The organism is Acinetobacter sp. ANC 3882 (assembly GCF_022549545.1).
Taxonomy (GTDB): domain Bacteria; phylum Pseudomonadota; class Gammaproteobacteria; order Pseudomonadales; family Moraxellaceae; genus Acinetobacter.
Genome location: NZ_JAKZGB010000001.1, coordinates 57,672 through 170,329, shown reverse-complemented (window position 1 = coordinate 170,329; position 112,658 = coordinate 57,672). Strand labels below are relative to the sequence as shown.

General features: G+C 39.2%; 127 protein-coding genes and 1 pseudogene (2 of these 128 cut by a window edge). 49 read left to right on the top strand and 79 right to left on the bottom strand.

The features are described 5' to 3' along the window. A protein-coding gene (locus MMO42_RS00965; protein WP_241318800.1) for a nuclear transport factor 2 family protein crosses the window boundary here: on the bottom strand, positions 1 to 368 show its 5' portion. Its footprint begins 40 nt before the window's first position; the window shows 368 of its 408 coding nt (coding positions 1-368); it begins with the start codon at positions 366 to 368; its stop codon lies off the left edge, out of view. A 71-nt stretch (positions 369 to 439) separates the two neighbouring features. Then, positions 440 to 2,464, bottom strand: a complete 2,025-nt coding sequence (locus MMO42_RS00960; RefSeq protein WP_241318799.1) for an NADPH-dependent 2,4-dienoyl-CoA reductase — start codon at positions 2,462 to 2,464, stop codon at positions 440 to 442. A 124-nt stretch (positions 2,465 to 2,588) separates the two neighbouring features. On the opposite strand from MMO42_RS00960, the gene MMO42_RS00955 reads away from it, so the two are divergent. Beyond that, positions 2,589 to 3,149: a PadR family transcriptional regulator gene (locus tag MMO42_RS00955; RefSeq protein ID WP_241318798.1), complete on the top strand. Its 561-nt coding sequence runs from the start codon at positions 2,589 to 2,591 to the stop codon at positions 3,147 to 3,149. Continuing rightward, positions 3,149 to 4,069: an alpha/beta hydrolase gene (locus MMO42_RS00950; RefSeq protein WP_241318797.1), complete on the top strand. Its 921-nt coding sequence runs from the start codon at positions 3,149 to 3,151 to the stop codon at positions 4,067 to 4,069. Before MMO42_RS00955 ends, MMO42_RS00950 begins: the two co-directional genes overlap by 1 nt. Positions 4,070 to 4,120: 51 nt before the next feature. Here MMO42_RS00950 and MMO42_RS00945 read toward each other — a convergent pair whose 3' ends face one another. Next, the gene (locus MMO42_RS00945; protein WP_241318796.1) at positions 4,121 to 5,161 is read right to left on the bottom strand and encodes a 3-deoxy-7-phosphoheptulonate synthase; all 1,041 of its coding nucleotides are present in this window, start codon (positions 5,159 to 5,161) and stop codon (positions 4,121 to 4,123) included. A gap of 618 nt (positions 5,162 to 5,779) precedes the next feature. Here MMO42_RS00945 and MMO42_RS00940 point away from each other — a divergent pair. Next, positions 5,780 to 7,354, top strand: coding sequence for an ATP-binding cassette domain-containing protein (locus tag MMO42_RS00940; RefSeq protein ID WP_241318795.1), 1,575 nt, complete (start codon positions 5,780 to 5,782; stop codon positions 7,352 to 7,354). Between the two features lie 54 nt (positions 7,355 to 7,408). Here MMO42_RS00940 and MMO42_RS00935 read toward each other — a convergent pair whose 3' ends face one another. The 5 genes from MMO42_RS00935 to argC all read right to left on the bottom strand — a co-directional run bounded on the left by MMO42_RS00935 (position 7,409) and on the right by argC (position 12,959). Then, positions 7,409 to 7,771 carry a YnfA family protein gene (locus MMO42_RS00935; protein ID WP_241318794.1) on the bottom strand — a complete coding sequence of 121 codons (363 nt, stop codon included), beginning with the start codon at positions 7,769 to 7,771 and terminating at the stop codon, positions 7,409 to 7,411. Next, positions 7,771 to 10,056, bottom strand: coding sequence for an ATP-dependent Clp protease ATP-binding subunit ClpA (clpA, locus tag MMO42_RS00930; RefSeq protein WP_241318793.1), 2,286 nt, complete (start codon positions 10,054 to 10,056; stop codon positions 7,771 to 7,773). Before clpA ends, MMO42_RS00935 begins: the two co-directional genes overlap by 1 nt. Positions 10,057 to 10,642: 586 nt before the next feature. Then, on the bottom strand, positions 10,643 to 11,056 hold the full coding sequence (gene clpS, locus MMO42_RS00920) for an ATP-dependent Clp protease adapter ClpS (protein ID WP_167515355.1): 414 nt from the start codon (positions 11,054 to 11,056) through the stop codon (positions 10,643 to 10,645). A gap of 22 nt (positions 11,057 to 11,078) precedes the next feature. After that, positions 11,079 to 11,834 carry a DUF6776 family protein gene (locus MMO42_RS00915; protein WP_241318791.1) on the bottom strand — a complete coding sequence of 252 codons (756 nt, stop codon included), beginning with the start codon at positions 11,832 to 11,834 and terminating at the stop codon, positions 11,079 to 11,081. Between the two features lie 75 nt (positions 11,835 to 11,909). After that, on the bottom strand, positions 11,910 to 12,959 hold the full coding sequence (gene argC, locus MMO42_RS00910; protein WP_241318790.1) for an N-acetyl-gamma-glutamyl-phosphate reductase: 1,050 nt from the start codon (positions 12,957 to 12,959) through the stop codon (positions 11,910 to 11,912). Positions 12,960 to 13,234: 275 nt separating this feature from the next. Here argC and MMO42_RS00905 point away from each other — a divergent pair, with 275 nt between their 5' ends. After that, complete coding sequence (locus tag MMO42_RS00905; protein WP_241318789.1) at positions 13,235 to 14,752, top strand: hypothetical protein; 1,518 nt, start codon at positions 13,235 to 13,237, stop codon at positions 14,750 to 14,752. 148 nt (positions 14,753 to 14,900) lie between these two features. After that, positions 14,901 to 15,512 carry a CDP-alcohol phosphatidyltransferase family protein gene (locus MMO42_RS00900; protein WP_241318788.1) on the top strand — a complete coding sequence of 204 codons (612 nt, stop codon included), beginning with the start codon at positions 14,901 to 14,903 and terminating at the stop codon, positions 15,510 to 15,512. 18 nt (positions 15,513 to 15,530) lie between these two features. Here the strand turns inward: MMO42_RS00900 and MMO42_RS00895 are convergent, their stop codons facing one another. Both MMO42_RS00895 and rpiA read right to left on the bottom strand, forming a co-directional pair. Further along, positions 15,531 to 16,223 (bottom strand): SprT family zinc-dependent metalloprotease, encoded by a 693-nt coding sequence (locus MMO42_RS00895; RefSeq protein WP_241318787.1) that lies wholly within the window; start codon positions 16,221 to 16,223, stop codon positions 15,531 to 15,533. Next, positions 16,223 to 16,894, bottom strand: coding sequence for a ribose-5-phosphate isomerase RpiA (gene rpiA, locus MMO42_RS00890; RefSeq protein WP_005153354.1), 672 nt, complete (start codon positions 16,892 to 16,894; stop codon positions 16,223 to 16,225). Before rpiA ends, MMO42_RS00895 begins: the two co-directional genes overlap by 1 nt. A gap of 98 nt (positions 16,895 to 16,992) precedes the next feature. On the opposite strand from rpiA, the gene ilvA reads away from it, so the two are divergent. The 3 genes from ilvA to MMO42_RS00875 all read left to right on the top strand — a co-directional run bounded on the left by ilvA (position 16,993) and on the right by MMO42_RS00875 (position 20,683). Next, positions 16,993 to 18,537 (top strand): threonine ammonia-lyase, biosynthetic, encoded by a 1,545-nt coding sequence (ilvA, locus tag MMO42_RS00885; RefSeq protein WP_241318786.1) that lies wholly within the window; start codon positions 16,993 to 16,995, stop codon positions 18,535 to 18,537. Between the two features lie 156 nt (positions 18,538 to 18,693). Next, the gene (locus MMO42_RS00880; protein WP_241318785.1) at positions 18,694 to 19,344 is read left to right on the top strand and encodes a TrkA family potassium uptake protein; all 651 of its coding nucleotides are present in this window, start codon (positions 18,694 to 18,696) and stop codon (positions 19,342 to 19,344) included. Position 19,345: 1 nt separating this feature from the next. Beyond that, positions 19,346 to 20,683, top strand: a complete 1,338-nt coding sequence (locus tag MMO42_RS00875; protein ID WP_005153360.1) for a TrkH family potassium uptake protein — start codon at positions 19,346 to 19,348, stop codon at positions 20,681 to 20,683. Here MMO42_RS00875 and MMO42_RS00870 read toward each other — a convergent pair. From MMO42_RS00870 to MMO42_RS00850, 5 genes and pseudogenes are all read right to left on the bottom strand, one after another. Then, a pseudogene (locus tag MMO42_RS00870) lies at positions 20,671 to 21,198 on the bottom strand (cysteine peptidase family C39 domain-containing protein). The gene MMO42_RS00875 and the pseudogene MMO42_RS00870 sit on opposite strands and share 13 nt — an antisense overlap. Beyond that, complete coding sequence (locus MMO42_RS00865; protein ID WP_241318784.1) at positions 21,199 to 22,368, bottom strand: phospholipase A; 1,170 nt, start codon at positions 22,366 to 22,368, stop codon at positions 21,199 to 21,201. Positions 22,369 to 22,389: 21 nt separating this feature from the next. Further along, the gene (locus MMO42_RS00860; RefSeq protein WP_241318783.1) at positions 22,390 to 25,329 is read right to left on the bottom strand and encodes an insulinase family protein; all 2,940 of its coding nucleotides are present in this window, start codon (positions 25,327 to 25,329) and stop codon (positions 22,390 to 22,392) included. A 128-nt stretch (positions 25,330 to 25,457) separates the two neighbouring features. Further along, the gene (locus tag MMO42_RS00855) at positions 25,458 to 25,892 is read right to left on the bottom strand and encodes a GNAT family N-acetyltransferase (RefSeq protein ID WP_241318782.1); all 435 of its coding nucleotides are present in this window, start codon (positions 25,890 to 25,892) and stop codon (positions 25,458 to 25,460) included. A 27-nt stretch (positions 25,893 to 25,919) separates the two neighbouring features. Then, complete coding sequence (locus tag MMO42_RS00850; RefSeq protein ID WP_241318781.1) at positions 25,920 to 28,022, bottom strand: TonB-dependent siderophore receptor; 2,103 nt, start codon at positions 28,020 to 28,022, stop codon at positions 25,920 to 25,922. 245 nt (positions 28,023 to 28,267) lie between these two features. On the opposite strand from MMO42_RS00850, the gene MMO42_RS00845 reads away from it, so the two are divergent. The 8 genes from MMO42_RS00845 (at position 28,268) to MMO42_RS00810 (ending at position 34,116) form a co-directional block, all read left to right on the top strand. Continuing rightward, positions 28,268 to 29,281, top strand: coding sequence for an adenosine kinase (locus MMO42_RS00845; protein ID WP_241318780.1), 1,014 nt, complete (start codon positions 28,268 to 28,270; stop codon positions 29,279 to 29,281). Between the two features lie 16 nt (positions 29,282 to 29,297). Further along, complete coding sequence (locus MMO42_RS00840) at positions 29,298 to 29,603, top strand: Rieske (2Fe-2S) protein (RefSeq protein WP_141669874.1); 306 nt, start codon at positions 29,298 to 29,300, stop codon at positions 29,601 to 29,603. A gap of 22 nt (positions 29,604 to 29,625) precedes the next feature. Continuing rightward, the gene (locus MMO42_RS00835) at positions 29,626 to 30,237 is read left to right on the top strand and encodes an OB-fold-containig protein (protein ID WP_241318779.1); all 612 of its coding nucleotides are present in this window, start codon (positions 29,626 to 29,628) and stop codon (positions 30,235 to 30,237) included. A 551-nt stretch (positions 30,238 to 30,788) separates the two neighbouring features. Further along, positions 30,789 to 30,980: a cytochrome oxidase putative small subunit CydP gene (gene cydP / locus MMO42_RS00830; RefSeq protein ID WP_005153374.1), complete on the top strand. Its 192-nt coding sequence runs from the start codon at positions 30,789 to 30,791 to the stop codon at positions 30,978 to 30,980. After that, the gene (locus MMO42_RS00825; protein WP_241318778.1) at positions 30,980 to 32,557 is read left to right on the top strand and encodes a cytochrome ubiquinol oxidase subunit I; all 1,578 of its coding nucleotides are present in this window, start codon (positions 30,980 to 30,982) and stop codon (positions 32,555 to 32,557) included. The genes cydP and MMO42_RS00825 overlap by 1 nt, the downstream gene beginning before the upstream one ends. Continuing rightward, on the top strand, positions 32,554 to 33,699 hold the full coding sequence (cydB, locus tag MMO42_RS00820; protein ID WP_241318777.1) for a cytochrome d ubiquinol oxidase subunit II: 1,146 nt from the start codon (positions 32,554 to 32,556) through the stop codon (positions 33,697 to 33,699). Before MMO42_RS00825 ends, cydB begins: the two co-directional genes overlap by 4 nt. Positions 33,700 to 33,713: 14 nt before the next feature. After that, positions 33,714 to 33,815, top strand: a complete 102-nt coding sequence (gene cydX, locus MMO42_RS00815; RefSeq protein WP_004653762.1) for a cytochrome bd-I oxidase subunit CydX — start codon at positions 33,714 to 33,716, stop codon at positions 33,813 to 33,815. Positions 33,816 to 33,819: 4 nt separating this feature from the next. Further along, entirely contained in the window at positions 33,820 to 34,116 is a 297-nt protein-coding gene (locus tag MMO42_RS00810) for a cyd operon YbgE family protein (protein WP_005294572.1), read from the top strand. 61 nt (positions 34,117 to 34,177) lie between these two features. Here MMO42_RS00810 and MMO42_RS00805 read toward each other — a convergent pair whose 3' ends face one another. Continuing rightward, positions 34,178 to 36,451, bottom strand: a complete 2,274-nt coding sequence (locus MMO42_RS00805; RefSeq protein WP_241318776.1) for a TonB-dependent siderophore receptor — start codon at positions 36,449 to 36,451, stop codon at positions 34,178 to 34,180. A 429-nt stretch (positions 36,452 to 36,880) separates the two neighbouring features. Between MMO42_RS00805 and MMO42_RS00800 the strand changes: the two genes are divergently transcribed. Next, entirely contained in the window at positions 36,881 to 37,168 is a 288-nt protein-coding gene (locus tag MMO42_RS00800) for a hypothetical protein (protein ID WP_241318775.1), read from the top strand. Position 37,169: 1 nt separating this feature from the next. Next, positions 37,170 to 38,831, top strand: coding sequence for a PepSY domain-containing protein (locus tag MMO42_RS00795; RefSeq protein ID WP_241318774.1), 1,662 nt, complete (start codon positions 37,170 to 37,172; stop codon positions 38,829 to 38,831). A gap of 54 nt (positions 38,832 to 38,885) precedes the next feature. Here the strand turns inward: MMO42_RS00795 and MMO42_RS00790 are convergent, their stop codons facing one another. The 6 genes from MMO42_RS00790 to MMO42_RS00765 all read right to left on the bottom strand — a co-directional run bounded on the left by MMO42_RS00790 (position 38,886) and on the right by MMO42_RS00765 (position 43,188). Next, positions 38,886 to 39,407, bottom strand: a complete 522-nt coding sequence (locus MMO42_RS00790) for a GNAT family N-acetyltransferase (RefSeq protein ID WP_241318773.1) — start codon at positions 39,405 to 39,407, stop codon at positions 38,886 to 38,888. 59 nt (positions 39,408 to 39,466) lie between these two features. After that, positions 39,467 to 40,150: a DUF2057 domain-containing protein gene (locus tag MMO42_RS00785; RefSeq protein ID WP_241318772.1), complete on the bottom strand. Its 684-nt coding sequence runs from the start codon at positions 40,148 to 40,150 to the stop codon at positions 39,467 to 39,469. Positions 40,151 to 40,371: 221 nt separating this feature from the next. Next, positions 40,372 to 40,968 (bottom strand): nitroreductase family protein, encoded by a 597-nt coding sequence (locus MMO42_RS00780; protein WP_005294584.1) that lies wholly within the window; start codon positions 40,966 to 40,968, stop codon positions 40,372 to 40,374. 181 nt (positions 40,969 to 41,149) lie between these two features. Next, a complete protein-coding gene (ftsY, locus tag MMO42_RS00775) occupies positions 41,150 to 42,268 on the bottom strand; it encodes a signal recognition particle-docking protein FtsY (RefSeq protein WP_241318771.1) in 1,119 nt (372 codons plus the stop codon). A gap of 119 nt (positions 42,269 to 42,387) precedes the next feature. Then, entirely contained in the window at positions 42,388 to 42,717 is a 330-nt protein-coding gene (locus MMO42_RS00770; RefSeq protein ID WP_241318770.1) for a hypothetical protein, read from the bottom strand. A gap of 111 nt (positions 42,718 to 42,828) precedes the next feature. Next, on the bottom strand, positions 42,829 to 43,188 hold the full coding sequence (locus MMO42_RS00765) for a hypothetical protein (RefSeq protein WP_004806721.1): 360 nt from the start codon (positions 43,186 to 43,188) through the stop codon (positions 42,829 to 42,831). Positions 43,189 to 43,414: 226 nt separating this feature from the next. Between MMO42_RS00765 and MMO42_RS00760 the strand changes: the two genes are divergently transcribed. The 3 genes from MMO42_RS00760 (at position 43,415) to MMO42_RS00750 (ending at position 44,905) form a co-directional block, all read left to right on the top strand. Continuing rightward, positions 43,415 to 43,648, top strand: a complete 234-nt coding sequence (locus tag MMO42_RS00760; protein WP_004653777.1) for a hypothetical protein — start codon at positions 43,415 to 43,417, stop codon at positions 43,646 to 43,648. 309 nt (positions 43,649 to 43,957) lie between these two features. Continuing rightward, on the top strand, positions 43,958 to 44,335 hold the full coding sequence (locus tag MMO42_RS00755) for a DUF2750 domain-containing protein (protein ID WP_005294591.1): 378 nt from the start codon (positions 43,958 to 43,960) through the stop codon (positions 44,333 to 44,335). A 138-nt stretch (positions 44,336 to 44,473) separates the two neighbouring features. Continuing rightward, a complete protein-coding gene (locus MMO42_RS00750) occupies positions 44,474 to 44,905 on the top strand; it encodes a CBS domain-containing protein (RefSeq protein ID WP_004806717.1) in 432 nt (143 codons plus the stop codon). 63 nt (positions 44,906 to 44,968) lie between these two features. On the opposite strand, the gene MMO42_RS00745 is transcribed toward MMO42_RS00750, so the two are convergent. Both MMO42_RS00745 and MMO42_RS00740 read right to left on the bottom strand, forming a co-directional pair. Next, entirely contained in the window at positions 44,969 to 46,183 is a 1,215-nt protein-coding gene (locus MMO42_RS00745) for an aspartate aminotransferase family protein (protein WP_241318769.1), read from the bottom strand. A gap of 387 nt (positions 46,184 to 46,570) precedes the next feature. Further along, positions 46,571 to 47,983, bottom strand: a complete 1,413-nt coding sequence (locus tag MMO42_RS00740) for an alpha/beta hydrolase (protein ID WP_241318768.1) — start codon at positions 47,981 to 47,983, stop codon at positions 46,571 to 46,573. Between the two features lie 586 nt (positions 47,984 to 48,569). Between MMO42_RS00740 and grxD the strand changes: the two genes are divergently transcribed. Next, positions 48,570 to 48,911, top strand: a complete 342-nt coding sequence (gene grxD, locus MMO42_RS00735; RefSeq protein ID WP_004639270.1) for a Grx4 family monothiol glutaredoxin — start codon at positions 48,570 to 48,572, stop codon at positions 48,909 to 48,911. A gap of 51 nt (positions 48,912 to 48,962) precedes the next feature. On the opposite strand, the gene MMO42_RS00730 is transcribed toward grxD, so the two are convergent. Further along, positions 48,963 to 49,286 (bottom strand): hypothetical protein, encoded by a 324-nt coding sequence (locus MMO42_RS00730; RefSeq protein ID WP_241318767.1) that lies wholly within the window; start codon positions 49,284 to 49,286, stop codon positions 48,963 to 48,965. 79 nt (positions 49,287 to 49,365) lie between these two features. Here MMO42_RS00730 and MMO42_RS00725 point away from each other — a divergent pair, with 79 nt between their 5' ends. Together MMO42_RS00725 and MMO42_RS00720 are read left to right on the top strand one after the other, a co-directional pair. Then, complete coding sequence (locus MMO42_RS00725; RefSeq protein WP_241318766.1) at positions 49,366 to 49,794, top strand: guanosine-3',5'-bis(diphosphate) 3'-pyrophosphohydrolase; 429 nt, start codon at positions 49,366 to 49,368, stop codon at positions 49,792 to 49,794. A gap of 55 nt (positions 49,795 to 49,849) precedes the next feature. Continuing rightward, complete coding sequence (locus MMO42_RS00720; protein ID WP_005153397.1) at positions 49,850 to 50,770, top strand: LysR family transcriptional regulator; 921 nt, start codon at positions 49,850 to 49,852, stop codon at positions 50,768 to 50,770. 28 nt (positions 50,771 to 50,798) lie between these two features. Here MMO42_RS00720 and map read toward each other — a convergent pair whose 3' ends face one another. Then, on the bottom strand, positions 50,799 to 51,593 hold the full coding sequence (map, locus tag MMO42_RS00715) for a type I methionyl aminopeptidase (RefSeq protein ID WP_241318765.1): 795 nt from the start codon (positions 51,591 to 51,593) through the stop codon (positions 50,799 to 50,801). 443 nt (positions 51,594 to 52,036) lie between these two features. On the opposite strand from map, the gene MMO42_RS00710 reads away from it, so the two are divergent. The 3 genes from MMO42_RS00710 (at position 52,037) to MMO42_RS00700 (ending at position 54,853) form a co-directional block, all read left to right on the top strand. Beyond that, entirely contained in the window at positions 52,037 to 52,681 is a 645-nt protein-coding gene (locus MMO42_RS00710; protein WP_241318764.1) for an SOS response-associated peptidase family protein, read from the top strand. Between the two features lie 110 nt (positions 52,682 to 52,791). Then, positions 52,792 to 54,081: a Y-family DNA polymerase gene (locus MMO42_RS00705; RefSeq protein ID WP_241318763.1), complete on the top strand. Its 1,290-nt coding sequence runs from the start codon at positions 52,792 to 52,794 to the stop codon at positions 54,079 to 54,081. Positions 54,082 to 54,178: 97 nt separating this feature from the next. Then, positions 54,179 to 54,853 carry a hypothetical protein gene (locus MMO42_RS00700; protein WP_241318762.1) on the top strand — a complete coding sequence of 225 codons (675 nt, stop codon included), beginning with the start codon at positions 54,179 to 54,181 and terminating at the stop codon, positions 54,851 to 54,853. Between the two features lie 140 nt (positions 54,854 to 54,993). Here MMO42_RS00700 and MMO42_RS00695 read toward each other — a convergent pair whose 3' ends face one another. From MMO42_RS00695 to MMO42_RS00505, 39 genes are all read right to left on the bottom strand, one after another. Continuing rightward, positions 54,994 to 55,443, bottom strand: a complete 450-nt coding sequence (locus MMO42_RS00695) for a lysozyme (RefSeq protein WP_241318761.1) — start codon at positions 55,441 to 55,443, stop codon at positions 54,994 to 54,996. Then, a complete protein-coding gene (locus MMO42_RS00690; RefSeq protein ID WP_241318760.1) occupies positions 55,443 to 55,721 on the bottom strand; it encodes a phage holin family protein in 279 nt (92 codons plus the stop codon). Before MMO42_RS00690 ends, MMO42_RS00695 begins: the two co-directional genes overlap by 1 nt. Before the next feature lie 60 nt (positions 55,722 to 55,781). Next, positions 55,782 to 58,211 carry a GDSL-type esterase/lipase family protein gene (locus MMO42_RS00685; protein WP_241318759.1) on the bottom strand — a complete coding sequence of 810 codons (2,430 nt, stop codon included), beginning with the start codon at positions 58,209 to 58,211 and terminating at the stop codon, positions 55,782 to 55,784. A gap of 9 nt (positions 58,212 to 58,220) precedes the next feature. Then, positions 58,221 to 59,108 (bottom strand): hypothetical protein, encoded by an 888-nt coding sequence (locus MMO42_RS00680; RefSeq protein ID WP_241318758.1) that lies wholly within the window; start codon positions 59,106 to 59,108, stop codon positions 58,221 to 58,223. After that, positions 59,108 to 61,621, bottom strand: a complete 2,514-nt coding sequence (locus MMO42_RS00675) for a glycoside hydrolase family 104 protein (protein WP_241318757.1) — start codon at positions 61,619 to 61,621, stop codon at positions 59,108 to 59,110. Before MMO42_RS00675 ends, MMO42_RS00680 begins: the two co-directional genes overlap by 1 nt. Before the next feature lie 181 nt (positions 61,622 to 61,802). After that, a complete protein-coding gene (locus tag MMO42_RS00670) occupies positions 61,803 to 62,141 on the bottom strand; it encodes a hypothetical protein (RefSeq protein ID WP_241318756.1) in 339 nt (112 codons plus the stop codon). 203 nt (positions 62,142 to 62,344) lie between these two features. Then, positions 62,345 to 63,640: a hypothetical protein gene (locus MMO42_RS00665; protein ID WP_241318755.1), complete on the bottom strand. Its 1,296-nt coding sequence runs from the start codon at positions 63,638 to 63,640 to the stop codon at positions 62,345 to 62,347. Between the two features lie 8 nt (positions 63,641 to 63,648). Then, positions 63,649 to 64,293 (bottom strand): hypothetical protein, encoded by a 645-nt coding sequence (locus MMO42_RS00660; protein ID WP_241318754.1) that lies wholly within the window; start codon positions 64,291 to 64,293, stop codon positions 63,649 to 63,651. A 1-nt stretch (position 64,294) separates the two neighbouring features. After that, positions 64,295 to 64,750, bottom strand: a complete 456-nt coding sequence (locus MMO42_RS00655; protein WP_241318753.1) for a GNAT family N-acetyltransferase — start codon at positions 64,748 to 64,750, stop codon at positions 64,295 to 64,297. Further along, positions 64,747 to 65,322 carry an aspartyl/asparaginyl beta-hydroxylase domain-containing protein gene (locus tag MMO42_RS00650; protein ID WP_241318752.1) on the bottom strand — a complete coding sequence of 192 codons (576 nt, stop codon included), beginning with the start codon at positions 65,320 to 65,322 and terminating at the stop codon, positions 64,747 to 64,749. Before MMO42_RS00650 ends, MMO42_RS00655 begins: the two co-directional genes overlap by 4 nt. Next, entirely contained in the window at positions 65,322 to 65,654 is a 333-nt protein-coding gene (locus tag MMO42_RS00645; protein ID WP_241318751.1) for a hypothetical protein, read from the bottom strand. The genes MMO42_RS00650 and MMO42_RS00645 overlap by 1 nt, the downstream gene beginning before the upstream one ends. A gap of 1 nt (position 65,655) precedes the next feature. Then, positions 65,656 to 66,024, bottom strand: coding sequence for a hypothetical protein (locus MMO42_RS00640; RefSeq protein WP_241318750.1), 369 nt, complete (start codon positions 66,022 to 66,024; stop codon positions 65,656 to 65,658). Next, positions 66,024 to 67,421, bottom strand: a complete 1,398-nt coding sequence (locus tag MMO42_RS00635) for a packaged DNA stabilization protein (RefSeq protein ID WP_241318749.1) — start codon at positions 67,419 to 67,421, stop codon at positions 66,024 to 66,026. Before MMO42_RS00635 ends, MMO42_RS00640 begins: the two co-directional genes overlap by 1 nt. Before the next feature lie 2 nt (positions 67,422 to 67,423). Next, positions 67,424 to 67,876 (bottom strand): transcriptional regulator, encoded by a 453-nt coding sequence (locus MMO42_RS00630; protein ID WP_241318748.1) that lies wholly within the window; start codon positions 67,874 to 67,876, stop codon positions 67,424 to 67,426. Further along, positions 67,869 to 68,351: a packaged DNA stabilization gp4 family protein gene (locus tag MMO42_RS00625; RefSeq protein WP_241318747.1), complete on the bottom strand. Its 483-nt coding sequence runs from the start codon at positions 68,349 to 68,351 to the stop codon at positions 67,869 to 67,871. The genes MMO42_RS00630 and MMO42_RS00625 overlap by 8 nt, the downstream gene beginning before the upstream one ends. A 3-nt stretch (positions 68,352 to 68,354) precedes the next feature. Continuing rightward, positions 68,355 to 68,807: a hypothetical protein gene (locus tag MMO42_RS00620; RefSeq protein ID WP_241318746.1), complete on the bottom strand. Its 453-nt coding sequence runs from the start codon at positions 68,805 to 68,807 to the stop codon at positions 68,355 to 68,357. Between the two features lie 61 nt (positions 68,808 to 68,868). After that, positions 68,869 to 70,125, bottom strand: a complete 1,257-nt coding sequence (locus tag MMO42_RS00615; RefSeq protein ID WP_241318745.1) for a P22 phage major capsid protein family protein — start codon at positions 70,123 to 70,125, stop codon at positions 68,869 to 68,871. Between the two features lie 3 nt (positions 70,126 to 70,128). Continuing rightward, positions 70,129 to 70,995 (bottom strand): hypothetical protein, encoded by an 867-nt coding sequence (locus MMO42_RS00610; RefSeq protein ID WP_241318744.1) that lies wholly within the window; start codon positions 70,993 to 70,995, stop codon positions 70,129 to 70,131. After that, on the bottom strand, positions 70,988 to 73,042 hold the full coding sequence (locus MMO42_RS00605) for a portal protein (RefSeq protein WP_241318743.1): 2,055 nt from the start codon (positions 73,040 to 73,042) through the stop codon (positions 70,988 to 70,990). The genes MMO42_RS00610 and MMO42_RS00605 overlap by 8 nt, the downstream gene beginning before the upstream one ends. A 25-nt stretch (positions 73,043 to 73,067) precedes the next feature. After that, positions 73,068 to 74,606, bottom strand: a complete 1,539-nt coding sequence (locus MMO42_RS00600; RefSeq protein ID WP_241318742.1) for a terminase — start codon at positions 74,604 to 74,606, stop codon at positions 73,068 to 73,070. 4 nt (positions 74,607 to 74,610) lie between these two features. Beyond that, entirely contained in the window at positions 74,611 to 75,165 is a 555-nt protein-coding gene (locus MMO42_RS00595) for a terminase small subunit (protein ID WP_241318741.1), read from the bottom strand. A 42-nt stretch (positions 75,166 to 75,207) separates the two neighbouring features. Next, the gene (locus tag MMO42_RS00590; protein WP_241318740.1) at positions 75,208 to 75,435 is read right to left on the bottom strand and encodes a hypothetical protein; all 228 of its coding nucleotides are present in this window, start codon (positions 75,433 to 75,435) and stop codon (positions 75,208 to 75,210) included. A 1-nt stretch (position 75,436) separates the two neighbouring features. Beyond that, on the bottom strand, positions 75,437 to 75,925 hold the full coding sequence (locus MMO42_RS00585; protein ID WP_241318739.1) for a hypothetical protein: 489 nt from the start codon (positions 75,923 to 75,925) through the stop codon (positions 75,437 to 75,439). A 12-nt stretch (positions 75,926 to 75,937) separates the two neighbouring features. Continuing rightward, on the bottom strand, positions 75,938 to 76,129 hold the full coding sequence (locus MMO42_RS00580) for a hypothetical protein (RefSeq protein ID WP_241318738.1): 192 nt from the start codon (positions 76,127 to 76,129) through the stop codon (positions 75,938 to 75,940). Continuing rightward, a complete protein-coding gene (locus MMO42_RS00575) occupies positions 76,129 to 76,404 on the bottom strand; it encodes a hypothetical protein (RefSeq protein ID WP_241318737.1) in 276 nt (91 codons plus the stop codon). Before MMO42_RS00575 ends, MMO42_RS00580 begins: the two co-directional genes overlap by 1 nt. Beyond that, complete coding sequence (locus tag MMO42_RS00570; protein WP_241318736.1) at positions 76,397 to 76,552, bottom strand: hypothetical protein; 156 nt, start codon at positions 76,550 to 76,552, stop codon at positions 76,397 to 76,399. Before MMO42_RS00570 ends, MMO42_RS00575 begins: the two co-directional genes overlap by 8 nt. A 79-nt stretch (positions 76,553 to 76,631) precedes the next feature. Continuing rightward, positions 76,632 to 76,922 (bottom strand): hypothetical protein, encoded by a 291-nt coding sequence (locus MMO42_RS00565; protein ID WP_241318735.1) that lies wholly within the window; start codon positions 76,920 to 76,922, stop codon positions 76,632 to 76,634. 159 nt (positions 76,923 to 77,081) lie between these two features. Then, positions 77,082 to 77,516, bottom strand: coding sequence for a hypothetical protein (locus MMO42_RS00560; protein ID WP_241318734.1), 435 nt, complete (start codon positions 77,514 to 77,516; stop codon positions 77,082 to 77,084). Between the two features lie 9 nt (positions 77,517 to 77,525). Further along, on the bottom strand, positions 77,526 to 77,954 hold the full coding sequence (locus MMO42_RS00555) for a VRR-NUC domain-containing protein (RefSeq protein WP_241318733.1): 429 nt from the start codon (positions 77,952 to 77,954) through the stop codon (positions 77,526 to 77,528). Between the two features lie 59 nt (positions 77,955 to 78,013). After that, complete coding sequence (locus MMO42_RS00550) at positions 78,014 to 78,565, bottom strand: hypothetical protein (RefSeq protein ID WP_241318732.1); 552 nt, start codon at positions 78,563 to 78,565, stop codon at positions 78,014 to 78,016. Then, the gene (locus tag MMO42_RS00545; protein ID WP_241318731.1) at positions 78,565 to 78,780 is read right to left on the bottom strand and encodes a hypothetical protein; all 216 of its coding nucleotides are present in this window, start codon (positions 78,778 to 78,780) and stop codon (positions 78,565 to 78,567) included. The genes MMO42_RS00550 and MMO42_RS00545 overlap by 1 nt, the downstream gene beginning before the upstream one ends. Then, on the bottom strand, positions 78,773 to 79,138 hold the full coding sequence (locus MMO42_RS00540) for an HNH endonuclease signature motif containing protein (protein WP_241318730.1): 366 nt from the start codon (positions 79,136 to 79,138) through the stop codon (positions 78,773 to 78,775). Before MMO42_RS00540 ends, MMO42_RS00545 begins: the two co-directional genes overlap by 8 nt. After that, entirely contained in the window at positions 79,135 to 79,542 is a 408-nt protein-coding gene (locus MMO42_RS00535; protein ID WP_241318729.1) for a hypothetical protein, read from the bottom strand. Before MMO42_RS00535 ends, MMO42_RS00540 begins: the two co-directional genes overlap by 4 nt. Beyond that, positions 79,539 to 80,360 carry a DNA adenine methylase gene (locus tag MMO42_RS00530; protein ID WP_241318728.1) on the bottom strand — a complete coding sequence of 274 codons (822 nt, stop codon included), beginning with the start codon at positions 80,358 to 80,360 and terminating at the stop codon, positions 79,539 to 79,541. Before MMO42_RS00530 ends, MMO42_RS00535 begins: the two co-directional genes overlap by 4 nt. Beyond that, positions 80,357 to 81,724, bottom strand: coding sequence for a replicative DNA helicase (locus MMO42_RS00525; RefSeq protein ID WP_241318727.1), 1,368 nt, complete (start codon positions 81,722 to 81,724; stop codon positions 80,357 to 80,359). The genes MMO42_RS00530 and MMO42_RS00525 overlap by 4 nt, the downstream gene beginning before the upstream one ends. Beyond that, a complete protein-coding gene (locus tag MMO42_RS00520; RefSeq protein WP_241318726.1) occupies positions 81,721 to 82,533 on the bottom strand; it encodes a replication protein in 813 nt (270 codons plus the stop codon). The genes MMO42_RS00525 and MMO42_RS00520 overlap by 4 nt, the downstream gene beginning before the upstream one ends. Further along, positions 82,533 to 82,688: a hypothetical protein gene (locus MMO42_RS00515; protein WP_241318725.1), complete on the bottom strand. Its 156-nt coding sequence runs from the start codon at positions 82,686 to 82,688 to the stop codon at positions 82,533 to 82,535. Before MMO42_RS00515 ends, MMO42_RS00520 begins: the two co-directional genes overlap by 1 nt. A gap of 42 nt (positions 82,689 to 82,730) precedes the next feature. Beyond that, a complete protein-coding gene (locus MMO42_RS00510) occupies positions 82,731 to 83,006 on the bottom strand; it encodes a hypothetical protein (protein ID WP_241318724.1) in 276 nt (91 codons plus the stop codon). 10 nt (positions 83,007 to 83,016) lie between these two features. After that, positions 83,017 to 83,202: a Cro/CI family transcriptional regulator gene (locus MMO42_RS00505; protein ID WP_241318723.1), complete on the bottom strand. Its 186-nt coding sequence runs from the start codon at positions 83,200 to 83,202 to the stop codon at positions 83,017 to 83,019. A 77-nt stretch (positions 83,203 to 83,279) separates the two neighbouring features. Here MMO42_RS00505 and MMO42_RS00500 point away from each other — a divergent pair, with 77 nt between their 5' ends. The 13 genes from MMO42_RS00500 to MMO42_RS00440 all read left to right on the top strand — a co-directional run bounded on the left by MMO42_RS00500 (position 83,280) and on the right by MMO42_RS00440 (position 89,998). Then, the gene (locus MMO42_RS00500; protein WP_241318722.1) at positions 83,280 to 83,960 is read left to right on the top strand and encodes an XRE family transcriptional regulator; all 681 of its coding nucleotides are present in this window, start codon (positions 83,280 to 83,282) and stop codon (positions 83,958 to 83,960) included. 56 nt (positions 83,961 to 84,016) lie between these two features. Beyond that, a complete protein-coding gene (locus MMO42_RS00495) occupies positions 84,017 to 84,505 on the top strand; it encodes a hypothetical protein (RefSeq protein ID WP_241318721.1) in 489 nt (162 codons plus the stop codon). Then, entirely contained in the window at positions 84,502 to 85,212 is a 711-nt protein-coding gene (locus MMO42_RS00490) for a hypothetical protein (protein WP_241318720.1), read from the top strand. The genes MMO42_RS00495 and MMO42_RS00490 overlap by 4 nt, the downstream gene beginning before the upstream one ends. A 200-nt stretch (positions 85,213 to 85,412) precedes the next feature. Next, positions 85,413 to 85,697: a hypothetical protein gene (locus MMO42_RS00485; RefSeq protein ID WP_241318719.1), complete on the top strand. Its 285-nt coding sequence runs from the start codon at positions 85,413 to 85,415 to the stop codon at positions 85,695 to 85,697. Next, complete coding sequence (locus tag MMO42_RS00480; protein WP_241318718.1) at positions 85,690 to 85,875, top strand: hypothetical protein; 186 nt, start codon at positions 85,690 to 85,692, stop codon at positions 85,873 to 85,875. The genes MMO42_RS00485 and MMO42_RS00480 overlap by 8 nt, the downstream gene beginning before the upstream one ends. A 1-nt stretch (position 85,876) precedes the next feature. After that, complete coding sequence (locus MMO42_RS00475; RefSeq protein WP_241318717.1) at positions 85,877 to 86,635, top strand: hypothetical protein; 759 nt, start codon at positions 85,877 to 85,879, stop codon at positions 86,633 to 86,635. After that, on the top strand, positions 86,632 to 87,231 hold the full coding sequence (locus MMO42_RS00470) for a hypothetical protein (protein ID WP_241318716.1): 600 nt from the start codon (positions 86,632 to 86,634) through the stop codon (positions 87,229 to 87,231). The genes MMO42_RS00475 and MMO42_RS00470 overlap by 4 nt, the downstream gene beginning before the upstream one ends. After that, a complete protein-coding gene (locus MMO42_RS00465; RefSeq protein ID WP_159725051.1) occupies positions 87,228 to 87,410 on the top strand; it encodes a hypothetical protein in 183 nt (60 codons plus the stop codon). Before MMO42_RS00470 ends, MMO42_RS00465 begins: the two co-directional genes overlap by 4 nt. Before the next feature lie 9 nt (positions 87,411 to 87,419). Then, positions 87,420 to 88,346, top strand: a complete 927-nt coding sequence (locus tag MMO42_RS00460) for a recombinase RecT (protein ID WP_241318715.1) — start codon at positions 87,420 to 87,422, stop codon at positions 88,344 to 88,346. A 1-nt stretch (position 88,347) separates the two neighbouring features. Further along, positions 88,348 to 89,115, top strand: coding sequence for a hypothetical protein (locus MMO42_RS00455; RefSeq protein WP_241318714.1), 768 nt, complete (start codon positions 88,348 to 88,350; stop codon positions 89,113 to 89,115). Next, positions 89,112 to 89,399, top strand: a complete 288-nt coding sequence (locus MMO42_RS00450; RefSeq protein ID WP_241318713.1) for a hypothetical protein — start codon at positions 89,112 to 89,114, stop codon at positions 89,397 to 89,399. Before MMO42_RS00455 ends, MMO42_RS00450 begins: the two co-directional genes overlap by 4 nt. Then, positions 89,396 to 89,722, top strand: a complete 327-nt coding sequence (locus MMO42_RS00445) for a hypothetical protein (RefSeq protein ID WP_241318712.1) — start codon at positions 89,396 to 89,398, stop codon at positions 89,720 to 89,722. Before MMO42_RS00450 ends, MMO42_RS00445 begins: the two co-directional genes overlap by 4 nt. Before the next feature lie 3 nt (positions 89,723 to 89,725). After that, positions 89,726 to 89,998 (top strand): pyocin activator PrtN family protein, encoded by a 273-nt coding sequence (locus tag MMO42_RS00440; RefSeq protein ID WP_241318711.1) that lies wholly within the window; start codon positions 89,726 to 89,728, stop codon positions 89,996 to 89,998. Here the strand turns inward: MMO42_RS00440 and MMO42_RS00435 are convergent. Further along, positions 89,982 to 91,133 (bottom strand): tyrosine-type recombinase/integrase, encoded by a 1,152-nt coding sequence (locus MMO42_RS00435; protein WP_241318710.1) that lies wholly within the window; start codon positions 91,131 to 91,133, stop codon positions 89,982 to 89,984. The genes MMO42_RS00440 and MMO42_RS00435 overlap by 17 nt on opposite strands. A 231-nt stretch (positions 91,134 to 91,364) precedes the next feature. On the opposite strand from MMO42_RS00435, the gene brnQ reads away from it, so the two are divergent. Beyond that, positions 91,365 to 92,666 (top strand): branched-chain amino acid transport system II carrier protein, encoded by a 1,302-nt coding sequence (brnQ, locus tag MMO42_RS00430; RefSeq protein WP_241318709.1) that lies wholly within the window; start codon positions 91,365 to 91,367, stop codon positions 92,664 to 92,666. A 412-nt stretch (positions 92,667 to 93,078) separates the two neighbouring features. Continuing rightward, positions 93,079 to 93,339, top strand: a complete 261-nt coding sequence (locus tag MMO42_RS00425; RefSeq protein WP_004806700.1) for a hypothetical protein — start codon at positions 93,079 to 93,081, stop codon at positions 93,337 to 93,339. An 11-nt stretch (positions 93,340 to 93,350) separates the two neighbouring features. Here the strand turns inward: MMO42_RS00425 and MMO42_RS00420 are convergent, their stop codons facing one another. After that, positions 93,351 to 93,806 carry a hypothetical protein gene (locus MMO42_RS00420; RefSeq protein ID WP_241318708.1) on the bottom strand — a complete coding sequence of 152 codons (456 nt, stop codon included), beginning with the start codon at positions 93,804 to 93,806 and terminating at the stop codon, positions 93,351 to 93,353. Between the two features lie 135 nt (positions 93,807 to 93,941). On the opposite strand from MMO42_RS00420, the gene MMO42_RS00415 reads away from it, so the two are divergent. Both MMO42_RS00415 and MMO42_RS00410 read left to right on the top strand, forming a co-directional pair. Next, positions 93,942 to 94,799: an alpha/beta fold hydrolase gene (locus tag MMO42_RS00415; RefSeq protein ID WP_241318707.1), complete on the top strand. Its 858-nt coding sequence runs from the start codon at positions 93,942 to 93,944 to the stop codon at positions 94,797 to 94,799. A 698-nt stretch (positions 94,800 to 95,497) separates the two neighbouring features. After that, positions 95,498 to 95,962 carry a MarR family winged helix-turn-helix transcriptional regulator gene (locus MMO42_RS00410; RefSeq protein WP_004653790.1) on the top strand — a complete coding sequence of 155 codons (465 nt, stop codon included), beginning with the start codon at positions 95,498 to 95,500 and terminating at the stop codon, positions 95,960 to 95,962. A gap of 71 nt (positions 95,963 to 96,033) precedes the next feature. On the opposite strand, the gene MMO42_RS00405 is transcribed toward MMO42_RS00410, so the two are convergent. The 6 genes from MMO42_RS00405 to MMO42_RS00380 form a co-directional block, all read right to left on the bottom strand. Further along, positions 96,034 to 96,696 carry an SOS response-associated peptidase family protein gene (locus tag MMO42_RS00405; protein ID WP_241318706.1) on the bottom strand — a complete coding sequence of 221 codons (663 nt, stop codon included), beginning with the start codon at positions 96,694 to 96,696 and terminating at the stop codon, positions 96,034 to 96,036. Positions 96,697 to 96,772: 76 nt separating this feature from the next. Then, positions 96,773 to 97,393: a 2OG-Fe(II) oxygenase gene (locus MMO42_RS00400; protein WP_241318705.1), complete on the bottom strand. Its 621-nt coding sequence runs from the start codon at positions 97,391 to 97,393 to the stop codon at positions 96,773 to 96,775. A gap of 83 nt (positions 97,394 to 97,476) precedes the next feature. Then, positions 97,477 to 97,968 (bottom strand): hypothetical protein, encoded by a 492-nt coding sequence (locus MMO42_RS00395; protein ID WP_241318704.1) that lies wholly within the window; start codon positions 97,966 to 97,968, stop codon positions 97,477 to 97,479. A gap of 69 nt (positions 97,969 to 98,037) precedes the next feature. Then, positions 98,038 to 100,200 carry a malate synthase G gene (locus MMO42_RS00390; RefSeq protein WP_241318703.1) on the bottom strand — a complete coding sequence of 721 codons (2,163 nt, stop codon included), beginning with the start codon at positions 100,198 to 100,200 and terminating at the stop codon, positions 98,038 to 98,040. Between the two features lie 292 nt (positions 100,201 to 100,492). Then, entirely contained in the window at positions 100,493 to 101,638 is a 1,146-nt protein-coding gene (gene zapE, locus MMO42_RS00385; protein WP_241318702.1) for a cell division protein ZapE, read from the bottom strand. Positions 101,639 to 101,756: 118 nt separating this feature from the next. Beyond that, entirely contained in the window at positions 101,757 to 102,776 is a 1,020-nt protein-coding gene (locus MMO42_RS00380) for an AraC family transcriptional regulator (RefSeq protein WP_241318701.1), read from the bottom strand. Between the two features lie 155 nt (positions 102,777 to 102,931). Between MMO42_RS00380 and MMO42_RS00375 the strand changes: the two genes are divergently transcribed. Together MMO42_RS00375 and MMO42_RS00370 are read left to right on the top strand one after the other, a co-directional pair. After that, positions 102,932 to 104,446: an NAD(P)/FAD-dependent oxidoreductase gene (locus tag MMO42_RS00375; protein WP_241318700.1), complete on the top strand. Its 1,515-nt coding sequence runs from the start codon at positions 102,932 to 102,934 to the stop codon at positions 104,444 to 104,446. A gap of 200 nt (positions 104,447 to 104,646) precedes the next feature. Beyond that, positions 104,647 to 105,873: a multidrug effflux MFS transporter gene (locus MMO42_RS00370; protein WP_241318699.1), complete on the top strand. Its 1,227-nt coding sequence runs from the start codon at positions 104,647 to 104,649 to the stop codon at positions 105,871 to 105,873. Positions 105,874 to 105,902: 29 nt separating this feature from the next. On the opposite strand, the gene MMO42_RS00365 is transcribed toward MMO42_RS00370, so the two are convergent. Next, the gene (locus tag MMO42_RS00365) at positions 105,903 to 106,472 is read right to left on the bottom strand and encodes a TetR/AcrR family transcriptional regulator (protein ID WP_241318698.1); all 570 of its coding nucleotides are present in this window, start codon (positions 106,470 to 106,472) and stop codon (positions 105,903 to 105,905) included. 249 nt (positions 106,473 to 106,721) lie between these two features. Here MMO42_RS00365 and MMO42_RS00360 point away from each other — a divergent pair, with 249 nt between their 5' ends. Continuing rightward, positions 106,722 to 107,639, top strand: coding sequence for a lysine exporter LysO family protein (locus tag MMO42_RS00360; protein ID WP_241318697.1), 918 nt, complete (start codon positions 106,722 to 106,724; stop codon positions 107,637 to 107,639). A gap of 12 nt (positions 107,640 to 107,651) precedes the next feature. Here MMO42_RS00360 and pyrF read toward each other — a convergent pair whose 3' ends face one another. Together pyrF and MMO42_RS00350 are read right to left on the bottom strand one after the other, a co-directional pair. Continuing rightward, positions 107,652 to 108,332 (bottom strand): orotidine-5'-phosphate decarboxylase, encoded by a 681-nt coding sequence (gene pyrF / locus MMO42_RS00355; protein ID WP_241318696.1) that lies wholly within the window; start codon positions 108,330 to 108,332, stop codon positions 107,652 to 107,654. 113 nt (positions 108,333 to 108,445) lie between these two features. Next, positions 108,446 to 108,994 carry an XRE family transcriptional regulator gene (locus MMO42_RS00350; RefSeq protein WP_241318695.1) on the bottom strand — a complete coding sequence of 183 codons (549 nt, stop codon included), beginning with the start codon at positions 108,992 to 108,994 and terminating at the stop codon, positions 108,446 to 108,448. A gap of 89 nt (positions 108,995 to 109,083) precedes the next feature. On the opposite strand from MMO42_RS00350, the gene MMO42_RS00345 reads away from it, so the two are divergent. Continuing rightward, the gene (locus MMO42_RS00345) at positions 109,084 to 109,740 is read left to right on the top strand and encodes an AzlC family ABC transporter permease (RefSeq protein WP_241318694.1); all 657 of its coding nucleotides are present in this window, start codon (positions 109,084 to 109,086) and stop codon (positions 109,738 to 109,740) included. Further along, on the top strand, positions 109,737 to 110,063 hold the full coding sequence (locus MMO42_RS00340) for an AzlD domain-containing protein (RefSeq protein ID WP_241318693.1): 327 nt from the start codon (positions 109,737 to 109,739) through the stop codon (positions 110,061 to 110,063). Before MMO42_RS00345 ends, MMO42_RS00340 begins: the two co-directional genes overlap by 4 nt. A gap of 84 nt (positions 110,064 to 110,147) precedes the next feature. On the opposite strand, the gene MMO42_RS00335 is transcribed toward MMO42_RS00340, so the two are convergent. The 3 genes from MMO42_RS00335 to rpsA all read right to left on the bottom strand — a co-directional run. Then, the gene (locus MMO42_RS00335) at positions 110,148 to 110,513 is read right to left on the bottom strand and encodes a lipopolysaccharide assembly protein LapA domain-containing protein (protein WP_005153427.1); all 366 of its coding nucleotides are present in this window, start codon (positions 110,511 to 110,513) and stop codon (positions 110,148 to 110,150) included. A gap of 14 nt (positions 110,514 to 110,527) precedes the next feature. After that, positions 110,528 to 110,830 carry an integration host factor subunit beta gene (locus tag MMO42_RS00330; RefSeq protein WP_005153429.1) on the bottom strand — a complete coding sequence of 101 codons (303 nt, stop codon included), beginning with the start codon at positions 110,828 to 110,830 and terminating at the stop codon, positions 110,528 to 110,530. A 156-nt stretch (positions 110,831 to 110,986) separates the two neighbouring features. Then, positions 110,987 to 112,658 carry the 3' portion of a 30S ribosomal protein S1 gene (rpsA, locus tag MMO42_RS00325; RefSeq protein WP_005053831.1) on the bottom strand. 11 nt of this gene lie beyond the right edge of the window, so 1,672 of the gene's 1,683 nt are visible here — the last part of the coding sequence; the start codon falls outside the window, past its right edge — the gene reads right to left on this strand; it ends in the stop codon at positions 110,987 to 110,989.

The window sequence follows — 112,658 nt, the reverse complement described above, 5'->3', positions numbered from 1 at the left end:
TCTGCCAATGCCGCCAAACCACTCATTGGACGAATCATTACTTCAAAATCAATGATTTTGCCTTGTTCATTAAAGCGAATCATATCAATCCCCTTTAAAGATTTACCGCTGACATTGGCACTGAATTCCAATACCACGTTTGCACCATCTTCAGTATAAAACTCACGGTGATAAGTAAAGTTCTCAAAAACCTGAATCACGTTGGTCAAAATAAAGAAAACCACATGTTTTCCTTCATAAGGGTTATAGGCAACCGGTGAACGGAACACCACATCTTCCGCCAATAAGTCATTTAAATTTGATAAATCACCTGTTTTAATCATCTGATGCCAATTGGCAAGTGATTGCTTTGTTGTTTCCAATGTCATTGTTATTCTCCCTTGAGATTTAATCAAAATGTCCGTGAGCATTTGGTCAATAGAAAATGCTCACGATCTGCTTATAACGTTGCTGCTAATTCTGCACCTTGGCGAATCGCACGTTTTGCATCCAGCTCGCCCGCTTCTTTAGCTCCACCAATCAGGTGAACACGCTTACCGTCTGCTTGAAGTTGATCAAACATCGCGGTATATGATTCCTGACCAGCACAAATCACCACGTTGTCGACATCAAGCACACGGCTTTGACCATCCACTGTAATATGCAAACCCTGATCATCCACTTTGTCGTAGCTTGCACCCGCAATCATTTTCACATCACGATGTTTTAAGCCTGTGCGATGAATCCAGCCTGTGGTTTTACCAAGACCTGCTCCCACAGATGCGCTCTTACGCTGTAATAGATAAATTTCACGTTCTGACTTTTCTAATTCGGCTGCTTTTAAGCCACCCACATGTGCATAAGACGTATCAATTCCCCATTCTGCATAAAACTTTTCAGGATTTAAGCTGCCACTATCACCTGCATGAGTTAAATATTCCGCAGTATCAAAACCAATACCACCCGCACCAATAATGGCAACGCGTTTACCGACAGGCAAACGTTCTTTCAACACTTGGATGTAGCTCAACACTTTTGGATGATCAATCCCTTCAAACTGTAATTGGCGTGGCGTAACCCCAGTTGCAACCACGATATCGTCGTAATTTGCTTGACTCAGTTCTTCATAGGTTGCTGTATGATTGAGCACTAATTCAATATTGGGCTGTAATTCAATTTGACGTTTGAAATAACGTAAAGTTTCGTAGAACTCTTCTTTGCCTGGAATAGTCTTCGCAATATTAAATTGGCCACCGATCTGATTGCTTGCATCAAAGACTGTGACTTTGTGCCCACGACTCGCCGCATAAACTGCAAAGCTTAAACCTGCTGGGCCAGCACCAATCACGGCAATGTTTTTAACAGCACTGGTTTCTTTGAAAATAAGTTCTGTTTCATAGCAAGCACGTGGATTGACCAAGCACGTTGCAATTTTCATTGAGAAAATATGATCCAGACAGGCTTGGTTACAACCAATACAAGTATTGATCTCATCACTACGGCCTTCACTGGCTTTCAATACAAATTCTGGGTCTGCCAACATTGGACGAGCCATCGAGACCATATCCGCATGGCCTGATGCCAATACATGTTCCGCCATTTCCGGTGTATTGATACGATTCGAGGTAATTAAAGGAATTGAAACTTCACCTTTGAGTTTCTCTGTGACCCATGTGAATGCTGCACGCGGCACTTTGGTCGCAATCGTTGGAATACGTGCTTCATGCCAACCAATACCTGTATTGATAATCGTTGCACCAGCTTTTTCAATTTCTTTTGCAAGATAGATAACTTCTTCCAGCGTAGAACCGCCTTCCACCAAATCGAGCATCGACAAACGATAAATAAGAATGAAATTTTCACCGACTAAATCGCGGGTACGCTTCACAATTTCAATCGGAAAACGGATACGTTTTTCATAACTGCCGCCCCATTCATCATCGCGATGGTTGGTCCGTGCTGCAATGAATTCATTGATCAGATAACCTTCTGACCCCATAATTTCCACACCATCATAACCCGCATATTGTGCAAGCTTGGCGCAGTTGGCAAAGTCATCAATAGTTTGCTGAACTTCCGCAGAACTCAATGCTTTAGGTTTGATTGGGTTAATGGGTGCTTGAATCGCTGAAGGCGCAACGATCTCAGGTTGATAAGAATAACGGCCTGTATGCAAGATTTGCATCGCAATTTTACCACCCGCATCGTGTACAGCTTGGGTGATCACTTTATGTTTTTCTGCTTCTACAATGCTATCAAGCTTAGACGCATGAGCAAAGGTAAGACCTGCATCATTTGGAGCAATACCACCTGTTACGATTAATCCCACATCACCTTTCGCACGTTCCGCATAAAATGCGGCCATACGCTCATAACCTTGTGGTGCTTCTTCTAAGCCAACATGCATAGACCCCATAAGGACACGATTTTTTAAGGTGGTAAAGCCTAAATCAAGTGGCTTTAATAAATGTGGATAAGCTGACATGGTTTCTCCTTTGGCTCGCGCTCTGCTAGCTAATGCAACTTGTTGCATAAAGTTATAAACAAGATTTGATTTTTATGCAACATATTGCATAATTCTGATGAGTCATTTTTTATTATGGAACATCATGTCACTCGCCCATGTTTTATTGACCAGCTTATTAGAGAAACCAAGTACCGGTTTTGATTTAGCTCGTCGCTTTGACCGTTCAATGGGCTTCTTTTGGAATGCGACTCATCAGCAGATTTATCGTGAACTCAACGGTATGCTGAAAAAAGGATGGATTTCGACATTAGAAGAACAAGCTGCCAATAGCCGTAAAAAAACTTATCAAGTTGAACAACTTGGAAGAATACAACTGGCTTCATGGATTGAACAACAAAGCGAACCTGCTCAACTGCGTGATGACCTCATGGTCAGATTAAGAGCAGAAGCTCAACTCGGCGGCAATAATATTTTGCCCGAATTAGAGCGTCACTTGCTACTGCATAAGGAAAAATTAAGCCTTTATCAAGCAATTCATGATAAAGACTTTAAAGATAACGAACCAACCAATCGTGTTTTGTTTATCCATAAAATGATTCTGGAACTCGGTATCATTAAAGAAAATGAATGGATAAAATGGTTGGAACAAATGATTCCTCAACTTAAGAAGTTTGAGGAAGCAAACGATATTGGAGAAAAATAATGCCGTTTTATACCATGCCCGATCAAGAAAAATTATTTGTACGACGTGTCGGTGAAGGCGAACCTGTGCTCGTCTTATCAGGGCTGGGTATGCAAAGCTGGCAATGGCTACCGTTCTTATTTGCCAATCGTAAACAATATGAATTTATCATTCCTGATTGGCGTGGTTTTGGGGGTTCTAAGAACTGCAACATTCCAGATTTAGACGCCATATCAAGCCACTGGAATGATGTTGATTCATTGATCCAGCAACTAAAACTCAATCAATTTATTTTGATGGGTTATTCCATGGGTGCAACCACGGCAATGCATGGCATGAAACACGGTAGCTTAGCATCCAAACTCAAAGCCTATCTGCATATTGATCAAACGCCGAAAATTTCTGTTGATGACTCTTGGCAATATGGCTTATTTGGACAGAAACACCCTCAATTTAAAAAACTGTTAATTGATATCCAAACCTTATTGCTCGATTATAAAAACGCACAAACATTAGAGGATCTACCCAATGATGTTCGCTACAATCTTGTGAGCTTATGGGGAGATTTTATTGAACTGCAAGGCAGCAATAACTACACCCCTAAAATCGTTAAACTTGCATTACATCGCCCGTTCTTACAAAAATATTTACTTCCGATTCAACGTTTAGATTATTTACTTTGGTATGTAGAAAACTATCTAAACCATGATGAAGACTATCGCGAAGCAATCAGCCAACTCAACTGTCCAACGACATTCTTTATTGGCCGCGAATCTACGCTTTATCCAGAAACGGGACAAACACTGATTGCAGAAAGTTTAAGCAATGCAAAAGCGATTTATTTTGAACGCTCTGGTCATACACCATTGATTACGGAACCCAAAAAATTCAGCCAAGAAATTGGTCACTTTCTTGCTGCTCAATCCATCCACGCTGCTTGATTCAAAACCAATAAAAAAGCCAGTCTTGAAGACTGGCCTTTTTATTCAACTTTAGTTTTTATGTCGCATTTGTTCAGCAACATCTAACAAGACTTGTGCTGTTTTGTCCCAGCCCAAACAACCATCTGTAACGGATTGGCCATAGGTCATATCACAAGAAATCTTTTGATTGCCATCGACCAAATGACTTTCAATCATCACACCACGTACTTTTGATTCCGCACGTTCTGCAATAATTTGCTGTAAAACCTGTGGCTGTAATAAAGGATCTTTACCGCTATTGCCATGACTACAATCAATTACCAATGCAGGTAAATGCTTATGTTTGAAGTGCATGGCTTGGATCGAAGCCAAATCATAATTGGTTCCATGATTTGAACCACGTAAAATTAAGTGTGGTAATGGATTACCATGACTATGCAAAATTGCAGGTAAACCTTGTTGGGTCATACCCAAGAATTGATGGCCATGCAGTGCTGACTGAATCGCATCCAAAGCAATTTGAATCGAACCATCTGTACCATTTTTGAAGCCTATGCTGTACGGCATGTGACTGGCAATTTCACGATGAATCTGTGATTCGCTGGTGCGTGCACCAATTGCACCCCAAGCCAGTAAATCATCAAAATAACCTGTTGCCATTGGACTTAAAATTTCACTGGCAATCGGCAAGCCTTTTTCAACGAGTTGTAAGTAAAGCGCACGAGACTTTTCTAAACCAAGTTGTAAATCTGATGATCCATCTAAATTTGGATCATATAAGAAACCTTTCCAGCCCACGGTAGTACGTGGCTTTTCAATATATGCACGCATCACCAAGAATATTTGATCTTTTACCTGTTCTTGTAGTTGTTGGAGGCGATCAGCATATTCGAGTACTGCGATAGGATCATGAATCGAGCAAGGACCCGTAATCACCATTAAGCGATGATCATGTCCTGATAAAATATTCTGAATCGTTTGACGATGTTTTGAAATTTGCTGCGCTAAACTTGCAGACAAGGGATACTGCGCTTTGAGTTGTGATGGCAAGCTGAGCATTGATTCTTTTGTATGTGTTGGTTGTGTCAAAGCAGTATTTAAAGCATTCATTTTCAATTCCTTTGGACTGACCTTCTTCGCAGTCCTATCATTTATTTGAGCAAGTGTGATCTAAGCGATGTTGATTTTTTTGCAAAGTAAAACCAAGAAATCTTGCTAAAATATGAATAGTTAAATGTATACATGGTATTTCTCCTAAAATCATGATTGTTAAAGCATAAAAAAACCTGATCGGTGTTGCCGATCAGGTATTAACTGGTTGGGCAACCCTTTTTTGCTGCCCGAAACGCATCAGGCAACTACATATATTGCCAAAAATAAAAGAATGCGTTTGTGTTTACAGTATGCTTTAACATGTTTATTTCAAATATCTAAAAAACTGTTCCTAACCCTTAAATTACGCACTATTTCAGCATTTGACAAGCACTTTTTATCTTTTTTTAATCAAAACTTCAAAATAGTAAAATTTGACCTTTCGTGTTTTGATCCATAGAATAGTTGAAAAATAAACCAACTCGAGATTACGCCAATGAAGTAAGTTCTATTTCCATCATCAAAGTTCTTTTTTCTTTTTGATGTGCAAAATAGACTTATCTATCGTTTAGCGATTGTCATTCTAAAACTTATCTCTATCTCGCTATTTTGCATATCCTGTTTATGAGGTTTCTTATGACTCAACAGGCATGTATCGTTTCGAATTTATCACTTGAACTAGCTCAGCAAAAACTGTTTGATCATCTTACATTCCAACTTCCTTTACATCAGTTTACAGGACTGATCGGACGTAATGGTCAAGGGAAATCGCTATTGATGTCTCTTTTGCACGAACAAACAGCATCACAACTGCACTATTCAGGCCAAATCTCTTGGCAATACCCACATCAACATCTTGCTCAACTCCAGCGAGTCCAAGCCAATACCATTGCTCAAGCCCTCGATATTGACGATTTATATCTATGCTTTGAACGTATTCAACAAGGGATCGCATCATTTACGGATTACGATCTAGTCGAACATCTTTGGCACTTACCAACAGAATGGCAGCAACTTTTAGAAAGTGCAGGTTTACCTACAGCACTAAATACCCCGACTCAAAATTTGAGTGAGGGCCAAAAAACCAAACTTGCCCTCTGCCGTTTATTCCTATTGAAAAATCACTATCTGCTTTTGGATGAACCAAGCAATCATCTGGATGCCCAAGGACGACAATGGTTAATCGAGCAAATGGTTCAACATCCTACAGGTGGGCTCATCATTAGCCATGACCGACAGCTTTTAGCGCATGTACAAGGTATTTTTATGCTCAATCAGTTTGGCATGCATTATTACGGTGGTAACTACGCACTGTATCAACAACATTATCAAGCACAAGTCGAAGCGTTATCACACGCTGTATTTCAAGAGAAACGGGAGCTGAAACAACTCAAGGAGCAGCAACATCAAAGCCAAATGAAAGCGCAAAAGCGTAAAAAAGTAGGTGAAAGAATAAGGGCTTCTGGCTCTCAAGCACCCATCTTATTAGATGCTAAGAAAGAACAGTCCGAGCAATCTCTTTCTCACCTACGCAAACAACAAAGCAAACAACTTGCAGATGCAAAAGATGAATTACAACAGAAACAAACCCAACTGGAACATCATAAAACCCAATCTTTTGAGTTTACTCATACCATTGGTAAATCAGGAGAAATCCTACGTTGCCAGCAATTAAAACTTGCTTATGTCGAAACTAAACCTATTGATCTAGCGATGACTGCGGGAGATAAATTACATTTAAGCGGTGCAAATGGTACAGGTAAATCCACTTTACTGAAAACCATTCAAGGTTTAACTTCTCCACTTGCAGGAGAAATTTATTGCAAAGTAAGTTCTATTTATCTGGATCAGAATCTTTCATTACTCGATGAAAATATATCTGCTGTTGAATATTTATGTGCTATTGATCCAAATCTGACTGAGCAACAAGCACGTACACGTTTAGGAAACCTACAAATCCGTAGAGATAAGGCGCTGAGCTCTTTAAGTAATTTAAGTGGTGGTGAACGTTTAAAAGTCGCTTTGCTTGGGTTGAAACAACAAGCTGTTGAGCTCTTACTTTTGGATGAACCAGAAAACCATCTCGATATTGAATCGCGTGAGTTACTCGCCCAAGCCATTGATTCTTTTCATGGTGCTGTGATATTGGTGTCGCATGATGAAAATTTTGTTAAAGAATGCGGAATCAATGAAAGTTATCTATTAAGTTAAACTTTCATTGATATAGATCAGCATGGTAACAATGCGCACCATGCTGATTTCCGTTTAACGAACCAAACCTTGCGGCTGCAAAATAATTAGGCAAGCGCCGCAAAGAACAATGATCCCACCTAAAATATCCCAACGCGTTAGCATGACTTGATCAACATAACGCAACCACATCAGGGCAGTAAAAATATAAATCCCGCCATAGGCTGCATAAATACGACCTGATGCCGCTGGATGCAAAGTCAGTAACCAAACAAAGACTGCTAAGCTTAAAGCCGTAGGAACCCATAACCAATGCGACTTTCCTTGATTCAAAATTAAATAAGGAAAATAACAACCTAAGATTTCAGCAATTGCTGTGACGAAAAATAACCCAAATACTTTAAGTACTTGGGTTATCGAGAAAGAAAGTTCAAACATTAAGCAGGTTCAGCACTCGGGTTAATATGATCTTCAAATACTTCCAATTTTAAACCAACCTCTTTGCCATTTTCTGTTTTCACAGAAACCGCAACGTTACCACCATGCTCAGCAAGCTCACCAAATAAAATCATCTCAGCAAGCGGCTTTTTCAAATGCTCTTGAATCAGACGTTGCATTGGACGAGCACCCATCAGACGGTCATAACCATTGGTTGATAACCAATCACGGGCACTTTGATCAACGTCAAGCACGACTTGTTTCTCATCAAGCTGTGCTTGCAACTCGGTTAAGAATTTGTCCACCACTGAATCAATAATTGTGGTTGGAAGTGATTTAAATTGAATCACGCCATCTAAACGGTTACGGAATTCAGGCGAGAATGCACGTTTCATTGCATCCTGATTGTCTGCACTATGATCTTGTTCAGTGAAACCAATACTTGCGCGAACAATACTTTCTGCACCGATATTGGTCGTAAGAACAATGATCACATTTCTAAAATCAGACTTACGGCCATTGTTATCTGTTAAAGCACCATGATCCATGACTTGTAACAACAAGTTGAATACATCTGGATGTGCTTTTTCAATTTCATCAAGCAAGAGCACGCAATGCGGATTTTTATGAATCGCATCTGTCAGCAAACCACCTTGATCATATCCGACATAGCCTGGAGGTGCACCGATCAAGCGAGAAACCGCATGGCGTTCCATATATTCAGACATATCGAAACGAACCAACTCGACACCGAGTAATTTCGCCAGTTGTTTCGTAACCTCGGTTTTACCCACACCTGTTGGACCTGCAAAGACAAAACTTCCCACTGGTTTATCTGGTGCTTTCAAGCCTGCACGAGATAATTTGATCGCTGATGCAAGTGCTGTAATCGCTTCATCTTGACCAAATACAACTCGTTTAAGATCACGCTCCAGATTCTCAAGTACAGACTTGTCATCTTTAGACACTGTTTTCGGTGGAATACGCGCAATCTTAGAAACGATGTCTTCGATATTTTCAACCGAGATGGTTGTGCCATCGACTTCAGCTTTCAAACGGCGTTGTGCACCAGCTTCATCAATCACATCAATCGCTTTATCTGGTAAAAAACGATCATTGATAAATTTAGCTGACAACTCAACAGCAGCGACAAGAGCTTTATCATCGTATTCAACATGATGGAAATCTTCGAACTTGCTTTTCAAGCCACGTAAAATTTCAATCGTTTCACCAATACTTGGTTCATTCACATCAATTTTCTGGAAACGACGTGATAAAGCATGGTCTTTCTCAAACACTTGACGATATTCTTGGAAGGTCGTTGAACCAATGCAACGTAAGCTACCATTCGCCAAAGCAGGTTTAATCAAGTTCGATGCATCCATGGTACTGCCCATACTTGAGCCTGCACCAATAATCATATGAATTTCATCAATGAATAAGATCGCATTTGGATTCTTTTTCAAAGCATTTAATAATTGTTTTAAACGCTTCTCAAAGTCACCACGATATTTAGTCCCTGCAACCAAAGCACCAATGTCTAAGCTATAGACTTCAGCATTCGCAAGTGGTTTAGGAGCTTTACCATTGACGATTAACCATGCCAAACCTTCTGCAATCGACGTTTTACCCACGCCTGGGTCACCCACTAAAAGTGGATTGTTTTTACGACGACGACATAAAATCTGAGCCGCACGCTCAATTTCTTTTTCACGTCCAATTAAAGGATCAGTTTTACCCTTTTGTGCTTCGATGTTTAAGTTAAGCGTGTATTGCTCAAGTGGCCCAGCATTTGCTGAAGCTGCACTTTCACCTTCAATATCTTCAACTTCTTCTTCAACTTGAATCTCATCTTTGCGTGTGCCATGAGATAAATATTGTGTCAAAGTTAAACGGTTGATTTGATGGCGCTTTAATAAATAAACAGCAAAAGAATCTCGTTCCGAATACATCGCAACTAAAACATCCGCACCTTCAACAGTACGATCACCACCACTTGACTGAACATGGAAAATTGCACGTTGTAAAATTCGGTCAAAGCTCTCGGTTGGATGAGGTGCCTGTTCACTATTATCACCAAGTTTTGGGGTATGTTGCTCTACATATTCCTCTAGTTCTTTACGCAAAGTAACGATATCAGCACCACATGCTTTTAATGCATTTACGGCAGAATCGTTATCTAGCAAGGCAAGCAACAAATGTTCAACTGTCAGAAACTCATGTCTCTTTTGACGAGCCATGCTAACAGCCAAACGTAACGATACTTCTAATTGACGACTGAGCATGTAACCCCCTTATCTCTTGGGCTTAATCAAAAAAGAAAAATCTTTTCATGAAAAAGCTAATTATTGACTTGATCCGCTGAGCTTCTGTAATCGTTTTGAAGATACGTCTACAAGCCTCTTTGCTTCATATCCTACTGTTAGCATTAGTTGAGTATCTTGGTCAAGATTCAAAACAAAGTATTGTTGTAAAAATTTAATTACAAAGAGAATAAGACTTATCTAATCGTTCAAAAACTCAGCAAACCTGTTCTTCATTTATGAAAGAGCATTAAACCTATGAAAAATTGTAATACGCCATGATCTTGTTTAAAGCCTAACAAATCATTTATAGGTTGAATATAAAGATAGTCAGTATATTGATTCATATTTTTAGCACAAAACAATATATCTGTTGATTTAGCACTTAAATCACATGACGAATATAGCTTTACTTTCTTAACACCGTTACTTACAACATATGAGCCATGCCATGGTGCAAGGTCTCGTGCATGAGGAATGAAATTCCACAAGAGCATTGCTTTGCTTAACGTCTTCACTCACAGCATAGCTGTTCGTCTTGCGCTCGGAACAAAGCTTCGCTTTGTTTTTATCCTCGCTCAGGTTCGATCTGGCACAACAAAGGATGACCTTGAGCTCGTGCATAGTTATTCACTTGATTTGCTTTAGTTTCAGCAATATCACGTGGGTAAATGCCCGCAGTACCTTTACCTTCATAATGTACCGTCAGCATTACTTGACTGGCTTGATCAAGATCCATACCAAAATAACTTTGCAATACCTCAATGACAAAATCCATTGGTGTGTAATCATCATTCATTAAAACAACCGCATATAAAGGCGGTCGTTTTAATTCTGGAGGAGCTGTTTGTACAACCACCTCACCCTCATGATCCTCTTGCGAATCACTTAAACGTGGACTTAAGTGCCAATCGACATAACCTGATTGATGAAAAGAATTTTTCACTTCACTTAAATTCATTTGACGTTTATATCTTCGCATATTGATTTCTTAATCTAAAAAATTATTGAGCGTTAGCTTCAGCTTGTGGTATTTCTGACACGAAAGCAGAGCCGACATCGACAGGCTTACCACGTTGCCAACTAAAACGTTTGATGACTGGCGTACCAGCACCTGTCAAACGTACTTCGATAAATTGAGGCACAAAGCCCTTAGGCATTGTCCAACGCCCCGTTAAACGTTCAAAATCATCAAAGTTAAAGTTTTTGTCTTCTAAAGGCACAACTAGAACTTCTGTATCTTTAATCAAGCGCAACTCTACCGAACCTGTGGCACGGCGTTTAGTTGGGCTGACTTGAACAAGGTCGATCTGATATTCATAAGCATTTTCAGGTAAAGACTTAATGGCCATGTTTTGAATGGTTAGACTTACACCACCACGCTGTTTCAAAATGTCACGATAAATCGCATTCATTCCTTCAAACTGCGTTTTATCCGCATTGGCTTGGTTTACAGCTTTAAATAAATCATCTGCATTACCAACCGCCATATCACGCTCTTGAACAGCAGCATTCAGGCTCTTGGTCACAGAATCCAATGCGGTTTTTTGTTTCTGAACCACATCTACCAATTGCTCAGCATCTGCATCATAACCAACCACAGTTAAACCCTGACGATGACCTACCGTATAACCAAGCGTAAAACTGCCGCCAATCAGAATCACGGCACCAATAATCAAAGGTAAATTCGTTCTTAAGAATTTATTTTTTTCAACGGAACTGTCTGGTGAAGTAGTCGGTTCAACGTTTTCCATCATCATCTCTATCTTTATGATCTACATCAAAGCACACATTAGAATCGAAATTTAAATGTGTGTGAAGTAAAAAAGCGTTTTTTATGGTAATAAACCAATACCTTCCAAGCCAGCAGCTTCATCAAAACCGAACATTAAGTTCATATTCTGAATGGCTTGACCTGCTGCACCTTTCACCAAATTGTCTTGTGCAACCAAAATAATCAATTTATTGCGTTGTGGACGATATAGTGCTACTCGTAACTCATTTGCACCGCGAACACTTCGAGTTTCTGGTGAACTATTTGCAGGCATCACATCTACAAAACGTTCATTTTTATAGAAATTTTCATATAACGCTTGAAGATCAATCTGTTGAGCATGTTCAGTGAGGTCAACATAAATTGTGCTCAGCATGCCACGAATCATTGGCACGAGATGAGGTACAAAAATCAGTTGATCAAACTGTCCTTTTTGCCCAGATATATTTTCCAGTGCTTCTACAATCTCAGGATGATGGCGATGTCCTGCAACACCATAAGCCTTGAAATTATCAGCATTTTCACTGTAGATCATGCCAAGGCTTGCTTTACGACCAGCGCCAGACACACCTGATTTAGCATCGATAATAATACTTTGTGTATCAATCAACTGATTTGAATTTTTAAGTAGCGGTGCTAATCCTAATTGTACAGTCGTTGGGTAACATCCAGGATTACCAATCACTTGAGCTTGTTTGATTTTTTCACGATTTAACTCAGTTAAACCGTATACAGAGTCTTTTAATACAGTAGGACAGCTGTGTTGCATGCCATACCATTTTTCAAATTGAGTTAGATTCTGTAAACGAAAATCTGCAGCGAGATCAATGACTTTTGTACCAGCAGCGATAAGCGCTTCTGCATGCTGCATTGCGACACCATGAGGCGTGGCAAAGAAGACAACATCACATTGTTTTAATAGGTTTAAATCAAAATCTGAAAACTCAAGTGCTGTATGCCCTCGTAAACTTGGGAACATATCTGCAACGCGCTTTCCTGCTTCTGTACGAGAAGTGAGAATACGAACCTGAACTTGTGCATGTCTTAATAAAAGACGTAATAGCTCAACCCCAGTGTATCCAGTTCCACCAACAATACCAACAGAAATCACGTGTAACACCTCAAGCTTTCATGTAGGCAAATAGTATGGCAGTTTGACCCGTTTTACACAATCTTCAAGTGCCTAACTTTTAAGAAAATAAAAGTGTAATGAATCCTCATAAAATGATCATAAATTTATAAATAAAGACAAATAAACTCATTATATTTAAATTGATTCTACCATTGGTCAAGAAATACTATTGAAACCTTTCACTATTCGAATAGAATAAAAAAATTGTGGTAATAATAAATTTCATGGATGCAAAATTTTTCTGGAGAGCTGGAATGCCTTCTTTGATGTCAAAACAAAGATTACATCATCATATTTGCTTAGGACTAAGCACCCTTTTACTCAGCTCAGCATTGATTGGTTGTGGTAGCGGTGAAAGTAAAGCAACAATAGATACAACCCCAACGGTTACCGAACCCAAGCCTAAAAACTTCAAAATCAAAGCCCCTATTGAAATGCGTAATGTCGTTTTAAAAATCTTTGATAATTTTGACAATACTTTGGTTCTAGAACAGACTCTAAGCACAACATCAGAGATCGACATTATATTACCAAGAGTTTTAAATAAAGATCGCTTATATCGAATTGAAATTTCCACGACGCCAAACTCATTAATCTATGATTTTCAAAGTGGCCAATACCAAAATGTTTCGATGACATTAAACAGTCTTGTTGAAGTAAACACTAACAACCTCACTCAAACAATTTATATTAGTCCAAGCTCCGAAGCGGTTTATCAACGCGCTTTAGTGCGTTCAGGCATATTACCCACCGATGCCAATAGCAACCCAACACAAATTAGTACATCACAATTAAGCCTTGCGACAAGTGATGTAAATTCAGCTTTAGTCAATGCATTTTACCAACTAGATATTCCTAATTTAAATCCAACCTATCTTTTAAGTGCCTTCTCGCCGCAAGATGCGACTTTAAAATCAAATTTATATATCAATACCTATCTGAGTTTTGGGTTTATCCAACAATGGGCAAACCGCTATCCCAACAATAGCTTTGCAGAGTTCACAAAGAACTTAGCCACCGATTTAAAAGATGGTTATCTTGATGCAAAAAAAATACGTGGTGATCAAAGTGCTTTAACCTCATTAGTGATCGCGACACCAGACAATATTGATTCTTCTAAAAACAATTTAATATATATTGCAGAAAATCAAAAAAGTGCACGGGATACTTTTGCAACCTCGTTAAAGCAAGCTGTATTGCAGTTGGCTGACAACTATCGCCAAGCCTCCTTAAACCCACAAGGTTATACGCTATTACAGCAAAAAGTATATGCCGGTACTACTCCAGCAAATAATGTGGGCAATGCTTTTCGCATTATAGGTGCGGGTGATTATCGTCGGGCGGTAGGTTTCTCAGATACAACTGAAACGTGTAATGGCTCTATTTATCCATGTAAACAAGGTATTACAGGAATTAATATTGTAAGTGCAGGCTTACCCTCCATTGAGTATTTAATTGGAAATTACAAAGATTCAAGCAGCAACTGCCAACTCAATATTCGTGGAGATGGATGGTTAGAACTGATCAAAGATGGAAAGACCTACAGTTCAAAACTGGATGGCGATAGTACAGATAACTTATTGCAAGTCGATAAAGCCAACTTTGAATATTTATTAAATAGCAGTTCTACAGAGCCGAATACGAGCACATTACAGTATAGTTTTGTCCAACTCAGAATCAAAGCAAATCAGGTCTTAAGTGCTAGTGCTGGTTTAGACAACCGTAAAGCCCCTGATCAATTGCAAACAACCCAGTTACAGTGCAATTTCTAAGACTGAATTCGCACATATAAGCAATGGAATAGTGATTCCATTGCTTATAAAAATCACGGAGCCTCATTTTTATAAAATATGTATTTGCCATCTTGATTTTCAATGACGGCTGCTATACTCAAATAAATCTTTTTATTCTTACTGTTGAATGTCTTTAAAATATCAAATTCCAACTTTACTTGTTTATTCCAGACTACTCTTGGGTTTTCTCATTGTCGCTGTGACCCTGCTACAACCTCAATTCTTCCCAATCTACACCGTGGTATTTTTAACACTGGGACTTCTCAGTGATATCTTTGATGGCATCATTGCAAGACATTTAGGTGTTTCTACCGAAAGATTACGTCGACTCGACTCTAACATTGACCAAGTCTTTTTTATTTGTGCAATTGCTTCGATTTACCTACAGCAGCCGGATTTCTTTAAGCAACACCTTTGGGCAATTGTCATTTTAATTCTTTCAGAAGTTGCTATTTATATCGTAAGTTTCATTAAATTTCGAAAAGAAGTCGCCACGCATAGTTTAGGCGCCAAAATATGGACCTTATTTCTATTTGCTTTATTGGTACAAGTCACACTTACAGGACATGCGCAGATTTTATTTATCGTAGTTTTCTGGCTAGGTATCCTGACACGAGCCGAAATTATTGCAATTATCTTGGTACTCAAACAGTGGCAAAATGATGTTCCCACCCTAAAACAAGCCTTACGCATTCGCAAAGGCTTAAGCGTTCAAAACAATCGCCTGTTTAATGGCTAAGGTAAAACATATATTCGATTATCCTTTATAGTACCAACTTGGCAATTGAGTCTGTTTCAATTGCTTCCGATGCTCAAGATAATTGGCATCATGCTTTTCAACTTCATTCCAAAAAGCAGCACTATGATCAAAATGTTTTGTATGTACTAACTCATGTACGCAGACTGATCGCACAATATGTTCAGGCATAAGCACCAAAGCGGCATGAAGCATGATGTCATGTTTGGAACTACAACTGCCCCAACGTGTTTTTGGTCTTCGAATGGAACATTGCTGATATAACAAAGCAATGTCTTGACTAATCTGCGCCAAATATTCGGGTAAATACTGTTTTGCATATGCCATGACAGCCGCTTGTAAAGCCTGCTCTGACTGTTCATCCCGAATCAGTAATTGGTGCTGCTCGAAATCAAACTTAAAAATATGTCGTTGCTGTTGTTGAATAATTTTAAAAGGCTGATTATGGCGAAATAAAGTCAAAAATTCGGGAAATGCCATGGTTTGATTAAATTGCTGTTGTTGTTTGCCCCATGTTTCAATCAGCCATTGTTCAGACTGATGCAGAAATTGCTGAATCTGTCTTTTGCTACAAAACAAAGGAACTGTGAGACGAATACCTGTTGGCTCAACACGCAAACGCAAATTTCTTGCCCTTGCGTGTCGAACAACTTTAATTTCAGGTAACAGCGTTTCTAATGAAACTGATTGCATTATTGTGCTGTACGCTCTTCGATACCATTGTCCGTTGCAACAACAGCAATCGTTGCTGCATTTAATGCAAAGATACCATTGGTCACAACACCTGGAATGTCATTAATGGTCTTTTCCAACTCAATCGCATTTAGAATATTTAGATTGAATACATCTAAAATCACATTGCCATTATCAGTTACGACACCTTCGCGATAAACTGGATCACCACCTAAAGCAACGATCTTACGTGCCACCGCAGAACGCGCCATCGGAATAACTTCAACTGGAAGCGGAAAATCACGACCCAACTGATCAACCCATTTTGAATCATCCACGATACATACAAATTTCTTCGCAATCGATGCAACAATTTTTTCACGCGTTAACGCTGCACCACCACCTTTGATCATATGCATATGACGGTCAATTTCATCTGCACCATCAACATAGGCATCTAAACCACCGACAGAGTTCATATCGACCACTTCAATACCCAGTTTTTTCAAACGTTCAGCTGTTGCAGTTGAACTTGCCACTGCCGCTTCTAATTGCAATTCAGGCAATAAATCAATTAAAAAATTAACGGTACTTCCTGTTCCTACGCCCAAAATGCCGCCTTTAGGCAAATGTTTCAAAGCTGCTTTAGCCGCAGCTTGTTTTTTTTCATCTTGGGTTGCATATAGACTCATGACTTCACTCAACTATTTTGACATTTGCACTAAGAAAACAGCGCAAATGCACAGGGGTTTGCTACAATGATTGCCTATTTTAAACTGTTATAGGGAAGATGAACATGCTGTCTCGTGTGGTACGACAAATTTTACAAGCAACGGTTTATGATGTTGCGATTGAAACACCGCTTGAAGCAGCTCCACGAATTAGTCAAAAAATTAATAATAACATTCGATTTAAACGTGAAGATTTACAACCTGTATTCTCTTTCAAGCTACGCGGTGCCTATAACCGTATTAGCCAACTTCCTAAAGATCAACTCGATCGTGGTGTGATTTGTGCATCCGCAGGTAACCATGCTCAAGGCGTTGCACTGTCTGGCAAAAAATTAGGCATTCCCGCCATCATCGTCATGCCAAGCACGACACCCGATATTAAAGTTCAGGCGGTTAAACGCCTAGGCGGTCAAGTTGTGTTGCATGGAGATAGTTTCGATGTTGCCAACAAATATGCCAAACAACGTGCAGAAGATGAAGGATTAGTTTTTATTCCGCCTTATGACGATGAGCTGGTGATTGCTGGTCAAGGGACGATTGCCAATGAGTTATTGCGTCAATGGCGTGATGTTGAATATGTTTTCGTTGCTGTTGGCGGTGGCGGACTCATTGCAGGTGTTGCAGCCTATTTAGGTGAAGTTGCACCGCACGTCAAAGTGATTGGTGTTGAATACGAAGAATCTGCATGTTTGAAAGCAGCACTTGAATCAAATGAGCGTGTGGTGTTACCACATGTTGGTCTATTTGCTGATGGTACAGCCGTTGCACAAATTGGCGAGTTGCCATTTGATGTGATCCGTTTACGTAAGTCGGATAATTCAGGTCCAATCGTAGAGCCTGTTATTGTCACTGTCGATACAGACGAAATTTGTGCAGCCATTAAAGATACCTATGATGAAAATCGCAGTATCGTAGAGCCATCAGGTGCTATGGCTTTAGCAGGAATCAAAAAATATGTCGCTGAACATCAATTGACCGACAAAAATATGGTGTCAATTGTTTGTGGTGCCAACATGAACTTTGACCGTTTGCGCTATATTGCAGAACGTACTGAGCTTGGTGAGCGTCGTGAAGCCATCTATGCCGTAACGATTCCTGAGCAAAAAGGTGCCTTCCTGCATTTCTGCCGTGCCCTGCAAGGCCGTAACATTACTGAGTTTAACTATCGTGCTAGTGATAGCAATCTTGCTCAAGTCTTTGTCGGGATTAGCCTCAAAGGCGGTGAAACTGAACGTCATGAAATTCACGACATGTTAAAACAACAATATGAAGTTGATGATTTGTCTGATGATGAAGTTGCAAAACTACATATTCGCTATTTGATTGGTGGCCACGCCAATATTGAACATGAGCGTTTATTCCGTGTTGAATTCCCAGAACGTCCTGGTGCGTTATTGACATTCCTAGAACGTTTAGGCCCAACACATAACATTACCCTTTTCCATTATCGCAACCATGGCGCAGCAGAAGGTCGCGTACTGGTCGGGCTGCAAGCGACTGATGCAAAGCAAAATCCTGATGGTTTAGTCGAAACATTAGAAAAAATCACTTATCCATATGCTGAAATCACAGACAATATTGGCTATCGACGTTTTCTTAAATAATCAACTTAGCGAAATAAAGCCGACATGATGTCGGCTTTATTTTTATTGGATGTTTTGCTTATAGATGTGCATCGCAAACAAAATCATTACAAATAGAAAGCTATTCCATCTTAAAATGAATAAAAAGACATTTTTATCATTTAGTTAAGGACAGTTATGGCACAGTTTGCAGTCATTGGTTTAGGTAGTTTTGGGGCAACTGTTGCATTAGAACTAACTAAACTGAATCATGATGTTATTGGTATTGATACCATCAAACGCAATGTCGAAAGCTTGGCTGATCGCATTACGCATGCGGTGATTGCCGATGCCACTGATGAGCATGTCCTAGAAGAGCTGAATATACAAAATTGTGATGCGGTAGTCGTTGCCATTGGAGAAGATATTGAGGCGAGTATCCTGTGTGTGCTGAATCTCAAGAATTTAGACGTAGAGAAGATTTTAGTCAAAGCCAAAACCAAGGCACATCACACGATTCTTTCCCATTTAAATGTCAGTAAGATTATCCATCCTGAAGAAGATATGGGCGTACGGGTTGCTCAAGCACTAAATTATCCTATGGTAAGCCGTTATATGGCTTTGGATGATGATCATTACATCGTTAAAGTTCCAGTCAATGAAAAGCTCAACCATGTGAATTTATCAGGTATCTTAAAACAAGAACCAAACATTAAGCTGTTATTACTGAAACGCGATCAGCAGATTCTCTATGAAACAGATGCAAATTTTACCTTACAAACGGGTGATGTCCTGATTTTAGAAGGTTCACTCAGCCATCTTAGAAAACTTTCAGGATGTTTCGCATAACATGGCATTCAAAATAAACTCCCAGAAAATTTTCAATCTCAGCCCGCCGTCTTTGCTGGCGATTGGATTTCTCAGTTTTATTATCATTGGCACGATATTGCTAAAAATGCCGATTGCGAATAAAGGTAATGTCAGCTGGATGGACGCTTTGTTTACAGCAACCTCAGCGGTCACCATTACAGGTCTATCTGTCGTCAATCTAAACGAATCTTTTAATCATCTTGGGCAGTTTATTATTCTTTTGTTGATTCAGTCGGGTGGTTTAGGTTTTATGACCTTTGCCATATTGGCAGCATTAAGTCTCGCTCCAAAACTCGGCTTAAAACAGCAAATGATGGCGCAGGATAGTTTGGGTCAAACCAGTCTATCTAAAGTTACTTTTGTCGCCAAAGGTGTTGTGCTGTATACCCTGTTGTTTGAATTAATTGGCGTGATTATTCTGACCGCTTCGTTTGCCCCCATGTATGGTTTTGCACGTGGGCTTTACTATGCTGTTTTCTATAGCGTTTCAGCTTTTAATAACGCAGGTTTTTCATTATTTGATAACAGTCTGATTAACTTTCAAAGTCATTATCTGATTTGTCTAACCATCAGCATGTTATATACCTTAGGCGGGATTGGCTTTTTGGTACTTATTGATGTTAAACAAAATAAACGTTGGAGTAAGCTGACTCCGAACAGTAAACTCATTCTCAGTACCATTGCAATTTTAAACCTCGTTGCATTTATCTTAATTTGGCTATTAGAGTCTAATAATCCACTCACCTTAGGTTCAATGAGTTTGGGCGAACAAGCTATGAATGCTTGGTTCCAAGCGACTGTGCCACGCTCTTCTGGATTCAATACCATTGATACAGGTTCAATGGAACATAGTACGGCTTTATTGACCATGTTGTTGATGTTCATTGGTGGGGGTTCACTCAGTACCGCAGGTGGCATCAAAGTTGGTACTTTTGTGATCTTGTTGCTGTGTGTGATTTCCTTTCTACGGCGTAATGAAGAAATTCGTATTTTCAATCATTCAGTTTCACAGGAAACAACCTATAAAGCGCTTGCCGTAACTGCAATTACAGGCATGTTAGTTTTTGTTGGTTGCTTTATTGTTTTCCTGCTTGAACCGAAACTCGATGTGCTCGACCTGATGTTCGAAGTGGTCTCAGCGGCATGTACTGTAGGCCTATCACGTGGTGCAACAAGTCAGTTGCATGATGGGAGTTTGTTTGTGCTCAGTTTGCTGATGTTTACTGGTCGACTGGGACCATTAACCCTTGCCTATTTAATTGCGACTCCAAAGAAGAGCCGCTTAAAACATGCCAATGCCAATATTCAGATTGGATGATGGTCTAAAGGCTGTTCAACCACAATCACTTGTCGACAAATTTCATCACTTTGACGTTGTTGCTCAAAGACAGCTTTAGGCATCACGTCAAAATGATCACAGAAACTAATCTATTGTTCATCGATTGAATAAATCAAGGATTGGTTTCCTACACCTTGTAATGTGTCATAAAACACAATCACGAAGTTACCATGTTCAAAAGCATTCTGGATCTCTGAATAAGTTAAAGCAGCCTGAATCGGAATCTGGAGACTTTGTGCCTGCAGATAACTTTGCTTTTCTTTTTCATCCATATTAGGGTCAGGCGCCGTATAGAACGACACCTCAAAGCCTAATTTTTTCAGTGCCACAGCCAAAGCAATGCTAAAGGTTCCATCTTTCTGATCATGACCACATAATTGAATCAGGTCAGCAATATCAATATGCGGATGATATTGCTTTAAGATAAGCCAGACTGCAAACACACCGCAATTTGCTTCAAGCTGCAACAAAGGTTCTGGAATATTTAAACTCATCTAATACCAGTTCATCAATGACACACCCAAGCCCGCATACGTTGCTCGGTGGTTATAATCAATCAGACTTTCGCCATAACCATCAAATATTTGCAGATGACCACGCAATTTGCCTTTGATTGGAAAAGCCCAGTCGAACTGAACAGCACCGTGTGAACGGTCTCCGCCTTTCAATGAATGTCTTAACATCAAGGAAAAGTCGTTATCACCCTTGCGATAAAATGCAGTTAAATCGCCACGACCGATATAATCCTTAATATCTGGATTATTATCATCTTTCGCTTCTTCCTCGACACGATACCAAGGACGAACCATCAAGGCGAAATTGTCTTTTTCAAATCCTAAATTGAAAATGACACGGTTCCAGCTACGTGATAATGGATCAGAACGACCATTGGATTGGTGATTCAAAGTCACACCAAGCAAACGTGCATTGAGACCCAAAACTTCATAGTTGGTTCTAAACATCAAACTTGCTTCAGGCTCATAATTGGTCTCGCGAAATGGTCGAGACTCTTCCGAGTTATACACTTGCCAACGAGATGATTGAGTATAACCAACCCAAAGGTCACCATTATCACCAAAAATATTTTCCCAAGCCTTGGTCTTAAACGACAACTGGAACTTGGCTTCACTCGACTTTAAGTCTTGTTTATCTTTGACTGTATTTTCAGGATTTGGACTACTTGGAAATTCGTTTTTGTCGCTGGTCCAAAACATCGGCAATAAGTAAACAGGCTGATAGGCACGGATATTCCACACCCCCAATTTACTTTCCTCAGACAACTCCCAACGACGATCCAACAAAGAAACATTCGGATCAAACTTCGGTGCAGCACCCAACAGATGCAAATCACTGACTTTTTGAACCACTTTGTCTTTTAAGGATTCAGGCTTGGCTTTTTCATTAGACTCAACCACGGGCATCGCTGCAGCAACCACAGGCGCGGCATCTGTCTGAGCTTGTGTTGGAATAATGGTGGGCGCTTTATACAGGCTATCATAACAAGCCAAACGTTCCGCATTTGCAGCCAAAGCCACACATGCCTCAACACTCGCAGGGCTTGTCGGTGCTGTTGATTGTGCATTCGCCAACGACGTCGTTAAAGAGCCAAGTATCGCCATGATACTGAGCTCCAAATGACTACGTTCAAAAGATTTGAACGCCATAGATTTCTCCGATTTTTTATTTTAATTGACTTGCTGAATATTAAATCCAAGTTTCTGCAATTCTTCGCGTTTCGCAAATGGCGCAACAACAGCTTTCACTGGTTTTTGAGCCAATAAATATTGCTGTGCAACACGCTGTAAATCATCCAAATTCACGTTTAACAATCGTTCGCGCAAGATTTTACGGAATTTTGGCGTACGTGCATGCAGTAATGCATAACATGCAGTAATTGCTTCCCCTGCAGGTGAACCCGGTTTATCCATACCCGCCACTAGCCCCAGAATCGCTTCTTCAAGCTGATGTGGTTGTTGTTCGGTATTGAGTAACCATTGCACACTGGATTCAAAATCATTAAACGTTTCAGCTAAGCGTGGATCACGATAGCTATAGAAACGGAACGAACATGCATTGCCATCATAGCTTGCTCCACCACCATATGCGCCACCTTTTTCACGAATGGCGCTATGCAAGAAACCATTACGTAAATAAGCCGCCAATACCATTAAAGGCGCCGCATCAGGATGAGCAACATCAACAGCTTGATAAGCAGATGCACAGAATTGAACATTGGCTTGGATTAACCATGCTTCATCTGCTGTGGTATTGATTTGTTCAACTGAGGTTAAAGTCACAGGTGCTTGATCAACGGTCAGCTTATCCCAGACATTTTGAACCTCTTCAACCAAACGATCAGACTGGTGTTCTTCGCAGACCAATAGGAACTGTTTAGGCGCTTGCAGCAATTTGCGATGAATTGATTGCAACTCAGTAATCAAGGCTTGATAAGCGCTATCGTCTTGATCAATTTTCGCAACCAAGTCACTGAGCCAATTCAATGCGCCTAAACCTGTATTGTGATAATCACGGCGTGCAAGAGCACTCATTTGACGTGAAGCAGCTTGCATCGCATAACTATGACCTGAACCAGACAAACGTGACTGCCAACGCGTTTTACGCTGTTGCAATAATTCGATAATGCGGTCTTTCTCATCAAAACGAAGTTGCTCAAATGCCAATTTTAATAATTGAATTGCATCCAGTTTTTGCGTCAGTGATTTAGTAGTTAAAGTCAGCCATGCACTGATACGGTCTTTATCATCGACCTTACTGCGCAAAGATGCACCCATACCCAAGCCTCCACTGACTGCGGTTTGAATTTGCTGGAACTCCAAGTAATCATACTCACCTGCACCAACCTCTCCCATTAAAATTGAGAGTAAGTTGAAGTAAGGAGACTGTACGATTTCATCTGGAATCTGAATCAACACTTGTTGATAGTAAATCCCATTGGTTCCTGCATGATATAGATTCAAAGGTGTATCTAAACCATTACAGATGATTTCACGCAGTTGACCTTGGACAATTTGCAGTTCAGCAGGCACATCTTCCAAACCAACTTTAGGCAATAGTTCAAGATCATCTGGTGTATCTTGACGCTGTTTTAATGCCGCGGTTTTTTCCTGAATTTCAACTTTCTGCGCATCAGTCAGATGAGCTGTAATCTCAGCCAAACGTGCTTGTTCAGCCTGTTGTTCTTTCACTGATTTGGTTGCATCAGGGACTAAGGTCATTTGTACACGATGCGGATTATCCAACAAGTGAGTTTGAATCAAGTTTGATAACCACATCGGGTCTTTCAACTCTTCTTTCACTTGTTCAATCGCAGAGTCCACATCCCAGACATGAACTGGATCACTGTGATGAATCGCACTACCTAATCCATTGAGAATCAAACTTAAACCATACGGAGTACCATCACCATTGATCTCACGTTGATGTAATTCAATTTGGTGAAGAATGGCATCAACAAAATCAGTATCTACGGGCTTAGAAGCCACATCTTTTAGAATATCGAGAATACCGTTTTTAAATGTATCTGCATGTTCAGCATTTGAACCTTGAACACCACAATAGAAGGTCATTTCAAAGTTGCTGTCATCAACGCCCATGAGTGGGCCAGTTGATTGTGCGTAACCACAGGTTTCCAAATAATGGCGTAATGGTGAAGCCGAATTCTCTAATAAAATCCCCTCAACCAAACGCATCCCTAAACGTAATTTAGTATCGCTGGTTTCAGGCAATAACCATGACATTACATGGTAAGTCTTGTCTTTTAGATCTTCACTATCGACGGCATAACTCTCAGTCACTTCGACAGGTGCCGTTAAACGCTTCTCTGGTTTTGAATATAACGTGGTCCCTTGAGAGAACTTATGTAAAGCTAGTTTCTCAAACTGTTCTTGCAAGTCATATGCACTTTGATTACCAAAGGTCATAAATACCGCATTGCTTGGATGATAGTGTATTTTATAGAAATCAACCAACTGCTCATAACTTAAGTCTGGAATATCTTTAGGATCGCCACCAGAGTTGTAGTGATAGGTGGTTTCTGGGAATAAATGATGTGCAAGTTGATGATAAAGCTGATCTGAAGGAGAACTCATTGCCCCTTTCATCTCATTAAACACGACGCCTTTATAAACAGCTTGATCATTTTCCAACTCAATACGAATCCCTTCTTGTGCAAAGTCTAAAGGGTTCAAATTGGCCGCGAAGGCAGCATCTAAATACACAGACAATAAGTTTTGAAAATCTTTTTTGTTCTGTGTTGCAAAAGGATAAGCCGTCCAATCCGCGGCTGTGAATGCATTCATAAATGTATTCAATGAACGACGGATCATCAAAAAGAAAGGGTCACGTACAGGGAACTTTTCAGAACCACAAAGTGCCGTATGCTCTAAAATATGTGCAGCACCTTTGGAATCCATCGGCTGAGTTCTAAATGCCACCAAGAACACATTTTCATCGTGTGTTGTAGCCAAATGGTAGTGAACTGCACCAGTCACTTTGTGCTTATATTCTGAAACTTGAATATCGAGTGCTTCTACATGGTGTTGACGTAATAGCTGAAACGCGGGATGTGTCGTTTGAGTAATGCTTTCAGTAACATCGACAGTCATGTGATCTCCAATTTATCTATTTAAATCATTACAATTGATTATAGAGAGTCTACCGAAGAATACGTATGGATATCCATGTAAATTACTATGTTTTTGTAGAAAAATGCAGCGGCTAATCAAAACACACTTTATTCAAAAATTTTTCGAAAATTACTGTGGAGCGAAACCAGTGGCTCATACCCCATACTTTGATAGAAATAAGCTGCGTTTTCTGTGTCAGTGAATAAATGTAATCTTTCAAAATGAGCTTGTGCATATCGTTCCACATGCAGCAATAAGTACGTTCCTATTCTTTTCCGACGATAATCAGGATGGATATAGAAACGGCGCAAGCGACCAACTTTATTTAAATGATCAAAAGGATCTTGATTCAGCCCACCGACTGCAATTAATTGATTTTGTAAATAGACAACAAATAAAGCTTCACCAAATCGATCGAAACAATTCTTACCAGTTTGAAAATCCTGCTTTAATCGGTTTAAAAATTGAAAGCCTTCCCGTTCTGAACATTCGATTAACCCATCCAATGCTGGTGGTAGGTAATCAATTCGTTCTGTTCTCATTCAACATCCCCGTAAACAATACAAGTTTTAAAAACGATAACGCAATGTCAACTGTGCATTAAGTGGATCACCAATCATATTGGTATCATTCGCCCCACCATTTCCTGAAACGAAATAATCACGGTCAAGAAGATTATTTAGGTTCAAATTCACATCATACTGATCACTTTGGTAACCAAGTGCGGCATTGACGACCGCATATCCTGGTAAAATATTTTTATTATCTGGTGCACTATAACGAGATGACTCAGTACGGCCACCAAGTGCAGCAAACCAATGATCGTTCCATTGATATTTAAGCCATAAGTTCGCCATATTATGCGGTGTTAAAGCAGGATCATGTCCTGCAAAGCCCACTGTCGATTTTTCAATCTCACCATCCATATAGGCATAACCCGCAAGAATAGACAGTTGCTCTTTGAGTTGTCCCGTTAACGATATTTCTATTCCTTTGGTTTTTTGCTCGCCAGCCAGAATGCCCCGATTTCGATCTACAGTATCTTGATTTTGAATATTTGTTTGATTCATCTCAAAGATGGATAAAGTCATATTTAATGCATCATCAATGTCCCACTTTGCTCCAACTTCAATATTTTTTGTTTTGGTTGGTTTTAAATCGTTGCTATTTCGATAAAACACGAATGTATCAGCCAATGGTTGAAAAGACTGGTTATATGACGCATAGAGTGAAACATTCGAGCTTGGCTGATATACCAATCCTATACGTGGTGAAAAAGTCTGATCTGTACGAGCAACATCTAGATCATTAGGCGTTTGGTCATTACGGTTTTGAGATAAATGATCATAGCGTAATCCTGTTAAAAGCTTTAGTTGCGCTGTAAGTGAAAGCATATCTTGGAGATAAACCCCATAGTTTTCAAAACGATTACGGTTATCTGTGTCAGGCGTTTTAGTGTTATCCAATACAGGCCAAGTCTGTAACTTGGGATGAAATAAATCCGTGGTTTGGCGGTCGGCACTCCACAAGATTTCATTCTTATGCTGTCTGCTATATTCAATCCCTAGCAACATTTCATGCTTGAAACTGCCTGTAGCAAATAAGGCATTCAACTCTTGCTGGGTAAAGATTCCTCTTTCATCTCTTACCCGTTTGGTCTGATTAAAACGAATTTGATCGCTAGGTAAAGGATTTCTTTCAGCATCAACATGAGAAACACCTGCGTATTGACGATCTAGCGCATAATCATAATGACGGAGAACACCACGATATTTCAGCCCAGAATTAAACTCATGATCTAAACTCACAGTTTGGCTCGAAATTTCGGTATCCACATTTCCAACATGCCGAGCATTTGCTGCCCCATAAAAGGTCTTGGCATCTGTTCTCACAGGCTTTCCAGTCATTAAATCTGCTGGAAAACCATGATCTGCAAGTCGGTCATCATGCAAATAATCGGCCTGAAGAAGTAATTTGGTTTGCGGTGAAATATCCCACAAAAATGAAGGTGCCACCGCCTCACGTTGGATAAATGCTTGTTGACGATAGCCATCAGAGTCCTCAATCGCACCTGTCAAACGCAGCTTCATGTTTTCAGTAAGCTTTTCATTGACATCAGTTTCAGCTCGACGCTGCCCTACAGTACTACCAATCAAGCTGAATTCGCTGAACGATTGATCAACCGGCTTCTTATTGATGCGATTGACTAGACCACCTGCTGAACCCCGACCATATAAAACCGAGGCCGGCCCTTTGAGTACCTCTATACGTTCTGTATTAGATAAATCTCTAAAATACATTGCATCATCACGAATTCCATCAACATAATTATCCGTCATGGCTGAAAAACCACGAATCATGACCTGATCACGCTGACCGTCACCAATACTAAAACTTAAACCAGCAACATTTTGTAAGGCCGCTTGCATCGATGTTGCTACTTGTTCTCTTAGAATTTGATTTGGAACCACATTAACAATTTGTGGTACATCTTTGAGTTGTGCCAATCCCTTGGTTGCGGTCGATGCTTCTCCGAGTTCTTGTTTTAAATTTTTGTTCTTCTCGGCATATACAGAAATTTTTGGCAGTTTCGTGGGTGCGATGGGTTCAATTGCATAGAGATAGGGCGTGATTAAAACAGCAGATAAGGTGAATAAAATTGTATGCTTCATCGTTTTATTCTCTAAGAATTTATACCTATTACATAAATAGCCCAATAGATGCTACTACCTCAGAATTACTTTTAATTGAGAATTATTATCGATACAAGCACATCTTCTCCAATTCTGATTATTGTCCTTTTTTGTTGTATATCTTTGGTTTTTAGAATAAATAAGATGAATTTCTTTCAACAAACTACTGTAATCTTGAGCATTAGTGTAAACTTTGCTTTTTGATTTTTACTGTGATGACAAACATGGCAACTGTTGATCTTTTTGCAATTGGTAATGCACTCATTGACCAAGAATTTAAAGTCTCAAATGAGTTTTTGACACAACAAGCGTTGCAAAAAGGCACAATGCAGTTAGCCGATGGTGAAACTCAGGCAAATTTATATCAACAATTACAAGCGACGCAAAGCTACAAAGGCCAAGCCAGTGGTGGTTCAGCAGCAAATACCACGGTCGCTTTCAGTGCACTAGGCGGTACTGCATTTTATGGTTGCCGCGTCGGTAATGACGAACTCGGTCGTATCTATCTAGATGGCTTAAACGAAGCAGGCATTAAAACCACGACACAATCAATTAGTGAAGGTGTAACAGGCACGTGTATGGTTCTGATCAGCCCTGATTCAGAGCGTACCATGCAAACCTACCTTGGGATTACAGCTGAATTATCTGATGAACAAATCGACCTTGAACCACTTAAAACTGCAAAATGGCTATATATCGAAGGTTATTTGTCTACCAGTGATACTGCTCGTGTTGCAGTTAAACAAGCACGTGAACTCGCAAAAGCGCATGGTGTTAAAATTGCTTTATCACTTTCAGACCCAGCGATGGTGCAATACGCACGTCAAGGTCTAGAAGAGCTGTTAGATAATGGCGTTGACTTATTGTTCTGTAACGAGCAAGAAGCATTGATGTTTACCGAAACAGAAAACCTCGATGCTGCAATTGAAATTTTAAAAGTAAAAAATCAACATGTGGTGATTACTCAAGGTGCCAAAGGTGCTGTCATTGTAGATCAAGCACACCACTTCCATGTCAATGGTCGTGCGGTTGAGGCGGTGGATACCAATGGTGCTGGCGATGCATTCTCTGGTGCATTTTTATATGCAATCAATGCAGGTTTAAGCTTGGAAGCAGCAGCACAACTTGCTATTTTGATCTCAAGTGAAGTGGTTGCTCAATATGGACCACGTTTAAGTGTAGAAAATTACGCTAAACTCTTTGAACAATTCCAAAAAGCTCAACAGGAATTTGCATAACATGGAAAAGATTTGCATGACCGAAGAAGTCCCAGAACGGGAATCTCGTGCCTATGACACCATGAAAGGAACCACGATTTTTATTACTCAAAAAGATGGCAGCTTCTACGCCTATCAAAACGTTTGCCCACATTTGCAAACAGAACTTGAGTATTTAGAAAATCAATTCTTGGACCAAGATAAAGAATATATTCAGTGTTCTACGCATGGTGCTTTATTTTCTGTCGAAACAGGTGAATGTATTTCTGGACCATGTTTGGGTGACTTCCTTGAAAAAGTAAATTTGGAAGTCCACTCAGATGGTGGTATCTATATTGACTAAGCTTTAAATCATGAATTCTGCGATGACTGAGTTTTTTCTAAACTACTACCTTATGCCATTTCATATGAGCGTCGTGGCTTTAATTGTGCTCAGCATTGCAGAAACCATCGGGATTGTAATTGGCTTACGACCGAGTCAATTGGTTCAAAAGCTCACCCCGGATTGGTTACTGAACTCTCCACTACTGGATGTAAAATTTTCCAAGTATTTGATCTTTGTTTTCTTACTAATCAATTTTAGTTTTGCAGGCTATTTTCTGGAACTGTCGTTCTTTGCTTTGCAGCACTATTTTATCTCGCCTTACTATTTATTTGTTCCAGCACTGATCATCGATATATTCTTTACCGTCTTTATGATTCATTGCCTAGACCAAGTGATTAAACCCAAGGTCACACACACCCATACCAATTTGGTTGGACGCTTAGCCACAATCTCAACTGGAAATGCCCGCCCAGGTTTCTCTGCTCAGGCACGTGTTCGTGATGAGTTTGGTCAACTCTATTATGTGCAAGTTGAACCAGAATACGGCGAACTCGAATTACAATCGCAAGTGTTATTAATTAGCCAAAAATCGAATTCACACTATCTCGCGAAAAAAATATCGCTCTCAAACAATTTATTTACTCCTGACTGATTCCTGCTTTAAAAAGCGCTTTCAAAGAAAAAAGAGTTGTTTTTACATTTTATTACAAATATATGCTGCAATTTTTTTCAGTTTAGCTCTTCCCTTCTTATTGTTTTCATGATCGTGCTATTGCCCAAAACTCAACAGTGATGCCCATCACAATTTTTAGAATAATCTCTAGTAATACACTAGGTTTTGTGGTTATTTCACTATAAAAACTCTGTAATTTTGTAATCAAATAGTTAAGCTACTGTATATATTATAAATTTTATATTCATACTATTTTAGTTGGTTTAATATTTATTTAATTCATTTTAAACCATAGCTTTTTAATCAGATTTAAAATAATAAATACAACTGTTTTAATCAGATTTAAAAATAAATCCATATTATTTTAGTTGGTTAAAATAATTATTTTAAATAATTCAATAAAATCAATACAAGCAACTGATTTATATAAACAATTTTAAATTAATTTATTTAAAAACCTTAAAGGTTTATTTTTAATGAATTTTATTTAATAATGTTTTGCATCTTCTTTAAATATGAGGCTAGGTTCTATGAGCACAAGTTCTCAAGACCCAAATCGGCGACTCATTCGAGAAATTACAATTATTCTTATTATTAAAGTTGTACTGCTCTTGGTGATTAAACATATCTGGTTTGATGCCCCAACGATTCCAAAAGATTTTAACAATGAAGTTGCCGAGCGTATTGCTGGCGACATGTCCAAAACTCAGGAGACACGTTGATGATTTCTGAAAGCGTGGTCGATCTTTCGCGGTTCCAATTTGCAATGACCGCAATGTATCACTTTCTTTTCGTCCCTTTAACTTTAGGTCTAGCTTTCATTCTTGCCATTATGGAAACCACGTATGTGATTTCAGGTAAAGAAATTTATAAAGATATGACCAAATTCTGGGGAAAACTCTTCGGGATTAACTTCGCTTTAGGTGTAACCACTGGTTTAACCATGGAATTCCAGTTTGGTACCAACTGGGCCTATTATTCTCACTATGTAGGTGACATCTTCGGAGCACCACTAGCAATTGAAGGTTTAATGGCATTCTTCCTTGAATCAACCTTTATTGGTTTATTCTTTTTCGGGTGGGACCGTTTATCTAAAGTCCAACACTTAGGTGTGACTTGGTTAGTTGCGATTGGCTCGAATATGTCTGCCTTGTGGATTTTGATTGCCAATGGTTGGATGCAAAACCCTGTCGGTGCTGCATTTAACTACGAAACCATGCGTATGGAATTGGTAGATTTCGGTGCCTTGATCTTTAACCCTGTTGCTCAGGTTAAATTTGTACATACCGTTTCTGCTGGTTATGTCACAGGTGCGATCTTCGTCCTTGCCATTTCAAGCTACTATTTATTAAAGAAACGTGATTTACCATTTGCACGTCGCTCATTCGCCATCGCTGCAATTTTTGGTTTAGCGTCAACTTTATCTGTCATTCTACTCGGTGATGAATCAGGCTACGAGTTAGGTGATGTTCAGAAAACCAAACTTGCTGCGATTGAAGCTGAATGGCATACCGAACCTGCACCTGCTGCATTTACCTTGTTTGGTCTCCCAAATCAGCAGGAAATGCGTACCGATTATGCGATTAAGATTCCTTATGTGATGGGGATTATTGCAACACGTTCTACAGACAAAGAAGTGACTGGTTTACGTGACTTGATGAAAGAACATGAAGTGCGAATCCGTAATGGTATGGTGGCCTATAGCGAGCTCGAAAAACTTCGTGCTGGTGATCGTTCGCCAGAACTGTTGACTTCATTTGAGAAAAATCAAAAAGACTTAGGTTATGGTCTACTCTTGAAAAAATACTCTCCAAATGTAGTTGATGCCACTGAAGCACATATTCAAGCGGCAACTAAAGATACCATTCCAAACGTAGCCGCACTGTTCTTCTCTTTCCGTGCAATGGTGGCTTCTGGCTTCCTGATGTTATTGCTGTTCCTTTTCGCAACTTGGGCAGTCGCAAAACGTAATGCCGAAGATAAACCGTGGTTACTCAAATTTGCTTTGTTTGCGCTCCCACTCCCATGGATTGCAGCTCAAACAGGTTGGTATGTGGCTGAAGGTGGTCGTCAACCATGGTCAATCGGTGAAATCTTACCGACACATCTTTCTGCATCAAGCGTCAGCGCTGGTGATGTGTGGGGCTCAATTATTGCATTGGCAGCGTTCTATACTGTACTGCTCATTATTGAAATGTACTTAATGATCAAATTTGCTCGTTTAGGTCCAAGTTCTTTGCATACCGGTAAATATCACTTTGAAAAACTAGAAGTAAAAACTGGGGAGGCTCAGTCATGATCGAATATGAACTCCTAAAAATTATTTGGTGGGTATTAGTCGGTGTACTACTGATTGGCTTTGCCCTCACCGATGGTTTCGATATGGGCTCAATGGCACTGATGCCATTTGTGGGAAAAACTGACTCTGAGCGCCGTGCTGCAATCAACACCATTGCACCACATTGGGATGGTAACCAAGTCTGGTTCATTACAGCAGGTGGTGCGCTATTTGCTGCATGGCCAATGGTCTATGCAGTTGCGTTCTCAGGGATGTACTGGGCCTTACTTCTTGTTCTATTTGCCCTGTTCCTGCGGCCCGTCGGATTCGACTATCGCTCTAAATTAGAGAATACCCAATGGCGTACGTCTTGGGATTGGGGGCTATGCATCGGTGGTGCTGTACCTGCGCTGGTATTTGGTGTGGCATTCGGCAACTTGTTCCTCGGCGTACCGTTTAGCTTGGATGACACTTTGCGCTCGCAATATACAGGTAGCTTCTTTGCATTACTGAATCCATTTGCATTAATTTGCGGTATTGTCAGCTTATCGATGTTGTGCGCACACGGCGGTGCTTGGTTGATGCTACGTACAGATGGTAATTTGCATAACCGTTCAGCCAAAGCAACACAAATCATGGCTATTGTATTTCTTGTCTGCTTCTTGGCAGCAGGAGCATGGTTAGTCTTTGGCAATATCTCTGGGTATAGTTATGCCACTGCCGTAAATACCAATGCTGCATTGAATCCACTGGCAAAAGATGTGGTAACCAATGCCAATCATGGTTGGTTAAATAACTATGCAACGTATCCAATCACCATGGCAGCACCAATCGTTGCAATCTTAGGTGCATTATTGGTGATTGTCAGTGCCGTAAAACATAAATCTGCAGCAAGCTTCACAGGCACAAGTTTAATGATTGTCGGTGCAATCCTGACTGCTGGTTTTGCCTTGTTCCCATTCTTGTTACCTTCAAGCATTGATCCAACGTCAAGCTTGACCATGTGGGATGCTGTTTCTAGTCATAAAACCCTAGGTGTAATGACAGTTGCTGCATGTATCTTTGTTCCGCTCATTTTGATCTATACCTCTTGGTCGTATTACAAAATGTGGGGCGTCATCACCAACAAACATATCGAAGAAAATTCACATAGTTTGTATTAATGAGGAGATATGACATGTGGTATTTTGCATGGATTCTAGGTGTTTTGATGGCATGTTTCGCAGGTGTACTGAGTGCACTTTATATCGAACATCATCAAGATTTAGATGAGGAATAACAAAATGGCTGAAGCAATGACAACACCGAAGAATAGTAAAGCGCAAGTACTTGCAATGACCATTTCGTTTTTGTTGGCATTGCCCCTTGCTGCTATTTTATTGGTACACCCATCACTGATGCTGGATGCTAACGGGCACTATAATCATAGCCTGCTGATGCTGGTGATGATTGGGATCTCTGGCGGCTTTATTCATGGCGTTGGGTTTATACCAAGATTCTGGTTATGGAAGTGGTTATTCAGTCCTTATATCGCTTGGCCATTAATGGTTTTGGGTTACTTTATTTGGATTGGAAATTAATTTCGAATCAACCAACAAAAAGAGGAAGCAAACTTGCTTCCTCTTTTTTATCGATAAGTTATTAAAACTTGAAGGATACAGAACCAGTCACGCTACGTGGTGCGCCATATGTTTGATTCGATGTATTTAAACGATAGGTTTTATCCGTAACATTATTGAGGTTTAAACCCACGGTTAACACTGGACTAAGCTCATACTTCGCCATTGCATCAACCAATGTAAAAGCTTTTTGACCATTGGTATCACGCGCAAAGCCATCCATGTCATAGCTACTATAAATCTTATTCTGCCACGTCACTCCAGCCCCAACTGTAAGCTTTTCTAAATTGCCAGAAAACTTGTAGGTGCCAAAGAGCTTGAACTGATCTTTTGGAATATCGGTGTTAATACGATCGCCTTTTTCCTTAGTCTCTGAATAAGTATATCCACCGTTCAGATTTAAATTAGGCAGTACTTCTCCAGACACTGCTACATCAAAGCCTTTTGTCTTCGCGCCTTTTGCAGAACGGTAATAAGATGTTCCAGCAACCGCCCCTGGGACTTCTTCACTATTTGCATATTTACCAGCTTCAACAGCAACATTATCTAGATTAGATTGAAATAAAGCCAAACTCGTATTTAGGCGGCCAGAAAATAGTTCACCTTTTACGCCAAATTCATAACTATCACCTTCTTTAGGATCAAGTAGCTTCATTTGATAATCTTTATTCGATTGAGGAGAGAAAATACTGGTATAACTACCATAAACAGCCCATTCAGGTGTCACATCAAAAACGATACCGGCATAAGGCGTAAACTGATCATCAACTTTAATTTTTGTTCCGTTATTTTTATTACCAGATTCTGCATAATAATCAAAGTTTGAAATACGACCACCTAAAATTACTTTGAGACTATCCAAAAGATTTAAGCGAGTTGCTAAATAGCCGCCATATTGTCTAAATTGCAGTACAGAATTTCCTGTATTTACAGGGGTATATAGACCAGTAGGCTGTGCTGTATAACCATTCCATGTTTTGATATTGATCGAACCTGGTTCACCCATTACACGATTGTAATAAGGATCATTTTGATCTACATCTTGAAAATTAGCGCCAAGAATCAGTTCATGTTCGCGACCAAATAACTGATATGGACCCGTTAGACCTAAATCAATAGCATGCTCAACAGGTTTTGTATGTTGATAACCCGCTGTTATTGTTGATGTATTCTTTTCATAATCCGTGTAATAAACGGGTTTTCCATCTGCACCAATGACGGGTACGCGCTTTCCGTCTTGCATTTTATAAACGCCAGACGTGTTGGAACCAATCACACCATAAATGCTTTCTGTATCGGTTGTGGCAAAATTATAGTTTGCATTCAATTTCCAACGATTCTCAAATTCATGTTGCAACTGGGCAAATGCATTCAGACTATCAGTATGGGTATAAGCCCAACGTGGTGCAGAATTATCTTTGCGTCCCATTGGCGAAAGAATATTCTTCGCATCAAAATTTGCATAAGCATGGATACTTTGACCATTACTTTGATTCCGACTTAAGGATGTTCCGACACTTAAAACCGTTTTATCACTCAAGTCCGCATCTACCACACCATATAAAATGGTCGATTCAGTATCACCCCATTTTTGCCAACTATCTCCTTGTTGGTGTGCTGCAACCACGCGCCCACGCACAGTTCCAGATTCATTCAATGCCTGAGATGCATCAATTTCACTTCGCCATGTATTCCACGCGCCATAACTTACTTTAGCCATGGATTGTGCATTGGGTGTGGCATGTTTGCGATTGAAGTTCACACTGGCACTGGGTAAGCCACTGCCATTTAATAAGCCTGTTGCACCTTTTACAACAGTCACATTTTCAAAAATAGCCGTATCAATATTGCTTAGTGCAGTATTGTTACGGCCTTCAATTGCAGGACTCGATAATAAACCATCGATTTGAAAGTTTAGGATTTTAGAACCACGTGAATAATAAGAGGTATATTCACCACCTGTTCCCCAAGCTGACGTCGCCCCATAACTTTGACGATAAACCCCAGGAATCTGATCAAGCACTGCGGATACACTTGTTAAATTCTGATCTTTGATTTGTTGTTCTGTAATCACACTGACAGACTGTGGCGTTTCTTTTAAAGATAAATCCAGTTTGGTCGCCGATTTTGATTTTTTAACAGTATATGCAGAAGTTTCATGATCAGCTTTAAGATGAATAACAGGTAACACATCTGATTTATTTGAATTTTCTGATGTATCTTCGGCCCAAACCATGCTTGTAGAACTGCCTAGCAGGCTTAACATAATCGCTGTATATAAATTGTGGTGCTTCATGACTCCCCCGAGTATGTAATATTTTTTTACATAATACATAAATGATAACAATTATCAATAGCGTTTATCTTCCCGTAATTCAGCTGGATAGATTAAGTTTTTGAATTTGTACTTTAATTTTTAATAAATTTAAATAATAATTATTATCATTATACTTTTTGGGCCGTACACATGACTTTAAAAATATTAGGGATCATGGTTTCACTGCTGTCTTGTCTGAGTCTTTATCTCAGCCACCCTAATCAGATTTTCTTAGAAAAATCACTTTCTGCCCCATTCAAATATTTAGGGCTTTTAGGATTATTCATTGGTCTAAGTTTACTCATTTACGCATTACCCATCTTGGTTGCTATCTTAATTTGGCTTGCAATTGCTACTCTTGTTTGGTCATTTGCACCCTTCATTATGCTCATGAAAAGGTCATCTTAAATGAACATGCTTAAACAAAAACTACATCCCGATTGGTGGAGCAAAACATTCGCTGGAGGCGTCCTTGGCCTAAGCTTTGCAATGGCTATGGGGGCAATCATTCTTTTACTCAGTAAATCCAATGCTGATGCTTCGATTGCACCGCAATTAGGAATGTGGTCCATTCCATGGATTTGGCTATGCGTATTCTTTATTGCTTATTTCATTCCTAAAGGTTGGCAAAGTATTGTGATTTTTAGCCTTGCAAACATTTTTGCCTATGCCCTGTTATTTTGGTTGAGAGCTTAAAATGAAAATTCGCGCAGATATCATTAAAACTGGCAAAAACCTACATACATGGGTTGGCATAAGTGCAGGTATTTTATTATTTATCTGTTTTTTTGCTGGTGGTTTAACCATGTTCCAGCATCACCTCAGCCAATGGGCTACGCCTCCCCAACAAAAATTAGCTGCAATTCAGCCTAATCAATATAATCAACTGGTTGAGCAAGTACAGGCCAAATTCCCTGAAACACAAAAGGCATTTACTTTAAGCTTTAGCTCGCCAGAAGGACATAATGCACCGATCCAATGGGAAGCTGCCCATGCAGAGGCTGAAGATCATCATGGCATTGATATTGCCCAAACAAGCATGATGGCAACGCTTGATGCTAATGGTCAACTACTCGCTAAAGAAGAAAATGTGTCTAAATTGGGTTGGTTGATTGAACAACTGCATGAAACAGCTGGTATCCCAGGCATGATGGGACATCACACAGCTGGTGTAATGGTGATGGGCGTTGTTGCTGTTTTATACTTTCTTGCCATCATGTCAGGTTTAATCGTATTACTACCGACCTTAATCAGTGACTATTTTGCTGTACGCAAAGGTAAAAATAAAAAACGTTTTTGGCTGGATACCCATAACGTCATCGGAATTACCAGTTTACCTTTTCATATCATCATCAGTGTGACTGTGGTTGTATTCGCCTTTCATGATATTTTCTATGGCGCATTGACCCAACTGGTATCGAAGGACAAACCCTTATTCGAGCGACCTGCTGCGGTAAAGATTATTGATCCAACACCTCGATTAAATGTAGAAAACATTTTCTTGAATATTCAAAAGGCTGCGCCAGATTATCGGATTGATGGCATCCGTTTTAATCAACTGGATAATCCAGAACGCGCCTCCGCTTTTGTTGCATTGTATCATCCAGACCGTATGCTTCGTGGCGATACCTTTGACTATATGTCATTTAATCCCTATCAAACTACGCCTTATCCAACCAAAACACTATCAACTGAAGAAAGCTCTACCGGCTCGCTGATTCGCTCGATGTTTGCTTTGCATTTTGGCAATTATGGCGGCGAACCGATTCGCTGGATTTATTTAATTTTTGGCTTGGGTGGTGCTTATTTATTCTACTCTGGCAATATTTTGTGGATAGAAACTCGCTTGCGTAAGCAAAAGAATCCGAACTTACCAGCACCGCAACAACGCAAGGATGTTATGTTTATTGCCAATCTTACCATCGGTGCTTGTTTGGGCTGTATGTTGGCTATATTTACCAGTATGTTGATTGGTCGATGGGCCTATGTCATACCATTGCAATTACAAAGTCATAACCATGTGTTCATGTATAGCTACTATTTGGTGTTTATCGCAGCAATTACCTATGCATTTATTATCAGTGCTGCAAAAGCTTTACCTCAGTTATTCCTAGCAATTGCAATCATTCTATTTCTGATTCCTGTCACTTCAATCTTGGCCTATCTATTGCCAATTCAAGGACTTTGGTATTCAACTGGCACTCTAATTTGGATCGATATCGTTGCTTTTGTTCTTGCTTTACTATTTATACGTTTTTATCAACAAGCTAAGGATCGTGCACAAGCTGCACCGATAGGTTCAATTTGGTCTATACAAAAAGCTGAACAAGTGTCATCTCTTTCTGAGAACCAAGCTTAAATTATCGTGAGTAGAGCCATGCTTGTTCCACCCCATCATGGCTCTATCTATGTTCTAGATATACTTTTTCAATTCTATGAGTTGAATCGGCACAAGCGGTTGTCCTACATTTGCTTCAATTGGATATTCACTTTTTCGTCCAGTTATTTGGTAACCACGACGCTGATAATAAGCGACTAATTCTTTACGCACATCTAAAACATGCATCACAAGATCACGAATCTCTGGATAAATTTGAGCAATATATGCCTCAGCATGATTGAGCATTTCACGGCCATAACCTTGATTCTGTATACTTTGATCAACCGCAAAAGTACCGATTTCCATACAACCTTTATTCAAGCTTAATCCTATACAAGCAATAATCTGACCTTTGTCTCGCTCTTCTCCTACTAATAATTCAAAGTTAGGTTGTCTCAACTCATTATCTAATTGTTCTTTTGTAATACGATCACCTTGTACAACGTTTTTTTCAGTTGTCCAACTTCGCTCAGCGTCATGCCGATAAGCAGAATTTATCAATTCAACAAGTTGTTCTATATCAGAGTTTTTTGCTTTTCTAATCTTTAAAGACATTTTTATTTTCCCCACAATAAAAAAAGCCGATGTAATCATCGGCTTTTTTTCGTGCTGAATTAGTTGGTTTGACCTGCTAGCCAAGCCATGAATTTTTGGCGTTCAGCTTTAGATGCTTTCTGCCACAATTCAGCCAATTGTTGATCTGTAGTTTTTGCTGTACCCACTGTCGCTGCTGTTGTTACCACAATAGGTGCAGCAGCAACCGCTTGTGTGGTGGCACCTGCATAAACAGGTGCGGGTTGATTCGCAGCATTGTTTTTATTCTTTTGTGTTAAATCTAAAGTACGGCTTAATAAATTACTACCAGTAAACCAAGGTTGTGCCTCATTGTTTGCACCCGTTTGCTGTACAACCAATTTTTTGTTTTGATCGTATAATGCAACTGTTGGTTGGTCAGCATATTTCTTTGCTGCATCAAAGTCTTTAGGCCCATTTACCAAACCCAAAGTATAGGATTGATTGTCTTGTAGGTCTGGCGCTTGAATAGTTACAACACCCGATTTAACAATGTCATGTTCACCGTTTAAATGCTCAAAATATTCACGATAACGAACATTAACTGTTAAATTGCCTGGATCCACTTGATAGTTATTCTTCTTTGATGGAATTAATCCATTATTTACTTCTTGACCATTTACAGCAAGAATCACGATTTCTTCAGGTGCAGTGATTGTGACTGCCGAAAAAACTGAACTACTTAATAATAACCCGAAAGCAGCAACACCAACTCTTAAAGACATTAGACTCTTCTCGATATAAACAATTTATGAAATCGTATGCACTATGCAATGCGATTGTGACTATTTTATGACAGAAAACAAAACTGTCTATTCCATCAATTCGGCTTATTTAAGATATATACATCATTTTTGATTATAAGTGCCATACTTCTTTTGGCGAATATCCAATATAAATAAAAAAAGAGCACTGTTTAGTGCTCTTTTTCGCTAGTCGTTTTAACTTAGTTAAAAGTTTTGAAACGTGCAGAATCATCCATATAGGTTTTATCGCCTGCCGCTGCTTCGATTGAACCGAATACAAGCTGAGCACGTAATTTCCAGTTCGCTGGAATATCAAAAGTTTCAGCAACTTCTGCATCAATAATTGGGTTGTAGTGTTGTAATGAAGCACCTACACCAATTTCTGATAATGCAGTCCACGTTGCAAACTGAGCGATTGCACTCGAATGTTCAGACCATACTGGGAAGTTGTCTGCATACAATGCAAATTGTTCTTGTAGACCTTTTACAACATCTTGGTCTTCATAAAATAACGCTGTACCAAAACCAGCAGCAAAGCTATCAATTTTTGCACTTGTATTTGCAAAGGCTTCTGCAGGAATCATTTTACGCAAAGTTTCACGTACGATTTCCCAGAATTTAACATGAGAGTCACCATACAACGTCACAACACGTGATGTTTGTGAATTGAATGATGATGGGCTTTGTTTTACTGCTTCACGAATTGTTTCTTCAACAGTTGTTTGATCAACTGTAAGGTTTTTACCAATCGCATAGATGGTACGACGAGATTTAATGCTATTTAAGAAGTTGCTCATGTTGTTATTCCTACCTTGTGCCATTTCGGCGTTATCTTGGATTGAATGTAGTGTATAACGACGCATTTTTTAGGAATAGCCCAAAAAATATGACAGATCGTTCTTTTTTTGAAACAGTCTAATTTTTTATTTGAAATAAAAAAACTCCACATTCCGTGGAGTCTTTTTTAACATAATTTAATTACTTATCGGTTTCAAATAATGCGGCCACAAATGATTTGGCAGAGAAAGGACGTAAATCGTCAATCTTCTCACCCACACCGATATAGCGAATAGGTACGTGAGTTCGGCTTGCAATATTGAATAACACGCCACCTTTTGCCGTACCATCAAGTTTGGTAATGGTAATCCCTGTTAAACCAACCGCTTCATCAAACAACTGCACTTGGTTAATCGCATTTTGACCTGTGCCTGCATCAACAATCAGCATAATCTCATGAGGCGCAGTAGCATCAATTTTTTGCATGACACGTTTAACTTTTTTCAACTCTTCCATCAAGTTGGCTTTGTTTTGCAAACGTCCAGCGGTATCGGCGATCAATACATCGATGCCTTTAGCACGTGCGCTTTCAAATGCATCAAAAATCACAGAAGCACTGTCTGCACCATGCCCTTGAGCGACCACTGGGATATCATTACGTTCCCCCCAAATTTGAAGTTGCTCCGTTGCAGCTGCACGGAAAGTATCGCCCGCTGCCAACATCACTTTTTTGCCTTCGCCTTGTAAACGTTTCGCCAATTTACCAATGGTTGTGGTTTTACCTACACCATTTACCCCGACCATCAAAATCACATAGGGTGATTTATTCGGATCGATATGCAATGGCTTAACACGTGGTGCCAGTAAAGCGACTAACTCTTCTTGCAATGCTTTGTACAAAGCATGCGAATAAATCAAATCACCACGAGCTGTTCTTTCGGTCAAATTGGCAATAATGGTTTTAGTTGCATCTACACCAATATCAGCAACCAACATTTGCTCTTCGACTTCTTCTAATAACTCGTCATCAATTTCTTTACCGCCGATCAAGATATTGACCATACCATCGGTGAAACTACGACGTGTTTTAGTCAAACCATCTTTCATGCGTCCAAAGAATCCCGTAGGCTGGGTTTCTTCTTCAACAGCAGGTGTCGTTGCTGCAATCGTTACAGGTGCTGGGGTTTCAACTGTAATTTTTACAACTGGCTCATCAATAATGGGAACATCGACAGCAGGTAAATTCGGTAATGTGACATCATCATCACCAATGTCAGCATCTATCAAGAATTTATTTTGCATATTCGATTGCTGTTGCATGTCGATTCCTTGAGAATAAAGCAGCTTTTAAAAAAGACCGCTAGTCTAGCATAAATTGATTTCTTTTTTCCGACAGAGGCAAACCATTCATTTATAAATAAAAATGAATCGTTTAAAACTCACTCATCTTCTTTTGCCATTGCCGGATATTGTTTAATACGATTCGATTCAAATTGGTACGCATTTAAAAGCTTTAGATAATCTACACGTCGAATTTTAGCTTGTTCTAAAATATCTTCAGCCAAATGCTGTGTTCTAGGATGGCTCGCTTGGTGTGCGTACTGAACAACTTTTTGATACTGCACTGTATTAATTGGGCGTTGTAAAGCGTTATACGCAAGTATAAAAATAGACAAAATAATAATACCGACCAAAACATTATAAGTTTGGTCCAACTTAAATCCTAATTTGGATTGCATAACCTTATGTTTAAAAATTATAGACAACATAACCTACCTCGAATTAGAGGTAGTGTAAGTCTCTGATTCGCTAAGGACAAGCACAACGTTCAATAAGTCACAATTCCACAACTTATTGAACGCACACCACTTTAGCAATAATTAACTGACTAATGTACGAACAAAGGAAAAGTACAAAATAAATGCAATGATGACCAAGGTAATAAAAATCGCAAACATGCCTACGCCACTTTCTGCGTCTGCTGGATGTAAATCATCATCATCGGCAATATTTTTCAACTCTCCATCATAGATCCGATAAAACTGATCTTTTTGTTCAGGGCTTAAATGACTGGCAAAGTCATACACTCGTTTACGTTGTGCTAAGCAGTAATCACCCAAGTGAATTTCCTGATGGAAAATGGCTTCATCAAGTAATTGACGATGATGATGAGCTAAAGCAATAATTTGACTTTCTAATGGTGGGACATCCACAGTTACGCCATCAATGACATTGGACATGTTATTCTCCTTTTCTATTATTCTCACTTTGATTTTACTTAAAATTATTTGCGACAAATGTTTAATCGTGTAAGATTTTATTTACGTAATGACACCGAATATATTTGACAATTCAATCAATTTTGTCATAATAATTTAACAAATCTAAGTTAAAGTAGCTTAAATTCAAAGTAGAGTAACTTTGAATAGAATTTGCGGTAATCATAATTAAAATAAGGAGTTATATATGATTCAACAATTTACACACCATGAACTAGAGCATGTATATGCAAATGCGGTAAATACAATTCAATCGCAAAAAAACTTCCAAGATGCAGTGAAAGAGCTTGAAGAAGTAGCTAAAGCAGGTCACGGTAAAGCGGCATTATTTTTAGCAGAGTTGTATTATCAAGGCTTCCGAGTAGAACGTGATTCCTTGAAAGCACAGTATTGGCAGAAGATGGCAACCCTACAAGCATAACGAAACGTCACTTAGGTGGCGTTTTTTAATACCTACATAAAACGTATTAACATCATTCTTTCACATTTCTGACTTGCGCTACACCAAAGCTTTAGTCGCTTTGTCTTGCTCAGGTGGCGTTTTTTAATCCCTCTATAAAACTTATGAAGATAATTACTTCCACTTTTTTAACTTAGCTGCGTCAAAGCTTTAGTTGCTTTGATTTGATACTTACAATATTTGCTTACGATTTAGATCAATTGTTTAAACATAACTGCCATCTATCTTTCTTATAATAAAACATAAGTTTAAGAATATTAGTTTAATAACATGTATCGTTTTAGCCATTTCCAACCGGTCTCACGTGAGTTGATGTTCAAAATTTCAATTCTAAAAACAATGATGTATTGTGGCGTTCTTTGGGGTTTATACCATCAAGGTTGGGCAATCAAATCTGATCAAGACGGTCATGTATTCCCCTTTTGGCTAAACGGCGTACAAGCACATCGCTATGCCAAAGCACATTGGAAAAACTACACACCACGTAAGATTACGCCGAAAGATTTTCATGAATCATTACTGCCAACCTTAACGCGCTTACAAGTTGAACCTGCCTTATTTAATTCTTCACATCGTAAATTTAAACTTTCAACTCAGCAAATGCAGCATTTCTTCTTTATGCCACATCAAGCAGCAGTGACGGTTTAATCATTCTCTCTATGACAGTGATGACTTTTTAGACATTCATGAAGAAAAGTTATCATTGGATTGAAATTAGGGCTTTGCATTTAAAAAAAATACCGTTAAGTTAAATGAAAATGACAATACAACACAGGTGGATAAACAATGACAATCGTTGCTCAAGTCATCAAGAATAAAGCAGTACAATCAATTTTTACCATTTCACCGAATGCGACGGTACTTGAAGCAATTAAAATTATGGCTGAAAAAGGTGTAGGTGCTTTAGTTGTCGCTGAAAACGAAACCGTCGTAGGTATTTTTTCTGAGCGTGACTATACCCGTAAAATTGCCTTGATGGAGCGTTCATCAAACAACACCCCTGTATCAGACATTATGACGTCAAAAGTTATTTCTGTAGGTCTAAACCACACTGTAGAAGAATGCTTAAACCTCATGACTGATCGTCATTTGCGTCATTTACCTGTTTTAGACCAAGAAAAGTTAGTTGGATTTATCTCTATCGGAGACCTAGTCAAGGCTGCGATGGATGATCAACGTATTCTGATTGAACAGCTTCAACAATACATTTCTGGTTGATTTAAGAAACAAATTAAAAAAGGGCAAATCAATTGCCCTTTTCTATGATCTCATCTCTATCAATTATGCTTTTAGAAAGTTCTCAATAACTGGAACAAGGCGTTGTAGTAACTCATCCGCTTGCGCTTGTGTCATGTTTAATGGTGGTAATAAACGTACCACTGAACCTGCCGTTACATTGATAATCAACTTATATTCATCACGTGCGATCGCAACCAGTTCAGCACAGTCTTTTGGTAGTTGAACACCAATCATCATGCCAAAGCCACGCACTTGAACATTGTAATCTGCCAATTGTGCTCTGAGCTGATCGACAATATAAGCACCGACTGTAGCAGCATTCTCAACTGCATTTTCGTTTTTCAAGGTATCAAGCACGGTATATACCACACGTGAACCTAACACTGTTCCACCATAAGTTGAACCATGACTACCTGCACCCAGCAAACCGACTGCTTTACCTTGTGTCATGACTGCACCAATTGGAAAGCCATTCCCTAAGCCTTTGGCTGTAGTCATGACATCAGGAATAATGTTGGTGTGTTGATAGGCAAAGTATTTACCTGTACGGCCATTACCTGTTTGGATCTCATCAAGCATCATCAACCAATTATGTTGATTACACAGCGCACGTACATCTTCTAAGTAACTAAATCCTTGTGGTGCAGTATTCACGCCACCTTCACCTTGAATTGGTTCAATCAGGATGGCAACGATATCTGGATGGTTGATTGCTGCTTCTTGAATCGCTTCGATATCTCCAAACGGTACACGAATAAAACCTTCCACCAATGGTGCAAAACCTTCTTGAACTTTTTTATTGCCTGTTGCAGATAATGTTGCCAAGGTACGACCGTGGAAAGATTGTTCTGCGACTAGAATTTTAGGGTATGCAATGCCTTGTTGTGCACCAAACTTACGTGCAATTTTGATCGCACCTTCGTTTGATTCTGCACCACTGTTGGAAAAGAAGATTTCTTCCATGCCTGAAACTTCAGCGAGTTTCTGTGCCGCAGCGGTTTGCCAAGGAATTTCATAGAGGTTGCTGGTATGGACCAAAGTCGCAGCTTGTTCAGCAATCGCTTCTGCAATCACAGGGTGTGCATGTCCTAGACCGCACACAGCAATCCCCGTTAAAGCATCTAAATATTCTGTACCATCTTCCGTATATAGATAAGCCCCTCGTCCTCGTACAAAGCTGATCGCTTGGCGACCGTAGGTTGCCATAAGGTGTGATGGTTGATCAGGTTGCACAGGAGCAAGAGTGATATTAGTCATAACAAACTCAATCTATCAGTAGTTGTGGTCAAAAAAGTTATATAAGCAAAAACTTGCGTAGATTGAAAGCGTAAAGTCACATTTATATAAGAAAAATCTTTATCAATCCTCCGCCAAGCTATTTTTTAGGTATATAATGCGTATATATCTATAAAGATTAGATTTTTAATCATCTTTTTGAATTAGTTAGCATTTTTTTGGTATTTCTACATTAGCTACCTAATATTAACAAAACTGAAATTTAATTTTTTATTGGCTGTTCTAAAACTTTTGGAAATTAGTACTAAATAGTAAATGAAATTTTCGTAACGATAAAATAAGTGCTTTGACATTAACTTTAGAATATTGTCAAAGCACCATTGTTAATTTGAAACCCTTTTTAATTGGCTACTTTGTTTTACATTCGGTTTCTAAGTTGGCATTGATTGGCTTATCTAAGAGAATAAGACCACATCTTTCATTTCCCGTCCAATAAGCATGTTTCCAAAATCGATATTCATCAAACTCACCATGTTTTTGAGGGCCCGCACCAAAGCCAAATTTAGTTAAGTGAACTTGTTTTTTCACTGAGTCAGGAAAAATTGTATCTGCAGCCCGTACCATATTGAACCAACCTCCAGAAGTCCGATCTGTAAAAGATTTAATCGTAGTTAAATAGGTATCTATCCAGATGAGTAAACTACCTCGAGGTACTGAATCAAAAGCTTTTGATTCAGAGAGTTCTCTATATGGATCTAAAGATAAATTATAGAATTCTACTTCTGAATTTTTCCGTAAAATAGGCACTACATTACTTTCAACGTCTTTAAGTGGTGCTGCTGCTCCCATATAAACAATATTTTTGTAATTTAAATTTGGTTTTCTCATAAGAATATTGTTTGCCACCATGCTGCCCATACTATGCCCAATTAGGGTTATTTCAGGTTTGGTAGGTCCTGGTTCCTGGTCTACTTTATCCAAAAATTTTTCTAATGCTGTTTTGGCATCTTCCATTTTAGTAAATGCGCTATCTTTAGTGATTAGTAATTCTGTTCTACGAGAAAGTGAATTCCATGTACCATGGCCAAAACCATCAACAAAAGGAGCTGCTACAAACTTAATTGGATTGACAAGGGATGACAGATTTTTAAAATTTAATCCTCTAGTTTCGCCAGTAATATGAATATGTATTTTTTCATTTTCAGGCATCTTCTTAAGATTCTCTATATTTGTGTGATATGCCGTTTCCTCCTTACTTTCAATACTAATCGGAACTGAAGATTGAGCTAGAACAGCTTCCGTTGTAGCTCTTGGTGCATGTGCAACACTCCGAGCTGTATCTTCTACAAGAATAAATGGAGATGTTAACGGTCCCAATACTGATCTTCTTTCCCCCCCTCTGATAAAGAATAGATGGTCAAGATAATTAGTAAATGGACCTGCTTGCCATCCAACTAAAATAATATAGTTTTTTTCAGTGTCATCATAATTACTTAGAATTTGATTTGCTTTTGCTGTGGCATTTTGGAAAGTATTCAAACCTCCATGAATGAAAATGGTAATTTTACTTTTATCTGATCTTTGATAAGCACCAAATATATTGTTAACGTATTCGTCAACATCTTTGATTACTTTTTTTGAATATGGATCAATCAAGTCTCCATTTTTATTAATGTATATCAAATGGCGTTTTAACTTGTCTTCGTTGACTTTAGCGTATTGCTGATTTTCATTCTTATGGATTGGGATTGAAGAACACGCACCCAATAGTAAAAACGATGTAAATAGTAAAAACGATGTAAATAGTAAAAAAAATTTCATATTATTCTCCAAATTCTAGCTATTATTAGTTGTTAACACTAGCCCCTAAAAATTCTTAAGCTATTTATTCCTAAGAAATTATCTAAGGAATAAGCTCTAAGTTATGCCTTAATATATTTATGTTGTCTATAATCACTGATCTGATTAATTAGTTTTTTATTACACCTCTTGATTTTGTAACTTTTTCAAAAAAAAGGTAGAGGATTAAAACTATGAGAGTTGAGAACTATTTTGAAGATTTGTGCATACACTTTAGACATATATTCACGCATAAATATTGTCCGTTATGGTATGTGCTACCAGCAAGTGTAAAGAAAAAATTTAGGTGTGAAGTACTGAATTCCTTCAGTGATAAATTACTGTCTAAGAATAGCTCTAGTTGAATTGGAATTTCATTGCCATTTGCTTAATTGACAGGAATACTTACTGCAAAACCCTGTGGTAAGTATTTGTTTTCATTAATTTCAATATGTTCGATTTAACCTTTTAAATTAGCTGTTTTTTGACCCTTAAAGCAGTTACAAATCAACTAGATAGATAGACTTAAAAAGTATATAATGCGTGGAGATTAGTTGAGGATCTATCTATGACGGAACAAGCGCGTGATACAGTAGCGTTAATTCGTGATCAAATTGCGAAACACCCTGTTTTACTTTACATGAAAGGCACTCCACAATTCCCGCAATGTGGTTTTTCTGCTCGTGCAGTAGAAGCACTTAGCCAAATTGGTCGTCCATTTGCCTATGTAAATATCTTGGAAAATCAAGATATTCGTGCAACTTTACCTCAAATTGCGAACTGGCCTACTTTTCCACAATTATGGATCAATGGCGAGCTCATTGGTGGTAGCGATATTATGCTTGAAATGTTCCAAAATGGTGAGTTAAAACCATTAGTTGAACAGTACAGCCCTGCTCCTGAAGCATAAGCTGTCAAAGTAAAAGCCAATCAAATGATTGGCTTTTTTATTGGCGTAGATTTAGTTCTTGCTAAAGCCAACGTAACGAAACAACCCTTCCACGCCTAAATCTGCTTTATAAATGTGCATATCGGCATAGTGTGCTTGAGAGACGCTGGCAAAAATATTCATATTTGGATCTTCATGAATTTCATCAACCGACTGTGGTAGAACTTCTTCAAAACGATCAGCAATAAATTCAAAACCTAAATCCATTGCCATAAATAGCGTATGCTCACACGGTTGAATATATTGCTCTTGCTGCCAGTCTAAAACTGCATGCTGGCAAAATGGACAATGAATGTTTTGAGTCGCATCGACAATATTGATGAGTTGGTATGACATAATACTTAAGTGCAAAAAATTTCAGCCAGTTTAAAAGAATATGACGCGCTAATCTATCTTGAAGCGGAGGATTTAGCTGATGGCGACACTAGAACAAGCAATTGCATTTGCCGCGCAACAACATTCAGGTCAAGTCGATAAGGCCAATGTACCCTATATTTTGCATCCACTCAGGGTTATGCTGAATGTACCCAGCATTGAACATAAAATTGTGGCTGTATTACATGATGTCTTGGAGGATACTGAAACAAGCATCGATGACCTATATCGTTTAGGCTTTGAGCCACAGATTATCGAGGCGATTGTTGCACTGACCAAACAAAAAGGTGAATCTCGAATCGAAGCAGCCCAACGAACTGTACAAAATCCATTAGCGCGTGTTGTGAAATTGGCAGATATCACTGACAATATGGACTTATCTCGAATTCAATCGCCAACAATCAAAGATTTTGAGCGAATGAAACAATATCAACAGGTTCGAGATATATTATTAGCCCATAATGTTTAATAATCACGTTTATACTCATTTAACTTGATCACAATAAGCTGGAGTTTATAGCGTAATGCTAACGGATTTAGATGATTTTTATTGCTTTGCACTGGTTGTGGAACATGGTGGCTTTAGTGCTGCGGAACGCGCAACCGACATTCCTAAATCCAAACTCAGCCGTAGAGTTTACAATCTTGAAGAACAACTTGGTGTACGTCTGATTCAACGTAGTTCACGTCATTTTGCAGTGACTGATATTGGGATGGATGTGTATCGCCATGCCCAAGTAATGATGAATGCAGCCCAAGCCGCGCATGATGTCGTCAATCATTTAAGCAGCCAGCCACGTGGTGTCATCAAAGTGAGTGTGCCTGTCGATATTGCTCAAAACCAGATGGCAAAAATCCTACCTGCCTTTTTGAAGAAATATCCTGAAGTTCGGGTGCAGATGATGATCAGCAATCGTCGTATTGATGTGATTAATGAAGGAATTGATCTTGCATTGCGTGTTCGCTCTAAATTAGATGATGATCCGAACCTTGTACTGCGTCAATTTGAAGCAATCGAACAACGTCTGTTTGCCAGCCAAGCCTATTTAAATGAGTTTGGTCATCTCACCACTCCAGAACAATTGGCTGAACATCGTATTATCAGCATGGCAGAAGATCATCTTGACCAACAGTTCTTGTTGACTGGCCCAGATCATCAACAGAAGAAGATTAAAGTAAACCCTGTGATTATGGGTTCAAACTTACTGATGCTGGCTGAGTTAGCCACTCAAAACTGCGGAATTGCATTGCTACCCGACAGTATTGCTCAAGACTTTGTGAAAACAGGACAACTGGTGACTGTATTACCCGAATGGACTGCACCACATGGTATTTTCCATGCAGTTTATCCATCTAGACGCGGTCTATTGCCTGCTGTTCGAGTTTTTATTGATTATTTGGTCGAACAACTCACCCAATGTTCAACGAAAAAAAAGCGCGATTAGAAATCGCGCTTTTACGGATCAGGCCAGCTTAAACGGCTGGATAGTGTCCTGTACCATTCGGCCAAGGCGTTAATAATTCAAAACCATCATCAGTAACAGCAACCATATGCTCCCACTGAGCAGACAATGATTTATCTTGTGTCACCACGGTCCAACCATCATTCAGCTCTTTTACATGTCGTTTGCCTGCATTGACCATCGGTTCTATGGTAAATACCATCCCTTTCTTCAACACCATCCCTTGGCCTTTCTGACCATAGTGCAAGATGTTCGGTTGTTCATGGTAAATACGGCCAATACCATGCCCGCAATATTCACGCACAATGCTATAGCCTTCACGCTGCGCAACGGACTGGATTGCATAACCAATATCACCCAATGTCGCCCCAGGTTTCACTGTATGAATACCTGCCAACATCGCTTCATAGGTCGTTTCAACCAGTTTTTTCGTTGCTGCACTTGGCTCACCAACAAAGTACATTCGACTGGTATCGCCAAAATAACCATCTTTAATCACAGCTACATCGATATTTAAAATATCTCCTTCTTGCAAAATCTTTTTCGCAGAAGGAATCGCGTGACAAACTTCTTCATTAACAGAAATACAGGTCGTCTTGGTAAAACCGTGATAGCCCACATTGGCTGGAATTACCTGCAACGTATTCACAATATAATCATTGCAGATATCATCTAAATATTCAGTTGAAACACCAGGCTTGATATAAGGCCCGATCATTTCTAACACTTGTGCCGCTAAACGACCAGAGATACGTAATTTCTCTAGATCTTGTTCAGTTTTAATGGTCACAGTAGAAGCTCTCATTCGAGATTTTCCTTATTCATCAATCAGATTAAAATCACATGCAGAAAAATAATATGGGGGCTGCATAAAGTATTTCAATATTTGTACGCCTTCCCATTGAAATCTTCAATCTATTTAAGACTAAAAGACCATTTTTATTTTACATTTAATTTTGAGGGGCCGAATAAGGAAAAAAATATATCCTTCTGCATTTTTCGAGTTTTGGAAAGCTTTTCAACACATTAGCTTTACCATGACTAATTATATGATTTTAATCATTTCTTTTTAGTCAAAAATCAACCAAATTTCACATAAATTAGTTTCAAAAGAACGTATTTTTGTTCTAAAAAAGCAGTTAAATATTATTACTAATATATATCAACAACATACAATACTTCACAACTGTTGAGGCGTAAAACAGGAGTAATATTAAACCAATTGAAGGAAAGAACAATGGAGTAAAAATGTGCGCAAACTATGAACCCATATCAAAAGACAGAGTTCAGCTTTTAGATTTGCTTGAACCTACTTTTGACTATAAGACTGATATCTATCCAAATTATGCAGGGCCTATCCTCTTTTCTAAGAAAGGTGATATTGAATGGAGACTTGCTCGCTTTGGATTGGTTGCGCCTTGGGTCGAAGATTTAAAGAAAGTTAGAAACACATATAATGCAAGAACAGAGACGATAGCAACAAAGCCATCATTCAGAAATGCATGGAAGAAGAATCAGTTTTGTCTCATACCGGTTGAAACAATATTTGAGCCGAAGTACATAGATGGCAAGCCACATTGGTATGGGATTTATAGAGAAGATCAAATGCCCTTCACTGTCGCTGGCATCTATGAATATGCAGTGGTGAATGGTGAAGAAATCAGATCAATGAGCATGCTCACAATCAATTCTGATGATCACCCTTTTATGAAGCAGTTTCATGCACCTGAAGATGAAAAGCGATCTATTATTGTGATACCAAGGGATAGACGTAACGATTGGCTTAATTGCTCACATGAAGAAGCTAGAGACTTTTTCTTCGAGATGCCAGTTGATGAGTTCACAGCAGCACCTAAGAAAGATTTGGATAAATTCCGACCAAACGCACACTAAACAGCGACACCAAATGTCGCCCTTTTGTTTATCCACAGTTTTTTAAATTTGAATTCACAAAGACTCAGTTCTAACATTTATCTTGAATTTGTAACTTTTTCAAGATTGCTATGCGTGACCGAATCTTTGCCCTTGTCGATGTGAATAACTGTTATGTCAGTTGCGAGCGTGTTTTCAATCCGAAACTGAACAATAAGCCAGTTATTGTACTCAGCAATAACGATGGCTGTGCCGTTGCACGTTCTCAGGAATCCAAAGACTTAGGTATTAAAATGGGTGCGCCATTATTCCAGATCAAAGACATTGTTGAGCAAAATAATGTTGTAGTGATGTCGAGTAACTATGCCCTATATGCTGAAATGAGTCGCAGATTTCACAATATATTGGCTGGATTTGTGGCGAACAATGAGGTTGAGCAGTATTCAATTGATGAGTGTTTTCTAGACCTCACATCTTTTGAATACTACAGGGACCTTGTTCAATACGGGCATGAAATGAAGAATGTTCTCTGGCAATGGTTGGGCTTGCCGGTATGCGTTGGAATTGGAAGAAGTAAAACAGAGGCGAAGATTGCAAACCACATCGCAAAGAAGAATAAGCAGTTCAATGGGGTTTGTGATTTAGTGCGCATGGATCCATGCAACAAGGAGGACTATCTATCTAAAATAGATGTGAGTGAGGTTTGGGGAGTTGGCAGGAAGCATACTAAGAAGTTGCAATCCATAGGGATTAATACAGTAATGGACCTAGCTTGTAGTAACCCAATTCAGATGCAGAAGCTATTTAGCATTGTGATTGCAAGGACTGTAAATGAGCTTCAAGGTGTATCATGCATTGAGATTGAAGATACACCACCAAGTAAAAAACAAATTATATCTAGCCGGTCCTTTGGTCAGAAAGTGACAGAACTTCAAGATTTAAAAGAAGCCATTGCAATGCATGCTCAAGATGCATGTAAGCGATTGAGAGCGGATAAATCATTGTGTGGATGTATTCTTGTTTTCGCTCAATCAAATCCATTTGATAAGAATGTACCCTTTTATAATAAGTCCGTTTCTTTTGCCTTTCCACAACCCACAGATTGCGTTACAGACCTCGTTCGTGCTGTATCTATTATGATTACCCATGTTTATAAGCAAGGCATATTATTCAAGAAATGTGGCGTTGTTCTGACCTGTTTAGAGCCGAAGTCATCACACATTTATGATCTGCTAACTGATATGAATGAAGTAGAAGAAAAAGAAAAACTAATGAAAGCGTACGAAGGGATTCAAGAAAAGTTTGGGAAGAAAAAAATTAGTGTTGGCCCTTGTTTCATTCCCAATCGTGGCTGGTCAATGTCACGCGATAAACTGAGCAATAATCCTTTCACTTGGTCAGGATTATTGAGAGTGAATTAATTTTTAAATTAATTTATGATGCTGTATTAGAAATAATTTGAAATGCTCACTTGGTTAGAGCGAAATTAACATTAGTGATTGGTATAGTGTGGGAATAATGAAGAAAAGTGTATTAGGCAGAGCAATATGTATTACAGGATTTTTAGTATCACTTCTTTTAATATTCATTTTTATAACATTCTGCTTACATTGGCACGATAGCAACACTAAAGCCTTAATTGATTCTTTATCAACAGTCTCTGGCATTTTTGGCGGTGTAGCTACTTTAGCTGCAGCAATTATTGCTACTTCTCTATACAATAATTGGGTGGACGAACACAATACAACAATAAATTCGAGTAAAGCCCTAAGTATATTTATTTTAGTTGAGAATTTTAATTTGAAAATTTCAGATTATTCAAACTCTGCCTGCAATGTGAATAAATTAAATAAAAGTTTTAATGAAACCCATAAATCAATATATGATGAAGAAATATCACTATTAAGAGACATTCTTGGGTTGAAGAAAATACGTAATGACATAATTGTCGAAGTAAGAGCCTTTACAAACTTGGTTGAAAAATCTCCAAAAGATTTGGGGGTTGAAGAATTCAGAGAATGTTTCGATAATTACTTTAATTTCGTAACCGAAGATTACATTGAAAATGGGAAGAAAATGGATGAAAATTTCATAAGTAAAACCAAAGAATTTAAAGAACAAATTGCAAAAGAATTATCAAATATTCAGTCAAAACTTAAAGATTTTATCATTATCAAAAACTCAAAAAGTTAGTCTAGGAATGCTTCATCAAATAACTTTTACACAAATACCAATATAAACATTGTTATTGATCGTATGTGCTGTGCATCCTGAAAACAGAAGACACAGCACTGTGACAAGCGAAGCAAGTTTTGATCGTTGGCACATATAAGTTACTTCTTTAGAAATAAATCTCTTTCAGCTTCACGTCTTCGCGTTAAGCCTCTTAGCTCTTTGCCTCCTGCTTTATTCCAGCGTGTGAACTGTGCCCTAGCTTCACGGTATTGCTTTTGGTTTAAAAGCTTTAACAATGTTGAGCCTGCAAAAGCACCTGTGCCAATGTTATAAGTTAGAGACACCAAGGCATCGAATTGGTTTTGAGATAAAGGGACTTTCACCAGGTTATTAACGGATGCTTCAAATCGTTTTAGATCGTGGGCAAAGTACGACTTGGCTTGATCCAAAGTACATGAATCGCCTTTCTTCACTTTAGTACCATTCGGATAAACTGTAGTGCCGGTGCCAATAGTCCAAACACCAACGCCATCATCATAGGCTTTAAGTCTCGTACCTTCAAAACTTGCAATCAGATCAAGACCAACATTACTGGTTGTTTTGCTCATTACCCACCCCACTTATTGGCACGATTTTTTAAATATTGTTCAATGAAGGAACTGCCCAAAATGCCCAATGCACTACCAGCACTTAACAACACAAGCGGGCTAATGTCAGGAATTTGAAGTAAAAGAAATCCAGCTATTAATGATGTTGCAGAACCAAGAATTGTCCTGCCTATCACTAAGCGGAATGTTAGTTTTTCAGTTGATACTAGTAGCTTACCCATACCAATAAGCCCTCCAACAATGATTAATGTTAGTGCCGTCTTTTCATGGTCTTGCATTCACTTTTCTCCAGATAATAAAAAAGCCCTAGCTAGTGCTAAGGCTTGTATTGCGTTTATTTACAGTGATTCTAAGAACACTTTCATATGATCTGCCATTACACGCTGACCTGCATCGTTTGGATGTAAGCCATCAGGGCTTGGCTGTCCTGGAGCGGTGAAATAGTAGTTGTTAGCCGCTGGCACCCACACTGGCAAGTTGCTAGTTTCATATTGGTTTAGAACAGGCAAAGAGTAATGCTTTGCATATTTTACCAACATGTCACAAATATCCTTGAGTGTGAAACCAAGAGAGTTCGGAGTTGCATTGCTTCCCCACTGACTTAACGCAGGAATCGGGGTAAGAATTGCAAGCTTAGCTAATGGGTACTTAACCAACAAAGAATTGATTACATAGTTCATTCGCCCAGACAAGGTCTCAGTATCATTACTCAAGAATGGTCCCATTGGGTATGTTTTACTGAAATCATTCACACCCCAGAACAGTGTAATAATGTCAGCTTCTTCTGTAAGAGTGTCTGCCACATTTAAACGATTCCAGAATCCAGATCCACTAATACCTTTATTGTAAACAGTCATTCCACCAACATCTTCTGAGATAAAGTCGTGGTAGTTTTTGTTTGCTCTAAAGTTTTTCTCAGTAATCGAATCACCAATTGCAATCCACTTCTTACCTGTTAGTTTATTGAGGGTAGAAGCTGCAAGCGAAATACCATTGAGCTTATTAACCTTTTTAAGAGTCGGTGTGTCAGGAGTTGGATTAAGAATCTGAATTGTAGTGGAAATATCGAAACTTAGAGAAGGCAGTTTAACTGTTAGTAAAGCATACTCAGCAAGACTATCTACTGGAATGGTAAATGTCTTATAAGTTGCTGATACTGTAGTTAGAGTTGCCAGTCCTAAAGTTGGACCTACTGCCATACTGGCATCAGCTCTTAACGCTACAGCAAAAATACCGCCTCGCAAGTCAGGAGCCTTAATATGATAAGTAACCCCTTTTTGCACTTTGATTTGAGTCAATAGCGCACCAGATGCAGTAGCAATAGATCCACTTACATGAACATAAACATCGGGCTTATTAGTTGAAGGATTGTATAAATTACCAATCGCTTCCATGTTGTCAGTAGTAAATGCAGTTAAACGCAACTGCTGATCAATTAAGTCAGCACCATTGATCTTAATGGCATGTTTATCTACTGCTAATAGGTTGCTTGTTACATGCAAAGTTGAAATGAAGTTCGTATTAGCCAGTTTCAAGTCAAATGCTAAATACCCTGCCTCAGCAACATCTACTCTTAAAACACCTGCACTCACTACAGTTCTAGTTAAAATTGTGTATGTTGTAGCATTGGCAGTAGTTGAGAACCCAACTGGAAAAGAACCAGCTACTAGATCAGCACCATAATTCTTAAAGTAATAAGAACCCACTGTTACAGGGATTGCCATGTATGCAGTTGCAACTTGAGCTGTAACAACTCCTGATGAATTTACATACTTGTCAGCAATAATTGCATTGCCAGCCATCAAATTAGATTGATCATAACCAACAGCATTACTGAATTTACTATCAGTGTAGTTAGATGCAGTATTGATCGCCTTGGTCATATCTTGGGTAATCCAAGGTGACCATACTCCTGAATTTAATCGACGTAAGAAAGAATATTCATGAGTATCGTAACGCTGATATTTCTGATTGTTGGATGAATCAATAACTGTCAACCAACCACCTGATACTATTGGGAAGTTGCGCTCAAGTGCTGCATAACTTGATGTTGGAGCAAACCAAACCCCACCTGTTGTGAAGTTATTTAAATCAGATGTAAGCTCAAAAATTACAGGTTTAAAGTACTTATTGGCATCAGCATAGTCTTTAGCCTGCTGAACTGGATCATAAATTGACTTGGTAAAGTTAGTGCCATCATATTGATAGTCACCATTATTAGCTGGCGTACTATCATTTGTGACAGTTACTTTTGACTTGGCAGGAATATTGACTTTGTCAGCAACCATGGCCGCATAAGTAAGATATGCGCGATTCCCCACACCATTAGTATTGATTTGAGTTTGTAACAATGCCTCTGCTGTGGTTGCCCGTGTTGCTTCATTAATGATGCTGGTATTCAAAGCAGATTCAGCAGCCATTGCTCGGGTTGTCTCAACTTGAATAAGACCTTGAGCACCCGCAACACTAGAAAATTGGATTGAATTAAGTTCTGTATGAATAATTGACTGATTTCTATTTTTAATCGCAATCGAGCAATTGCTTTGATCAATAAAAATCTTGGAAATTACACCTTCATTAACCACAAAACCATTGCGAGTTCTGATTGGCTGAACTGCAGGTAGAGTCTTGGCTTCATCCCAATAGACAGAAACTGGAAATACTTGAGGATCTTTATCTTTTTCACCGACAAAAATAAAGCCCTCATTAAGAGGGCTTCCGTCGATATCAATAAAGGGCACATGTGGGCTTATAACTAGGTTTGTCATCTATTTGTCCTATGCTGGTAATTTTCTTAGTTCGAGCCAAGTCAGGATTGATTTAATCCCTGTGACCTTATATTTGCTTGCAGGTGGAACAATGAAGCTCACTGTTTTGGTTTGGGCATCTTCATTAGCATTTGAGGTGCGAACAATTGTGACCCCATCAACTTCACAGGTTGTATTGCGTGCAGCTGTAGCAATATCGCCATTGATAATGATGTTCACTTGGATTGGGCTTTTGGTGTCATTGGTGTATTCGGTATCAACTTCACGCGAGGTAGTCAGGTCTTGCCACTTCTGATCAAATCCAATGGATTTTTCAATGAAGTATTCAGCGTGTTTTTTGGGTGTCACAACCAAGTTGTCTGCCGTCCCTGCTGTTACTTCATCCTTGGTGGCAATACGTGAAATACCCTTCAATTCTTCAGTGGCATCAACAATTTTTGCGTCTACTTGAGCTTTTGAATAAACTGAAAGGTTGTCTCTGGATTGTTCTTTGTTGGGTAGGTCATTAAGGTTTTGTGATTTCTGGACCACATCAGCATTGATCTGTGCTTGAGTTAAACCTGTTGCTGTGTCAATCACAGCGTCAGTAGTCACACCCGGATTAAGATTGACTGTTGCTAAGTTCCAAACAGATTCTTTACGCTTATTTTGAACAGCAATTGAAACCAATGGTTCAGCGCAGAATAACTGTCGTGGTGCACCATTCTTCACAACATAGCCATTTCGAGTCCTTGCTGGATTCTCTGCGGGCATCGTCAGTTCAGCATCATAGAAAATGGCAATTGGAGAGAGAATCGGATTCTTATTAGACTCCCCAATAAAGATAAAGCCCGCATCTAGCGGGCTTCCATCTGTGTCACTGTATATGGGAAAAGGAGTTGAGACTCTGTTGCTCATTATGGGTTCCTCGGAGTCGGGTTTAGAGCCTTTTGAACTCGCGCTCTAGTCTTGTTGTCCTTAATGTGTTTAGTGGCAATTCGTAGAGCAGAAGCAACTGGTGCAGGGAATCCAGATAATCCAGACATCGTGATATCAATTGCAGCAAGTAGCGTTGCAGCAGTGTTGCTATGGTTCACCCCTGCTGACGCAGGAACTGTAAACAGTGTCTTAGAGATGTCGTTCAATGCACGAAGCTTTTCAGCACCTTGTTGGCCAAAGATGAAGTCAAGCTTGCCAGAATCATCTAACCGCTTAATTGCTTTATTTAATGCGGCAGGACTAATCATTTGATTACCTCGCGCATCAGGCGCAACACCCGCTGTGGCGGCATTCTTAATTTCTTGAAGGGTTTGCCCTTGGATATCTTTCCAAGCTTGCTTTCCTTCATCACCAGAAGTTAACAATGTTCGACGAGCAGTCCGTAGATCATCAAGTGAACCATCATGAATAATGCGTTTTTGAACATCTTCTAAAGCAACAATACGGTCATTTGAATTTTGCTTTTTCTTGGTCAAATCCTGCATGATTGCAGTTTTCTCCCAGCGTTGACCCATTCGAACACGTTCATTACGTGCTGCTTTATATAGAGTGCCTTCTACTGGCCCCACATGTTCGTCAATCATTCCCTTTAAAATAGATGCTTGGCGAATGTTTGGAGCTTCATTGTTTGTATTTGCATTAATCTCCTGCCTCCATGTCTCCATCTGCTTAATAGTTGGATTTTTAGAAACGAGATTTCCATTGGCATCACGCTGTGCAATACCAATGCTTTCTGCTGTCCTTTTAGCCGTAGACAAAATTGGAGTTGTTGGCAGATCTGGCTGTGAGTTCAAATAGTCAAGAATAGTTGTTGGATTACCACCATTGTTAATGGATACTGCCAAGTCAACTGGTGTCTGTGCCTCTGGCGATTTATCAGCTTTGTTGTAGGCTACACGCACACGATTCTTATCAGCTTGCAATTGTTTTTGAAGTGCAGAATCTACTGCTAAACCAACTTCACGCATGTTTGTAGCTTGAGAGCCAGTCGAATCAATAAAAGCATCAATGTTGTGCTGCATAACTTGGTGTTGATCTTCATAGCGTTGGCGTAATGGATCTCCAAGACGCGGATCCTTCGAAGTCTCAACCTCAAATTTCAATTGACTTGGGTCACGGCTCATTTGCCCTTCGGTTAAGTCAACTGGATATGGCAAGTCTTGCGACATTGCTTGACGTATAGTTGCAGGATCAACTTGTGCTGCTCCAATGTTCGCAGGTGCAGTACCACTGTTATCTACACGATTTAAACCTGTTAAATCTCGCAAGCTATCAACACCAGAGCGGACAGCATTTGATGTGGCTTGGATTGGTCTCTGTGCAGCTCTAGCAGCTTGTTGAGCAGTATCAGATATAGCACGTCCAGCTTGGATTGCGGCACCTTGAGCAATTGGATTAGCAGCTCTTGCTGCTTGTGCAGCTAATCCAATCTCAGCGGTTGCAGGAGATAAAGCAACTAATGGAGCTAAAGCCTCACCTGTTGCTTGTGCATACTGTTGACCAACCTCCGTTCTTGGTGAATAGGTTAAACGATCTGCATAATCAGCAGCCCTTTGCTCAACTCGTCTTGCTGCTTCTGGAGTTCCAAACTGACCACTTAGCACTTCTTGACCCAAGCCTTGTACTGCTCCACCTATAAGACCTGCTGTACCAGTTGTTAAACCTGTACCTAAGGACAATGCAGTTTCTCCTGCACCTAAAAGCCTATCCCCTAAACTAGGTTCTGGTTTTGCTTGAGTAGGCTGATTTGTTGGCTCGACTAAGACACCTTGAGCATCAAAATCAGGTAATCCTTGAGGCTGATTTGCCTTATCTTGCACTTGCCCATTTTGTCTAGCTTGTTGATATGCAGCAATAATGCGCTGTGATCTTGCAGCATCAACTTTTGGTTGGTCTTGCTGTTCTGCTTTTACTTGTTTTGCTTTATATGCAGCTACAATTTGGTCGGATCTGTTTTGGTATTGATCTCGAGCAGGATTGTTCAGCCCAATTTCTTCCCATGTTTTTTTAGGCTGTTTATATTTGCTTGGAGCGGATGGTAAAGATGCCCATGTCCCACCTGACTTTTGTATTGCTGTATTAAAGTCACCCTTTAATACTGATGGTAATGCTCCATTTTGAGCAAGCAAAGCAACTGCAGCAATATCTTGGTTTTTTGGAGAAAAATCTTCTAAGCCAAGTTGTTTGGCAACACCATCCCATGTTTGTTTAAGGAATTGATATCGACCTGCAGCATTGGTTCTATTCTTCTTGCCATCAGTTTGAGTAAACTCTTTCGATACATTCGGATGCTTAGATAAATCACTAAACTTTTCATTGCCAAATAGTGTATTGTATCCATGTTGTACGCCTTCAGCATTAGCAATCAAGTTAAGCATCTTTTGGACATTTGGGGAATCTAATAGCTTTTCAAAATTTTGTCTTGTTGCCATAACTTTTCCTAAGGTAATAAAAAACCCGCAAAATGCGGGGTTTTATTAATGTGGAAGGTTTAAATTCGCTTTTCGACTTTTATAAATCATATATTTGATGGATATTATGCAAATAAACTCACGATATTGGTGATTTAGCATAAATTGATTTATTTAATTTTAAGCCAAAAAATATGGAGATTTAGGAAGAAGTGCCATTACTGGGATTTTTTCCACAATGCTGTTCTACTCTGGATTTTAATTCATTAATAGCACTTTCAAAAAAATCTTTCCCAGATATTCCATCTGAGTAAATTTTTTTTATATCTTGCTTTTCGTATACATTAGTTAATCTAACATCCATATATAAAATACTAATGTGTATTTCGCAAAGCTTCCCGCTTTTAAAAAAATCTAGAACAATAGCTATTTCACAACCATCAACTTCTTTATTAAATGAAGAATAATATCCACTACCACCAACCTCGTCCAGCTTAAAGGTTTTAAAGTTTTCTTTTAAATAGGTTTTAAAATTATTCATATATTCATTTAACCATAATATGAGCTTCTAAATAAAGAAATTGGCGGACCTTTCTTTTGCCACAAATAATACACAAATATTTAGAAACCACCAATAAAATTAAATACCATTTTTCAATTAATTCCAAAGATTATTTGGATTAGTATTACAATTTTTCATTATTCTCTCTTCATAAATGAAAAGAGAATATCACAAGCTAAATTTTACAATCCATTATCATTGACAAATTTTTGAGCTTCTTCTGGAGTTATGCCAAGTGCTCTAGCAGCATCAACAACATCTGGAGCATAACCCTGCCCTCTGGTGGCGTAAATCTTTGTTTTCCTGCTTGCAGATTTTGCAGCTTCAGACATGATTCTAGCAATTTGAGTTAAGTTTTCTTGAACGCGCTTTGGACCCTGATTGATGTCTAAAGAAGCAATCGAGGATTTAAGGGCATCACCTTCTCGCTCAGTTAAAGCACCAAGACCTCTCATCTTGTCAACTTGAGCCAAGAATACTTGAGACTTAAGAGTTTCAATGTCTTTTGCATAGGAATTTTCTGTCGAACCAGGAACAATACGCCATAACCTATCCCAATAAGCCCCCCCATTCTCAGCAGTTATATTCGCAAGTCTCGCTGCATTGACTGAAGCATCGGCTGCATTTTTAGAAGCAACAGCTAGACCCTCTGCCTTTTCAAGTCTCTCCATCCGCTGTGTTGCCGTTTCAGCTTTTCTGGCTCTAAGTCTATCTGCTTCAATTCTTTCAGACTTGTCTAACCCATCATAGAATTGACGATCTAATTGCGCCAATTGATCATATTTGTATTGATTATCAAGCTCCGTACCACGTGCCTGATTAATTACACCTTGGTTACGATCAGCCGCAGCAAGAGGAATATCATTAGTTTCTGCATTAATTTTTGCTGTCTCTGCTTCCTTCTTAGCAATTTCGTAAGGTTGCATTTCGTTAGCACGATTTTGTTCATTTAAAGGAACAAATGTTTTATCAAACCTCTCCCTATCCACGGTGGATAGGTAATCTTGCATAAGGCTCTTAGCATTTGCTGGATTCTTCTTAATAAGATCTGCATAAAACCGCATTGATCCTGCATCTTGTTTTCTTCCAGAATTGTCATAATGTACCGCTGCTTTCTGAAAGACTTGTTCTGCTATATCTGGACTGTCACTTTTCAATGCAGCCAAAGCTTCTGATCCAACTCTCCATGAAAAGTCTTTGTCACCTTGACTCTTCTGTTGCCATACCTTTTGAATCGTTTCTGCTTGATCAGGGTACATTAGTTGGAAAGAAGTGAAGTTTTCATTTGTTTGGTTTTGGATCAATGATCTTGTGTCTTCAGCTCTTTGTTGTTCTTGTTGCTGTTTGAGTGCAGCCTGTTCTCGCTGTTGTTTAACCTGATCCATGGTTGCACCAAGTTTATATCCATTCCAAAGGCTATTAGTGAATACTTCAGAAGGATTTTGCACATTTAATGTGTAGTCATAGGGCTGAACCATATATCACCTCAATTAAAGCCATTTTTGTACAAATACATGCCACCTAGATTACCAATAGCACTATTAACACCATTCCACATTTGGGCGTTTGCTTGACCTTGGGCTAAAGCATTACCAGCTTGTGCTGCCCCACCTTGCTGCAATAAATTGCCAATGTTATTTGCAGACTGCATACCAGCATTACCAACACCAGCTGCGGCATTCTGACCAAGAGCTGTTAATCCACCAAGGTTTGTGTATTGTTGGTTAATCATTTGATTTAACAATTGAGGTGAGAACTGTGCTAAAGCTGCCTGTGTATTTCCACCACGCAAACCACCTGTAGCAGATGCATTCTGACGAAGTGAATTTTCGCCTTGGTCTAGATAGGTTTTGAATGCAGCACTATTTTGAATTCCATTAATTGCATCTTGCTGTGCTTGCATTCCATTTAAGCCAAGCAAGTCTTGTTGCCCACCTAATGCAGAAGTTCCCGCATTCACAAATGGACTAAGCAGTTCCCGCATTTGGTCAAATTGACGACGTTGTTCTTCAATAGATGCATAAGTTGAGTCTTGTTGTGCTCCTGCTGCTCGCTTAGCAGCACTTTTCTGAGCTTGGCTAGATGCAACTCCAGTCACAACTGCACTTCCTACAATTGCTGCCGCTACCATATCAATCTCCTAGCCATACTGAGTAGTAAGTTTCTACAGGTGAATAACCCAAGCGCTCAAAGAGCCATGAAGCATCCTTGTGAAGCTTCGAGCCTACAAATAAGCGTTGAACGCCACGTTTCTTGCATTGATCTTCTACAAATTTGAAAAGCTGAAATCCTGCACCAGATCCACGGTGATCTGGATGGACATAGAAGATATCCATTTGACAGGTCAAGCAAGTTGAATAGTGCAATCCAGGTGCAACAAATCCTATGAAGTAACCAATTAGCTCACCTGCATTTCTTAGAACTATAAATAGCAATTCGCCACTATTTTCAGCGGCGATGTATTTATCAAATTGTGGTGAGAGTGGTACTTTATCTTGGTTTAAGGCCAACTCTTGGTAGTGGATTGGCAAGAGAGGCTTTAAGTAGTCCAAGTTTTCTTCAAAACTCTCTACATGTGCTGTAATCATTTTCTCACCTTGATATCCACGACCATTGAAAGTCGATCAATAGCCGAATTATTGATGACTTCATGCTCAAGTTTGTTGTTGAACCAAAAAACATCGCCTGTTTTCATGTTTAGCTGCTCATCACCAGCGCGAAGAATACAACCTGCAGCAGACTGCAATACAACATGAAACCGTGTGTAGTAATCAGTGTGTTCTGGTGTATCAGCATGAGGATAAATGCGCCCACCCGGCTTAATACGATTGATCATCACACGACCAAGACGTTCACCTTGAACCAATGCCATCAATCCAAATACAATTTGACGTGCTTCTGCAAGAACTGCGAATGCTGGATAATCAATACTTTCATGCTGATCAAACTGACCTTCACCACGCTTGTATTTTTCTAAATCTTCTTCTTGCTCAAATACTCGCTTTTCAGGAAATCGAAGCATAATAGAATCTATTTCACCAAATGGTCCCTGCGGGTAATCACGAAGATATGTGTCTTCTTTCCATAACTCAGGATGACGTTTGATATTGAGCATCAAAGGATTTGTATCTGCTGTAGTCAGGATATGGAAGTTATTCATTAAGTAATCTCCCGACCTGATGCACGAATCGTTAATGCTGATGCAGTATCAGAAAGCGTACTAATGAAGCTTCCAGATTCTAAAGAATGGCCTACAAGTTCAGGACAAACATAAGTTTCTCCTGCACTAATTGATTTCTCTTTAATAATAAGATTTGAGCTTGAAGCAGTGCCACCAACCAAAACCAAATTGCAACTAAACTTTGCTACAGCGGCAGATGTATTGGTTACTGTGAACTTATCAATTGTTGTATTTGCTTCAGCTGTAAATTGAGTGGTTTGGGAATTTTCAGCCACTTTTGAAGGGATGATGTTTAATACTTTTACGCCCATCTTAATAGACCTCTAAATTTAGATTCATCGGCTCTGTAAGCTGATAGGAAGGAATGATTACGTTTTGCTGAACGACTTCTGTTCTTGGGCTTAAGTCTTCGAATTGTTGAGTAGTGCAAACATGCTTAGGCTCAGTTGCTATGATTTCCGCAAGTTGTTTAACTGCATCAATAAGCGATAATGCTAAGAAGGCTTGAGCGGTTGCGGTATCGGCGGTAATCTGAGCTGCTTCAATTGCTTCGTCTGTAGGATCGTTGTTGATAGGAAGGATTCGGGATAGGTTTTCGAATGCCTTAACCAATCGTTGATTACCACCACACATACGCTCTAAATCGCTGCGTAAGACTTTGAATTGATCTGTGGTAGCCATTACACCCCCAAGGGCTCTATATAAGCCTCTATGCGCGCTACAGTGAGTCTGCTATCTGATGTGCCTGAGAACTTCTGAATGCGCCAGTTGTTCATATAGCCCTGTTGAAACCAGACAAGTCGCTTATTCTGCTCGCCAACTTTTCCAGACCTGATTTGTTTTGGATTAGACCAATTCATTCCATCAGATGACCATGATGTAGAAATGATTGGATTTTTATGCAAGGCAACTCGACCAGTAAGGCAAGCTAATTCGATCTGATGAAAGATGGCACCGCGAGATTCGTTATAGAGAATTGTTGTTCCAAATTCCCATGAAACTTCCTCACCCCAGTGCTCACCATGCTCATTTGTGAGAACACCTAGTTTTGCAAGAACAGGATGTCCTGCAATCCACTTTCCATAGCACCATACAAAGTTTTGAGCCAAGTATTGGCTTTTGACCAGACCAGAACTTAATGTGAACCAGACAGGCTGTTGGGTGGCTTCTGATGCGGCTGAGTCATAAACAAGGGCTTGATCAGGTAAATGTAAATAAAGCCAGTTATGGCCATCAACTAAGCGCGATTCCATCAAGCATTGAGAAAGAATATCTTCACTGTATTGATGAATGATTTGTTCAATTTCACGAGTAGAGATTTTGTTGGTTGAGCCATTGGCTGATAACCACAAAGCAACTGGTTCATTCTTGCCACCACCAAGGAATGCGACTGCATCCATATACTTGCAGCAAGTCTTTGTACCTAATGTGCCACGAGTTCCCATTGCTCCATCAATACGGGCAAATGGGAAATTATCTCCGCCAACGTTATCAAAGATCTCGATTGTGTACCGGTTAAGTGCATACACTTCGTTGCGTACTTTGATCAATGCATTGATTGGGTCTGGATCAACTTCCGAAGAGCCATATTTCAAAGGATTTACTTGGAAAGGATCATTCAACTCAGTAATGACAAGAAACTCACCATCTGTTGTCATGAAATACCCATCCACCCAAAGCACATCGACCACAACACCAAGATCGTTATCAGTGATCTGCTTTAATTCAGTGCCATTGTAGAGATACAAATGAGGATGTGAGTTGATAGCCAAGTAATCAAATGAATAGTCAAAGTTGCATTGTCCATAACCCATCAATTCAGCAATTTCTGTCACTACACCAGAGGCATCAACCTTAATAAACTTGTTTCCGCAAACTCGATAACAAGTTCCATTCCATTCAATACCACCACGATCAACAGCAGGAACATTAGCAAATTGATCAATGCCCTCAGCAGGTCGAAGATAACCTTGAGAAATCCCCTGTTCTTTAGGCACTGGAATCATGTTTCGTGGGTAAGAAGTGCGAAAATCTGAGTTCTGATCAGTGTAAATGCCATTTAAGATAGGGATTTGCATGTTTACCCCGCTCGATACCAAGTACCTGATAATTTGTCGTACTGAATCTTAAAGAAAGCTGTTGCTGAGATTGCATTGGGTGCGCCAACTACAGCGGCACCATTGCCATTTACAGTTAAATATGTGATTTGCTGTGAGCATGAGAATGAAACAATTTGCTTATCTAAAACCTCAGCCGCATCAGGCAAAACTACTGTGCCATTTGCAATCCCTGTTGTTGGATTGAGCAATAAAAAAGTTCCCTCTGGATGATTCTCCACATAGAGAGTGAAGTCACCATTTGGGTTGTAGTGCTGCACTACAGGGGTTTTAAATTCTGGAATTGGAATGTCTTTGAGAATCTCATCTTTTAAAACATCAATTGGAACTGCTCGGAAGTCTGTGCAATTACCACGATAAATTACAACTTGATCACCCAACATTAAGGAATCAACAGTATTAAGTCGTTTACTCATTAAAGAACTCCACATCTTGTGTTGGGGATAAAACGTTATTGTCTTGCTTATTGACAATGAACTTGTCACAACGATATTTATGCCCTGCGCCACTTGGCAATGAGCAGCTATATTTCATTTGTGGTGGCATCTTGACTGCCATTCGTACCAAGTTGTTATAAGCTTCAGCAGCTTGTGTTTTAGTTTCAGGTGAAATAGCTTTACCAAATGCGGGCGCAATCTTAATTGCCAACTTTAAGTAGATAGCTTCAACAGCATAGTCAGGAACATTGGTTTCTTGATCTAGATCACTGCTGTTGGCTTCACTTGGCAATGGATAGCCAATCTGGATATTTTTAGATGACCATACTGCAACCATCGTATCCATTTTGCGTCTGGCACTTTCATACTGGTCAGGTTGCAAATCAAAGGACGTTGCCGCAAGACCTATTTCTTCAAATGCTTGATCAATGATTTGCCGCTTTGTCCATGACATGGCTTATTCCTCTTCTGGATCAACAAAAATAGGATATTCAGCATCAAAAACAAGCTTTACAAGCTCATCTTTGCTATCACGAGCGCCATATTTCACTTGTTTTTCATCAAGGATTTTGCGAATTTCACCAGCATCTAATTTACTTAGTTCTAGTTGGCGAATTTGTTGGCGCAATTTATTGTTTTCAGCAATAAAGGTAGATTGCAGATCAAGTATTTTCTCGTCCTTTTGCTCAATTGTCTGTAGTGCTTCAAGCAACTCTTGCTTTACTTTATTTAGTTCACCACTTGAACCACTAGCTTTTCCAATCACAATAACTTCAGGTTCTTTTAGCTCTGCGTAATTGACATAGCCTTGCTCACGCAAATGCTGTTCATGCTCTTCTCCATCCGCAATGACATGTTCATAAGTTTTAGAATCACCGCGGTACAACGCTTTAGGGTATTCATCTGACATTTCAGCCTCCAAAAATGACAACGCCCGCAATAAGCGGGCATTTGTCGTCACTAGGTCTAGGTTAGGTTTGATTAAATAGCTCAATACCAGCCATTTCTGGATTTACCATCACCACACCAAACATAGTGTCTAAACGATACTTTGTTTTCATTGTGTTGATGTCATATTGCTTCTGGAATACCAGTTCAATACCTTGATCTGTGGTTGCTCGAAGTACAGCAGCACCCGCATTTGTTGGCACAGCATAGCGAGCTGGAATTAACTCAATTGCATCACGGTGCCAGAAAGGGTTTGCATAAGCAGTTACAGTGTTCAGCATAGTAATAACTGCACCATTGGCTGGTGTAGCACTCACATTCTGATATTGCTTTTCAGCTTCAGTAGTACCTTGACCAGAAACAATTGGAGGTGAAATTACAACGGATGTAGCACTATTCACCTTAACAATTCGGAAAGTTTTTAGCTGACCAGTTGCTTGCTTAGTGATTTGATGAACAGATTCAACACCTGTGATAGTGAATGCATCACCTTCTTTAAGTGCACCACCTGTTACTGCAACCGTAATGGTTTGATAGCGGTTATCCACATTACTTACTTCACCAGTGCCAGCTGTTGAAGTGGCTTTAGGTGTGTAATATTGGTTAGCAGCACCAATTGTTACACCTGTTGCTGTTGCAGCACCTAAGCGCTCTGAGTAGTCAAGTTTGAATGCATCAAAACCTGCAACATCACCAATGTATGCGCGATCGTATGCAGTTTGAACCTTCCCTACAACATTTTGACGCTTAGCCAAGTCACCTGCCATTGAATTGTAATCACGCGTTGCCAAAGCAATTCGACGATCATTCATCTGCACACCCTGCTCATTCATGATTGCATCAGCAAGAGCCACATCGTCAAATCCTGTTGCAGCACCTGTGCGCTTGACAACTAAAGTACCCTGTAATGAAGCAACTTTAGATACTGCCAAATTGATATCTGAGGCAAGTTTCTGTTTTGCAGCATCACCAAGTCGGTTTTCTTGCAACTGATCTCGCAACTCTTGTGCATCAAGAATCCAAGGGCTAGATTTTTTATAGCCAATTGTTGCAGGTACAGATAATTGAGTTTTATCTTTGAAGTTACTTGTTTGATCCATACCATCATAAGATGTTGCAATGTATGGCATTGGACGCCAAATGGTATTGTTAGAGCGTTCAGCTTCAACATCATTCATTCGATACTTATTTACAAGTTTTGAAAGAACAAGTTGATCTTGAAAACCTTCCAAAAGGTCTTCAAATGCTACACGTTCTTCTTTACTAAAAGCATTAGACATAAATTAATCCTTATTCTGTTTTTGTGTGCGCTTATACTGGTTTACTTTGGTGTAATCACCTGTCTTTTCAGCTTCAGCGCGTAACTTTTCTAGAGTCGAGTCAGTAGTTCCGCTTAACGAGCCTGAACCTGCGACTTTTCGCTCAGGTGATGTTTGTGGTTTTCGTGTCTGAACTTTTAATTGGTGATCAAGTGAACCCGCCTCAAATGCGAATTGAATTGGATCTGTAATGCTTGCAAGCTTCTTAGCCTTTTCAGGATTTGTACCCAAGTGATAGATTAGCAATTCAGGTTGTTTAGCCCCCATCACAATCATGTTTTGTTGAAGCTCATTTAAAGTGCCTCTCGCAACTTCTTCGGCTTCATCAAAATCACGAACTTTGTGTTTGGTTTTGAGCTCTGACTTCTTGGCTTCATAATTACTAACACGGTCTTGCCAGCTCTTATTAGCCTTTTCCTGTTCAGCTTTCTTAGCTTGCTCTTGCTGTTCGTATTGAGCTTTCTTTGCATACCAATCAGTTATTTGGCGATCAAACTCATCTGTGTCATAACCAACACTTTCTAAAGTAGGCTTCTCACCTAAATCGATTTCTGCTGGTTTTCGATGTACAGACAACTCGGATTCAAGCTCTTTGATTCGCTTCTGATTCTCACGTTCTTTTTTGCGTAAATCCTTCACCCACTCAGGTGCTGGCTCGCCTCGGAACGGATCTTCTTGCTGTTGTGGCTCTTCACCCTCAATTCCAATGAAGAACTCTTCTGTTTCAGCTTCCTCAGTGTCAGGTTGTTCATCATCTCGATGTTCTTCCTGCTCTTGAGTTTCTGTTTCCAGCTCTTCATTTTCGATTTGATCTTGCTCTTGTTCAGACATTTGTAACTCCCTCACTCATAGGCTGAGCGGACGCCATGCTTTCATTAATTTGCTGATATAAAGCTAAGGCAGAATCTCTCTGCCCTATTTCCATATCAGATAAGGTTTTTGCTGTATCAGCTTTGGTTTGCTCTGTCTTAGCAGCAGTAAGATAAGTGTCGGCCTGAGCTTTCATAGCCTTGGAATGTGCTTCTGCTGCAAGAGCTTGCGCTAATTCTGTTTGTGGATCAGGTGGCTGATTCTGTGCAGCCTCCATCATCTGTTGCTGCTCTTCCTCTGTAGGCTCAACGACACCAGCTTGAACTAAGTACTTTCGATAATAGTTGCGGAAGTCTTTAATACCTTCGCCTTCCATATTCATGTAAATCATGGCTAGAAGGATTTTTAAGTCTTGAGGATCAGTCGTGTAAGGGAGTAACGCTTGCATTGAACGAACAATTGCTGATTTCTTGCTTGAAGACGTTGGACCAACATCAACACCAACATCAAAAGATGCCTTCGTTAAATCGTTCTCATATTCAAGGCCTGATTCACCAACAACTGGGCGCGACAACTCTGCACTATCAACTTCATCTTGCTTGCCGATCGTCTTCATGCGACGACCTTCTTCAACATAAAGTTCTTTGGCCATTGATAGCCAAATAGTTCCGCAGCGCTTAATTGCCTTAGCAAAGTTATCTACATAAATGTAGGACTGCATGCCAAGCTGACCCTGAACCAGATCAATTGCTTCTGCACTCACATTTGCACTGATCTTTTCACCCTGTTCTTGGTTACCAAGAAGTTCTTTGATGTCTGTATCGGTGATTTGAAGCAATGCGCCTAATGCCTGTGGTATAGCAGGCGGTTTTGTGTAGGATGTAGGCCCTGTTGCTACAATATTTCCTTGAGCATCTTCTAGTTCATTGATGAGCAGATATGGATTATTAACCAAATTGTCATTAGCCCACATGTTCTCAAACCCTGCTACTTGAGCAGGAGTTAAAATCGGCTTTTCAATAGGCGACAATGCTGCAATCTCACCAAGTCGGCTTAATTGCATGTTCTTGAGTCGTTGAGCATCCTTACATAAGCGAACATGCCCCATGCAACGCTCTACATTGTCAATGAACCAGCGTTTGCCATAGACAGGAACAATTGGAATGAATCGACCAGCAATGTAGCCACAATCTTCTAGAATTGATGATCCACTCATGATGTACTTGTGTACTTTGCATCGCTCATTTGTCTTGATTCGAAGCTCTTGAGCGCCTGTTGCATCAAGCTTTTCACGAATAGAAGTATCTTTTTCAAGCTCTTCTTCTGTGTGTCGTTCTTCAGTGCCATCGATCAATTGGAAGATGTGAACCTTCTCTTTGACCTTCTCCACAACGTAGTATTCGGCAACATAGACGATGTCAGGTGTGCACCAGTCAAATTCATCATTGCGAATATCTTTGTTCCAAGATGCAGGGCTTTCTTTGTATTCTTCCTCATAGCGATCAGGTGTCATTGATGATAGAACAAAGCAAAACTTAGCATCAGCTTTGTCTTGACGTTTTGCATCTAAGTCAAAGAAGACACATGAATCAGCATCAAAGATAGGTTCGATTCGGATGCGCTGACGCTCGTTTTCTTCGTCTTCCTCATCTTCTTCACAAGCACGTAATCTAAAAGCACCAAAGCCACCACCAACAGCTTCCTCGAAAGCATTGTCGTAGGCTTCTTCTGCCCCTGAATCCTGCTCATCAGCGCGATACAACCCGTCACAGGTGTCAGCTAAATCATCATTCTTAGACCCATCTTTTGAGACAAAATCTACTGTGATTCGATTGTTCCGGTACTCGTTAATAATACGAATGACAGCCAAGTGGATTTTGTTGACTTCAAATTTTGGTTTGTTTGCGAACTGCTCACCCAATTGGCCTTCCCATTGGGCGCCAGCAATCGAATAGAAACGACGATCCTCTAAACACTGTTGACGTTCATCTCTAACAGCGCTTTGAATAATGTCGAATTGCTTTTTTGCACGGGCGTGAATGTCCACAAGTTGATCTTTTTTAGTCACAACTTGACCTCACTTAATTGAATTTTTACCAGCGATGCGCTGTAGGGATTACTTGAACTTTTGGTGGTTTTTTTATTACGCCGATTTGCTCACGGATTTGGGCAAACTGACGGAATGCATCTGCAGATTCTGAATTGCCATCCGACTTCACTGGCTCACTTGTGTAAGTTTGTGCATGTGAATTGAATTTCCTTGTGTAGTTCTCAAGATGTCTTAACCCTTCTTTGCAGCGGTCAACATCAAACCAGACATCATTCATCAAGGCATCACGTGTTTTATTGATACCATGGAGTAATTCAGAAACACGGGGAACAATATCAACATCGGTTAACCCGAGATTCTTGAGCATTTGTTGTGGAGATAGATTTTGACTTTCGCCTTGACGAGCATGAGCGCCATCATGTGGTAGATAGTGTTTGCCCCACAAATATCCCTTGCTTTGCATTAGCTTCACAAAGTATTCGTATGGCTCGCCCCATCCTTCTTCAAAATCAATAAATAGATCTTGCATACCAACGCGCTGATGAAACCAAATGGCAGTACCATCTGAGTTGCCAATGTCCCAAAATGTATTTACAGGAACATCTGTGCGAATTGGTAGAGAGCAAATACGCTGCTCTTTACGAACCTTAATGAATTGTTCTGTGTACCAGCATCCCTCTTTTGACTTCTTAAACGCCTCTTCTGGAGTGGATGGATATTCCTGCCACATCAGCTCAGATGAACCTTGAAAGTCGTTGTCACGCGTTGCTATGTACCAATTACGCTGAGATACACCAATAGTGTCACCGCTTTCTTGCTCGATTCGGTCAAAATACCCATGCTCTTTAGATGTGATGTGAACATTCGCATCAAGAGAATATTCTGTTGCTCCCTGCCATGGATAGAAGTGGAATCTAAAATCCTTCTTACTTAATTCAGTTCCTGAAGCCTTCTTATTTCGTGCTGTTTCGCACATATTGAAGAACGCACCTTCATCACCTTCTGCTGTAGATTCAATTACAACAATTCCATTGGTTGAGACAGCAGGAATTGAACCTGTCAAAACCTCTTTAGCTTTATCCGGATACTTTGCACAGATTTTACCGAACTCAGAAACATGCAAATATTGCAATGTTCCTGAACGCATTGATGTTCCAACTGTGATAGAGCTATTGTTGTGAGCAAATAACAACTCACTTGCACTATCACGCGCTAAAGGGAATTTAAACTTGATTTCTGGTGGTAAATTGTCATAAGCGAACTTAACTTTATCTCGGAAAAGCTTGTCTGCTGCATACTTGTCTTGTGCAATCATCCCAGCACGAGTATCACCCTTACCAAATAAACAACAATCCAAATAATAGATTGCAATCATGGTGGTAAAACCTAACTGACGAGCTTTTAGGATAATATTTCGGTACCACAAATTCTCAATGAAATTGATTTGATGCTCATTTGGAATGAAAGGAGCTTTTAACCCTTCTGTCTCGTCATCACCCTTAATTAGGATTTGATATAAAAAACCACTTGTAAGACGCCACCATGGATCAGACAAGTTTTTTTCTAGCTCATCCGATGTCATAGTTCTATCCTTTTGGTTTTAAGGTATTTCCGCTTGCACGCTCTAACAGTTCTTTAAGAGGGTCTGCCAAGTCATGCTCAATCTTCTCTCTAAATGCACCCACGGCAATATGTTTACCAAGAAGTTCAAGATTTTTTACCTTATCAGGCCATTTGATCTTTTTGAGCCAGCCTGTCTGTGACTTATCATCACCACGCCCTTCAAACTCTTCTGTGTTTTCAATGTTTGAAACATACTGGCGCCAGATAGGAGGCCAATCGCCGATTGGCTTAAGGCAATAGTTATCATCCATGATGTCTAGGACATCCATCTTGTCGATTTCAACAAGACGCTTGAGCACATAATCCGCATCAACATCAACACGATTTAAGCGCTGTGTATTGAGATATGCGATTCGCTCTTGAACTTCTTCACGTTGCAGCACTTCCCATGCATATTGGCGGGTTTTGAAATCTACTGCTTCACCTGCTGCTTGCGGGCTTAGTGTTTTTAAATATTCGTGGCAGAACTCTTCATGACGTAGATTTTTTAAAGGTTCTGCGCCTTTGATTTGTTCCATATTTACCTCATTAAAAAACCGCCACTTTGGCGGTTTGATCTACTATCCAAAAGCTTTTCTTGCTTCTTCTTCATTGTCATAAAATCTACAACCCCAATAAACAGGGTTATCTCGCACAATGTTTAAGTATTTCATATCCCATTCTTTATTCTGGAGTGCACTTTTCACAGCATCGACAAAACTTACTGCATCAACCCCATCAACAAATTGAGCTGGCTGATGCTCTCCTGTGGCTGCGTAACCTTCCAGCCATACTTGGTATGATTTCACTTTAATTCTCCAACGCATAAATCAAATCATCAGGCGTTTCTAAGTAACACCCTTGTTTCAAACAAAATGCATGTATGTCGTTTAAGTATTCAGTGAACTGGGCAATTGATGCGTCAGTCGTTGAAGTCAGCATTGCAACGCTATCAGCCAACTGCTGATAAAGCGGATGTTGTTCAGCCCTTAACTGCCTCACCGCATCATAAGTCTTGCGATACTCACCAACGTCATCACGGTAATAAATACGTGAAAGCAGAGTTCGTTTAAAAAAATTATGTTCATAATCTTTTTCTGTGCCTTGTCTTTTCGCCCACTGTGATAACCATTTCCAATAGAGTCGGTTTTGAGCTTTTGACCTATCACCGTCAAATGACTTAATCGTCACAACCAAAGGCTTATTCTCAAAATTAGCCTGTGTGTAATTGGTATGAAGGTACGACATTGTTTTAGTGATGTCTGAATGATCTTTGATTGTGAATGTCGCTGGATTCATACTGACCTCAAACTATTTTTTCACGACTATGTACCCATGTTTTAAAAACGTTTGAACAATGTCATTAACAGCAATTTCTTTGATGAAGCCTTGAACGTCTTTGCATACAAATTGAATATCAGCTTTCAGTTCTTCATATTCTTCTGTTTTACCCATGTGGAGCCAACTGACTTCATGTAAGGCTTTAGCTTTCTTCTTGCCCATCAAAACACCTCATCATTATTAATATTCAACATCCTTTTAGTCTTTTTTAACCACCCATTAAACAAAGCTTCTGATTCTTGTCTTGTGCCTAGTTTGAACGCATCGAATGCAGAATGGCAGGGATAACACAAGGGCACTGTAAACTCGTCACTGGCTTTAATACCTCTGCCTTTGCCATGCTTGCTTAAATTACTGTGAGCTGCTTGCGAAGGACTAGAGCCACATCTAACGCATGGTAGCCTTCTAATCTCAGCTAATCGCTTTGCATCACGCATCTAGGTGCTGATCAATAAGTTCATTAATCTTCTGAACTCGATAACTTAGTGCTTCTTTTACATCTTGTGGGATACGTGGATCGAACTGCATACCACGCATGAAATTAGCAACTGATTCAAGCTGCCCTAGTAATTCTTCATTATCCATTGTTTACACCTTTCAAATTCTGTTTGATGTTTGAGATCTGATTATCAATAGCTCTGATTCGCTTCGATTGTGTCCATACTCATTCAACTTTTTCATATGTCAGTTCAAAGATGTCTGGTTTGCAAGGATAGATTTCATCTTTGATTCCCTTAATGATGTAATCTCCAATTTCACCACGCATCAATCCTTCCAGAGTTTTAATTTCGATATATGTTTCTTGAGTTGGATTGCGAAACTTACCCATATTGTGAGTGATAACAATTCCGTTGGTGACTGCATCATGAAACCAATCATTGCAATTGCCTTGAGGCCAGTTCACGCCCAATCGGAAAGCTTCAATAACCACAGGCTTTTTCATATAGTGAGGCATTGGATGCTCCAATAAAAAAGCCCCACCGAAGCAGGGCATAAAGAGGAAACTTTAGACAACAAAAAAGCCCACCTTTCGATGAGCTTTTAAATACTTAGTGAATTACTATAACTTCATCCACTATAACAGAAATATGCCACATTCTGGTCGACCAGTCAATTACTGTATTTTTAATCTTTTATCATAGCCATTGAGGTGGAATCGAGCACAGTTAATCATCATGTGCGTCATTTGTTTTGATTGATTTGTGATGTCTGCAACCGCTGATAATGATCTGTTTTCAACCTTATGTTTGATCAAACACATTAGTGCAAACTTCACAGTGTAATCACCCTTGCTCAAGATGCTGCGTAACAAAGCTTGAACTTGATCAGCTTCATAGTCATCAATCTGACAACGAATATAAGATTTGCTCTTTGGCATCTCTTTGCCTGCTTCACGCATCAACCAGTAGATTTGATTGATATGCAAACCATCAGGTAAATCACCGCCTTTCATGCGCACAGTTTCACACCAAGCGCCGAACTGCTCCAACCATCCGTCAATTGTATATTTTGTCCAGTCCATTACTGGTGTAGCTACTGCCGCATTCATGCCGTCACCTCAAATACATAAATATTTTTTAATTTCTTGTATTGCTTCGTCCGCCCCAAAGCAGACTTTGCATAAATAACCTTGCTCTTCTAATCGTTGCATCATTAATCTTTGGCTTGGCTGCAACTTACCTGCTTTCGATTTGAGTTCGATCCATAAGCCGTGGACCAATCCATTTGGAACAATCAGTTGTAAATCTGGTACACCTGCTTTCACACCCATCTTCTTGAGTTTTGACGCTTCAATCACATTACGTGAGCCACCATTGGGGATATGAAATAAATAATCACTCAATCGACCATCTTTGAACTTCACATGATGCGCCCATGACATAAGAGTGATTTGCTCTTGATCTTCTGTCGGCACCTTGTGAACGCGTTTAGAACGCGCCACAGGTTTTGATCTACTTCTTTGAGCCTCTTTGAAAGTTGTGTTCATATCAGCTCCAAATTCCAATTAACGCCAAGAATGCTGCAAATAATAAGAACGCTTGAAAGTCAGTCATTAGGTCCACCCTTGAGCGCCTGCTCTTTCACCGAGGTAAGTGAATTGATTGCAGTTTCTCTATCGCACCATTCATCACCCTGTAGATAAATAGACTTTCCTCCATTCGTCCAATATCCACCAACCTCGTAATATTCAGGTTTTTTCTCGAATCCATGCCACTGCCCTTGAGTATCACGAGCTTTAAAGAATATTTTGAATCCTGCGTCTTTATCCCATCTTTCTGACTGCAATGTTGCCTCTAATAAATCCACCCGCTTTTGCAGATCATCCTTTTGAAGTTGTAACTCTGCCATCTTCTCTGACGCTTTCTTAGCTACAACCTTCTTATTGAACAGTTCCTTAGCATAAAGTTGAGTAAGCTCATCCACCTCGGTCTGGCGGTGATTCCAAGCAACATCAAACATATGTTGTGATAGTGGGATTTGATGGTCGATCTTCTCTAAGAAAGCGGCTACACGCTTACCTTCACCACCTTCATGCAAGCATTTAGACCATTCATCTTTGTAGCTTTGGAGTGCTGTTTTAAATAATTCACTTCTCATCACTTCACCTGCTTATAAACTGGGATTTGCTGAAAATCACATCTAGCCCAAAATCTTGTCTTGGCACCTTTATTTTCAAAAACATGGTTTTTCTTTTGCTTTTCACAGACAGATTGAGTGGCATACTGCAATTGATAAGTAGCTGGACCGCCTTTCTGATAGTCATATTCGAAATAGCCAACTGTTAAAATCCAAACTGTTACGAACTCAATCATTGATTGCCACCTGCTCAAAATGAAAGACAATCTGGCTAGTAGTTTCCTGAACTTGACCAAACATTAAAGCTAGACGGTAATTAGCCACGTAATCACGTAACTTTCGATTTGAATCTTCTAGCTGTTTGCGCCAGAACTCCAATGTGAATGAGTGCTTGTTCTTGTTGCAGATAGCACAGGCAGGCATAAGGTTCTCAATCACATCATGTTCAGGATTCATACAAGTACCATCGCCATTTCTACGGATCGGAATTAAATGATCAGCTTGCCAATTCTCCCCAAGTAACTCACCGCAGTAAGAACACATGCCACCAAACTTCATTTTTATATCTGCTCTTTGAGCTTTGGTTAATTTCATCGCCCTTCTCCGTCACGCTTGGTCATGTTCTTATTACTCATTCTTATTGCCGCCTTTGAACGATTACATTCCACACAACTATTCGTTGATACAAACTTTTTCGTGCTACCACAGCTCTTACATTTGCATCCTGTGTAATGAATCAACCCTTTTGATCTTGCCTCTGCTCTAGCTTTCACAAATGGATTAGCCTTTTGAGCTTTTGCGATAGCAACTGAGTTCGACATAACTTGTCGCATTGCATCTTGAGGTGACTTGCTTTTGTCTCGGTTGTTGAAATTCTTGCTTAGTGCGCCTTCACCATGAACTAGCGCTTTAATCTGATTACCCTCAGCTAACCACTGTTCAACCTGTGCGCTGTAATCTGGCTTGATGTACATGTTTGGTGATATTGGTTTGTTCATACCACTTCTCCAAATAGGTCTTGTTGTGTTTCAGCCTGCGGATTAATCCAAAGAACTTCTTCTCTTTGCGCTGACCCTGCCTGCCCAGATCCTGTTGTAGACTTCACTATTTTCTTCCAATTCAGAGATTCATAAATTGGATGCTCATAACCACACAAAATCACTTTGCCCTTGCAATCTTTTAAAACTGAAATCAATTGTTCATGATCAGCATTGGTCATCTCATGTCGGTATGCTTTACCACCCATTGTTCTTGTTTCATGTACATAAGGGGGATCTACAAAGAAAAGAGTGTTTTCTCTGTCATGGTCTTGGATTACTTTGATTGCATCTCTGTTCTCAATTAAAACTTTCTTTAATCGTGCAGCAGCTTGAAGAATTACTTCTGGTTGACGTTGCCAGATGGTCACAATGTCACTTCCGCCTCGAGCTGTATCTAAACGAAAACCTGTATTCCCCCTTGTTGCTCCTGCACTGCCAAATCCCATTTGTGCGCGCACTACTAAACGACGTGCCAATTCAACTTTGTCATTTGTTTCAGCTCGAGCATTTAAGAACTCTTCACGAGCATAGGGTGTTAGCTCGATCTGTTTTGCCAATTCTTCTGCAAGCTGCTGATCTCTTAGCACTTCAAAGAAATTAACTACTTCACTATCAAGATCGTTATAGACTTCCATTCGGCTTGGCAATTTGCTCAACAGCACAGACGCACCACCACCAAACGGCTCAACATATGTTTCATGCTTTGGAAAGTGAGAGATAATCCAATCTGACAATCTAAACTTTCCACCGTGATATCTGATTAGAGGATGTTTCACGCTGCACCTCCAACGCCTAACGCCTCGTAATACTCAGGACTTAGGTCTGCAAATGTTGATCTTGCCAAATCAGTTGCTAATCGAACTGTTCCGATTGAGCCATTACGCGCTTTACCAATAATGATTTCTGCGGTACCAGCCTCTTTAGAATCCTTGTTGTAAACTTCATCGCGGTAAATAAACATGATGATGTCTGCATCCTGTTCGAGATCGCCTGACTCTTTTAAATCAGCGTTCACAGGGCGCTTGTTTGGACGGTTTTCAAGGTTTCTATTCAACTGTGCTAGTGCGAATACAGGACAATCAAAATCACGCGCTATGCGCTTTAAATCACCTGATATTTCTCCGATGTCTTTATCGCCACGACCAAAGTTGTTTTTGGTAAGTGGTGTGACCTTCTGGACGTAATCAACAAAGATTGCCCCGACTTTTCCGTATTGAGCTTGAAGCTTGCGGGCAGATCGGCGAATTGAAGCCGTCGTTGAACGGGCACTGTCGTCAATCATCAAAGGCGCTTTCTCGATTAAGCGTGAAGCACGATCAATTTTCCCTACATCATGGCTTTGTGCTTTACCTGATAGAACTTTGCTTAATTCAATTTGACCAAGGCCACTAATCAAACGCTGTGCAATCTGCATCCCTGACATTTCGATTGAAACGAACAACACTGGTAGTGATTGATTGATCATCATGTCAGTTGCTAGGTTTTGAGCGAATGTTGTTTTACCCATTGATGGACGAGCACCTATAAGAACTAAATCACCTTTCGACACTTCGCCTAGCTTATTATCCAGTTCAATAAATCCAGTCTTCACACCACCGTAATACGGCTTGTTCTCATGGATTGCTTGATGACGGGTAAGGAACTCAGTCACTGCTGCTTTAGAGAATTCATGGGCGTGTTTAAGTGTGTTTTGAACTGCACCCGACTCTAGACCATTTGTAAGCTGCTGAACCTTCTGAATTGCTGTTTCAGCGTCATAGCTCACAATATCCACTGCAATTGTGTTGATGTGTTTTGACAGGTCTTGAATCTTCCGACGCACTGAGAACTCTTTGAGTTTCTTCAGGTGTGTATTGAGCAAAGTTGTATTGCTCACTCGGTTCATCAAATTGACAATGAACTGCTCGTCTATCTCTTTGGCTTCAAGTGAGTTCGCTTTGATTAATTCAAAGATCGTAACCTCATCAAATGCCTCACCCTTCGCTTGTTGAGCTTTGACATGAGCAAAAATGATTTGGTGCTTGCCAGCATAGAAATCAGACACATCCAACTCAGATATAATCTCATCAGCAGCCTGATCGATTGTCATAAGCGTTGACAGGATGCTTTGCTCAACGGGAATAGAAAATAATTCAATCATGCTTCCATCCCCTTAAATTGCTTAGCAACACCTTTGAACTGGCTTTGCTGTGGTTGTTCAGGGATGGCTTGTTGAGTTTGTTCCTGGTATTCAGAAAGATTCACATTGGCCAACCAAGCCGCATTGAACCCTTTCCAGTCACGATCAATACAGATCTTCAAAACTGTGTTGATATGGACATCAGTTTTATTGAATTGGTTTTCAAAAGTTGAAAATGCAGTTTGTGTGTTTGATGCTTTTTTGGTTTTACGTACGATCAACCAATCTTTGATGAGTTGTTCATCAGCACCAAGGTTTTTTAGTGCTACTGCAAAACTGAATTTTTCCTGCTTTTCAGTATTAGTATTTTCTTTTTTCTTTCTTTCTTTATATAAGTACGGTTTTTCCGTACAAACAGTGTCCGCTTTATCCGTACTAACTGTGTACGGTTTTTTAGTACATAACAACTCTGTACGGTTATTTAGTACATGTACGGATTTTTCGTACAAAGATAGAGTGAGAAAAAAAGTGTTTACATGGGTGCTTCGATCAACAGAAATGATCTTTAATTGTTCAAGTTCTCGGATTGCATCAATGACAGTTTCACGACGTTTGATACCAGTGATTTCCTGAAATACAGATGATGCAATTGGATAGCTTTCACGCTGATAGCCATGTGTGCAGCGAATGATTACATCAAGGCATTTGTAAGCATTTGCGCTTACATTGCGCATGATATCATCAAACACAACATTGGGCTTCTTGGTGTAATTATCTTCCACAGGTGCTACCCGCTTTATAAATTGGTCGAAATCAATACCTACGTTCATCACCCACCCCACGCATGCAAAGCCAACTCAGCTTTAGCCTTAGCCAAAGCAGTTGCATTTTTGAGTGTTCGATGAAGCGTGTAAGCCTCAACCGCTTTCTGGAATAAACTAATCTTCCGATTTAGTTCAATGTCTGCTAATATTTGATAGTTCACTTGGTTTACTCCTGATTGAACAATGAAGCCTGATCTAGTACATCAGGCTTTTTCTTTGTCTAAATCCCTTTGATTTCCTTCCAATCCCTCAGCAAAAATTACTTCTGTTGAGAGATCCCGCAACAAAGCGCCTAATCCCAAGCGCTCAAATGATTTTGCTTGTAAATTAAGTACATGCCACTCACCTGCTATTTCCTTCTCTAGGAGATAAGCAAGATATTGAGCAAGGTCTTTACCTTTAATTTCAGCCAGAACTTTTGCTCGTTCATGGTTTTCAGGAGATAAACGCACATGCGTCGATTTTTTTTCGAGACTCATTTGAGTTTCCTTAAGCTGTTGCTGTAGTTCGTTTTAGTGGTTCTTTGCCACCAGCTAGGTCTCTGATCTGATACTCGCGTGCTAATGGGATTTTTTTTTCTGGCCACTGATAAATGGCTGAAGGTGCAATCCCTAACAATCCAGCGAGTTCAACACCATTTACACCAAGCAATTTGAATGCTTCTTGTTTGGTCATTTCTCTCATCTCAAAAATAAGATTTCTTAGTATTAAAACAAAGATAACTTATTTTTGCAACATGTAAGATAACTTATATGAAAAAACTTGAAACAATGGGTCAGCGTATTCGCGCCCTAAGACGTGAAAAGAACTTAACTCAAGGCGATTTAGCGAAAATCGTTGGAGTTAGTGCGCCTAATGTGACGGGATGGGAAAAGGATGCTTATGCGCCTAAAGCCGATCCATTAAGTAAAATGGCATCTTATTTTGGGGTATCTACTTCTTACATTACACATGGTGATGAGAGCGGTCCTCAACTTGACAATAACGTTGTTCCAGTTAGCACCAAACTCATTCCTGTGCTTTCTTGGGTGCAAGCTGGTGCTATGACTTCTGTAGAAGCAATTGATCCAAACAAGATTAATGAATGGCTACCACCCTTAAGTGCAGATGATCCAGATGGGTGTTTTTACCTAAGAGTAGTTGGAGTGAGTAACTTCCCAACTTATATGGAAGGTGATTACATTTTAGTAAACCCAAACTTTCAAGTTAGCGACCTACTGTCAGAAGATCTGATTGTTGTTCGAAATAATTCTGATGCAACTTTCAAGAAACTTGTTATTGAAAGTGATGAACGCAAATATTTACAAGCACTTAACCCTAACTTCAATCCAAATATAATTGAATTTGAAGATGGTATGGAGCTTGTGGGGCTTGTTATTGATGCATTTAGGCCGCTCGGTGGATCTCGACCAAAGCGTATTAGAAAAAGTTAATAAAAACTGTGAACCCGACACAGGACTTAAGAAAAGATCAGCTAGGGAGACTTAATATGGGGGAAAATAGAAATTATGGAGATATTTCAAGCTGTAGCCATCTTTTAGCTATGCCAAAATATTTTGAAGAATCTATTGTAATGACAACGGATTTTAAGGGTGGTGATAAGAGCTCTTTTTCAGGCTCACCTCTGATTGATTGTGACTCAAATGAAAGCATTGTTGGGATGAGTTTGTTTTTCAGAACCCATAGAACCCCCATTTCTCAAAAACATAGTCTTGGTCTGGTTGTGAGAGAAGGCCGTAATTTGATATTCCTCTATGATTTATGTATCTACCCAAATCAACAGAAATCTCACATGGATAGAAAGGCCCGGAAGACTTTTTATGGGTCACATATTCACATTTTAGGTGAAGTAAAATCTGCAAATTTAGATTATGATTCTATAACATGGCAAGATTGCTTGGAGATATTTGCAAGAGACACCAATATCACACTTGAGTCCAACAAAATCTTAGGGCCTTTTGATGGAGAATTGATATGAGCAGTAAATTATCAGAGATTGTTTTGAATTCTTTTATTCAAAGAATATCAGATGAGGGAAATTCATGTGGATTCTCATTGCCATTTATTTTTGAAAATGGTTCTCCAGCAGTTGTTTATGCTCACAAAACCACTAAAAATAAAATAATTCTTAATGATCATGGACTTAACATAAGATTTTTCCATGAAAGTATTGGCATTAATGATTTTAATACAGAAGATAAAGTTAAGGATTTTGTCTCACTATATGACAATATTTTTATTCAGAATGGCAGTCTTATTGCAGAATCGACCATAGATGATCTCGACTTCACAATGCTTGATTACACTGACGTCATTAAAAAAATGATAAGTTTTAAGTATAAGTCCAAAGAACATAAAGCTATTGATGAAATACTTGAAAAGATTAAAAAAACATTAGAACTTAAGTTTTCAAATATTATTGTGCACCCTGAACTTATAGGTAGATCAGGAGGTAAATATAAATTTAATTTTTCACATGGAAACACTTATGTTGACTTCGTTGAACCTGAAAAGAACAAAACAAATAGTTTGCTCAGAAAAATGATTGATACACAAACACCAGACGCTGAAATTAAATTTAATGTAATTATTGATGATATGGAAAATGATAAATACAAAACTGAACAATCAATAATTTCCGAATATGCTCATGTACAAAGATTGAGTAAATTTTTAAAAATATAGTGAAAGTAAGTTCTACCTAACCCACCCCAGCGGTGGGTTTTCTTTTGCCTATTAAAACAAAAAAATAAGTTTTCTTAAGAATAAATAAGATTTCTTATTGACAATAAAACTAAGTTTTCTTATATTTATCTCATACAGACATTAAAAAGCTCCGAATGATCTTGGCAGACACGGAGCTTTCTCTCAAAGAGGATTTAAGTATGAACATAAAAACGAACGTAGTCAACGAAGAGCATCAAGCCTTCATAGCCAAGTGCATTAAGCGCCAGAACACTAAGAAGTTCACCACAATTAAAACTGTGGCTATCCAATCTTTTGCATTGCTTGCTGTACTGGTGATGTGCATTTCATTCATTGGTTTGGTGCTTCACATTGCAGCTTATTACCAAACCAAACAAGAACTAGAAACCCAAGCCCTAATCCAACAATTAGAAAAAGGCGAAGTCATTGAAATGACTGCTCGTGTTGGTGGTCAGCATGAGTGATGCAGTAGCAGCTATTGAACGCTTTGAGAAGTGGTTCAAAGAAAGCGGCAAAGGCACTTGCAAGAATCCGAATTATGGACCAGTGCCAACAAAATCAAATGCACGAATTAAACAAACTTTACCTTCTTGGTACGTCGCTAATCCGATCTACCCTGCTGGTCGTTATCAAGGTGATTGAGATGAATAACTACAAACTCATTAATACTCATACCAATGAGATTATCAAGGCTCTTAATGACCTTGGATATGTTTGGACTCCAAAGAAGTTTGATGAACAGGACTGCTTGCTAAAAGCGCATTGGATTCTAGCTGAACAGTCAGGTGCAATTACATATTCAAGTGGCACGATGATTGATTATCCGATTGATTTCCAAGAACTCACCCTCCCTCAGCTTCGCGACCTTGTTGTTTTGCATCGTAATGATGTGAAGGATGCGAATTACACATACTCAGGAAAACCAGTATTAAAGCTAGCGACTCAAGACTACAAGATTTGGAACAACTTGGATAAGTGCTGGGCAGAACATTTAGGTTCTCAAACTGATTTGCGTCGAGGTATTAAACCAATCCAACCAGAACCAGAACAAGGCCTGATTAGCAGGGCTGAGGCAAAGCTGGCTTGGGCTAAGGGTGAGGATGTTCAGTTGGAATGTCACGATGGGACTTTTCACACAATCACTCACAACTTAAGTTTGAGTATTTTTGATGATGAAAAAGTTAAATTTCGCCTCAAGCCCCGCACCATAAAGCTTGAGCTAGAGATTCCTGCGCCTTTTGAGCCGAATCATGGAGAAGAAGCTTGGTGTTTAGATGGTCATATGATTAAAGGCTACAAAAAGGTAATTTTTGATGACTTCGATTTGGGTCTAGGTTTTTGGCACACCGAAGAAGAAATCAAGCAAGTTGTTGCAGCTTGGCGTGGAGGGATTAAGGGATGAGTTTACCAACTTTAGAAAGCTTCTTAAAAGATGTAGCTACGCATGAATTAACCGTGAATTTAGATCAAGGAATGTTTAGAGATTTAACTGTAAGCAAGCCAAATTCTAGCTGTTATCACTACAACATCACAACTCGTGCAGGCTACTTGATCATTACTGGCGATATGGGAACTTATGTTTTCAAGCGCTCAATAGATATGTTTGGTTTTTTCCGAGATGAAAACTCTGATTATGAAATTAATCCATATTACTGGGCAGAAAAACTAGAGGCAGGTGAATTTGAAAAATATTCTCCTGATGCTGCAAGAAAAGCTTTGAACTTCCATTTTGAAAACTGGAAAGAATGCTCTTATGCCTCAGAAGAGAAGATCAAAGAGGAAAAGGAATCTCTGGACTGGATTGATACTGATGACTACTTCGAGTTTATGGAAGCAGTTAGAAATTGGTCACCTAGTAAAAATGGTGTTCAGTTAGATGACTTTTGGGAGAGCAATCTTAATGAATATACCTACCACTACATTTGGTGTCTCTATGCAATTGTTCACGCCATCAAGCTTTATGACGCATATAAGGCTGAGCAAGGAGAGAATCAATGAACGCTCAAGCATACATCAAAGAGTTGTCACAGAAAGACTTCAACTCACTTGAACAAGTAGTCGAGTTCGCTTTTCAGTTCAATGTGATCAGCTCTCAAGAATACCGTGAATGGCAAGAGACTATCAGAAATGTCGAAGCCAAAAAAACAGAACAACTTTTAAAAGTTTTAGCAGCTTAGGAGAAGGTTATGAATGCGCCAGTGAAAACAGAGAATCAGGTTGCAAACAATGAGCCTGTTTCTATCAAACAATATGTAAGTGATCAAAAGATCCGTCAAAAGTTTGAAGAAATCTTAGGTAAAAAAACTCAAGGTTTTTTAGCTTCGGTGATGCAAGTTGCCAATCAAGCACACCTTAAAAATGCGGTACCTGCAACAGTGGTGAATGCTGCAATGATGGCAGCAACGCTTGATTTACCAATCAATAGCAACTTGGGTTTTGCATACATCGTACCCTACAAACGCAAGTTTAAAGATGGTCAAGGACGTTGGCAGGAAAGCAATGAAGCGCAATTCCAAATGGGATACAAAGGCTTTATTCAATTAGCTCAACGGTCAGGACAATTTGCTCGTATTGCTGCAACACCAGTTTATCAAGGGCAATTGGTTTCAGCTAATCCCCTACTTGGGTATGAGTTTGACTGGACCATTCCGAATGCAGGTGATGCGATTGGTTATGTTGCTTTCTTTAAATTACTAAATGGCTTCACTGCTGAGCTTTACATGAGTAAAGAAGATGTGTTGAAGCATGCAGGAAAATACAGCCAATCATTCAAATATGGTGGTGTTTGGAAAGATAACTTTGAAGCCATGGCACTTAAAACTGTGACAAAGCTTTTGTTATCAAAGCAAGCACCTTTGTCAATTGAAATGCAAACAGCTCAACTTGCAGATCAAGCGATTGTCCACGATGTGGCTACAAATGACTTTGAATACATTGATCATCAGGAGAGTGTTGCTGAGCTTGCAGCTCCTACCCAATCACTTGATCAAGAGCAGTTCACGAAATTGATTGCTTCGATTCAAAGTGGTGATTTAGACAAGGCTTTTGTTTTGAGTGGTGAGGCTGGATATACGCTCACCCCTGAACAACAACAAGAATTAGCAGGTGCATGAAATGTTAAAAGTACATCCTCATGCATTGCATGAAATTATGGGTGAACCAAAGCAGATTGACCCTGCTTTGATCACTCCTGATGTTGAAATCATCTTGAAGCGCACTAAACGCACAGAAGAAGAAAAGACGCTAATTCAGCATCTTAAAGATCACACTTTATCTGAAGGTGCAAAGTCAGCTGTAGAGCGTTGGGTTGTAGAGAAGAACTTTGGATTTAAAGACTTTCAAGGTAACAAATACACTGAGAAAGGCTTAACTCTTGAAGATCACGCAATCAAAGCAGTTCAAATGAATAGCCTATTTACCATGGGCCAATTCATAGGAATGCAGAAGAATGAAGAAACTCTTGAAAATGAATTTTTAATTGGAACACCTGACATCATAAATGTTGACCATGGCCGTGACACAAAGTGTTCATGGTCAGGTGTACAGCATCCATTCACACTAAGACGGGCTGAAAAGAAAGCACGTGAAAATGGCTATGAATGGCAGATGCGTGCATATATGCAACTGACTGATAAACCAATGTGGGCAATTGATTATGTCCTATTGCCTACCCCTGAAAACCTTATCAATGGTGAAGATCAAAGAGAGCAACAAGTCACTTTGGTCAATCTCGTTCCACTTGAACAACGCATTACAACAGTTTGGATCCATAGAGATTTCAAACTTGAAGAACTAATCAAAATTAAATGCTCACTTGCTCAGACTTATGCCAAAGAAGTTGAGCGTGAAATCTTGGGCAAGAAAGGAGTAAAGGCAGCATGAATATTGAAAAAGAACGCGAGGCTTTTGAGCAGAGGTTTCAGCACTTAGATTTAGATTTTGTTGAAGATTTGGGTTATTGCGAATCAGAAACACAATACGCATGGGCTGCATGGTGTGCAGCAACAAAGCGTGCTGACGAAAAGCTTGAAGGCTGCGTGGTGGTGCCTGTTGAGCCGACATATGCGATGTATCAGGCATATGAAAAGCATTCAGTTGCTCCAATGTCAACGCTTAGCAAAACTGGATACAAGGCAATGGTAGAAGCAGCAAGGGGCGGAAAATGAATATTTTAGATAAATTCTATGTTGTAGAAATGCCTGATCATAGTAAATGGGCTATTCCTATTCGTATCATTGCTGAAGATCGTGCTAAGTACTTTGCAGAAGCTGATGAGATATCTTTTGAAGAAAGCTTGAACAACGACACAGCTTCTCTATTTGCAAGTGATGATTATGAGATTCACGACTGGGCTGCAAATAACATGAACTGGGTAGACATCAAAAATCATGCAATTAAAGTGCAGCAATCAGATATTGATTATGACGATGGCTGGGCTAATGGAGACTATGAGGTAGTTGAAGAAGCAAAAGCGGATGCGGAGGGGTGAAAAATGGGTGTACCTGCATTTTCTACAGAAGACTATTTGTTTATGAAATACAGATCAATTGTGGTTAAACTAGATGTTCTTTGCTCAGACTACTACCCTCATCTTCAAAAAAAAGTGATAAATGAAAAGGCAAGTAAACAAGACTTCCCTTTCCCTTGCTTCAAATTAGATGGCAGTCAGAAATCACCTTGGTTTGTTCATCTTAATGAGTTCGCCATAGCTTTAGATAAGCGGCATGAATTAGCACTAAAAGATTTTTCTACGCTTCACCGATGAGGCGTAGAACATCATTTATATTTAAAACATCTTTTCGCTTTTTTACAGAAACATATATCTGTAAGCATTTCCATGATTCATGCAAACTAACTTGTTGTAGCTGAGGAATTGTGAATCCTTGCTCAGCTAGCCTTGTGCATGCCTCATGTCTTAGATCATGAAATTTAAGATCTTCTATTCCTAAAATTTTACATGCATCCCTAAACTCTGATGCAATTGTCCTGAGGCTAACTGGGAAAAGGTATTCTTCACTATATCCTAACCTCAACATACGATTTCTATATTCTGGTCTCAGAGCTAAATCTATAATTTTTTTACATGGTTCAAGCACATTAAACTCTTTGTTATTACCCTTTGAGCCTTTAGGGCTTTTTAGATCTCTAACTAACCAAGACTCATTGTGAGTATCATAGTCCGAAAGTTTAATTCGACATATTTCAGATTCTCGTCTACATGAAAATATCGCAAACCACATAATCAAATGCATGGGATAAGAGTTTCCCCGTTCACGTTTATTCCATTTTTCTACAAAAAACTTTGTCAATTTCAGCAATTCTTTTTGTGTTGGAAGCCTATCCCTTGAATCACCTATAACCAACTGTCGTGTTTTTCTCATTTGAGCCGACACTCTATCAAACGTATTTAGATCTACTGGCACATTCCACATTACAGATGCATGTACAAGAACACTTCTAATATTTAGAAGCTCAGTTTGAATTGAGCTTGGCTTGTTTGGAAAATAACCCAAAGCATCACACCCATTCCTTCTTAACTTCACATGACCCGCAATATGATCAGAAGTTATATTCATCAACTTACACTTAGCAATAGGGAATTTTTTAATTCTTTTTAAGCCTGCCATTTTAACTTTGCTATAAGCCCCACCAACATCATCCATGTACTTATCTATGGCTTGGACTAATGTGAATTCATTTACATGAGCATTTTTATTCAATAATATTGCAGGATTCTGTTCTATTTCTGCTTCTCTTTTTGTGAGCCAGTTTTTTGCAACTTTCTTGGATGAGAATGTTTTACTTTCCTTGTAAGAAGGTAAGCCTTGACGATTTATCCTAATCTCAGCACGAAACTTTAAAGTTCCATTTGAAAGCTGTCTCTGAGTAACTGTGCCCATATATTTACACCTCAATTCAATAAAATAAGTGTGGCGTAAATTAAGGTGTAAAAAAACTTATAAACAAGGCAGAAAGGCGCAAAACGAAGCACAATAAAGCATCAAACAAATCTTATTAAACTATTGTTTTATTTTGTATTTTTTGAAAGTTACTGATTTATATAATTTTTGGGTATTCTATATGTGAATTTTGTTCTAAAATTCGCACTTTTATTTTATGCCTCCCTCTTTATGAATCAACTTCGTACAGGAGATATCATTGCTTTAGGTTTTATGACCTTCGCGTTATTTATTGGCGCGGGCAATATTATCTTTCCTCCAATCGTTGCTCAGCAGGCTGGTGAACATGTTTGGCTCGCTGCGTTCGGTTTCTTAATCACCGCAGTTGGTTTACCTGTTATTACGATTATGGCCTTATCTCGCATGAAAGGCTCAATCGAAATCATCAGTTCTCCACTTGGACGGTTCTTTAGCTTACTCCTCACCATTGTCTGCTATTTATCCGTAGGTCCATTATTTGCAACACCACGTACCGCAACCGTTTCTTATGAAATTGGTTTTGCACCTTATTTTGGTACATCCGGTAGCAGCCTTCTTATTTATAGTATCGTGTATTTTGCATTTGTGACTGCAGTTTCACTGTATCCAAATAAGTTACTCGATACTGTGGGCCATGTACTTGCACCTTTGAAAATCATTGCCTTGGCAATCTTAGGTATTGCGGCATTTGCGATCCCTACAGGTATGATTTCAGCACCAGTCAACAACTATATAACCAGTCCTGTTTCTGAAGGATTCGTGAGTGGTTATTTGACCATGGATACCTTGGGAGCACTAGTATTTGGTATCGTGATTATTCAAGCGATCCAATCTCGTGGTGTAACTGACACAAAGCTGATTACCAAATATGCCATTATCGCAAGTTTGATTGCAGGTGTTGGGCTGACACTTGTCTATATCAGCTTATTTAAACTCGGCTTAGGTAGCCATGAAGTTGCGCCTAATGCAGCCAATGGTGCAATCATTCTGCATGCTTATGTACAACATGCATTTGGTGATTACGGATCATATTTCCTAACGATCTTAATCTTCCTGGCATGTATGGTTACTGCAATTGGCCTTACCTGTGCTTGCGCTGAATATTTTACCGAATTAACTGGCTTTTCTTATAAGTTGCTCGTGTTTATCCTGACTGGCTTTTCTTTGTTAATTTCTAATTTAGGTCTAACAAAGCTGATTGCGATTTCTGTTCCAGTACTCAGTGCAATTTATCCACCAGCGATTGTCGTGATCATGCTGAGCTTCTTCTGGAAACGTTGGAATAATCCATCTATCGTGGTTGGATCTGTAACCGCTGTTGCTTTCCTGTTTGGTATTTTTGAAGCGATTAAAGCTGCTGGATTTACAACGCAATTACCGACTTTTATTCAACATTTGCCATTGAATGAACAAAATCTTGCATGGTTACTTCCATCGCTGATCGTTCTTGTCTTTGCAATTGTGGTCGATCGCGTATTGTCATCTAAAGATTAAAATGATTTGTCGTTAAAATGATGTTTTACCCAAACATGATTTTAGCTATACAGAAAATGTTCTTTTATCCAACGCTCATTTTTTGTTTACGACAAATCTTTCTTTTCTTGATTCAAAGACAATGCGTTAAATGTGGCTCAAATATGCGATTTCTGATTTAAAACGACTATTTCATTCAGATAAGTTCATTAGCAAATTTTTCAAAATGTAAAAATAATGGTCAATATTTAACTAAAAAATAGTATAAATTAATATAAAAAATACTTAAAAGTTATATAAATCAATACATTCATAAATTTATTTTCAAAATAGTCATTATCCCTATTGAAATGCTCAGAAAATAGCAGTACAACTTAAAAAACAATTCAGACAAAAACACATGGTTTTGTCGTCACAACAAGGAGGGATGGAGATGTTATCAATACATTTCAGCAAGCAAGTCTTCATTAACACTCTGAAGGCAAATGATTCAATCGTATATGCAACAACAACGCTTGCCTTAATGGTCACGTTGTTATTTCAAGGCACAATTAAAGGCAATTTAAAACCCGAATATTTTGCATATGCATTGATTGTATCTCTGGCCTTTTGTATGTGGGCGATCGTCGATCGAAAGTTTCGACAGTTAAGCGCAGTGCGCCAAAAAAATTCTTTAGGAAAAATGGATGAGTGATCATCCATTTTTTAATGAAAAAAGTGAACAATCGTTCCAAATACTAAAATCCCAGTTGCACCCAGCTCTACGATAATTAAACTCAACATCATCAATGTCATACACCATGCTGGTAATGTCCATTTCCCCATTTGATGCGGCTGTTTGAATTGATTAGTGGTATCTTTTAATAGTCCATGCAAAATATAAATTAAAATCGACATCGCAAAAAAGAATAAGTTTGCAACAACACAAAATAATGCGATTGAATCAGATAGAACCGTAAAAAAACTCAATGCTGCTAAAATTAGACTGGCTGCCGCATAAAGCAGACTGCTCCTATGAGCAATATCCACATAATAATGTGCTCTTGCCTGCGCTGTTTGTCTGATTTGATAGTATTTCCAAACCCCAGTCAGCATCCCCACCCACAGAAAAATCCCACTAAATACAATTGCAAGCTGTGTTGCAGTGTTTAAAGCGTACATATCATCCCCGAAATTAAAATATTCCTTTTGTGTGCGTATATTACATAAAATTTGACTTTTAAGTCATTTTTTAAACGAGTTTCTTTTTGGAACTTGTGTAAAGTAGAAATATGCATCTATAAGAGTATCTTTCAAATGAAGAGTTATGAATCTTTTTGGATTAGTTGCAAAGATGACTATCAACTTGCAGCTCAATTTTATCCTGCACAAGATCATACTAAACCTTATCCAGTCTTGATTTGTCCAGCGACAGGAATTACCAAAAATTTCTATCATGCTTTCGCAAATTGGTTGAATCAGCAAGGGTATCCTGTTTTAAGCTTTGATTTCCGAGGCATTGGGGAGTCTTTACATGGTCCACTGAAAGACTCGACTGCAAGCATCAATGACTGGGGAATCTATGACATCCCAGCAGCAATCGAAACCCTATTAAACAAAACACAAGCTGAAAAAGTGATTATTGTTGGTCACAGTGCAGGCGGACAACTACTTGGTATCACCTCAAATTACGATAAAGTTGCAAAGGTATTAGCAATTGCAGGTTCAACTGGACATGTTAAAGGCCTGAAAGGTAAAACTAAAATCCTTGCACCCGTTATGTTTAATGTTATTTTCCCGGTTTCAAGCTTTTTAAAAGGCTATGGTGCAACTCAATTTATTGGGATGGGTGAAAATCTCCCTAAAAATGTTGCGAAACAATGGGCGGAGTTTTGTAGTAAACCGGGCTATGTCATGAATGCGATTGGTAAAAGTATCTTCGAAGATTATCATCAAGAGATTCAGTGCCCGATTACTTCTTTTTGGGCAACTGATGATGAGATTGCCACGCAAGCCAATGTCAAAGATCTACTGCGCCTATATCCCAACGCACCAACCAAATTAATTGAACTCAATCCGCAGCAACATGGCTATAAACAAATTGGACATATGTCGATGTTCAAGAAATCACATCAAAAACTATGGCCCTTGATGGAACGTGAACTTAACATTTAAAACTATTTCGACACGACAATTTTTCACTTTACGCATCTAAACCTGTAATCCTGTTTAGATGCGTCTTTTTATATATTTAGTCTTCGAATCTTCTATCCTATAAAAAATCTTATCTCGATTTCCTCTTCCCCTTTCTTCGCACTCAATTCATCTCTAAATTAAACTCGCTCCAAAGTTGTTAAAAGCTGCAAATTTTAAAATTTCATCGAAAAAATGTGATAAAGAATGTATTTATTCAACTTTTTTAAATTTTTTTATGTGCTATATTTTAACCAATTGATTAATTCAAATATTTGTATTAGCTATTTTTTTAAGCGTTATTTATTTTATAAATATATTGATTTCGTATATTTATGACATTTTAGACAGAAAATATTATAAAAATGTCACGTCAAAAATCGTATTTTTTTTCTACAATACGATTATTCTACAAATAAGCAGTAATGCAAGGCTGTAGGACAACCTTGAGGGAAAGACGACTGGATAGTACATCATTAATAGCTGATTTATGTGAATTTTATGATGACTTATTCATTGAGAATAAAGATAATTTCACCGTTATCTTTGAACAGATTTGTTAAAAAATGGAATGCTAAAAAAATCAGGAAATCGATTTTTTTAACAGGCAAGTTATAGACATTTCATGGAATCTAGCAGCAACCAAGAGTTACTGCTTGTGCAAGTATAGGAAATAAGTGATGCCAAAAAAATATGCGCGTTTTTTACCTACAGCCGATTCATTTAACCTGGAAGACTTTCCTTTTTACTGGATTTCTCAAGTAAATGCTCAGTACGTTCAAAACATCGATAACGTGCTCAAAAAATATGGCTTAGACAATTCTCGCCGCCGTATTCTCATTGCATTGCATGTCAAACCTCATGCAAGTGTGTCTGAGCTTTCCGACATGGTCATCTCCAAAATGTCGACCACAACCAAGATCGTTTATCGCCTCAAAGATGAAGGCTATATCGATACTTACTCTTGTAAGGAAGATGGGCGTATTACTCGCGTCTATCTAACAGACAAAGGTCAGGAAATGATTACTAAAATCAATGATCTCACCTCAGTTATCCTTGAGCAATCATTTGATGGCTTAACACCATTGCAAATTGAAAAAACCATGGAAATTCTACGCCATATGTTTAAAAATCTTGCACGCTAAGCAACGAATTCAAAAATAAAAAGGCTTCCCATGGGAAGCCTTTTTTGATCTCATTGATGCAAATATCCAATTCAATCAAACATATTCAGTTGCGGAGTTATTTTCGCAATTTTTGCTTTCGGAACATGTGAACACTCAAATTCCTCAACAGGAAAACCCTGCATAAACTCATAAAGCTGATGTGGCTGCTTTAAACTTAGCCATTCATCTAAACGCTCATGCGGAATAACCACCACTGACCGCTTTACATCTCCTGGCTCATGAAAATCTTTCATCATCGGATGGTCTATGGCATCCATGGTCAACATGGTAGCCGAACGAATGATTTGATCATTTAATTTTCTGATCTCATATAAAGCCGCGATAAAGAAAGCCTTTCCATCTTTACGGCGTACGCCCCATCTTTGCGGCTTATGATCAATGTATTTACTTTCATAGAACTCATAAACAGGAATGACACCAAATTTGCACTTTGAAGCCGCCTCCAAGAAACTAGGTTTCTGAAAAATGGTTTCGTGTCGAGCATTGTAAGTATGCTTGGAAATATTGGTATCTTCCGACCACTTGGGTACCAAACCAAACAATACTTCCCGCCACTCCAGCCCTTGCTCCGATTTAAATAGGAACGGCGTTGTATAACTTGGGTAAACTTCTTCCCCATATTCAAATGGAATCGGAGGCAAACCAAGCTGTTGAGCTTGCTCGACTGTCAATGGTTTATAGTTGGCACACATAGTTCGTTGAGTATTTATCCTTAAAAACAAAGTTAAAAAAAGGAGGTATCAACCCTCCTCTTTTTAATTGCAAAAATTAGCCAAATAATTTTTTCATTTTTGCACTTAAACCATGGATAAAACGGTGCTTGGCATTGGCTTTATCACTGGTTAAAAAGTTAATTTGAATCGACTGGCGTTGCCCTTCATAGGGTACATAACCATGCCAACCATTATCAGTCACTTTAAACGCAACCAAAGTACCTGGGCCCGCATCAATCTCTTCAACATAGTCATCCATGTTCTTTTCATCATTCAAAATGCGTAGACGACCCGTAGGCGCATTCCAAGACTCATTTAAATAAATCAGGATGGTTAAGAGTTTGGTTTTTGAGTCAGAATGAATACGACCATCTTTTTGACGTGAATAACCACGCAAGGTGATCATCATCGGATGCTCCATGACATCCACATCAAATTTTTCAGTTAAAATCTGACGAAATTCTTTGGTATCTAATGACTTTAGAAAACGATCAAAATTAGGCTTAATTTCAACATCTTCAATGTTGTAGCTACCACCCTGTTCAATCTTTGGGAAATCCTGAATAACAGCTTTGACTTCACTGTCTACAATTGAATTTTCCACAACAAAGTAAGGATATGGCGAAGTCGAAACTTGCGCTTGTTTTAAAGCATCTAATTTTAAAATTTGTGACATCGTTATGATTCGGCTAAATGATCAAACTACGAGAATTATAGCAAAAATTTCATCAATAGGATGTTTTATCCTGTTTTGAAGACCTAATTGTCTATACGGCTAATTGCTTTAAGTGCGACACAAAAACGCCAATACATCATCACCTGCATTAAAATTGAAATGAAAAACATAACCCAATGTTTATACGGCGCAATCAACGCTGGAATTTGTGTGGGCTCAATAAATTTTGCAGTAACAACAAAAGCGATGATGATAAAAACCATAATGAGTATATAGGCTAAAAGAAATCGCACGCCTATAGGCAAACATATGCAAATTAAACGATTAAGAAATTGTTTCCCTTGATTCCCACCATTCGCATTGAAACAAAAATTGACACCTATAATGAGTATTATGATACTTATCAGTGCATCGATCAGGTTTGGAACAATATCAACAATAGGGCTCAAACGCATAGCAAACATAATGATGAACATAAATACGCTACTGATTAAGTAATAGTTTTTATAATTCTGTTCACTTAAACGGCCATTTCTTAAATCTTCAATTAATTTTTTTGTGTTCCAAAAATACATTTTTCCCTCTACTTATAAAAAAAGAGGTACCTATCGAATAGGTACCTCTTATCAGTCTAGCAAGTAAACTTAATCACCTGTATAACCTTTTAATTTTAGACGAGCAGCATGCAACAATGGCTCTGTATAACCAGATGGCTGTTCTGCACCCTTGAAGATCAAGTCAGAAGCAGCTTGGAACGCAATACCATCAAAGTTTGGCGCCATTGGTGTATAAAGTGCATCATTCGCATTTTGCTGATCAACAATCACAGCCATACGTTTAAGCACTTCTTCAACTTGTGCATGCGTTACGATACCGTGACGTAACCAGTTTGCAACGTGTTGAGATGAAATACGTAAAGTAGCACGGTCTTCCATCAAACCAACGTTGTTGATGTCTGGTACTTTAGAACAACCAACACCAAGGTCAACCCAACGAACCACATAACCCAAGATCCCTTGACAGTTATTTTCAAGTTCGTTGTTTAACTCTTCCGCAGTCCAATTGGTTTCTGGTGCAAACGGTGGTGTTAACAAGTCATCTAATGACAACATGTTTTCAGCAGCCAATTCATCTTGACGTGCTTTTACATTGATCTGATGATAATGCAATGCATGAAGTACCGCACCTGTAGGAGATGGAACCCAAGCACAAGATGCACCCGCATTTGGATGTGCAGTCTTAGTCGCCAACATATCTTTCATGCTGTCTGGTTTTGGCCACATGCCTTTACCAATTTGCGCCTTACCTTGTAAACCACATGCTAAACCAATTGCAACGTTACGGTTTTCGTATGCTGCAATCCACTTTTGCGTTTTTACTGCTTCTTTACGTACAACTGGTGCTGCTTCCATAGAAGTATGGATTTCATCACCTGTACGGTCCATGAAGCCAGTGTTAATGAAGATGGTACGGTCTTTCGCCGCAGCAATACAGTTCTTCAAGTTTACAGAAGTACGGCGTTCTTCATCCATGATACCGATTTTGAGTGATTTTGCAGGCAAGCCAATCGCTTGTTCAGCACGCTCAAATAATTCAACCGCAAATGCAACTTCTTCTGGACCATGCATTTTTGGTTTAACGATATACATTGAACCTTTACGAGAGTTTTGATTTTCGTTTTGACCACGAATATCAGCAACTGTCAGTAATGGTGTTACTAAAGCATCCATGATGCCTTCAAACACTTCTTGACCATCCACAAGGATCGCAGGGTTTGTCATCAAGTGACCGACGTTACGAAGTAACATCAATGAACGACCATGTAATTTTGTCGTGCCACCAATGAGGTTCTGAACTGTACGGTCTTTATTCAGGGTACGAGTAATGGTCTTACCATTTTTCTCGATTGACTCTTGTAAGTCACCCTTCATTAAGCCTAACCAGTTACGGTAGCCTTCAACTTTCTCTTCTGCATCAACCGCAGCAACTGAATCTTCCAAATCCTGAATGGTTGTTACCGCAGCTTCAAGTGTTAAATCTTTCACACCAGCAGCATCGGTCTTACCAACTGGGCTATTTGCATCAATTTCAATAATGACATGCAAGCCATTATTTAGTAAAACAATTTCAGTTGGGCTTGCAGCTTCACCATTGAAACCAACAAACTGCGATTCATGTGCCAAAGCTGTGGTAGAGCCATCTTTTAAGGTCACAACTAAACCATTGTTTGCAATTGCATATTGGGTTGCATCTGCATGCGAACCTTGAGCCAATGGGAAAGTTTGGTTTAAGAAATCTTTTGCGAAAGCAATAACTTTATCACCACGGACTGGGTTATACCCCTTGCCTTTTTCCGCACCGCCTTCTTCAGAAATAACATCTGTACCATAAAGCGCATCGTATAAAGAGCCCCAACGTGCATTTGCAGCATTTAGGCTATAACGTGCATTACGTACAGGTACAACCAATTGTGGACCAGCCAATAAAGCGATTTCTTCATCCACATTTTCAGTGGTTACTTGGAAGTCAGCAACTTCTGGAACCAAGTAGCCAATTTCAGTTAAGAATGCTTTATAAGCATTTAATTCAAATTTATTATTGCGATGCCATTCATCAATCTTTGCTTGAAGATCATCACGCTTAGCCAATAATGCTTTGTTCTTTGGGCTAAGGTCTACAACGACTTGCTCGAAGTTTTTCCAGTAAGTTTCACTATCTAAACCAGTGCCTGGTAAAGCTTCATTTTCGATGAAATCGTAAAGTTCTTTAGCAATCGCTAGCTTGCCTTTTTGAATACGTGCAGTCATTGTCTTTCCTGATGGTGCTAACTTTTTATAACAAGAATTCTAGTATACTGATTTATACTAGCCTGAATAGTAATATCACATTCCTAAATAGTAAGCATTTTCCCCATTGGAAGTATTGACAAACATAGTTTTTTATACTTATCAAATTATCAGATAATGAGTGCTGTACTTTTAGTTATGCGACATACTCCCTTTTTCAAACTCATCTAGTTATAGCAAAAAACCACCAAGAATAAAGCTTTATCCATGTAAGTTTATAAAAAAAGGCATTCCGAAGAATGCCTTTTTTGATTTATGAGGTCTGTGCGACCTGAATTTGTCGATGCTCCGAATGTAAATAATCATCCGATTGCATTTCTAATAAACGTGAACGCGTCCGTTCAATCTCAAATGCCAATTTCTCACCCTCATAAAGATCAATGATCGAATCTTCTGAGGTTAAAATCAGTTTTACGCCACGGTCATAGAACTCATCGACCAAGTAAATGAAACGACGGGTGCCTTCAGACAAGAAGTCGGTCAAATGCGGAACATTGCTGACCAATACAGTATTGTAAATATTGGCAATTTCAATAAAGTCAGCCGGGCTACGTGGCTTGAAGCACAACTCGGAAAACTCACACCACAATACATCTTCAGTATGCCCCAACGTTTCAACCACACGATTATTAATCATGATTGGTGAATTTGACTGTGGCTGAGTTTGTGTCAAAGCTTTAAAACGGCCAGCTAACCACGCTTGAGCATCATCTGTTAATGGATATTTGAACAATTGTGCTTGCTTCAATACACGCAAACGATAATCCACACCAGCGTCTACATTTAAAACACTACAGTTCTTCTTGACCAGCTCAATCGTCGGAATAAAACGATCACGATGAATTCCATTTTTGTATAGACCATCTGGCGCAATGTTTGACGTTGCAATCAATGTTATTCCACGCTCAAACAGCTTTTGGAACAGATCACTTAGGATCATGGCATCAGTTACATTCGATACGAAAAATTCGTCAAAACAAATGACAACGGCATTCTTATAAATTTGATCAGCGACCAAATCTAGAGGATTGCGTTGACCAGAAAGTTTATTCAACTCTTTATGTACATGTTGCATAAAATGATGGAAATGCATACGTGTTTTACGGCGGAATGGTACAGATTCATAGAACTGATCCATTAACCACGTTTTTCCACGACCTACACCACCCCACATATAAACGCCTTTCGGATAGGTCTGACGACGGAAACGTCGAAACGCTTTCTTAGACGCTTTATAGCGAGTGAGTAACTCTTTCCATACTCGATCCAACTCTTGCACTGCTTGTGCTTGAGCCTCATCTGGCATGAATTGTCCTGACTCAAGTGCTTGAGCATAACGCTCAGCAGGTGATGTTGGGATATATGCAGTGCTATGTGAGTCTGGTTTAGAATTTGACATAAGGTGTTATTGCAATTTTAATTGGTGAAAATTATATCGAACATTCCGTTCAATGACATTAGATTTTAGGCTTAATTATCATAGAGTTTAAACATCATAATGTACCATTTTTAATCATTTAATGATTTCGATGATATTGCCGAGGACTCAATCCAAACCATCTTTTAAAGGCATGATTAAATGCAGCAGGCTCAGAATAACCCAACATTTCTGCCACCTGTTCGATGGAATATGAGCTATTTTCAATAAACTTTATTGCCTTCTGTTTGATTAATCTTTCGCGAATTTCTTTATAGCTGGTCTGCATTTGCTGCAATTGATGCCGCAAAGTGCGCTCAGGAATATCCAGAGCACAGGCCGTTTCTGCCATACTTGGAATGACCCCATTTTGCATTTCAAGATAATCCTCGACATATTCAACAACAGTCAATTTGAGACTGGCAGTTTTTTCTAAATGTTGAATATCCTGTAGGCATTTTTCTTCATAAATACGATACGTCAAAATGTCGGCAGACGGAATTTTAGTGTTTAAAATTTGTGTATTTTCTAAAATAAAAGCGGCTTGCGCACACCCGAATTTGACATCATCCCCATAATAATCTTGATAAGCAGCAAGTAATGTTAAGTCTTTTGGTCGATGAAATGGCAGTTCAATCTGAATATGAGGGACGTCAAGCCCCATCATTTTAAAGATATCTTGTAAAAACTTATACGTACCTGAGATTTCACATTGCGCTCTCAATTGCCCCAAATGCATACTTAAATCAATCGGTCGATATAGCAAATGGATCAAGTCATCTTCAATCCTTAACTGTAAAGAACCAAAGAGATGAGTGAGTTGCTGAAACTGAACCCCATTTAATAGAGCTTTATGCAAAGTATCACTGGTGACCAGTAACATCAGGAAGGGTCCATACCCCGCTAATGCATAATGCTGTCCGATAAATAGACCTTGTTCAGGCGAAATATCCTGACTAATATGCTGCAAAATATCCCATTCAATCTCATCTGGAATAATTGAGCTTGGATCTAAAGCATCGGCTTGTATTCCCATATTTGCTAAACGTGCATCCACATCGATCCCGACATGACGCATGCCTTGAATCAAATACATCAATCCGAGGATAGATCTCTTCATAGTTCCGAATGCTGTTCTCAAAACTTTAATGTTTTACTATAAAACGTTGTGCAAATGAATTGCCGAAATGATCAAGTTTTGCGTCTATACAATCATATTTAATCTCGTCAAAATCGTTAAACTTGCACAAAATTTAGCTGTGTAGGAAGTAGACTATGCGTGATGTAACCAAAAATGCGATTCAAAAAACAAAAGTTGCAATTATTGGTGCGGGCTTTGGTGGCTTAGCAATGGCTATTCGACTATTACAAAGTCAAATCAATGATTTTGTAATTTTAGAAAAAACCAGCGATGTTGGCGGTACATGGCGTGAAAACCAATATCCTGGCGCAGCGTGTGACGTTCAATCACATATGTATTCCCTTTCATTTGCACCCAAAACCGACTGGTCGAAACGCTATGCAGAAGCAGATGAAATCTTTAATTATATTCAAGACATTACTGAACAATACAAACTTAAAGAGTATTGCAAATTCAACCATGAAGTCACCAATGCCGAATTTGACGAAAGCCGAAATGTTTGGACTGTAGAATTTAAAGATCAGGCAACACTTGAAGCTCAATTTGTGATCTTTGCATCAGGTCCATTGCATGTGCCACAGATTCCACATATCAAAGGCATTGAGAAATTTAAGGGTAAAGTCTTCCACTCTTCTCAATGGGACCACGATTACGATCTCAGTGATAAAGCTGTCGTTTCAATCGGTACAGGCGGTAGCGCGATTCAGTATATTCCTGAAATTGCAGCAGAAGTAAAACAGCTTTACGTGTTTCAGCGTACTGCGGCTTGGGTTATTCCACGAGATGAACGTAAATATTCACAGTTGAGTAAACGTTTATTTAAAGCATCGAATATTTATCGCCAGATTCACCGTACCCGTCTGTATTGGACCAATGAATCGCGTGTTGTGCCCATCGTGCAGCCACAGATTATGAAATATGGTCAGAAACTTGCTGAAGCCTTTATCCGTTATCAAGTGAAAGACAAAGAACTGGCGAAAAAATTGACGCCAGACTTTGTCATGGGTTGTAAACGTATTCTTATTTCAAATAAATATTTCCCAACCTTCAACCGAAAAAATGTTGAGCTGGTGACAGAAGGCATTCAAGAAATTACAGCCAATGGCATTATCACTAAAGATGGTCAAGAACGCCAAATTGATTGCTTAATTTATGGTACAGGCTTTATTACAGACCCACGCATTTACTTAAAGCATTTCAATTGCGTTGGTCGTAACGGCATTGAACTTAAACAAGCATGGAAAGATGGTGCGGAAAGCTATTATGGTGTGAGTACCAAGAACTTCCCAAATTTGTTCCAGCTACTTGGTCCAAATACCATTCTTGGTCATAACTCAGTAATTTTCATGATCGAGTCGCAGGTGAACTATATTCTTCAGTTGATCCAAACTGTAGATAAAACAGGGTGTCAAGCGGTTGAAATCAAACATGAAGTACAAGACCAGTTCAATGAACGTGTCCAAGATCAGCTGAAAGGTACTGTATGGCAAGCTGGCGGTTGTAGCAGTTGGTATCAAGCCGCAGATGGTAAGAACTTCTCGTTATGGCCAACATATACTTGGCGATATTGGCTAGAAACACGCAAAGTGAGTGTAGCTGATTATAATTTTATCCATACAGCGACGAATGTAAAAAACAATGCCGCTTAAGATGAAATAACTTCATCCTTTCAAACATAAAAAGCACCTTTGAACACTCAAAGGTGTTTTTTTATTTCTCCACTTTATTGGTGAGTCTTTAATCCCCTATTTTGATCTATGCAAACCACAAATATTCATGCTAACATTTTAACTACCTACCGTTAGGTAGTTAAAATAAATATTGTTTCCCTCGCAAGAGTACATAAAACATGAACGCTGTTACTCCCATCTCAACGATCAGTTGGTCTTTATTATTACTGCTCTCCCTGTTTACAGCCCTAGATGCATTGGCAATTGATATCTATCTGCCTGCTTTTCCACTGCTTGCAGAAAGTTTTGCAACAACGCCAGGTCATATACAGCTCACTTTGTCTGTATTTCTCATTGGACTGGCCATAGGTCAAGGTATCTACGGCCCTTTGCTTGACCGCTTTGGTCGTCGCAATCCATTATTGATCGGAATTGCTGTTTTTATCTTGGGGTCAATCTTGGCTGCTGTTGCACCCACAATTGAATGGCTGCTGGCCGCACGCTTCTTACAGGCGATTGGTGCTTCAGCAGGTCTAGTGGTTCCAAGAGCTATTATTTCTGATGTGTGTGATGCTAAAACCAGTGCCAAGAATTTTTCTATCTTGATGCAAGTCATGATGATTGTTCCGATTCTGGCACCCTTGTTGGGTAGCTTGATTCTACGCATCGGCTCATGGCATTTAATTTTCTACACATTGGCAGTGCTTGGTTCGATCCTATGGCTATGGGGAAATCAAGTCATTCCAGAAACCTTGAAACCACAATATCGACAAGCATTGCAATTCACCGCGATCAAAAAGAGCTATCGAACACTTTGCCTGAATAAAAGCTTTATCAGTTATACACTTGCTGGTGGATTTATCTTAGGTGCTTTCTTTGTATACCTCAGCCAATCACCGTTTATTTTTATTCAGCATTATCATATCCATAACGAAAGTTTTAGTACCTTGTTTGCAGCCAATGCCATTGGTTTAATTATTCTGGGACAAATCTCGATTCTGTTACTTAAACGATGGTCGGCCCAACAATTACTGGTCATCGGTATGTGCTTATTCAGTGGTTCAAGCTTTGTTTTAATGCTCTGTCTATATTTTTATGACTTAAATTTATGGCAATACATTGCGCTGTTAGGATTAAGCATCTGGTCAACTGGATTCATTTTCGGTAATTTAACTGCACTGACCATGCAGCAAAGTCCACAACATTTGACTGGTGCTGCGTCATCTTTAATGGGTTTACTGCAGTATGCTTTCGCTGCACTGATCGGATTTGTTGTAAGCTTTGTAGAAATCAATATTCGCTTACTTCCAACCAGCTTATTTATTTGTGGCGGTATCGCGCTCGGCTTGTGTATTTATGCCGCACTAGAACAGCGTGAATCATTTACTATTGTAGAAACAGAATAAAAAATGCTGGATCTGATCAGTGTCTAGACTTAGGCGCTGATCAGAATATTTAATGCTTTTAAGATTGCATCCAATCTGAGTTGAAACTTTTCTCGCCCACCATAGATCAATTCACTTTGTAATGCATCAACAAAACTCATGCAGACACGAGCCAAAGCCAAACTATCCAGTTGATGCTTGTGCAATACCAAACTAGAGTGTTGAATCGCTTGAGAAAATACCTGTTCTAGCTCTGCCATAAAAACATGCATCGGCTCAATCACCTGATCATATAAATGTACAGGCGGACTAATTAATGCATTCATCCAAAACTGGACACCATAAGATGCATCAAACCGCTGTTCAATACTTTCAAAGTAATGACGTAATTGCTGCTGGATTTTTTCTCCGCCTTGCAGCACAGTCTTGGCATGTCCCAACTCTTCATCAATCATGATTGGAATGAGACTGAGATAGAGTTCATCCTTATTCTTAAAATGCGCATAAATCGAAGGCTTTTTAATCCCAACATCCGTCGCAATTTCATTTAAAGAAGTTGCTGCAAAGCCCTGTTTTGCAAAACGTTCTAATGCCACTTTTTGAATCTTAGCTGCTGTCACAAATCATCTACCTCTATTATTGTTAAAATTATATTTCAGCTCACATGATATTCATAGCAGAATAAGCCCTTGTATTTATAACCATCTATTCAAGTAACAATAGATCAATCAATCCTCTATCCAGTAAAATGACCTTGGTTTATGGATATAGGTTCTGCTTCAAAACTTTCTATATCAAATGATATATAAATCTATTCAAGTATCAGATTTCCCTGCATAATAAATCAGCACTTTAAACCTTCAGATTGTATGACCTCTCTTGTTTTAATCTTACAAATTTTTATCTGCCTAAGCTTAGGCTATTTTTTAGCCCCACATCTTTCACAAACACTTAAACAATTCGTATTTAAAATTCTTCCTTATTTTTCTTATATCTTGCTGATTAGTGTGGCTTTTGAACTGACGCAAGCACTCAACCATATCGACCATCCTGCTGCCATTCTCCCGCCAGCCCTACTGATTGCCTTTACCACTTCAATTGGTTCTTTTTTCATTTGTTTAATGACTTATAAGCTGATTGATCGTCAAAGTGTACAAGGGAAAATTTCATTACACCTTTTTCTAAATGCATTGAAGAATATCGGCAAAGCATTTTTAGCTTTAGCAGTCGGGATTGTTTTAGGTCTACTTGTAAATGCCTTAGAACTTCAAATAACCTTTAATAGTTGGTACTTGTTACTGGTTTTTATCTTTTTAATTGGCGTTGAATTGGCTTTCACCCAATTTGATCGTAGTTGGTTAAGCTGGAAAATTCTATTGGTTCCCGTAGCAGCATTTGTTGGTTCATGCTTGGCAGCGCTGTTAAATTATTTCATTTTATCCAATGACTATGGTCTCAATGAAGTAATGGCCTTAGCTCAAGGCTATGGCTGGTATTCAATGTCTGGGATTTTATTTACGGAATTGCATTCAGCCAAATTGGGTGGAATAGCCTTATTAACCGACTTGTTTAGAGAAATCTTTGCAATTTTATTGATGTATTGTCTTGGCTGGCGTTTTCCACGTTCTGCAATCTCAAGTGCTGGTGCAACCTCAATGGATGTTACCCTTGCAATGGTGAAGCAATCATGTGGCACACATTATGTGCCACATGCCATGATGAGTGGATTGATCCTATCGCTCCTCGCACCACTCTTAATCAGCTTATTTCTCAGTATGAAATTTTAAAATTCAACTTCATCAGATTGAAGCCAAGATTGATTTCAACATCTCCGTTGGATTTTCAGCTTTGGTAATTGGACGACCGATGACCAAATGCGTTGATCCGTCTTGCATTGCTTGCTTTGGGGTTACGATACGTTTTTGGTCATCTGCATTTGAACCCTCTGGGCGAATACCCGGTGTTACCAATGCAAACGCTTGACCTAACATTTCACGAAGGATTTTGGCTTCTTGCGCTGAACACACCACACCATCCAATCCACTGTCTTGAGTCAGTTTTGCTAAACGCTTTACATGTTCAACAGGTTCGATATCCAAACCTAGGTCACGAAGGTCTTCACGACCCATTGAAGTCAAGACAGTAACTGCGATCAGCTGTGTTTGATAGTTGCCTGCTTTAAGTCGCTCAACACAGGTTTCCATCATCTTGCGACCACCTGAGGCATGTACATTGACCATCCATACGCCTAAATCCGCAGCAGCACAGACCGCTTGAGCTGTGGTGTTTGGAATATCATGGAATTTCAAATCAAGAAAAACTTCAAAACCTTTGTCTTGCAAGCTCTTAACGATTGATGGACCTTCATGAGTAAAAAGCTCTTTGCCCACTTTGACACGACAAAGTGACGGATCAAGCTGCTCTACAATTGTTAAGGCGTCATATTGGCTTTTTGCGTCTAGGGCAACAATAATACTCACGAATCTAGTTCCATCACATAAAAATCGGCTAATTATAAAGTGATTAATAAAATGAACAAAGCAAGAAAGTCATCATAATGAAAAAAAGCTTTTCCAAAATGATGAAATGATCTCTATCTTTGCTCAGAGATTAAAATCGCTCGGGTATCTACTTCCAAGGCTTCAAAGATATGCGCTTGATCTGCGGGATAACAAATATAATCCCCTTCATTCAACACAATAGGTTCTGCAATCAAACCCACTTTTGCTCGTCCTTTCATAATAATAATATGTTCAACACTACCAATTGGATGCGGCTGACTACAACGCGGCTCGCCTGGTTGTGTTGTTAACATATATACATCACGTCTGGCCCCCGTTGGGCAATTTGCCAATAAGATTGCTTGATAATGAGCAATTTCAGAACTCACCGATGGGCCATCACCAAAACGAATCACTTGCGTTTGCGTGATATTCGATTCCATTAATTTTGCAAATGGAATATCTAAAGCAACACATAAGGCCCATAAAGTTTCCAGACTTGGATTACCTTGAGCTGCTTCCAATTGAGACAGCGTCGATTTCGCGATACCTGCTCGGCGAGCAACTTCGGCTAAAGATAATCCAGACTTCTGTCTTTCTCTTTGCAAGCCTTTCGCGACAATTTCAATGGGCAAAGTCATATAACACCATAAAAAACGAATGTTCGTTTTGACGAACGATATAAAATTAATCTATTATATCGTACGTTCGTTTGATATAGAAAACAAAGATGCAAGATAAAGAACGATTTAATCTGATCAAAGCCATCGTCCTGATCTCGATTGCAACTGGAATTGTCGGTATTTCCTTAGGCTCTGTTGCTGCGAGCTTTGATGTCCCCCTGTGGATTCCTTTGCTGCTATCACTTACGGTACTTGCAGGTGCTGCAGAATTTACGTTTATTGGTATGATTGCAACGGGCGCAAATCCGATTTTCGCAGCTTTAACTGGCATATTAATCAATTTACGCCACCTACCATTTGGATTATCCGTAGCAACATTTATTGAAAAAAATGCGTATCGATTTATTGCCTGCCATATCATGAATGATGAAAGTGTCATGTTTGGATTGAGCCAGCAAGATGATCAAGCCAAGCAAAAAGCATATTGGATGTGTGGAATAGGGATTGCTATTCTGTGGCCGATTGGCGTGCTTATCGGCTATCTCTTGAGTAAAAACATCCCTGATATTGATGCATTTGGTATAGATGCCGCATTTCCAGCCATTCTGTTCGCCTTAATTCTGCCAATGCTCAGAAATAAAACCACGCGTCACCGTGTTCTTTTAGGCAGTACCCTGTCCTTGGCGTCAATTCCCTTACTACCAACAGGCCTACCTGTACTCGTTTCCATGTTCGGTTTACTGTTAAAAGGCAAGTCAAAATGAAATATAGTGAAAGTTATATCTTTATTGGAGTTATTGTACTTGCCCTTGGTACGTATTTGATTCGCTACTCAGGTTTTTATCTCGCCAATCGCATAACCTTCAAAGAACAGCATAAACAACTTCTTGCTGACTCTGCTTGTGTACTGCTATTTACCTTAGCGATCTTTAATACGCTTTTTACTGAAACCCATTTTAGTGGCATCAGTAAAATCATTGGTGTTTGTGTTGCAATCATTTTTGCATGGAAAAAATATTCACTGATTGTTGTTATTCTGGTCGCCATGTTGATTACAGCGACTTTGAGATATCTCGGCTTCCCATAAAAAAATAGCCCTTTAAATCAAATAAAGGGCTATTTCATTGGATTATAAAATCTTCAGACTTTACAACCCTCAAAATATTCTCAATTACAGTGGTGTACGAGTTTGACTCTCAGGATTGATATCCAACACTGTTTTTTCATGTCTTACACTTGCAGCAGCTTCTGCGGCAGCTTGTTGTGCAAGCTGAATTTGCTCTTTGCGAAGATGATCAATATCTTTACGAAGTCGTTTAATTTCCCAACTTGTTTGGAAAACTCGGAAAACTTGAACGCCAAGTAATAAACCAACCACAATACCTAATGCTAAAGTCAATAAAAGGAGAAGACCTAAACGCATTGCTGGGACTTGGGTAAATAATAAATCTACTTGTAGTTCAGCTGGATTTTGAAGAACCAAAGCGAGTGAATAGCCAAAAATGGCAACAAGTAATGCAATTAATACATAACGCATAAACACCTCAATTATTATTCACCAGATTCGTTTACTGCGTCACGAAGTGCTTTACCAGGTTTAAAGTGTGGAACTGCTTTCGCCGCAACATCAACAGATCGACCAGTTTTAGGGTTACGCCCTAAACGTGGCTCACGGTGATGCAAAGCAAAACTACCAAAACCACGGATCTCAATACGATCGCCACTTGAAAGTGCTTCGATCATTTGATCAATCATAATCTTAACTGCATCTTCAACCAAAGGCTCAGCTAAGTGTGGGTTTTTAAGTGCAATCCGTTCAATTAAATCAGATTTATTAAGTGCTTCAGTAGTCATCGATGACCTCTTTAATTATTGCTACTTTTCAATGTTTTTAATAATAACCTGTTTAAATACAAAACGGTAGCGCAGTATATAATTACTACGCTACCGTTTGCAGTATTTTTGTATAAAAAGTACGTCTCTGTTACAAGAAACGTACCTTTTAACAAATTACTTCATTTGAGCTTTAATTAAGTCACCAATAGTCTTAGGACCATTGCTGTCTGCTGGTTGAGTTGCAGCAGCTTGACGAACAGTGTTCACAGCTTCTTTCTCTTCAGCTTCGTCTTTCGCTTTGATAGACAAGTTGATAGAGCGAGATTTACGATCAACATTGATGATCTTCGCTTCAACTTCTTGACCAACTTCTAAGAATTTAGTTGCATCTTCAACGCGATCACGGTTGATTTCAGAAGCTTTAAGAGTCGCTTCGATGTCATCAGCTAATTTAACTGTAGCACCTTTAGCATCAACAGCAGTCACAGTACCTTTAACTAAAGCACCACGTTCATTCGCAGCTAAGAAGTCATTGAATGGATCGCTGTTTAATTGCTTGATACCAAGGCTGATACGGTTACCTTCAGCGTCTACAGATAAGATAACTGCTTCAACTGTGTCACCTTTCTTGTAACGACGGATAGCTTCTTCGCCTTGTTCGTTCCAAGAAATGTCAGATAAATGTACTAAACCGTCGATTCCACCAGATAAACCGATGAAGATACCGAAATCAGTGATTGATTTGATCGTACCAGAAACTTTTTCGCCTTTTTCATTTGCTTTAGCAAACTCTTCCCATGGGTTAGCACGAGTTTGTTTGATACCCAATGAAATACGACGACGTTCTTCATCAACTTCAAGAACCATAACATCAACTTCATCACCAATCTGAACAACTTTAGATGGGTGGATGTTTTTGTTCGTGTGGTCCATTTCTGAAACGTGTACTAAGCCTTCAACGCCTTCAGCGATTTCAGCAAAACAACCGTAATCAGTTAAGTTAGTAACACGTGCTTTAACGATAGAACCTTTAGGATAACGGTTCATAATCGCTAACCATGGATCTTCGCCTAATTGCTTAAGACCTAAAGATACTCGGTTACGCTCACGGTCAAACTTAAGTACTTTAACTGTAACTTCTTGACCAACTTCAACAACTTCTGAAGGGTGTTTGATACGCTTCCAAGCCATATCTGTGATATGTAGAAGACCATCAATACCGCCAAGATCAACGAACGCGCCGTAATCAGTAAGGTTCTTGATAGTACCTGTAACTGTTTGACCTTCTTCAAGTTGAGCAAGTAATGCTTCACGATCAGCTGAAGATTCAGCTTCCATAACTGCACGACGAGATACAACAACGTTGTTACGTTTAGCATCAAGTTTGATTACTTTGAACTCTAACTCTTTACCTTCAAGGTGAGTTGTGTCACGGATAGGACGAGTGTCAACTAAAGAACCTGGTAAGAATGCACGTACAGGACCGATGTCAACAGTGAAACCGCCTTTAACCTTACCAGAGATAACACCAGTAACGATTTCGCCGTCTTCAAAGATTTTCTCAAGTTTAGTCCAAGTTTCAGCACGTTTCGCTTTTTCACGTGATAAAACTGTTTGACCCATACCGTTGTCAAGTGCTTCAACAACTACGTCAACAGTATCGCCAACTTGAACTTCAAGTTCACGTTGTTCATTTAAAAATTCAGCACGGTCAACTACGCCTTCAGATTTAAGGCCAGTGTCAACAGTAACCCAGTCAGAATCGATACTAACAACAGTACCTTGGATGACTGCACCCTTTTCAACGTTGAGGTTTAATTCACTTTCTTCAAAGAGGGCTGCAAAA

What these genes read in the sequence shown, in the direction of transcription:
- MMO42_RS00740 (WP_241318768.1), bottom strand. Translation starts at nt 47,983, where the DNA reads ATGAAATTTTTTTTACTATTTACATCGTTTTTACTATTTACATCGTTT.
- MMO42_RS00960 (WP_241318799.1), bottom strand. Translation starts at nt 2,464, where the DNA reads ATGTCAGCTTATCCACATTTATTAAAGCCACTTGATTTAGGCTTTACC.
- MMO42_RS00625 (WP_241318747.1), bottom strand. Translation starts at nt 68,351, where the DNA reads ATGTCATGGACAAAGCGGCAAATCATTGATCAAGCATTTGAAGAAATA.
- MMO42_RS00620 (WP_241318746.1), bottom strand. Translation starts at nt 68,807, where the DNA reads ATGTCAGATGAATACCCTAAAGCGTTGTACCGCGGTGATTCTAAAACT.
- MMO42_RS00345 (WP_241318694.1), top strand. Translation starts at nt 109,084, where the DNA reads ATGCAAGATAAAGAACGATTTAATCTGATCAAAGCCATCGTCCTGATC.
- MMO42_RS00915 (WP_241318791.1), bottom strand. Translation starts at nt 11,834, where the DNA reads ATGATGATGGAAAACGTTGAACCGACTACTTCACCAGACAGTTCCGTT.
- MMO42_RS00330 (WP_005153429.1), bottom strand. Translation starts at nt 110,830, where the DNA reads ATGACTACTGAAGCACTTAATAAATCTGATTTAATTGAACGGATTGCA.
- MMO42_RS00600 (WP_241318742.1), bottom strand. Translation starts at nt 74,606, where the DNA reads ATGACATCGGATGAGCTAGAAAAAAACTTGTCTGATCCATGGTGGCGT.
- cydP (WP_005153374.1), top strand. Translation starts at nt 30,789, where the DNA reads ATGAGCACAAGTTCTCAAGACCCAAATCGGCGACTCATTCGAGAAATT.
- MMO42_RS00495 (WP_241318721.1), top strand. Translation starts at nt 84,017, where the DNA reads ATGGGGGAAAATAGAAATTATGGAGATATTTCAAGCTGTAGCCATCTT.
- MMO42_RS00380 (WP_241318701.1), bottom strand. Translation starts at nt 102,776, where the DNA reads ATGAAGAGATCTATCCTCGGATTGATGTATTTGATTCAAGGCATGCGT.
- MMO42_RS00940 (WP_241318795.1), top strand. Translation starts at nt 5,780, where the DNA reads ATGACTCAACAGGCATGTATCGTTTCGAATTTATCACTTGAACTAGCT.
- MMO42_RS00595 (WP_241318741.1), bottom strand. Translation starts at nt 75,165, where the DNA reads ATGGAACAAATCAAAGGCGCAGAACCTTTAAAAAATCTACGTCATGAA.
- MMO42_RS00855 (WP_241318782.1), bottom strand. Translation starts at nt 25,892, where the DNA reads ATGAGAACAGAACGAATTGATTACCTACCACCAGCATTGGATGGGTTA.
- MMO42_RS00800 (WP_241318775.1), top strand. Translation starts at nt 36,881, where the DNA reads ATGAACATGCTTAAACAAAAACTACATCCCGATTGGTGGAGCAAAACA.
- MMO42_RS00540 (WP_241318730.1), bottom strand. Translation starts at nt 79,138, where the DNA reads ATGAAATTAACCAAAGCTCAAAGAGCAGATATAAAAATGAAGTTTGGT.
- MMO42_RS00480 (WP_241318718.1), top strand. Translation starts at nt 85,690, where the DNA reads ATGAGTGATGCAGTAGCAGCTATTGAACGCTTTGAGAAGTGGTTCAAA.
- map (WP_241318765.1), bottom strand. Translation starts at nt 51,593, where the DNA reads ATGAGAGCTTCTACTGTGACCATTAAAACTGAACAAGATCTAGAGAAA.
- MMO42_RS00850 (WP_241318781.1), bottom strand. Translation starts at nt 28,022, where the DNA reads ATGAAGCATACAATTTTATTCACCTTATCTGCTGTTTTAATCACGCCC.
- MMO42_RS00420 (WP_241318708.1), bottom strand. Translation starts at nt 93,806, where the DNA reads ATGTACGCTTTAAACACTGCAACACAGCTTGCAATTGTATTTAGTGGG.
- MMO42_RS00415 (WP_241318707.1), top strand. Translation starts at nt 93,942, where the DNA reads ATGAAGAGTTATGAATCTTTTTGGATTAGTTGCAAAGATGACTATCAA.
- MMO42_RS00895 (WP_241318787.1), bottom strand. Translation starts at nt 16,223, where the DNA reads ATGCAATCAGTTTCATTAGAAACGCTGTTACCTGAAATTAAAGTTGTT.
- MMO42_RS00840 (WP_141669874.1), top strand. Translation starts at nt 29,298, where the DNA reads ATGACCGAAGAAGTCCCAGAACGGGAATCTCGTGCCTATGACACCATG.
- MMO42_RS00795 (WP_241318774.1), top strand. Translation starts at nt 37,170, where the DNA reads ATGAAAATTCGCGCAGATATCATTAAAACTGGCAAAAACCTACATACA.
- MMO42_RS00685 (WP_241318759.1), bottom strand. Translation starts at nt 58,211, where the DNA reads ATGACAAACCTAGTTATAAGCCCACATGTGCCCTTTATTGATATCGAC.
- MMO42_RS00435 (WP_241318710.1), bottom strand. Translation starts at nt 91,133, where the DNA reads ATGGGCACAGTTACTCAGAGACAGCTTTCAAATGGAACTTTAAAGTTT.
- MMO42_RS00765 (WP_004806721.1), bottom strand. Translation starts at nt 43,188, where the DNA reads ATGTCCAATGTCATTGATGGCGTAACTGTGGATGTCCCACCATTAGAA.
- MMO42_RS00475 (WP_241318717.1), top strand. Translation starts at nt 85,877, where the DNA reads ATGAATAACTACAAACTCATTAATACTCATACCAATGAGATTATCAAG.
- MMO42_RS00485 (WP_241318719.1), top strand. Translation starts at nt 85,413, where the DNA reads ATGAACATAAAAACGAACGTAGTCAACGAAGAGCATCAAGCCTTCATA.
- MMO42_RS00465 (WP_159725051.1), top strand. Translation starts at nt 87,228, where the DNA reads ATGAACGCTCAAGCATACATCAAAGAGTTGTCACAGAAAGACTTCAAC.
- MMO42_RS00405 (WP_241318706.1), bottom strand. Translation starts at nt 96,696, where the DNA reads ATGTGTGCCAACTATAAACCATTGACAGTCGAGCAAGCTCAACAGCTT.
- MMO42_RS00760 (WP_004653777.1), top strand. Translation starts at nt 43,415, where the DNA reads ATGATTCAACAATTTACACACCATGAACTAGAGCATGTATATGCAAAT.
- MMO42_RS00755 (WP_005294591.1), top strand. Translation starts at nt 43,958, where the DNA reads ATGTATCGTTTTAGCCATTTCCAACCGGTCTCACGTGAGTTGATGTTC.
- MMO42_RS00565 (WP_241318735.1), bottom strand. Translation starts at nt 76,922, where the DNA reads ATGCCTCACTATATGAAAAAGCCTGTGGTTATTGAAGCTTTCCGATTG.
- MMO42_RS00670 (WP_241318756.1), bottom strand. Translation starts at nt 62,141, where the DNA reads ATGAATAATTTTAAAACCTATTTAAAAGAAAACTTTAAAACCTTTAAG.
- MMO42_RS00560 (WP_241318734.1), bottom strand. Translation starts at nt 77,516, where the DNA reads ATGAATGCGGCAGTAGCTACACCAGTAATGGACTGGACAAAATATACA.
- MMO42_RS00745 (WP_241318769.1), bottom strand. Translation starts at nt 46,183, where the DNA reads ATGACTAATATCACTCTTGCTCCTGTGCAACCTGATCAACCATCACAC.
- clpA (WP_241318793.1), bottom strand. Translation starts at nt 10,056, where the DNA reads ATGCTCAGTCGTCAATTAGAAGTATCGTTACGTTTGGCTGTTAGCATG.
- grxD (WP_004639270.1), top strand. Translation starts at nt 48,570, where the DNA reads ATGACGGAACAAGCGCGTGATACAGTAGCGTTAATTCGTGATCAAATT.
- MMO42_RS00370 (WP_241318699.1), top strand. Translation starts at nt 104,647, where the DNA reads ATGAACGCTGTTACTCCCATCTCAACGATCAGTTGGTCTTTATTATTA.
- MMO42_RS00630 (WP_241318748.1), bottom strand. Translation starts at nt 67,876, where the DNA reads ATGAGTAAACGACTTAATACTGTTGATTCCTTAATGTTGGGTGATCAA.
- MMO42_RS00690 (WP_241318760.1), bottom strand. Translation starts at nt 55,721, where the DNA reads ATGCAAGACCATGAAAAGACGGCACTAACATTAATCATTGTTGGAGGG.
- MMO42_RS00550 (WP_241318732.1), bottom strand. Translation starts at nt 78,565, where the DNA reads ATGAGAAGTGAATTATTTAAAACAGCACTCCAAAGCTACAAAGATGAA.
- MMO42_RS00505 (WP_241318723.1), bottom strand. Translation starts at nt 83,202, where the DNA reads ATGACCAAACAAGAAGCATTCAAATTGCTTGGTGTAAATGGTGTTGAA.
- MMO42_RS00880 (WP_241318785.1), top strand. Translation starts at nt 18,694, where the DNA reads ATGGCACAGTTTGCAGTCATTGGTTTAGGTAGTTTTGGGGCAACTGTT.
- MMO42_RS00640 (WP_241318750.1), bottom strand. Translation starts at nt 66,024, where the DNA reads ATGGCTACCACAGATCAATTCAAAGTCTTACGCAGCGATTTAGAGCGT.
- MMO42_RS00900 (WP_241318788.1), top strand. Translation starts at nt 14,901, where the DNA reads ATGTCTTTAAAATATCAAATTCCAACTTTACTTGTTTATTCCAGACTA.
- MMO42_RS00545 (WP_241318731.1), bottom strand. Translation starts at nt 78,780, where the DNA reads ATGATTGAGTTCGTAACAGTTTGGATTTTAACAGTTGGCTATTTCGAA.
- MMO42_RS00935 (WP_241318794.1), bottom strand. Translation starts at nt 7,771, where the DNA reads ATGTTTGAACTTTCTTTCTCGATAACCCAAGTACTTAAAGTATTTGGG.
- MMO42_RS00955 (WP_241318798.1), top strand. Translation starts at nt 2,589, where the DNA reads ATGTCACTCGCCCATGTTTTATTGACCAGCTTATTAGAGAAACCAAGT.
- ftsY (WP_241318771.1), bottom strand. Translation starts at nt 42,268, where the DNA reads ATGCAACAGCAATCGAATATGCAAAATAAATTCTTGATAGATGCTGAC.
- MMO42_RS00490 (WP_241318720.1), top strand. Translation starts at nt 84,502, where the DNA reads ATGAGCAGTAAATTATCAGAGATTGTTTTGAATTCTTTTATTCAAAGA.
- MMO42_RS00785 (WP_241318772.1), bottom strand. Translation starts at nt 40,150, where the DNA reads ATGTCTTTAAGAGTTGGTGTTGCTGCTTTCGGGTTATTATTAAGTAGT.
- MMO42_RS00350 (WP_241318695.1), bottom strand. Translation starts at nt 108,994, where the DNA reads ATGACTTTGCCCATTGAAATTGTCGCGAAAGGCTTGCAAAGAGAAAGA.
- MMO42_RS00635 (WP_241318749.1), bottom strand. Translation starts at nt 67,421, where the DNA reads ATGCAAATCCCTATCTTAAATGGCATTTACACTGATCAGAACTCAGAT.
- MMO42_RS00650 (WP_241318752.1), bottom strand. Translation starts at nt 65,322, where the DNA reads ATGAATAACTTCCATATCCTGACTACAGCAGATACAAATCCTTTGATG.
- MMO42_RS00585 (WP_241318739.1), bottom strand. Translation starts at nt 75,925, where the DNA reads ATGAATCCAGCGACATTCACAATCAAAGATCATTCAGACATCACTAAA.
- MMO42_RS00665 (WP_241318755.1), bottom strand. Translation starts at nt 63,640, where the DNA reads ATGGTTCAGCCCTATGACTACACATTAAATGTGCAAAATCCTTCTGAA.
- MMO42_RS00835 (WP_241318779.1), top strand. Translation starts at nt 29,626, where the DNA reads ATGACTGAGTTTTTTCTAAACTACTACCTTATGCCATTTCATATGAGC.
- MMO42_RS00520 (WP_241318726.1), bottom strand. Translation starts at nt 82,533, where the DNA reads ATGAACGTAGGTATTGATTTCGACCAATTTATAAAGCGGGTAGCACCT.
- MMO42_RS00360 (WP_241318697.1), top strand. Translation starts at nt 106,722, where the DNA reads ATGACCTCTCTTGTTTTAATCTTACAAATTTTTATCTGCCTAAGCTTA.
- MMO42_RS00810 (WP_005294572.1), top strand. Translation starts at nt 33,820, where the DNA reads ATGGCTGAAGCAATGACAACACCGAAGAATAGTAAAGCGCAAGTACTT.
- MMO42_RS00675 (WP_241318757.1), bottom strand. Translation starts at nt 61,621, where the DNA reads ATGGCAACAAGACAAAATTTTGAAAAGCTATTAGATTCCCCAAATGTC.
- MMO42_RS00705 (WP_241318763.1), top strand. Translation starts at nt 52,792, where the DNA reads ATGCGTGACCGAATCTTTGCCCTTGTCGATGTGAATAACTGTTATGTC.
- MMO42_RS00700 (WP_241318762.1), top strand. Translation starts at nt 54,179, where the DNA reads ATGAAGAAAAGTGTATTAGGCAGAGCAATATGTATTACAGGATTTTTA.
- MMO42_RS00400 (WP_241318705.1), bottom strand. Translation starts at nt 97,393, where the DNA reads ATGTCACAAATTTTAAAATTAGATGCTTTAAAACAAGCGCAAGTTTCG.
- MMO42_RS00335 (WP_005153427.1), bottom strand. Translation starts at nt 110,513, where the DNA reads ATGCGTTATGTATTAATTGCATTACTTGTTGCCATTTTTGGCTATTCA.
- MMO42_RS00645 (WP_241318751.1), bottom strand. Translation starts at nt 65,654, where the DNA reads ATGGGCGTAAAAGTATTAAACATCATCCCTTCAAAAGTGGCTGAAAAT.
- MMO42_RS00525 (WP_241318727.1), bottom strand. Translation starts at nt 81,724, where the DNA reads ATGATTGAATTATTTTCTATTCCCGTTGAGCAAAGCATCCTGTCAACG.
- MMO42_RS00950 (WP_241318797.1), top strand. Translation starts at nt 3,149, where the DNA reads ATGCCGTTTTATACCATGCCCGATCAAGAAAAATTATTTGTACGACGT.
- MMO42_RS00725 (WP_241318766.1), top strand. Translation starts at nt 49,366, where the DNA reads ATGGCGACACTAGAACAAGCAATTGCATTTGCCGCGCAACAACATTCA.
- MMO42_RS00615 (WP_241318745.1), bottom strand. Translation starts at nt 70,125, where the DNA reads ATGTCTAATGCTTTTAGTAAAGAAGAACGTGTAGCATTTGAAGACCTT.
- MMO42_RS00845 (WP_241318780.1), top strand. Translation starts at nt 28,268, where the DNA reads ATGGCAACTGTTGATCTTTTTGCAATTGGTAATGCACTCATTGACCAA.
- MMO42_RS00425 (WP_004806700.1), top strand. Translation starts at nt 93,079, where the DNA reads ATGTTATCAATACATTTCAGCAAGCAAGTCTTCATTAACACTCTGAAG.
- MMO42_RS00805 (WP_241318776.1), bottom strand. Translation starts at nt 36,451, where the DNA reads ATGAAGCACCACAATTTATATACAGCGATTATGTTAAGCCTGCTAGGC.
- MMO42_RS00445 (WP_241318712.1), top strand. Translation starts at nt 89,396, where the DNA reads ATGAATATTTTAGATAAATTCTATGTTGTAGAAATGCCTGATCATAGT.
- MMO42_RS00410 (WP_004653790.1), top strand. Translation starts at nt 95,498, where the DNA reads ATGCCAAAAAAATATGCGCGTTTTTTACCTACAGCCGATTCATTTAAC.
- MMO42_RS00660 (WP_241318754.1), bottom strand. Translation starts at nt 64,293, where the DNA reads ATGGTAGCGGCAGCAATTGTAGGAAGTGCAGTTGTGACTGGAGTTGCA.
- MMO42_RS00470 (WP_241318716.1), top strand. Translation starts at nt 86,632, where the DNA reads ATGAGTTTACCAACTTTAGAAAGCTTCTTAAAAGATGTAGCTACGCAT.
- MMO42_RS00575 (WP_241318737.1), bottom strand. Translation starts at nt 76,404, where the DNA reads ATGCGTGATGCAAAGCGATTAGCTGAGATTAGAAGGCTACCATGCGTT.
- MMO42_RS00730 (WP_241318767.1), bottom strand. Translation starts at nt 49,286, where the DNA reads ATGTCATACCAACTCATCAATATTGTCGATGCGACTCAAAACATTCAT.
- MMO42_RS00375 (WP_241318700.1), top strand. Translation starts at nt 102,932, where the DNA reads ATGCGTGATGTAACCAAAAATGCGATTCAAAAAACAAAAGTTGCAATT.
- cydB (WP_241318777.1), top strand. Translation starts at nt 32,554, where the DNA reads ATGATCGAATATGAACTCCTAAAAATTATTTGGTGGGTATTAGTCGGT.
- MMO42_RS00535 (WP_241318729.1), bottom strand. Translation starts at nt 79,542, where the DNA reads ATGAACAAACCAATATCACCAAACATGTACATCAAGCCAGATTACAGC.
- MMO42_RS00555 (WP_241318733.1), bottom strand. Translation starts at nt 77,954, where the DNA reads ATGAACACAACTTTCAAAGAGGCTCAAAGAAGTAGATCAAAACCTGTG.
- MMO42_RS00460 (WP_241318715.1), top strand. Translation starts at nt 87,420, where the DNA reads ATGAATGCGCCAGTGAAAACAGAGAATCAGGTTGCAAACAATGAGCCT.
- cydX (WP_004653762.1), top strand. Translation starts at nt 33,714, where the DNA reads ATGTGGTATTTTGCATGGATTCTAGGTGTTTTGATGGCATGTTTCGCA.
- MMO42_RS00570 (WP_241318736.1), bottom strand. Translation starts at nt 76,552, where the DNA reads ATGGATAATGAAGAATTACTAGGGCAGCTTGAATCAGTTGCTAATTTC.
- MMO42_RS00655 (WP_241318753.1), bottom strand. Translation starts at nt 64,750, where the DNA reads ATGATTACAGCACATGTAGAGAGTTTTGAAGAAAACTTGGACTACTTA.
- zapE (WP_241318702.1), bottom strand. Translation starts at nt 101,638, where the DNA reads ATGTCAAATTCTAAACCAGACTCACATAGCACTGCATATATCCCAACA.
- MMO42_RS00710 (WP_241318764.1), top strand. Translation starts at nt 52,037, where the DNA reads ATGTGCGCAAACTATGAACCCATATCAAAAGACAGAGTTCAGCTTTTA.
- MMO42_RS00510 (WP_241318724.1), bottom strand. Translation starts at nt 83,006, where the DNA reads ATGAGTCTCGAAAAAAAATCGACGCATGTGCGTTTATCTCCTGAAAAC.
- ilvA (WP_241318786.1), top strand. Translation starts at nt 16,993, where the DNA reads ATGAACATGCTGTCTCGTGTGGTACGACAAATTTTACAAGCAACGGTT.
- MMO42_RS00825 (WP_241318778.1), top strand. Translation starts at nt 30,980, where the DNA reads ATGATTTCTGAAAGCGTGGTCGATCTTTCGCGGTTCCAATTTGCAATG.
- MMO42_RS00865 (WP_241318784.1), bottom strand. Translation starts at nt 22,368, where the DNA reads ATGGCGTTCAAATCTTTTGAACGTAGTCATTTGGAGCTCAGTATCATG.
- MMO42_RS00580 (WP_241318738.1), bottom strand. Translation starts at nt 76,129, where the DNA reads ATGGGCAAGAAGAAAGCTAAAGCCTTACATGAAGTCAGTTGGCTCCAC.
- MMO42_RS00455 (WP_241318714.1), top strand. Translation starts at nt 88,348, where the DNA reads ATGTTAAAAGTACATCCTCATGCATTGCATGAAATTATGGGTGAACCA.
- MMO42_RS00395 (WP_241318704.1), bottom strand. Translation starts at nt 97,968, where the DNA reads ATGTATTTTTGGAACACAAAAAAATTAATTGAAGATTTAAGAAATGGC.
- MMO42_RS00750 (WP_004806717.1), top strand. Translation starts at nt 44,474, where the DNA reads ATGACAATCGTTGCTCAAGTCATCAAGAATAAAGCAGTACAATCAATT.
- MMO42_RS00720 (WP_005153397.1), top strand. Translation starts at nt 49,850, where the DNA reads ATGCTAACGGATTTAGATGATTTTTATTGCTTTGCACTGGTTGTGGAA.
- MMO42_RS00945 (WP_241318796.1), bottom strand. Translation starts at nt 5,161, where the DNA reads ATGAATGCTTTAAATACTGCTTTGACACAACCAACACATACAAAAGAA.
- MMO42_RS00440 (WP_241318711.1), top strand. Translation starts at nt 89,726, where the DNA reads ATGGGTGTACCTGCATTTTCTACAGAAGACTATTTGTTTATGAAATAC.
- MMO42_RS00905 (WP_241318789.1), top strand. Translation starts at nt 13,235, where the DNA reads ATGCCTTCTTTGATGTCAAAACAAAGATTACATCATCATATTTGCTTA.
- brnQ (WP_241318709.1), top strand. Translation starts at nt 91,365, where the DNA reads ATGAATCAACTTCGTACAGGAGATATCATTGCTTTAGGTTTTATGACC.
- MMO42_RS00875 (WP_005153360.1), top strand. Translation starts at nt 19,346, where the DNA reads ATGGCATTCAAAATAAACTCCCAGAAAATTTTCAATCTCAGCCCGCCG.
- MMO42_RS00390 (WP_241318703.1), bottom strand. Translation starts at nt 100,200, where the DNA reads ATGACTGCACGTATTCAAAAAGGCAAGCTAGCGATTGCTAAAGAACTT.
- MMO42_RS00780 (WP_005294584.1), bottom strand. Translation starts at nt 40,968, where the DNA reads ATGAGCAACTTCTTAAATAGCATTAAATCTCGTCGTACCATCTATGCG.
- clpS (WP_167515355.1), bottom strand. Translation starts at nt 11,056, where the DNA reads ATGCGAAGATATAAACGTCAAATGAATTTAAGTGAAGTGAAAAATTCT.
- MMO42_RS00680 (WP_241318758.1), bottom strand. Translation starts at nt 59,108, where the DNA reads ATGAGCAACAGAGTCTCAACTCCTTTTCCCATATACAGTGACACAGAT.
- MMO42_RS00790 (WP_241318773.1), bottom strand. Translation starts at nt 39,407, where the DNA reads ATGTCTTTAAAGATTAGAAAAGCAAAAAACTCTGATATAGAACAACTT.
- MMO42_RS00860 (WP_241318783.1), bottom strand. Translation starts at nt 25,329, where the DNA reads ATGACTGTCGATGTTACTGAAAGCATTACTCAAACGACACATCCCGCG.
- MMO42_RS00770 (WP_241318770.1), bottom strand. Translation starts at nt 42,717, where the DNA reads ATGTTGTCTATAATTTTTAAACATAAGGTTATGCAATCCAAATTAGGA.
- MMO42_RS00450 (WP_241318713.1), top strand. Translation starts at nt 89,112, where the DNA reads ATGAATATTGAAAAAGAACGCGAGGCTTTTGAGCAGAGGTTTCAGCAC.
- rpiA (WP_005153354.1), bottom strand. Translation starts at nt 16,894, where the DNA reads ATGAGTCTATATGCAACCCAAGATGAAAAAAAACAAGCTGCGGCTAAA.
- MMO42_RS00610 (WP_241318744.1), bottom strand. Translation starts at nt 70,995, where the DNA reads ATGTCTGAACAAGAGCAAGATCAAATCGAAAATGAAGAGCTGGAAACA.
- MMO42_RS00340 (WP_241318693.1), top strand. Translation starts at nt 109,737, where the DNA reads ATGAAATATAGTGAAAGTTATATCTTTATTGGAGTTATTGTACTTGCC.
- MMO42_RS00500 (WP_241318722.1), top strand. Translation starts at nt 83,280, where the DNA reads ATGAAAAAACTTGAAACAATGGGTCAGCGTATTCGCGCCCTAAGACGT.
- MMO42_RS00695 (WP_241318761.1), bottom strand. Translation starts at nt 55,443, where the DNA reads ATGAGCAAAACAACCAGTAATGTTGGTCTTGATCTGATTGCAAGTTTT.